A 115343-nucleotide genomic window follows, 5' to 3' on the forward strand; every position below is an offset into this window, starting at 1 on the left:
AAAGCTTCGCTTTCCCTTAGCGATCGGTAGCTCCTCGTTCGCTAAAGCTCACCATAACCTGAAGGCCGCAGGTTCAAATCCTGCCCCCGCAACCACTGAGACTTGAATATTTGACCATTCAAGTCGTTTAACAGAGAGCTCCTCCGCGTAAGCGTCGAGGAGCTTTTTTTGTTTCTGCGCAGTGTCCAGTTCGCCGGCGCGGAGCCGCTCCAGATAATCGTGCTGCTTCAGTGCCTCGAACTGCTTCTCCAGGATCGTTGCCGCTTCCATCGCAGCCAGGATCGAGGCGATGCGGCCATGGACTTCGAGCGATGCCGGCTGGTGGCCCGGGGTCTTGCCGATCACCACCTTCTGGATGAACTGACGCACGATATTGATGAACGGCTGCTTCGTTTCCGTGTCGGCGTGCTCGCGCATGTAATAGAAGGCCGAGTTGATGATCAGCTCGATAGCTTCAGGACTGACTTCCGCCTTCAGCTTCCTGATCTTCTCCCCGAAATCTTCCCCCGCCGGCGCCTGCTTCAGCCGGGTCTCGAGGCCGGCCCGGCGTTCCTCGAGCTGGTCGAGCATATCGTCGAGGGCGGCGAGGCGAGGGCGACCCTCGGCCGAACGGTCACTGATCTGCTGGATGATCTGGCGCTGTTCCTGTTCGGCGGCCTTCAATTCCCCGGAAATGCGCTGGCGCTCGTCCGGTTCCTTCTTCATCGAGGCCGCAAGGTTCTGGCGCGCCTGTCCGGCGACATCGTCGAACACACCCATGCCGAAGAATGCGGCGGGGAGGCAGGACAGCACCCGGTCCTCCAGTTTCTTGCGGAGAATGGTCTTCTGGTTGGAGCAGCAGGCGCCGTCGAGCCCGTCGATTGGCAGCTTGTTCTTGTGGTTGGAGCAGCCGTAGCGTTCCTTGGCCATGATGGCGTAGGATCCGCCGCACTCTGCGCATTCCAGCATCCCGCTCAGCAGGTAGCTCGGCCGGTGTGTCCTGTTCAGCCGATTGGTGGTCGTGCGGGAAAAGTTCTCGAGCGTCGCCACTTGCCGCTCCTTGACGCGCGCCCAGAGCTCATCGCTGATGATGCGCATGGACGGCACTTCCGTCACAACCCATTCGCTTTTGTCGTTGAGGCGGGCGGTGCGGCGTTCGGTCTCGGGGTTCTTGCGGTAATTCTGCTTGTTCCAGACGATCCGGCCGACATAGAGCTCGTTGTGAAGAATGCCGCTGCGGCGTTTGCCATCCCCGCGGATGGTGTCGTCACGCCAATAGTTCTCCTGTGGCGCCGGAACGCGGCGGTCATTGAGGCTCTGGGCGATAGCCGCCGGACTGACGCCATTTGCATATTGCTCGAAGATCCAGCGCACGATCTCTGCCTGGGCCGGTTCGATCTCGCGCAGGCCCTTGATGCGGTCGCCGTTGGCGTCGCGCTGCTGGCCCAGGCGGTAGCCATAAGAAAGACGGGTGGTTGCGATGCCCTTGCGCGCCGCTGTCTTCATGCCTTCTCTCGTGCGGTAACGGATCTGCTCGACAAGCTCATGGCTGAGCGTAGAGCGCATATGGAGCTCGATATGACTGATCTCCTGGCCGGCCTGAACTGTCCAGATCGCCGTGTCGTGGTAGTTGAGTTCCTTGAGGATTTTTGAGCTGTGCTCGACGTCGCGCGACAGTCGGTCGACTGTGACACAGAGCACGACATCGATCCGCTCGCGCTTTACATGCGCCAGTAGCTGCTGGATGCCGGGACGCGATGTGAAGGAGGTTCCGCTGATCGCGGAGTCTGCATAGGTCTCGACCAGCTTCCAGCCCCTGTCGGCGACAAACGTCTTGCCGAGTTCGACCTGGGTCTCGATCGATACCTCGTTCTGGCGGTCGGTCGAATAGCGCGCGTAAAACAGGACGGTCTTCGTCATTGTGGTCCTCAGTTAAAAAATCCTCGGAAGACATGGTAACCGGCGGCGGGAGACCTGTGAGCCCCCGCTGCGATGCCGGGCCGTCATGGCCGCTGGTCCACTGGGGTTGGCGGCAATTATTGCCGCCAATGAAGAGCTGTTCGTGAGCGCTGGCTAGTAGCCCATCGCGGTACGATAAGCCGAGGCCTCATCGGTGTTGCCGCCAATCCAGCCATGCCGCTGAAGCTTGAGCAGGCTGTCCACGACGCTGTCGCGCGCGCCGCACCACGTCCAGCCGGTATCGGCGGGGCGGATAATGAAGACTTCGGTGGAGGTCACCATGATCCGCGTTGCACCGGTCTCCGCCTTGACGGCTTCGCGAAACAGGCGGTCCCGTTCCCTGACTATGCGCTTCTCCTCCGCCGTACGATGGTCCGGCTTTTTGCGTGAGGGCGCTTTCGACGGGATCTGGGCTGCGGTGATGCGGTGGGTGACGACGAAGACGCCGTTCACCCGTTTGCGACGCTCCGGAGCTCTGTCGATGTCGATCATCACGCCATCATTGGCAGGGCCGCAAAACAGGTCCCCGCTGACGGCGACGCAGTGCGTGGTTAGGAAAACGATACAGGGGTGGCTCTTCTGAATGCCCGTGCGGCGCTTCAGATAGGCCGCAAGGGTCGGATAGCCGGCAACGTCGTGCCACTCGCCGACATAGCCCAGGGCCCGCATCGTCTCCTCGATGTCGGTATCCGACATATAGTTGATGATCGGAGAGCGCGAACGGTGCACCCAACCTGCACCGAAGCGAACAAGCCGGACCGCGTCTCGCACGCGCGAAAGCGGCTCGCCGGTAATCGAGGCAATCGCGCTCGGGGCAGCGTACGGGTAGGTCCTGGTGTCATTATCGACGTCGTGGAGGTGGTGGGTCTTGATCGCACCGAGTGCGGACGGGAGGTAGATGATGTTGGGCACGTTCGGATCCTTCGTATCCAGGGTGGAGTTGAAGGAATGCGCTCACCACTCTGGATCCCTCAGGCGTCCGTTCGCCCTCGATCCCATCTCTTTGTGCCTGTAAAGCCACCACACGGATAAGGTGACACAGGCTGGGCAATGCTCTGCAGGACGGTCCGCACCGGCCAGAGCCTCTGTAAAAAATCGGTACGCAACTCGATCATCGGTGTCACGAGCGCGCCAGGACTCCTCCCTTGCAAGATTGTCCCGGATAGCAAAAAGCCAATCAGAAAACCAGTTTCCGCCATGCAAGGGCTTCCGCTGGTGCGCATTCCGGCCGAGGCGTTCACCTCAGCCGCCGGCGACATTATCCATACCCTTTGGGAAATCAACGCGGCGGCCTGGAGGGAGCCAAGTTTATTTGAAAACCTGGCTGACCACGGCTTAATCAGATCGATAGCATTTTAGCTAATCGGATGGATGCTGATGAGCTGATCTTAGGCGATCTGTCCCCCCAGCACTCTGTAAATCCGATTCAGGAATCAAACGGCGTTTAACCGAGTAATGGGGGGAGAAGTCGTAAACGGTGCAAACGCCGTCAGGCGTTCCATCGGCAACGTGGGATAGCCAAGGCCGGAATCGGCAGGCAGGTAGAGCGGAACTGCTCAGTCGCCTTGATCGGCGCCATCAGGATAGAGCAGGTGGGGCTTGCGCCGGAACGGCCAGTCGCCATCCCGGTACTTCTCGACAAGCCCATCGAAGACGGTGTGGGATTCGTGCTCGTCGAAGCCCTGCTTGACCAGCATCCTGACCACCCGTCTTTTAAACTTTTCCAGCGTTTCCGTTGCTCCCTCGGCTGCCATGGCGGAGATCGCCATGAACAGTGCCGTCCGGGCAACGTCGTCGCGTCCGGGGCGTTTGGCCTGACGGTCGGCGTCGCGCAGCCTTTGCTGCCGTTCGCGCTGTTTGCGGTTGCGGATCTCCTCGGACTTCGCTGGCATACACTCTTCCCCGTTGGGTCTCTGCCTACGCATGTCAGACCGGCGCTCCACCGGCAACGCCGTTTGCAGGGAATCGGAAATCCCGGTTTATGAATCGTTTGTCCGCGGTTTTGAATCGAATGAGCGCAACTTGAGATGCATTGCGGGCACGTTGAGACAGGTCGAGGTGACTTGGCGAGGGGCAAACGGCGGCCATGAATCAAATGATCAGCGTTCGGAATCAAAAATCTCCAAGCCGGAATCAAATGAGCGAAATTTGTTTTAACGTGCGGACACGTTGCGATGACGCGTGCGTAACCTGACTGGACTTCTCAGCCGTCTCCGGCTGGGTGCTATCGCCTGCTGCGGGTCATGTCCGTCGTCTCGGCTACCGGCCACGGTTCATCCGGAGAGACGGTGTCCGTCTATCCTCCGTACCGGTGTGCCGCGGTTGTGACCGGGTTGGCGGATGACGGAGAACGGACGTTGCGCATGGGCGAGGTGGAGATAGCCATATTTACTTGGCGCTCCGTTTTTTGTCCCCGACACGTCTTCGGCAAAGCCGTTCAGGCAGGTGGTCGCGTGATCCCGCTTCGCGCTTTGATTTGAGATATAAGTAATATCGTTCATTGATAAGTAATAAATCTCCGAAAATAATTATTGAAATAAGTCTATTTTGGTAAAGTTTTAGATAATTGGAAAGGCGAATCGCGAAAACGTAGCCCAATTATCAAGAATTAATACGATTCTATATTATGTTCTGTTTTTACTTGAATTTGCATGGCGGTGATATCGGTGCGATAATAGTGTCATTCGATGAGTAGTTAATCGGATATTATAGTATCTCGTTACCCGGAGACTTCAATGCATACAAAGACCAACAAGACGACCACGACCGCCGCCTTCTCCTATGAAGACAACGGCATCGGGCAGACGCTGCGCGATCAACTCGAAACCAGCGCTGCCCATATCTTCGACCTCGGCCGCCGTACGACCGAGCAGACTTTCGAACTCGGCGATCATCTGGCCCAGGCCGCGGACCTTCTGGCCGACGGCCGGTTCGACAAGTGGGTGAAGATGCGCTGCGGCCTCGCACCGCGCAGCGCCCGCAATTACACGGCGGTGTTCCGCAATCTCACGCCCTACCGTGACGAACTGGTCGATCTGTCGGTCGGGGCGACGGTGCTGTTCCATCTGAGTTCGGCAACGGACGATCAGGTCAAGGCGGCCATCTCCTTCGCGGAAGAGAACGGGCGTCTGCAGGTCGCCGATGTGAAGGCCATTCTGGCCGGCGGCGAGGAGGGTGGCGACAAGCCGGAGACGGGCGATCAGTTCCGTGACGGTGGCGTTGGCGGACTGAAGGCACTGATCGCCATCAAGGTCCGCGAGGGTCTGAAGGCGTTCATCGCCCATATCGTCGCGATCTGCCAGGCGATCGAGGCTGCGTTGGCCAAGAGCCGGGTGATCAAGGAGGCACTGGCGAAGGACATCCAGGACATCGCCCGGGTCGCCCGTCAGGAGCTCGAAAGCCTGGCGCTGTTCGTCGAGCCGGACCTCGATTGGGGCCGCAACACCAAGCCAACGAAGTTCCCGAAGAAGACCGGCTGGGCCGACGTCAACGACACGCTCTATACATTGGGCGGGGTCGATGGCTGGCCGAAGTCGAAGGAGATGCGCGACTGGCTTGCGTTGCATGTGCTTCCGGTGCTCGGCTGGGCGGTGTCGAAGGAACGGGCGCCGGATTGGCCGCTCGCGGCGCCGGCTGTTCCGGCTTTCGAGCCGATGGTTTTGGAAGAGGCGGACGGCGCCGGCGACCGTCAGGATGCCGATCCGGCAATGCCGGACGAGGTCTCGAAGGATGCCGATGTCTCCGATGAGGCGATCGAGCGGTTTGGCGCCGCACTTGAAGAGGCGACCGACGGCTTCATGACGGTCAGCCGTGAGGCGCCTCGGAGCCGCAAGCAGTTTGCCAAGGTGCCGCCGCTTGCGGATGACCCTGTCGTGGTCGAATCCGTGCCTGCGGTCACGCCGTAAGATGCAGCTTGCTCGAAGGCCTCGGCCTTCCCGGCGAACTCAAGAGGGCCGCGTTGCGGCCCTTTTCCTTTTGCCTTCGGATACTGCCAATCCCTCGGAAGCGTTTGTCGGCGACAAGCCGTGTGAGCCCGGCGTTAACCTTGTACCGGCTTTGTTCTGATTTTGCGCTCAGGGTCCTTGAGCCCGCCCGCCGGTCCTGCCAGGTTGGGGCTGTTCGGAAGACCGGACACAAAACGGCCCGAGGCAGCGCGCCAACGCTACCAAGGGCCTGACCCTCAAGCCTTCTGACAAAGGAATCGGGCTATGACCACGTTTACCTCTATGATCCCCAATGGGGAAGTTCTCCGTTCGACCGCCGCCGCGGCCTCCATGTTCTCGCAGCGCTCGTTCGGCTTCGGGGCCTGCAGTATCAGCGAACCGGCTGCCCTACGCCGCCATCCGCAAATCGTTCGCTTCGCTGAGGTCGAGGCCGATCTCGACCTGCTGATCGATCGCGCCATCGCGGCCATTGCCGACGGCGAACCGGTCGAGGACGACATCCTCGGCCATTACGTCCACATCGCCTCGCTCGTCCGCGCCGTCTCGTTCCGCGAAGGCAAGCTCCTGGAGCAGGCGGTCGAGCGGCTGGCGAAAGCCAATCCCAACATCGTTGTCCTGACCCAGTCGCTGAAACTGCCACTGGTCAAGGCGGCACTCGAGGCTGTTTCCGGAAACGATTGGTCCAGCCTCGACGGCATCAAGCTCGACTGCGAGGCGCCGGCCAAGGGCAGCTACACGCCGGACCTGATCCTTGTGAACCGCGCCCGGCACACGGCCTACATCCTCGACCTGAAGCGGTCGCTTGCCTCTTATGGCGACACCAGCCGGCTCGAGGAGTTGAAGCTCAAGATGATGGCCTCGGCGATGGTGCTGCCGGACTGGCTCTATAAAAACCACAAGCGTCTGATGGTCGACACTGTCGAGGTCGCGATCGTTGACGGCGCCAGCCGCCCGAGCGATCACGCCACCGGCATCTGGGCCCTGTCCGAGATCGACGACCTCCTGGAGATCGATGGTGTTGCCGCGTGCATGGCCGAACTGCGCCTGCGCTTTGGCCGCCGTGTGCAGCAGCTTCTCGAAGCCGAAGCGCGCAAGGCCCTCGGTGTCGTGCCGGATGCTGCATCCGGTTCGACAGTGTTCGGCAAGCCACCGATCGCATTGAACGGTTCGGCGCGCAGCTACGAGGAAGAGTTGGCGATGGCCCCGCGAGAAGACGACGATGGTCATTATGACCTCGGCTGCTTCGACGAGGATCAGGGCGATGAACCGGAACCGGTCCGTATCCGGGTCGGCTTTGCCCGCCGTCCGCGCCGGCACTGACGATCTGCCAGCTTAACGGCACTGATCGCGGCCGCGCTGAGTGCGTGGCCGGCTTCCCCTTCTTCCCTTCCAAAACGCCGGATGCCGATGCGCTCCGGTGAGGAGACAGTCATGTCCATCGATACCCACAGCCCGTCTGTGGCCGGCTTCCGTTGCGAGCCGATCACGATCGATACCGTTGCGTTGCCCTGTGTTCGCAGCAGGATGGCGCCCAGCTTCGAACCCTCTGACGTGAGCGGTCGCGACGATCCGGCCGTTCTCATCGGCTTGGCGCTCGCCTTCGGCCGGCAAGGGCCTCTGCTGGATGGTCCCGTGCCGGAGCCCCTGATGCTGCGGCTGCGTGCACTTGCCGACGGCGGCAATGCGGCATGCCACCTGCTGCTCGACTGGCTTCAGAACCGCAATCGCGATCTCGACCGGCGCGGGGTGTTGCCTGTCATGTCGGCTGACAGCCACCGGTCACGCCATTCGCCGCGCGAGCGTGTGTTGGCGAAGATCGCAAAACCCGGTCCCATCGACGGGCGGCGGCGTGGCCGGATGCGTCCGCGCGATCCGGTACAGAGCGCCAAAACGGCAATTATTGCCGCGGAGACCGGAGGCCGGATTGATGGATAAGCTCGCTCGTCTGTTCGTTCACCGGCTTCGACATCTTGCCCGCCGCGAGGCGCGCAGGGCCGCACTGCGCAATGGTCTGCTCGAGGCAAGGATGGTCGATGTCGATGGCCACATGCTCTGCCGCTACAGCCCTGCCTTCGACATGACATGGCTGACCGGCGATCCGGTTCGGGATGATGCCCGGTTCCGACGGAATTTTGGCGCGGGGCTTATGACACCGAAAGAGAACGGCAATCCGACGCCCGGCTCTGGTGGCGATGGTGCCGTGACCGCCGGGATCGTTCATCCGCCGTTCGCCTCGCAACTCATGGCTCTCCCTCGGGCGCATCGCGGCGCAATCGCGCAGGACGCCGTGCCGGGCAACGGTATCGATCGGCGTGCCTATGCCGTCGGCCTCGTGGATCGGGCAGCGGCTATGCCATCGGTCAGTCACATCGTTGCAACCCTGGTTCTGGCACGCGCGGCGGAGAGTGGAAGGCGATCCCTTCGGGAGATTGTTTATGCGCTGACCCGTGTGACGCCGGTGGTCATCCTCCATGCGCCGCTCGATGGCTTCGAGCGGGAAGTGCTGCGGCTCCTTGAAAAATCCCGGCTGGTGCCTGGCGGTCCGTTTGCGATCGTCGAGGCGGACCACATGTTCAACGACGACTACTTCGACGTCGTAGAAGGCGAGTCACGCAGGCGTCTTATGACGTTCTCGGGCGCCGGCGTGCATCGCGTCACCGGCAATGCCCTGCGCCGGCGGATGATCAGTGCGCTGTCCCGGGACTTTCCGATCCTCGCTATTACGGAGAAGCAATCGGACATTCCATCCCTGCTGCGTATCTCGGCCGATCTTTCGCTGGAAACGGGAAAGCTCGATCGACGGTTCGTCGCCAATCTGGTCGAGGTGCTCTATCCGGATACGGCAATCGGGGCGCTCGGCCTGCCGTCGGATGCCGATGCGCGCTGGTTGTCGCTCGAGGATCTGGTGCTTGCCTTCCGCCCGGGACGGCATATCCGGGACGTGCTGCACGTCCTTGCGACGCTGATCGATCGCAATCGCGGAGACTTTGAGGAAGAAGATGGCGACGAGGGGGACGATAAGACGACTGGATCGGCATCTTCCAGCACCTCCCCCGAGAAACTCCAGGGATCGGACAAGAAGCCGAAGCCGTCCGACACCGAAAGTAGCGGCCGTTGGAAGAAGGACAAGCCATCGGGCGCCGAGCTGATCCAGCCGGAACCTTTGCTGACGGCCGATGAGGCCGGCCGCAAGCCGCCCGTGACCGTCGAAACGCTTTCCGGATATGGTAAGGCGAAGGACTGGGCGCTCGATCTCAAGGCCGATCTCCACGATTACCGCGCCAGCATCCTCGCGTGGTCGGAGATGAGCACCAGGCTGCTGCTGTCCGGTCCACCCGGTACCGGCAAGACGACCTTTGCCCGGGCGTTGTGTAACAGTCTGCAGATCCCGTTGGTGGTCAGCTCGGTCTCGACCTGGCTGCAGGGCGGGCATTTGAACGATGTCATCGACAGGATGGCGAAGACGTTTGTCGAGGCGCGGGCCATGGCGCCCGCGATCCTGTTCATCGACGAGATCGACGGCATCGGCAAGCGGCAGCCGGCCGAGCGGGAATATGCCGACTACTGGAATGCCGTTGTCAACAAGGCGCTGGAGTTGCTCGACGGCGCCGTCAGGAACGAGGGGCTGATCGTCGTCGGCGCAACCAACAGGCCCGATCATATCGACGAGGCGATCAAGCGCTCCGGGCGGCTGGAGACCCATGTCGAAATCCAAAGGCCTGATGCCCCGACGCTTGCGGAAATCCTCGCTCATCATCTCGGTGACGATGTGATGGCGCTGATCTCCGCGCCGGTAGAGGACGCCCGGGCGGAAACCGAGGACGGCTTCTCGCTCAGGAAGATCGTCGCCGACTATCTGGAGGAAGAGGCGGAAGATCAACGGAAGGGAGCCAGCCGATGACGGAGCCACAGAACACCAACACGTCGGGAATGCCGGCGGCCGCGCAACAGGATTCCGTCGATGCTATCCTGCGGCGTCTCGCAACGCGGGCGATGGGGCTGACGGGTGCGGATATCGAGCGCATCGTCCGGGAGGCGCGGTTGAAGGCGCGCCGCGGCAAGCGGGCGATCCGCTATCAGGATATCGAAGACGGCATTCGCGGTGATCGCCCACCCGTGCCTCATGATCTGCGCTGGCGCTTCGCCTACCACGAGGCGGGGCATGCCGTCGTCCATCATGCGCTTGATCTCGGTCCCATCCGCAGTCTCCACATCGATACCGGGCAGGGCGGCTACAATCTGGTCGGTTTCCATGCCTGGGCGACCGACACGCGTGATTGGTACGAAAACATGCTCACCATGCTGATGGCCGGGCGGGCTGCCGAGAAACAGATGCTCAAACGTGTATCGAGCGGTTCCGGCGGCAGTGACGACAGCGATCTGGCGCGGGCCACGCGGCTTGCCTTCGATATGGAGCGGACGCTTGGGTTCGGGAGCGGGCATCCGCTGCTCTATCGGCCCCATCGCGATCCTGGCGCGGTTCTCGACCGCGATCCCGAACTGGTTGCTCGTGTTCATGCCAGGTTGGAGGCAGCGCTCGACCGGGCAGAGACGATCCTTAGAAGGCGCAGGACGGCCTTCCATGCGCTGGCGAAGGCGCTGTTCGATGCCCAGGCAATGGATGAGACCGCGGTGCTGCACATCCTGACTGACAGTGAGTTGCTGCGTGGAAGCTGACCCTATGCGGTAGAGACGCAGACAACTCCAATTCTTCGTTAACCCTCATCGCTTAGCTCGGCCGACCCTTCGCCTAGAAGGTCCGAGTAACAAACCTCATGAAGTGAAATGACCAAGCTCACTGCAATCAAAGCCTTCCAACGTAAGATCGACGCCTATTGCGAACTGCGTCTCTCGACTGTCCTCTCCAGCGACGAAGCCGAAGCCCTCAATGCCTATATGCGGCGGCTCATCGAAAGACGGTGTGCGCCACCTCGGACGGCAGGCCGCACCGAATGGGATGTCGTTGCTCGCATAACCGGGATCGATGCTCGATCGCTTGCTTCGCATCACCGTTTGATCGATCCCGGGTTCGACGCCATCATTCGTTGGAACAGGGACGACGGGAAAACAGCCGGAGAGGCGGAAAAGGGCTCCCGGAAGCCTGGAGGCGCAACGAAAGTAAAAAAGGCCAGCCCCGAGAAAACGAAACTGACAATCAAGTCGGCGCCCCCGGGAACTACGCGTTCCCAGGCTGCCCCCGTGGTGCACAAGCCAGGCGTGAAAGTCGAGTTTCCTGAGCCCTTGTTTCGCGAGTGGCATGACCCTGCCGATTTCGCCGAGGCACTCCAGCTTCACATGCGTCGCCACGGTGAGACCTACTGGGTTCTCTATCGATCGGTGGTGCGACCTGATGAGCCCATGGACAAGAATACGCTGCTGAGTTGGATCGAAGGCCGGCGTGTGCCGCGGAGCACTGATAGCTTCGACGTGCTTGGTCGTATCGAGCGCCGGTACCGCCTCCCGGAAGGCTACTTCAAAGCGAAGCTGCCACATCAGTCGCGATCGGCGTCCGGGTTCAATCTCTCGGGTATCGAGCCTGCTGAGCGACGCAGGATCGCGTGGCATCTACCCGATGACTTCAATTCGCTTTCCTTCGCCAAGCGCGAGGAGATTTTGGATTGGGTCCGCCGAGTGATCATCAGCGGCTCAACGGATTACCGCAAGTTCCAGGCAGCAGCAGCGAAACAGCGCTACGCCATCCGCTTCCCAGGCGTATCCTATGGTGGACGGGCGCCGCGTGATGGAAAGATCGCGGTACCGGCGAATTATGAAGAAACCTGGATTGAGGATCCCGACCTCCTGTCCGGCGTTATCGATGCGCCGCCGACACTTGCCATGGAAATGGCGGATCTAGTCCGCTTCAAGACCTCCGCACTGACCTCGATCGGATTTCAGCGAAACGGTGTCTGGGGTGAGGAAACCGCCTCCCAGAAGATTGAGCATCTCGGCCTGATGTTTGGCGCTCTTGCGACGTCAAAGGCGGGAGAGATCAAGGGATATGGGGTGCCGCTGCGCCAACTGACCTTCGGACTGCTCATCTTTCCGGGCGTCTGGGACTGGTATCTGCAATGGCGCGAAAGCCGCCGGGGTTTCTACACGGCGTGGGAAGTCGACATGCTGCGGATAGCCTTGGCAATCACTAAGGAAAGCACCGGGTGGCTTCGACAGCATCCGGAACTCTTGTCGCGTGTGCAGCCGATTGCCGGTCTCGTCTCGCAGAACGAGATCGACTATGCCCGGGAGGATTGGCACGGCGCTTGCGAGGATTTTCACAAACATGCCTCTCACCGCGTGAAGGAAATTCAGCGCATCGCCCGAGTCCATCGCGATCCGTTCGAGCCGATCATGCCGGTCCTAGAAGCTGACAGCCCGGTCGGCGAATACCGGAAGATTACCGAGGAGATCATTCGGCTGATGCCTGACGCGGAGCGCTATCCGCGTCCGGCTGCCGAGGCGGTTCGCTCGTTCCTCATGCTTCGGCTAGGGTTGCATCTTGGGCTTCGCCAGAAAAACTTGCGGCAGTTGATGCTATGCCCACGGGGGCAGATGCCGCGTCCGGAACGGGTGCTCGAAAAGCTCAAGCGCGGGGAACTTCGTTGGAGTGATCGCGACGGTGGCTGGGAGGTCTTGATCCCGGCGGTGGCTTTCAAGAACGCTCATTCGTCGTTCTTCGGAGACAAACCGTTTCGGCTGATCCTGCCCGATCTGCTCGATCTCTACCGCCATATCGATGACTATGTTGAGCGTCATCGCTCGGTCCTTCTGAAGGGTTCCGCCGACCCTGGGACTTTTTTTGTGAAGACAGTCAAGACGACGAGTACCGACGCAGCCTACGACATCACCAGCTTCTATGAGGCGTGGCGGCTCACCATCCAGCGCTACGGTATCTACAATCCATACACCGGGCGAGGGGCGATCAAGGGCTTGTTGCCCCATGGTCCTCACAACGTCCGTGATGTGCTCGCCACGCACATCCTGAAGCAGACCGGTTCATACGAGCAGGCGAGCTACGCCATTCAGGATACGGCGGACATGGTCGCCAAGCACTACGGCCGCTTCCTTCCGCAGGACAAGGCGGCAATTGCGGCACGAATTCTCAACCAAGTTTGGGAAGTGGCTTAGAGTTCAGTTAAGTCGCCGGGCGTCGTTCGCTCGGCGATGGAACAGCAAGACATGAAGCGCTGAACTCCGCGGCTAGGCGGTCATATCTTGCTTCCAGGGTGCTTGAGGGAACCTTTCACACCAGTCTCAGCAGTCGTCGCAATGAGGCACGGTTCAAGGCGCGTCGTAGCAAGCGGGTGCCCGCAACGATCGTGCCACCGTGTCTGACTAGCCGCGCTGGCAGTTCGCGTCCCGACCGTGGAACCTGCCAAGTGGGAGGCGCCAGTCGACCTAGAGCCGGCGACGCTCAGGAGGCTTGGGTCAACCTTCGTGCTTTGGCCAGAGCACTGCTAGTTGTCCAGGCATTCGACGGAGCGGCTGTCGTGAAGCTCCTCGACAGGGATTAGTGCAAGGGTATGACGGGGCGTAGGTACGCAAAAAGAATTCGACGCCGCCCGAGTTGCGGCAACGCACGTTAATATCAGCAACACTACCCGGAACAATTTGTAATCAGCACGATCCGGGTGCTCCGGGTCCGAATTTTGATTTGGAGATTGAGTACGGTGGCAAGATCTCAATATTTACTGATGCCTCAGGGCTTGAGTTTTCTACGGCTAAACGGCATGTTGACTTGAACGTCTGGGTTGTTGCCAAGGATCGGCAAATGAAGGGACGCATCTCGCTCTCTGGTCAAAATTATACAGCATGAAGTTTCTGATTTTGCGAGTCCTGACCCATAGTGAACTTGGCATGTTCCATGAGTACCGGCGTCAGGGCAAAGAAGGCTCGAAGCAGCGTGCAATCAACTTCGATGGCGCGGTTGTAGACCGGGTTTTTCCGACAGCACTGGACACCGACCGCATACCGCTGAAGCTTCGGTATGACACGGATGACGGTATCGCTGTAAAGCAGCAATGGCTTACACGCCAAGCAAAGAACTGGCGGTTCGAGGGCAATTGCCCAAGAGACAAGGTTTACGATTTTGTTGATCCGGGATGCCTGTTCGCCATGGAGGTTGACGCGGGCGTCAAACCGGCAACAGGCGCTTGGGCTGTGTTCCCCGCGGATGCTGAGGTGACGATCGGAGTTCTTTCGGATGGGGCTACCGCCGAATTAGCACGGGCGGGGATGATCGCACTGCATGGGGAAGAAGGCGTGCGCGTGCAGGGCCTACTCAATGACGCCAGACCTGAAATGTTCGGGCGAGACAGAGAAACGGTAGAAATCATGAGCGACGGTGGAAGTGTCATGGGTCGGAAGCGGTTGCCGCCCCGCCCTAAGCGTTTGGCAGAGATCATTGGAAAGACTGGGCATAGTCTTCCGAGCGCGGTGGCAGATCTCGTCGACAATTCAATCAGTGCCGACGCAACCGAGATTGACGTTACCTTCGCCCCTCCGGACAGCGGGAACGGCCGTTGGCTAACGATCCGAGACAACGGTGACGGTATGTCAGGGCCAGAACTCGATGAGGCAATGACCTTGGGGAGCGATGTCGAATATGAGTCCAATAGCCTCGGCAAGTTCGGCTTTGGCCTTAAAGGCGCGTCCTGGTCGCAAGCGCGCGTCTTTACAGTGGTTACTCGTCGACGTGGCGGTTCACTCAGCCATCTCACCTGGGATATCGACAACCTTGGGGACTGGGAGCCGAGCGACGCGCCTCTGGAAGATTGGGAACGCAATGCCACCGCCCTAGGAGAAAAGGGTACGGCCATTCTTTGGAAGGAAATGACGCCGCCCGCCGCGGCTCCGCTCGTGCCAGGTGTGTCCCCATATTCAGCCGAGGTGATGGAGCTTGAACGGCATCTGGGACTGGTCTTTCACCGGTTCCTTGAGGGGGATGCAAAGAACCGGAAAAAGGTGACAATCCGGATCAACGGTGTGGAAGTTCGACCGAATAACCCTGTTGGGCACCCGATGGTGGAGCCTTACGAGCTAAAGCCAATTCGAATGCCCACAAACTCGGGCGACGAAACCATTACGGTGCAGCCGTTTGTTCTTCCTTCGGAAGACCAGATAAAGCAGCACCACAAGGCTGAGGGACCTCAGGTCGTAAATGACGTGCTGGGGCGCGTTGGGCTTTTTGGCAAGCGCAATGAGTCGCAGGGTCTTTTCATTTATAGGAATGACCGCTTGATCAAGTGGGGCGGCTGGCACCAGATGTGGTCAACATCTGACGAAAAGACCAAGCTTGCCCGGGTGATCGTTTCGTTCGGCACAAAACTTGATACCGCGTTCGACATTAACATTACGAAGCGTTCAGTGAGCCTTCCGGCATTTGTTCAGGAAGAAATCAAGAAACTGGCCAACCCTGCCCGTAATGCGAGCAAGGCGAAGTATAAAAAGCCAGCATCGCCTCAGCCGGCAAGGCCCCTCGGAGCATCTGCTATTCCAGCTAATACTCCGGTGCAGAGGCTGCCGGCGAGTGGAATGCCTGGAGTAACCCAAAGCGGGACCATCTCCGCGCCGCCCACATCTCCTCCTCATCCGGCACCGCCGTCGGTCGTTAACTACAAGCCTGTGACAACGGAGCGTTTCGCCTGGAAAGTGGCGCAGAATTTGACTGGCGGACGCGATTTGCAGGTAAGTAATCGTATGCCAGAGCTCGCGGCACTTGCGAAGCGTCTTGCCAATGACGCAGATGCCACGGGGGAGCTCGTGGCGTTCCTGGCGGTGCTCGACGAGAAGGGGGTACAGGCACTCCTGCTAGATTCAAGCGAGCGCTGATGCCTAATCTCCGTTTACTCGCGACACCTCCATCAGCGCCGAGCTGGGTGGACCGACTCTCAGGAGCCTCTTGGCCAACATGGAGCCGGCTCGAGAATTTATTGCTAAGCAACGGACGCTGGAAGCCGGATCAGGTAGCGTCGCTTGACGCAGAATCCTTCCGCGTCCTTCGGCATCTGCGGGATCCACTTTCGAATGGATCCTTCAGTGGGCGTGGCCTTGTTGTGGGATACGTGCAGAGCGGGAAGACCGCAAATTACACCGCTGTGGCGGCGCGGGCTGTAGACGCGGGATATCGCCTTATCATCGTGCTATCCGGGATCCACGATTCCCTGCGCAATCAGACCCAGGTGCGCCTTGAGCGGGAACTGGTCGGGCTGTCCGAAGAGAGTTGGGAGGCTCCGGGTTGGACCTTGTTGACCGGTCGCGACGCGGATTTTGCGCCTACCGATGCCGCTATTCTCGAGCGGGGCGGGGCTTTTCTGGCGGTTATCAAGAAGAACACACACGTCCTTGCCAAGCTAATCGAGTTCCTCCAGGCGGCAGGTGCACTCGTCGAGGACCTTCCGGCGCTCGTAATCGACGACGAGGCGGATCAAGCTTCAATCAATACGCGGGGCAACCGTGACCCGGCAATCAGTGATGAGGAGGACGCGAGCGACAAGGCTTCTGCTCCTTCGCCGACGAACAGGTTGATCCGTACTATTCTGAGGCTTTTGCCTCGGGTCAGCTACGTCGCGTACACGGCGACCCCGTTCGCCAACATATTCATAAATCCTCAAGCGCTCGATAGTGAGGCGGGAGAAGACCTATTCCCGCGCGACTTCGCTCTCCAGCTACCGAGACCGGATGGATATACAGGCACCGAAGAGCTCTTTGGTGTCGCGGCGCAGGGGCGCGACATGTTAAGGCCGGTGCCGGAAGACGACGTTCAACGTTTGCGTACCACCGGCAGGCGCCGGAGCGCGGGTCTCGTTGTTGGCCCTGCTGAAAACTTGATCCCGACCTCGCTTTCGGATGCCTTTCTCACGTTTTGCGTGGCCGGTGCCGTCCGGGAACTTCGCCCCGGCCTTGCAGGTCAACCGCATACAATGCTGGTGCATGTCAGCTCGCGGACGGCTGATCAGGCTCGTATCGCAGGCGCTTTGAAGGATCAGCGCGACATTTGGCAGGGTGCGCTTCAACAGGGGCAGAGCCTGGAGGGTCTCTTTCGCAGAATTATCAGGAGCCATCTCGCAGGCGTAGAGCTTCCGGCTGATGATTCAGACATAATAGCGCGCGCCTGTGGGGTGATGGGCGGACTTGAGATCCTCGAACTCAACAGCGTCGCCGGAGAAAATCTTGAGTACGACCTCTATCCGGGACGGCATCTCGTTGCGGTTGGGGGTAACAGACTGTCTCGTGGCCTTACACTTGAGGGGCTAACAGTGTCGTACTTTCTCCGTACTACCAACATGGTGGACACGTTGTTGCAAATGGCGCGCTGGTACGGGTTCCGAACGGGCTACGAAGATCTGGTTCGCGTCTGGACTACAGACGGCATCGCCCAGTGGTTTACGGAGCTCGCGCTCGTCGAACAGTCATTGAGAGACTCTCTTCGCTCTCTGGCGCGTGCTGGCCGCCGACCGGATGAAATGGCAATTCGCCTACGCGCACATACCGGTCTCTTGCTGACCGCCCGCAACAAATCGGGGCTCTCAACCGAAGTCCAGGACTCCTGGTCCGGTGAGCACCCACAGACCGTCATGTTACCGCTTGGTAACCCTGATCGCCTTGTCGATAACCGGGTGCTGACCGAGCGTCTTATAAGCAGTATCGGAGGCGGGCGGCAAATTGCTGGCGGCTGGCTGCTTCAGGATGTCCCTCCTGAAATCATCTGCGACTACCTGCGCATGTACCGCACGCATGACGATGTGATTGCGTTCCGCGGTCAAGAGTTGGCTGACTGGATCAGCGAGCGCGCCGGGACAGGAGAACTGGTGAATTGGTCAGTTTTTGTCGCCGGTTCCCGGGAAGGTGCTGACATAAAAATTGGTGGGCTGTTAACTGGGGTAGTTACAAGATCTCGTACAAGTTCCGAGAGCATCGGGATTTTGATTGACCCACGGCATGAGGGAGTCGACTTGCCGGGTGGCCCCGATGCCTATCGCCGCCGAAATGGCAATTACGACGCGGAGTCCATGCGCGCTGCGCGCCCTCCGACCGAGGGGCTACTTATCGTGTATCCGCTTGACCCGAGTCCCCTCGGCATCGGCGAGATAGACGCTGTGATTGCTGTAGCCCTAAGCTTGCCGCGAACTTCTGACGGCGCAAGCACCAGTATCGTCAATCGGGGGGTGGCGGATGGCTGAGGAGCCAAATCCGGAGGCCTGGGCCGAGCTGAGGTCCGGACGTCCGACTTCGGATGATGGGCTGGTAACGCGTGGCCTTCATTACCGTGACGAAGAGACGGCCATCCTCATGGGCATGGACGCTGAGGGCGATCTCCATCTGCTTGTCCCAGTCTCCAAGGGACCATCGTCCCAGGAGTTCCCGGACTTAAACGGTCTGATGGTTCGGCATCGCGTCACCACTGAGGGGCAGTTCCTTGGTTTGGTAGCGACAGCCCCTCATGAGCGCGTCTTCACTCCCGTATGTAGGGAGGTCGTAGAGGCCGTGCTGGTCCAGAATCGTGAACCATGGACTGCCGTCGCTTCTATTGTCAGGCAGTGGCAGTCGGCTTGGCGTCCAACGCGCCAGTATATGAGTCAGACAACCCAGGTCGGCCTAGCCGGCGAATTGATTGTCCTTGCCAGAATTATGATCGATGCGCTCGGGTCGCGCGCCGTGTTGATCTGGAGCGGGCCGGAGAGTGAGCGCCATGACTTTGTTTCGGGGAATCTTCATCTCGAGGTGAAAACCACCCGCGCCAGCCGGCATGAGCACGACATTTCTCGCCTGGATCAATTGTGGATGCCGGACGGTCGTTGCCTTTTGCTGGCGTCAGTGCAACTTGAGACGTCTGTCGGCGGGACGCTCACCCTTGCGTCCCTGATCGATGAGGTCATCGAGTTAATTAGGGATGACCCCGCCGCGGTCGACGACTTCCTGCTCAAGCTCTCGCGCCTCAACTGGTCGGACGAAATGAGGAGGTCTGGGGAGCTCCTCCGCTTTCATCTCCGTGATGCCGCGCTTTATGACGTTGATGATGAGTTTCCGCGTCTCAATGAAGACTTCCGACCACCCTCTGGGGTTCTGTCGGTTCGCTATACGGTCAGCCTTGCCAATCTTCCGACGTTGGGGGTGGATGAGGTAATCGAGATGGTTAGGGCGTCGCAGGCGCTCGGCTAACCCCGCCGTTGCAGTAGCTGCGTTTCTGTTCGTGTATTGGCCGCCGTCCTGAGGTCTTCGTGGATCACCTCAGCCAGCGCAAATGACATCATGGGCGGAACAGCATTGCCAATCTGGCGGAAAGCTGGGTTCATGGTTCCGCTGAAGGCGAACCCATCCGGGAAGGACTGGAGACGAGCCGCTTCACGAACTGAGATCGTCCGCGCCTGCGCAGCATCGTAGTGAATATGTGAGTAGGTATCTTTGCCAATGTGAGCCATTAAGGTGCGGACCGGGAACTCTGGCCTGAGCTTCCACCAGCGATTTGGAAACTTGGTTACGTCATACGGTGGAACGATGCTATTCCATAGCTCGTTGAATGCTTGCGTTCCCTGCCTTACGCCACGTTCAGACGCAACCCGGTCAACGATCTTTGCCGCCGTTGCATGAGCCTCAGGATACTCTGCTCCCGGACGCATTTCGGCGAAGGTAAGGTGGTCCCGCGGCAAGTATCGGATCACATGGTCCCAGACGCCTTCGTCCGACGCGAACCCAGCCCAATTCCGCATCTTGATCGCGTACGCTGACGGCTGCCGGTCTTCGCGGTACGTAGAGAGCTTATCGAAACGTCGGGTGCCACGCTTCACGGAACGACCACTGATAGGTGCCAAGTCTCCGATCGCCTCATCGGCGGATACCGGGGCAGCCAATCCATCATGGCCGAGGTCCGGAGAGACATAACCTGACACGCCCTGGCGATCCACGTAGCGCAGAGCAACCGCACGGGTGCCGGCATAGCCTGGTGGCAGCTTGAGATGATTGGTAGCTTTAGGGAAGCGTATATCTAGTCCCAGCTCTCGCCTGTAGGCGATCAGATAGACGCGGTCTCGCATCTGCGGCACGCCATGAAACGCCGAATTGATTAGCGAGTATCGCGCCGTGTAGCCGAGGTCGTCCAGCGCCTCAACGATCTCCTCTGCTACGTTGTGGTGGCCGTAGTGAAGGATGTCGGGTACATTCTCGATCAGGACGGCGAGAGGGCAAAACGCGCGCACGTAAGCCAAATAGCGCAGGTAAAGGTTGCCTCGCGGGTCAACGCGGAACGCCTCGGGGTGATCTGCCACCTCACGCAGCTTGGCGCGGCCGACTCTGGCATAGGCTTGGCAAGGTGGGCCGCCAACGAGGACGTCAATCGCACGTTCAACCTCGCCCAGCTCAAGTTCCTCCGCCAGAGCTGCTGGGTCCATCCTCATATCCCGAGGTTGGGCATGCGCCCTAAACTTGTCCGCTTCTAAATGCCCGTGAAAGTTCTTCGCATGGGTGAGAGCTGCCAGGGGATCGATCTCAACTGCGCCCCGCATCTCGAAGCCTGCTCGATGGAAGCCAAGACTGATGCCGCCGGCGCCTGCAAACAGATCAAGAGCGCGTGCTGGCTCGCCCCGACGAAGTCTGTCTAGCTTATAGAGAAGGGGAGCCACGGTGCCGGCTGCGGCCTTGTTCATCTTGTCGTGTTATCCTCTTGCTTCCTGCACCGTGCGACTCGGCGAGCTATTCATAATTCAGTAGCACATCTGGGCCGTATGGGAGCCCGGCGGCCCCAAATGCTTGTGCAACACCTCAGCCAAAACTTCTCTGTCCCCAACTTGGCATTCCCATACAACCAATGGCGACCATCCCAATTCTTTTAGTCTTGAAAGGGCTGCCAGATCTCTTTCTACGTTACGATCCAGCTTGGCTTCCCACCATTCCCTACGCGTGCGGGGCAGTACTGAATTTCGGCAGCCATGGCGATGCCAAAAGCACCCATGCACAAAAATTATCTTTCGACGGCCGGGAAAAACGATATCCGGGTGCCCGGGCAGATCTTTGCGATGAAGCCGGAACCTATAGCCGAGCTGGTATAGTAATTGGCGCACGATGTGTTCGGGTTTTGTGTCTCGCGATCGGATGGCGGACATGTTCCGGCGTCGGGATTCCGGCACATCCGCAAAATCCGGCGGTTTAAGTTTTTGCGATTTTTGCGATGGGGCGCGTGGGGACATAGGATGACCGTTAACTGAAAATACTTGAGAGACAAGCTTGATCTCTGGTGCTGAACTTTCCCGGATTTTTTCCGGTCACTATGCCACTGAGAACTGATCCGCCTATCAGGCATTTTTTCGGGTGCTTGCGGGCGCGGTCAAGCTCCTATTTTTCACCTTCGTGGTTTTGGGCTCGTGCGCTGTGTTGTTCCTAAAACACAAGCTATCGTTTCAGATCTTAGGATGTGGAATCATAGGTGAGCGGTCGGGCAGCGCGTCCGCCGTCGAGGCATCCCCGACTGCGCCGGCCCATTCGCTGAAGCTCAAGTTGGTGGATAAAAGTGGCTGATCAACCAAGAGGTGATTCGGAAACTAACAATCAACCTTTTCAGGATAACTCAGTTTTAGTCGCCAAAGTGGCGTTGTATGGCAAGGATCTAGCCCCGTGGAACTGCAATTACTTGACAGGATTTCCGAGGGTGAGGCTGTATGTTTCCTCTGTAAGACATCGCTCGCTCAATACGTCGAAAATTTGCCAGCTAATTTTCGCGAATTTTATATCCAAAGAGGCATAGTAACGAACCGCTTTCTCGACAACCTTTGGGACACGCTTTCGAAGAAAAGACACATCCCCCCGATCGTGCTAGTCGCCGGGACGACCCCCCCTGCGCACGAAGTAGGCTCCGTCTTCAATCTCGGTGGGGACTTCAAGGTTCTTGACGGACTTCAACGGAGTCATCGTCTCAAAGAAATATGGGACACGCTGGCCTATATCAACGAAGTGTTTGATGACCAGCCTAGCGTTTCCGTCGCGCGATTGACGCGCCAATTCGCGCTGAAATTGCGGGAAATCGATCTCAGCCCCCAAATATTTCAGAAGGTGTTGGAGGCGAAGCGTGAAGGCATCGAGGCATTGGAACTCTTCGAGGACAACACCATCTGGCTTGAGATTTGGTTCGGCTTGTCGGAAGCGCAGCAGATACAGAAGATGCTTGTACTAAACGCCGGGCATAAGTCGGTGAACATCAAGCACCAAATCGAGCTGATCTTCTGGAGTAACTTCGAGGTTCTTGCCAACGAACTAGCGCCGAGCACGATGGTTCGTGAGAAGGACAAGGCTTCCACCACCTACAGCAAGGGCAGAAGGCCCGGAGAATTTCACTTCGCGCATCTTATTTCCGCTTTCGTTTCGCTCACCGAAGGCGAAACGGTAACGACAAACGCGGAATTCTCAGCGTCTCAATCGTTTAGCGGCGACAACGGCTCCGACGAGTCGCTGCTCGATATCGACGACCGTTTACTTTCGGCGTTCGCTAAGACACTGAGGCTCCTTGATGGCGCGCTGCGCAGCGAGTCGGGAATTCGGTGGCTTGGTCGCGAAGTGGTACTGGTTGGAATCTTTGGCGCGATCGGCGCGATGGCAAAGAACCACCCTGGAACAAAAATCGAAGCTCTATCAAATTTCAACGCCCGCATCGAGCAGTACGCCGAGATCTTGAACCTCGAAGGTTTCGAAGAGTGGCGGAATACGCTTGACCTCTCGAAGGTGAACATCGGCAACGTGAACAAGCGAGCTGTCTTCAATGCCACATCAGCATTCCTGAGAGGCAAGATTTCTGATCCGATCAACTGGCGCAACGTGAACGTCAAGGATGAACTCCATGACGCTTCGTGAGAAAATTCTTGAAATCATCACACAGGCCCTGACGGCCGACGAAACGATTCTTCCTCAGGAAGAACTCGATAATATTACAGACATCATACTTCGAGCGGATGAACTCTCCACTATGGCCGCCGAGATTTTCGGGGACACAGGCCGCACCTTCATATCCGAGATTGTTTCGCTATTCGCGCGGCTACCTTTAGCGACCCCGCTGAAGGACGTTTTCCCAAAGGCCACGAACGTCGTCGCGTTCCTTAATCTCGCTAACCAGCTTGATCCCGACGAGCTGGTTGAGGAAGTGCCCACCGAACTGGGTACTTTGTTTATTCGCGAGGCAGCTCTTGAGGCGTTCAGCAAGAGTGGCGATAGATTGAAGCTGTTTGTTTACGAGCACCCAACAAACTTCAACGAGTCCGTCGCTCTCCTGGATTTCAGTAGCGGCCTTGAAGTCGGACCTAACTCGGCGAATTTTCCACAAGCAATGGCAGCATGTGTCGCCATCAAAGTAGGACTCGAAACGGTTGATCTCACAGGCAAGAGGTGGATTGTATCCTCGGTGCAACAGGAGCAGCGCCGCCTGTATTACTGCAAGTATCACGTCCTTCTCGCGGGACACCTTCTGACGAACCCAGTGTTTGCTCCCTCTACACTAGCGCTTCAAGGGATCGCGGAGACACTCCGTACCGCCGAGGAATACAACCAGTTTAACGAGCCGTTTGAGATATTGGGAGAGATCAATAGCCGAACGACGGTTCTCGACACGCTACTCAGTTGCTACCACGTGCTCGAAAATTACATGATCCGCGCACAAATCGCTAAGGTTGTTGGGCGCAATAACGCATCCACGCTGTTTGGCATTCGAAATTTTAAGCAGATGGAGATTGCTGTCGAGAAGAAGGAGATGGCTCATCTGAGCCAACTAATCTCCGAATCCTGGCAAAAGCAGATTGGCATCCAAACGTTTCGCGATTACGTCCGCGATCGATTCGATGCGCTGTTCCATGACCCAGCCTTTGTGGCCGACGACTTTCACGATTTCATGGAGAAGCTGACTGTGAAGCCGAATGGCCAACGACTCAACCTTGCCAATCTCAACGATGCTTGCGACCTCCTCCCAAAGTTGCTGTACCAAATTCGATGCTCAATCGTTCACAATAAAGAAACGGAGTTCCATCTCTCGAATCGAGAGTTGAACGTCGCCACAGTCCTGATGACCCTGGTCGATCTGTGTTTGCCAGCCATGCAACGATTGGCGTTCGGTCTTCCGTCGGTACCGGCTCCGAATCCATTATTGTACTCGAGACCGGCGCTTATGCTCTATTGAGGAAGGCAAAGGTAAATGTTGCATTCCCCTCATCCCCTCATCCCCTCATCCCCCGACCCGGAAGACAGGGCCGAAAACCCATAGCATCATCTACGATGAGCTCTGCTCTTTACGCTTGAATTGCCCGTCGCCCTGTGAACCAAGGGGCCGTTGTTTTGTACTGGGATAAGCTACGAGCACTATTTTGGGAGAACACTGGTAGGGAGTTCGATCAGCAGTTGTTTCTTTCTCCTATCGCCGTGACGGCATTGAGCGGGACGTTGCCCATTGGCGATTACGGTCAATGTAGCATTCCAGCAGAGGCGCGTTTGCCTGGAGAACTATGATGAAACCTGCGCCAATCACATTCCTAAATATCCTTTCAGTTGCTCGGCTGCGCTTTGCGGCCTAGGACGGTTGTTGCCTGTCGACCCCTAGCGGACATAGAAGTTCGCATCATGGAACGGCCGCTTTGCGCCCTCATGCCGGACAAACCTTGCATGAAGGTCCATTCTTAGAACTGGACATCTCGCCAGATCATAGAGGTGCCGGGTTTGCTCCGATTCCTGAGGCTAACTTCATCGGTTCAAACAGGGATCGCTCGCGACGAGGTTCGCGGGCGTTTTCACCTGTGGCAAATCGCTTGGCTCACATGATGACCGGAACAACCTTGCAGAACGAGCGAAGTATTTGCTATCGAACGCCTACTGGTTGAAAATCGGGAAACGAGCGACGCGATGAAAATCCCATTTAGATGGAATAATCCTGCAGAGGCCACCGCTGTAGAGCCCGAGGAACCTGTGTCTATAATCACGCTAGCGATCGAGCCGCAAAGCCACCTCGAGAAGTATCTCGCCTATTATGTCGGGCGGCTGAAGCCGGGCTATGCCGTACTGGTGACCGGAGAGTGGGGAACGGGCAAAACCCACCAGGTCCGGCGCGCGCTTCCAGATACACATGCCCACTACATCAGTCTCTTCGGCCTCAACACGCCCAGCGAGATTGAAGCACAGATTTTTACCAAGATGTTCCCCAAGGCCTCAGCAGTAAGGCGCTTCGCCGAGAAGATGGACAGCACGTCTGTCGACATTCCGGTACTTGGATCTCTTGGAACCGGAGGTCTGGCGAGTCTTCTGACTGGGCCTTTCATCAAGAATGAGGTCGACAACTCCCGCCCACTCATCTTGGACGACCTCGAGCGGTGCACCGTCGAAAACGCTGTGCTGCTCGGAATGATCAATCGATATGTGGAGCACCACGGATGCCGGGTGATTGTCATCGCGCATGACACCAAGGTGGTTGAGACCTTCGCGGACACCAAGGAAAAGGTCTTCGGCCAAACCCTTCACGTCGAACCGAATGTCGAGGCGGCCTTGGCGGAGTTCGTCGCTTTTTTCAAGGATCCGCAGAAGCCGGACAAGCTTGGCGCCCATCGTCGGGAGGTGCTTTCCACGTTCAGGGAGTCCGGAACTTCCTCTCTGCGAATCCTTCGACACGTCGTTGAGGATGTCGGTCGTCTCGCCGATGCCCTAGAGGATCGCCATTTTGAGAACGACATGGCGATGGTGGAATTGGTCCGCCTCTTTTCCGCTCTCGCAGTGGAAGCAAGAACGAACAAGCTGGAGCTCGAAGACCTCTTCAGGAGAAAGGAAAAGATCTTTTCGCACAGAATGGATATGGGGCGCGCGAAAAAGGAAGAGCCACCGAAATCCCGGCTATACGACGCTGCCCAAAGATACACGTCAATCGACATTGGAAGCACATTGCTGAGCGATGACGTGTTGGCCGAAATGCTCTTTGATGGCCGCTTCACGGAGGAGCACATCCGCACGTCATTGAACAACAGTGCCTATTTTCTCGAGAAAGAGGCGGCGCCGCCTTGGCAGATCGTCGGCAGCTTTGACAAGCTCGATGATGAGTACAGCGATCCCGCGCTGGCACGAATGAACGAGCAGTTCGACAAGCGTCAGGTGACGGATTCCGGCGAGTTCCTGCATATTGTTGCCCTGAAGATGATGATGGCGTCTCGTGGCGTGCTGAAGGTCACATCAAAGCAGATCGCCGACGATGCCAAGCGCTATATTGATGATCTCGTAGCCGCAAAGCGGTTGCCGGCGCGAAAGGCGGGCTGGATGTGGACCGACGAGTTCAAGGACGCATCCGGCGGCGTGATGTATTGGGTCTCTGATTCCTACCGAACTGATTTCCAGGATGTTTTCGAATACCTCGTCAAGGCTCGTACGAACGCTCTCACCGACACTCTCCCTGGAAAAGTCCCAGCGTTGCTGGAAGCCGTCAAAACGGACGGACAAAAATTCTTCGACATGGTTTGCCACAGCCGTAACTCGACTTTGGAATACGAGGACATTCCGATCTTTAATTACGTGGATCCGGCGGCATTCGTGGATGCATGGCTGCAATCGCCGAAAACGGGTTGGTACTGGATCGGTAACGCACTGAAAGAACGACACAAAGTTCTGACGCAATATCCTGCGCTGGCTTCCGAGAGTGCGTGGTATCCGCAGGTACATAAAGAAATGCTGCAGAGAGCGCACAGCCAAGAAGGACTGGCACGAATCCGAATGGAACGCGCTGCCGAATTGATGGGTATCCCCAAGGCCGCCCCTGCTGCTTCATCGGCCGGCGCTTCAGTCAAAACTCCGGTGAAACCGATATTGGCGGCTGCAGTTCCTACGGCTACGGAAGGCGAGGCGGATGCAGTTCCCGCAAAGCCTAAGCGTGCGCGCCGAAAGAAGCCGGAGTAAGAAACCATCGGAGCCGTTAAAGCGTCGGTTGAAACAAAAGCCAGAACTGGTTGTGTGTTTTCTGTCTTAAACGGCAACGCTGGATTAACTTGGAGGCAGCACGCTGGGGCACTTCGGCTTAGCCGTGACTCGACGGCAGATTGCCTCGGAGCAAGCCATGCCTGTCGTCGATGCCCGCATTCTCATCCTTTGCAAAACGTATCCGTCGCCCAGTGGCAAGTATGCGGAAACGACCTGCGTGGCTGGTATGGACGAGAATGGCATGATCCACTGCCACTTCTTAAACTGCTGCTCTTCAGCGATCAGACGAAACGGCGCCGCACCGGGCGATGCCGTTCGTGCATAATGGAGCGGGACCGTCCATTCGAGGAAGCGACTATGCGCTCCCCCCATTAGCCGACAATTCATAGAGCACACCCGCGTTAAATCACGCTGACCCCTTCGCGGTTTCCGTCGGCAACCTTTTGAGGGCCGGCGATGGCGCTCGTCAGGTTCAAGCACGACGTTCCCGTGATTCCTAACGCCTTATCACGCCGGCGCGATGTTGCGAGCCATGTCGGTATCCGCAAAGATATCCAGGCGATATCAGAACTACTATGCTACGGCATTCTGCCGAATACGAAGAGCGTCGGCCCAGTCCTTTAGGGCCTTAATATCGTCTGAGATCTCCGAAGGTGGCGGTGGCTCCTCATTACGAACGCGCGACGGATCATGCGCCTCGATGATGTCGCTGCATTTCTTGAACGCTGCTCGGAACGCTTCCGTATCCGTCTCCAACAGCGCGGTGACCTTCTTCAAATGCTTGGTGTCAATGTAATCCCGGTGCCGTATCAGCACACCCGCGAAAACGATCTCCTCGAGCGCCCGCTCCCACGTGGCCCGTAGAAAACCGTAAAGTCTGACGGCGGAGCTGCGGTAGCCGTCCTCGTCGTTGGCATCATAGAGAGCCTTGGCAGCCCGTTGGTCTTTCTCGAGCCGGTCCAGGCGCGCCTTGACGCCAGCATGATCCCACGGCAATCCATCGCCCACGATGCCGGTACCTTCCGGGCCGCGTGAAAGGTTTGCAAGCTTCGCGGGAATGCCTTGGCCGCGGGCGCTGTCATTCAGGTCGTTCACGAACACCAGGTCGTGGGTGAAAACAATGATCTGACGTTCCTTCGCCTCGTCCACGAGCCTTTGCGCTACCTTCTTGCGCCAGCGGTGGTCGAGCGATGTAACAGGGTCGTCGAAGATGAGTGCGGACTTGTGTGTGGCTGTCGCGAGCTCGGTCAGGAACGCTGCCAGTGCTACGCAGGTTTGCTCGCCTTCGCTCAGCACCAGATGCACCTTGGTCTTGGGATTTGCGAACAGACGGATCTGGTAGTTTGGCGAGCCGTACTGGCCGCCGGAACGCACCACCTCAACACGCACCTTTTCCGCCGCAAGCCTGACGATCTCTCTCTGGAAGCGGTCACGCATCCGGGGAGTGATGATGTCATCGGCAAGTTCGTTGCCAAGTTTCGTGATAGTGGTCGTCGCTGTCTGCCCCAGGCACTTGGCAATGCGCTCGAGCTTTGCCAGCCGCTCGACCTCTTTCGTGGCGACCTCGTGAAGGGCGGTAGCTGCGGCTCGGTCTTCGAGCTCGTCGAGCTCGGCCTGCAGGATCTGGCGGCCCTCGACGTCGGCTGCAGCCTCCAAGTGGCCGGCATACGTACGGGTGTCACTTTCAAGTGCAAGCAGCTCTGTTTCCGGGATTACCGACATCGGCGACAGGGTCATGACACCGTTGTGCTCGATATCTCGCAGACACTGTAGTCTGCGTAGATCGGCGGTGGCCATAAAGCGCAGCACGCCGGCGGCCACATCAGCGTGCTGGATGGCAATCCGCCTCCGTATGTCCGCGACTAGTCGAATATCCGGTTGACGCGTCCGGAACTCCTTGAGTGTCTTCGTGTAGACGTTCTCGGCCGCGTCAGCCTGCTTTTCCGTATCATCGCGGATGAAGCCCTCGAAGCCGCCCAGCCGCGCACCGGCCTCGGCGTCCAGCGGCTGATGGCACAGCACGCAGTGTTCACCTTCCGCCGCCGGGAACCGCCGTTCAACATGCTTCGAGTAGTGCCGCGCCGACTCCCATAGCTCCCGCCATACTTCCGCGCCGACGCCGGGGAAGGTGGCGTCCTTGAAGGCGTTTTCCGCGGCGATCGTCGCGGCAGACCGTTTGGTTCTGGCATCGTCTGCAAGCGTTTTCAGCGTGTTGAGGGCATCGTCGGAATAGTATTCCTCGACCTTCTTGAGATAGCGCAGGATCCTCGCTATACCATCGGCGAACTGGTGCTGCTCGGCCGCCGCCTCAACCGGATTTTTGGCGAGGTCTTCGGTGAGTTGCTGGAGGCGTGCCCGTTCTGCATCGGTCATGACTCCGAGGGTCGCCAGCGGGTCCAGCTTCGTATTGTACTTGAGACCGGACATGATACGCCCGACCGATGTGGTCGCCCGCCAAGTAGGCTTGTCGAACACGGGATCGCGGAGCGCCTTGAATTGGGCCTCTTCGGCCTGTAGCAACACCTTGATCTGCGTGCAGACTGCCGCGAGGTCGTCGGGAATGTCGAGCCCGAACGGGCGGAAGGCAACCTCTGTCTTGTCCTGGAGGTGGACTGCGCCGCATTCGCGGTCGAACACGCTGACCGCGGAAAGCACCGGATCAGGATTCGCGTTGTCCTCCCATGGCAGCACAGGCTGCTGCGCGCCGTCCTGCGAGATTGTAAAACTGGCCGTGGCCTTGTCGCCAATCGTCAAGGAAAATGCGTCGGGCATGATTTCACCGGCCTTGCGTGCCCTGCAGGCGCGCTTCAACACCCGCCCATATCCCGATTTGCCGGCTCCGTTTGGTCCGTAAACAACTGTCAGGCCCTGTTGTTCGAACACAAGTGTCTGCTTCGGAGCCAATTGGTTCACGCCGACGACATCGCCAAGGGAGACCAAGGCGATGGTCGCGCCGTTGCCGGGATTCGCCGGCAAGTGTACCGCTTCCAGCACAGCGGCCGTCAGTGAGATATCGGGCGCGCCGTGCTCTTTCTTACAAAGGTCCAGAACTTCTTTGATGGCCGCAGCATCAAGTGTACCGCCCGTTACAATACGCCGCAGTGCATCTCGCTGCCACATCGGCCGCCCTTGCGACCAATCCAGTATCGTTTGAAGCCAGTTTTCGGCGGGGCGGCTTGGTGCATGGTTAGAGCTTTACTTGAGGTATTCTGGAACAACAGCAGCAGCCCGCAACCTATACTAGCGCACGAAACATACAACCGGTGGGGTGTGGGAACTCGGAGTTATCAACAAAATGAAGGCTCGACGCCGGCGCGTTGATTTTCCACCTTCATGTTTCTTCCCGCGACACACCCACAACGGTGCCCCGGTTACCGCAATGCCGAATGCCGAATGCCGATTGATGTCTGCTATTGCCATTGATTGGCTCAAAGCCGACAGGCTGCCTCCGGCCCCAAATCAGTCATTGCGATTCAGGTTGTGCGGATTGGAAATGATTTCTGCTTCGTCCCAAGGATTCGCGCTAGGATATGCAAGTCTCCGTGGACTCAGGCCCAAGAATAGCACCTGGGACCTCTGAGATGCGTCGGTAATAAGGCTGACCCACGTCCGGTCCTGTCGTCTGCACCTAAACGGTTCGGCCAACGCAGCCACTTAAATCCTTGCTGAACCGTTCGCCTGCGTGTGTATCTGGCATATGCAATTTCCACTTGAGCGGGGTTGGAAAATGGAATATACAATTGCTGCTTTCGTGGAATTGCGCTGTTACGTCATGTATTCTACGAGGATCAGAGGGGGGAATACCTGAATTGTTGTGAAGAGTGCAATCCTGTGAGTGATTGCATTGCTGAACGATTGTTGAAAAGTTGAATTCCTACTGTGGCTTTGGTCTCGGTAGGAGCGAAGAATTACTGTGAGTTTACTTCTTGGCCGACATGGTCCACGCGGGTTCGCAAACGACTAGGCTGAATTTCGGGCTTCACTAAATGGATGCGCAACGAGGTTGTTCACGATGGCCTCGCTCTCTGTTTTGCGCTTGCGCTTTTCCGTGCAGGTCGTTGTGGGTCAGCCCCATTCGACCTGTCCGCGGCTGGATTTCCTATGCGAAGATAGGGCGTCTCTGCCCGTTTTCCGTCGCGTTTCCAATCTGTTCGCCCGTGTAAATCAATTGGGCAGTCGCAACGATCTACGCCTGGTGACGGGCGAACTTGTCGAACAAGGATGGGGGCAGCAGTGGGGCTTGGAACCGACGCGCGTCCGGTCGGCTGGCAGGACATTATCAATCCGCAGATAACCCGCCGTGGTCTGCTTGGCGGTCTCGGCGCCGCGCCGCTATTGTTGTACGCGAGCAAGAGCCACGCGGAAGGGGAGTCTTGGTACGATCTGCAGTTTGAACTGGCCGAGGACCAGAGATCGCTAACCGTTCTCGAGATCAAGGTTACACCCGCGGGCAAGCCGAATGCTGACGCGAATGCCGCGTCGCCGGACACTCGTGTGGTCGCGTGCTGGTGGAACATACCTGCACTTGCCTTTGGGCCGGCAGCTTACTTCGACATGGAAGAGCCGGCAGCGGGAGACATCGGCAAGGTCGGGCCTGCTCCGGCGCGCACTGTCTATGCTCGCAACGTCGATTACGGATTGCGCTTCGCCAAGGGCGATAAGTCGACAGTCAAAGCTGGCAGCAGCAAACCCGGTTTCATCGGGTTCAGGTTTCAGAGGCCGGGCACGCGGTGGACCATCGAATACATAACCGACCTGTGGCTTCTGACGAAGGGCGGCGTGGACAGTATCCGCGCAAGCAGGCCCGCGGAATTCCATGCCTTCATGGATCCCGATCCGGATCCAGGCACCCGACCGCTGCCGTTCGAGGATGTCGTTCACAGTCGCGTCGGGTCGACCCTTGACATCATGTTCGCAGGTCAGGTCGGCGTACGGCCGGGTTCGTCCGGATATCTCCGAGTGACGCTGGATCGAAATCTGGTTTGGACCGTCAAGCGAGCCGGTGACAACGCCGTCTCGGCTCTGGATGGCCGGCTGGATATTTCCGAGTTCAATTTTGCATGGCGGCGGGCAAATCCCGAGGCGGCCCCGACGGATGCGGCACGGAGCGGCTCGACGGAAGCGATCTATTTTTCCGGGCAAGCGGGCCCTAATGATATGAAACTGACGGGTAGCGCTGGCGTTCTGGAGATTGGCCGGTCCGATGGTCACCAAGTCAGGCTGCGCCCCGGCGATCTCTGTACAGTCAATCTTGATGTCATTGCTGGACCCGCCTCGTCGCTGCCGCGACAAATGCAGGTCGTTTCGGCCCTCAGCATCGGTGAAGGCGTGCTTCAGGTTCGCAACGGTACAAGGACCCTGACGGATGGCGTCGCAGGCCGAAATCTTGTGTTCGCTCAGACCGACACTCCCCAGACCAACCTGCCGCGGATACGGCGTACGGTCCTATGGGGACAAGCCAGCGGTACCGGCCCCTTGGTCGGAAAGCCGGATGCGAAACATCTGAAGTGGCAGGAGAAGGGGGAGGTTCCTTCTCCCGTCGGCCTTCTCGGAATTGGTGCGCCGCAAGCAACGACGCGCCGCCGGCAGACTGAGGGCGAGGGTGCGGATTCCTCGAATGAGGCACTTCCTCCTGAAACTACTCCCGCGAAGGATAAGCCTGAGGCTGCTCCGCTCGAAGTGACAATCACCGGCCCGCAGGCATGTAAGCCGATCGCGTCCGTCGACGCGACAGGCGACCATCTCGCACGCTTCTTCCAGGCTGTGAACGGCGATCGTGGCGGCGTACCCGATGCCACCCTTTATCTCCTTCATGATCGTCCGTACGGAAACACCGACGCTTCGGCGATACGGCGCATCCACTTCGACGTCTCGCTATTATCGACCAATGCTGCTCTTCCCGACACCAGCTTCAGCCGGCTAACCTTCAGGAACTCCGATCTCAGGCTGGTCTACGAGGACGGCGCGCCGATTGCGGAACTGAAAGGCGGCGAAGACCCGCGTCCGATCGCCGGGAGTTTCGTCTGGCTCGGGCCGATGTCTCCTGGTGAAAGACGCGCGTCCTTCGATCTTTCGGACGCGACGCTCACCTGCGGGCGCGACTACGACCTCATGAAGTTATGCCTTCGTTTTCGCGATCTCCTGCTTGAATATCAGCCTGAGCCCAGGATCGTGCCCGCCCGCGACGATGCGCGCGTCCATATCGGCGACGATGGCGCCGTGCATGATACTCGGCCAACCATTGTCGCGGAACTCAGCCCCCAACATGTAATGGAAGCAGCCATCTTTCGCCCCGAGGCTCCGCCGCTTCCCGACGTCGACCTGGATAAACCAGCCAATGCCGGCGACCAATGGTGGACCCGGGAGAACATTCTGGCTGCCCTTGCGAACGAGGCGGACCGGGAGAAACGAAAAAACCTTCGGCTGACCATTCAAGGCCTGAAGATTGAGCAGGAGGGGAAAACAAAGTCTGGTAAGCCGCAGCCGTTCAAGGCAATGGCCGAGGCTTTTGCGCAAAAGACGAAGGCGCTTCCTTCCGACCAGCAGATCTACATCGGGCCGTTCGCAATCGATGCGGATGGCATGGGCGTTGCGCGCGTGTTGATGACGCAGATCGGCCCTGCGGCGGTAAAAGCCGAGGTTGACGACCTGCTTGTGCGCGTTAACGTCCACGCGCACCCGGCCGGGCCTCTTTCCAAGCTGGGAAAGCTGGCTCCGGTAAAGCTTGACCCGACGTCGCCTGCGGTTGCCGGTACTGCAACGCCGGATTACCGCGGAAGCGCCCTTCGCAATGAGGCGGTGTTCGAGTCGCTGGAGCCCCTCTACGGGGTGTTTCGCACTTTCTGGCGTGACACGATCGTCACCTACCTTGCACTTGTCCAGCACAACGTCCCGTCAAAAGAGATCTTTGACAGGATCGGCTTTATCATGCCGGCTGATGCTGACCCGGCACGCTATCCAGAGTTTGGCGAGTTCCTGATCGAAAACAATCGTTTCGTCGGATATGACGAGGGCAAGCTCGCAATGTTGGTCGCACTGATGGTCGACCGGTTCGCCAAGTTCGCGCTCGGACTCGATTCTATCCCGGACCTCGTCGGAGCGCGCCTTTCGGGCAAGAGCAGGCTTGCCTTCCGCATCGACTGCGATCCGCCACAAACTGCCAATGCCTATGAGGCCGGAACGATGTCGAGTTCCGACGATGGGCCCAGCCGAACCGGACCTGGCATTTCCCGGTTCAAACCTATCCCGTTTACATTCGAAGGCTTGACCGATTGGTCGCGGTTCGAGCCTGCGGTCACAAAGCGCGCCAGAAAGCTCTTTGAGAGCCTTCCTTCCGGTCTCCTTCCTCGGCCCGGGAGCCGTTCAGCCAACCCAAGCGACCACGCAATGATGCGGTTTCAGGGTTTTTCGGAAGGGCCTATCACCGGTGCATCGCGGATGGCCGAGGTGCGCGCCTCGCTGAAGAGCGAACGTGTCGCCGATCTTTCCGGAAGAGGCGAGGCGCCGTTTCCTGGCGAGCCGCTCGACCTCGAAACGGCCATCGAGATTCCTGCGCGCCTGATCTTGTCGACAGCCCAGGACGCGGTGTGGCGCACCAATCGGCGCATGCCACCGGAAGTAACTTCTTCCGTAAACGACAGTCCCGTCGCGCCGGTTGATGGCGAGTCGATCGGGCTTGAAGAGGGCGTCGGTCTTGCCGGGCAAATCGAAACCGTTAGTGTCCAGCCGCGCGACCTATGGTCTGTGCGGCTCGAAACTGACTTTCTCAAACCGGATCTAAGGGCCGTGTCTTCACCCGATCTTCGTCCGTCGGCTCTCATCGGTCCACGAGAGCCGGGGACTGCGCGGTTTCCGGGGGAGGGTGCTCCGCCACGCGGTCCCTATGCCCCCTGGTTTATCGGGCCTGAGCAGCTTGAAAGCGGTACGGTGGCCGCGCAGACCCTTGCAGATGAACTCAAGGATCCCGATCTTTGCCTGGCCCCCAAGGCGCCCAGCAAATACAGGCTCATCCGCTGGCTATGCGAACGCGCAGGTTTCCGGCAGAGCCTTCCCGTCGAAGACTATACCCTTTTCCGCACATCGCTCGATGCGTTCGACCGTCACCAACTGGTCCTTTTGACATCGACTTACGGTCTCCCGGTCATCGGCAAACGGAAAGCTGCCCCAGGCAGTGACGAAGACGCGGATCGCGCTGGTGGACTTGTTACGGATTCTGGCCAGATCGAGCCCGGCGAGGCATTCTCGCTGCTCGACGCGACTGACGATCAGGCACTTCACAAGCCCGTCTCGTTCAAGGTTAAGGCATTGTCGCTGACTGCGCTTGGCGGCTCGTTCCTACATGAAACGTCCTTCAAGCCTTCGGCCGGCGCCAACGATTTCCGCGGCCGCAAAATATTCGAAGGTTTCTCGATCGACACCCTGCAGCAGGACATCGTGCTCGGTCGGGATATTCGAACGGAAGTTGTATACAAGGGTTATTGCCTACCATTAGGACATCAAGCTTCCTTTATAAAACTGACGGAACGGATCTTTCTTCGCACGCCAAACAGCGGCATCAAAGCAATGCTGCGGCAGCGGATGTTCTTGCGCATAAGCGAGCCCGAAAAGCTCTACGGTGCGCTCGCGCAGCCGCATGCCGGGCGCATGTGGTGCGCCAAGAGGGTCAGGCTGCTTGCTGACAAGACGCCGGATATCCTAGACCCAAGCATCCCCCTCGGCCCGTTGAGTGAACAGAATCCGGAAAGCCTCAATGGCCGGATTTTTCTGGGTGACGGGCCAGGACTGGCCTTCTGGCCGCGCACCGATATAACCACCGACGGCCTGCACCGCTTTGAGGTGACATTTGACGGCACCCCGACCTCGCTGCCCATGATCTTCGTCGACAATATCGCGGCAACGACCGGCGAGTCCCTCAAGCGAGCAGTCGATCACTATAACGGCAAACTTGCTCCCGATGCTACGCCCGGCCTACAGGACATTCTTTTGAGAAATCGCACCCTGGCCGTCGGCGGGGGCAAGATCGACTTTGCACCCAACAGCAAAGCCGGTGAGGCTCAGTTCGAAACCGAAGAGATTCTGGTGCGCGCCCATGGCCGGACTCGCGTCGTCGAGGCAGACAGTTGGACGGGTGAACTGGAGGGCATCGACAACTTCGTCACGTCGGGCGTGCTTGAAGGTGCCGGACAGCCGCCCTTCTATCCAGCCATGCAGAAGGCAAAAATCAGACTAGGTCCGGTTGAGCGCCTGAGCGGGGGCACGCCGAGCGCTGTGGAGGTGCAATACGACGGGCACTATGTCCTTTATGGCTTTGACAAGGACAGCGTGGCGCGCGGCCTCGAACCGGCGAAGGGCGCCAATGCCAATCCCCAGGAAGTGTTTCTCAACCTGCGCAGCGTGCTGAATTTCGGCATGGGCGGCAATGGCGACCGCGCAGGCGGGATTGCCCGCCCCGAATCCAATATTGTGGCGATCAGCCGAAGCAAGGGCCCGCTTGGAGGCGACGAAACGACCTGGTGGAGTACCGGTCGCCAAAACAGGGCCCCAGATGTCAACAAGGTCGAGCAGGTTAACGGAAAGCCCATCGACGCCAAGCTCGACACGGCGATGGGGTCGACAACGCTTGTTTCGCTGGCACACTACTTCAATAAAGAAGTGCCGCGGCCGGCGCTGACACCACTGAAAGAAGACCGGCAGCCTGCCTTCGCGCCCAAGACGCCGGATGCCGCCAACCTAGAGATATTGAATCAGGTCCAGTCCTTCTTCAGCTTGGACGCCAAACTGCTTGGCACGGTCAAGCTCAAGGACCTGATGACGCTGCTCGACCTCAAGTTGGACAGCATCCCCGTTTTGAAGGAGGGACTGGAATACGGCACCGCCGCCCTGCGTAACGCCAACTCCCAACTCGATGGCCTGAGCAACGACGTGCGCGAGCGCGTTCTCGCACCGCTCCGCGATGTGATCCGGCAGTTGCGCGCCGAATGGAACGCACTTGACCAGTCGCTCCGGAACAAAAAAGTAGAAGTCCCTATTCCTGGGGCCGGTTCGAAATCCACCGCACTCAGCCTTGCAGACATCTATCCCGAGGTGAATCAAGGCTTGTCATCCGTCGAGAAGGCGTTGGACGAAGCACTGGCGGCCGAGGACGCCACGGCGCTCGTCCCAAGACTAGCAGCGGTGCATTCCGCTGCCCGGGAACTCATTCGCGGACTTTCCATTATCGCGTCGAACCCGGTGGAACGGCTTGAGGACGCTGTCATCGGCAGCCTGCAGGCGCGCATCTTGGAGGTAACAGACGCGATTGCGCAGTTGCAGCCGCTTGTCGCAAGCCTAGAGCAACTGGCGACAGATTTGCTCGACGCGGCGGCCACCGACGCGGCCGAACAGGCCGCCGACTGGATATACGGGAAAATGGCCGGCGCGGTCCCTAAGTCCGAGGTCGATCTCCAGGCTTCGATGAAACTTCTTCATCTCTTCCCGCTCGCAGCCGTGCCGCTCGATCTCTCGGTCGTTCTGAAGGCGCTGGTCGCCGACATCAACAAGGACGCCGCGTCATTGGGCAAGGCGATTCTTGGTTCGTCGCCGCCAGACAAGGGCGTTGGCCCGATCCTCGTCGAAGCTGTCAGGGACGCCGCTCGTCAGGCGATCCGGCCGACCCTGAAGAACGTGCTTCTGTCGCTCCTACAGGGCCAATCCGTCGAGGCCGCTCTCACGGCAGGCGTCGGCGAGTATCAATCCCAGGTAAGCTCGAAGGTCAAGACGGCGATAGACATCGCAAAAACTGCGGTTGCGGCGTTCAAAACCTCTGCGGCGGACGCTGAACGTCGCGCCGCGCTCGGCCTTGAGGCGGCGCTCAACCAATACGCCGAGCAACTGCTTACAGACACGATCGACTGGGGCCTCAAGCAATATCCTGACGAAATTCAGGTGCTGGTCGCCGGCGTCGAGCGCGCGAGCCACGCGTTTGACAGCGTCAAACGCGTGGCGGATGCAGTTAAGAACGCCAAACTTCAGGAGAACCCCAACGCCGAACTTCAGGAGATCCTCAACGCCGGCGGAACGTTCGCCGCGGAGGTGCTCGGCATCGATGTCGACGGTATGGCGGAAAGCTTCCGGCAGACCGTAACGGCGCCGATTGCCGCATCGGTTCGCGAGGCACGAAAAACCTTGCTTCCGGACCAGGTGGTGTCCGTAAAGGCCGACATCCTTCTGCGTGAAATCGAGGCCTGCGCGCCTTTAAAATTGGCAACGCCGCAAAAGTCGACATTGCCGTTGCTTGATGTCAATCAGAAGGCGGAAGCGAGCACATCGCTGCTAGTGGGCCTTGCAACCGCCCTCAAGACAATCGAGGAAGTTCGTGCCTCACTGCCCGCGGTTACGAAAGCGGCCTCTTCGTCCGGATTTGAAGCGGTCTCATCGAAGCTGACTACGTTCGTTTCCAACCTGGAGACGTTCCTTGGCGTCGAGGACTCGCGACCGGGTGGTGTGTCCAACGAGATTGCCGGGCTCTACAGCGACATCGTCGATCTCACCGTGGCCGTCACTGATCTCGACCTCTCGTTTTCGGGCGACGACATCGACCTTGCCAAGATCGAGCGGATCGGCTCGCTTGCAAAGCAGATCCGCTTCCTGGCAAAAGCGATTGCCGATCACCTCACCGCAATCGTCAGGTCGACGGGACAGTTTGCACAACAGAACCCCGAATTCATAGCCGCAGGCATGATCGCCGGAAACGTCGTCGTCTTCGCCAGCAGCAACGGCATCAACCTCAATACCATCGACCAAACGGTGCGGGCAGCCCTTGAGAATGCCCGCAGCCGGGCGGATCTCCTTGAAAAAAGCCTTGTTTCAGCTCTCGTTCCGGTGATCGATCTCGGCCTTGCCTCGATCGGCACGACCACAGCAGGGACGGCGCAAGGGATCAAAACACTGGAAGACCAGCTTCCCCTGTTGAACGGCCTTGCGTCGAAGGCAGGATTGTCGCTCGATCCGGAAGTGGTGAACCTGCAGAAAAGGCTTGCGAGCATTAGAGTGCAACTGACCACCTACGGCAATCTGAAGGTGTCATCTACCCCGACTGATCAGGCATCGCTTGTAGCACTCTTCGCCGCCCCTCTGAAAGAAGGCGGTCACCCCACACTGAAGGAGCTTTCCGTCCTTGATGGTGGCGTCTCGGAATTGCACAAAGCCGCAAAGGACCTGCGAGATCTCGAATCCGCACTCTTGCGCGAATGGCGCGCGCTGCAAAAGCGCCTTGAGGGCGCGCCAGCGGAAATCAAGGAGGCCGCCGAAAACGCGGTCGTCACCCTTGGCCTCTTCGACAAGCTGGCGACCGGTTACGATCAAATCAAGGTCCTGCGCAACCAGCTCCTGTCGCAAGCCGCCGAAAACACCTTCTTTGCCCCATTCGCCCGAAGGGCGCTCATCGTCGAGACGCTGAGCGGACTGGGCCCTGCGGGCAACGGCGCCTGCAACGTGAACGATCCGAAAGAGCAAAACGCCGTGCTCGCCGAATGTGATCGCCTGGCCCAGGAGGTGATGGTTTTTGTGGACGCCCGCAAGCTCGCGGGTCTCAAGGATGACGAGCGCTCGAAACTGCGCCAGCGAATTGTGTTGGCGCTGCGTGGATGGAGCAATGGTCAGGCATCGCCGCTGCTCATCGTCGAGCAGGCCAAGGAAATGGGCAAAGACCTTCTTCGCGGCAATGTCCTGTCGGCGGTCGATCTTGGAGCATTCCGCGATCAGCTCGAGGATTCCATTGCGGCACTCATTCCAACCAAGGTCAAGTTCTCCTACGATTTTGGCTCGACCGTGGCGGAGCCGCCAGGCGCCAAAGATATCTTCCAACCGAAACAGGGCTCTGACTTCAATATTGTCGTCAGGGCCTCATACGATCTCCTGACGCAAAAGAGCGATTATTCCGCAAGCGCCAATCTGGGCCCGTTCGACATCTATCTCATCGGGGACGTAGCCGACGCGTTGCGCCTTTCGTTCGGCGGAGCCGCCTTTAGCGTCAGCAGCGGGTCCAGCGCGCGGTTCGATGTCAAGTACGAGGACTTCGAAATCGGCAAGGACCTAGAATTCGCCCAGCAACTGCAAAGCTACCTTACGCCGAAGGAGGGGAATGGCGTCTTCATTCAACCGATGACGCGCGGCGCGGGCATCGAGGTCGGATACGGGATCAACCTCGGTACAATCGGCGTGGGCGTCACATCGTTTTTCAATGTGTCACTGAACGTTTCCGCAGAGCTGCCCTTCGGGGACGACGAATCCCTCTTCAAGGTATCTCTTGGCAGGCGCCTGTCTCCCTTCGGCATGGGCGTTCTGCCGTTCGTCGGGTCGGGGTATTTTTCAATCTACGCCGCGGCCGATGGAGTCCGCGGATTTGAAGCGTCATTCGAATACGGCGGCGGCGGTGCGATCGGATTCGGTCCCTTGAGCGCCCAATGCCGAATTTCCGCCGGTGTCTTTGTTCGCATTCTCAAGGTAAATAACAAAAAAACTACAGAGATTTACGGAACTTTCTTCGCAGGTGGGTCGGCGAGTATCTGGGTATTCCAGTTTTCTACCTCACTTTACGTGAGGTTGGGGACCGCCGAAGGCGGAGCCATGTACGGCGAGGCGATTTATTCGTTTTCATTTAGCCTAGGGATAGCTGACTACGATTATTCAATTACAGCATTTAAAAAAGAAAACTCCCTCGGCTCCAAGCGAGCGGCATCGCTGCCTGACGGTGGCGGAAAAACCCGCTTTGCCACCGCTGACGCTCCCTTTGGGATTGATCCCATCATTACCGGCAGCCCCGTCGAGGACGCGCCGGGCTTCACCAAAATCAAGACTGCAAACCAACTCACGGACTGGAACGGCTACGCGGCCTACTTCGACGTCGGCCTGCTCGAGGGATTGTCACCATGATCGACCAACTTTTCGTGCCTGTCCGCCCGTTGCTTCGCGTGGTTGCCAATGGCCGGCGTAGGGGAAAAAATGGGGATGTTCTCAAGTTCACCCTGATCGCGACGCCTGAGTACGACAGCAAACAGCCTTTCACGGCGGAAGACGGCGCCTTCGAGTTCGCCAATTGGCCGAAGGAAATGGCGGAGAGGATGCGCAACGGTCGCGCTGAAGGACCGTTTGCGGGCAAAGTGACGCCTGCAGGCAATGCGCGACTGCGGCTCCATGCACGTGCCATCATTGCAGCGGCTATCCCTGATATCGCCCCCGGCTCGGACTGGCAGGAGGTACTCTTGGAGGCCGCGGCCTCAAAAGCCTTCGACAACCCCAATCAGTGGACGGAGATAAATGCGATATGGCAGGGATCCCTTGCCGGACCCATAGCTGGTAACTGGAGAGACTTGGCACTCGACATCGAGCGGTCACTGACGGGCGCGAAACGCTCCTCTGATTTGCAGAAGGAATATTCGGGAACGCCCGTTATTGATGCGCATGGCGCCATCATCGCCGCGCCCCATGACGCGGAACAGACTGTTACCGTCAAGGGGGTGGTTCCGATCCGCCAAAGTGACCTTGCCATCGAGGAGGAATCGGAGCGTGCCGTCCGCATCCTTGCAAAGCAACAGGGTGGACCTTTCGCGGTACTCGATGAGCGCGAAGAGCCGGAGGAAGCCGGCTATGAGGAAAAATTCAGGTCGGTCACCGATGGGACCAACGAGGAGCGCAAGCGCACCCAGGCAACTTCGTTGCAGGTGGCGGCCCTGGTCTCAGGCGGGCCTGCCATCGCCAATGACGCGCCGAAACCAACAACAGCCTCGATTATCCCCCAACCCGGTGACGTCGTCGCTGAGCAGGTTCCAAAGGAAGCCCCTCTAGTTGGCGCTGGCCCTCCGACCTCCGATCGCGGCAAGCGACGGGCAACACACCAGTATGGAACCTGGCTGCAGCGTCGAGCGAAATACCGAAGCGACAGCAGAACCTCCCGCCCCGTGGTAGACGACAAACCCGATCAGGTGCCCGCTGCGGCACTCCGCGAGCGCCACAGAGGTGTGTTTTTCGCCCTGCAGGGCGATCCGACGCTCGCACGGCTGTTCTGCATGGCAATCGACTTCGAGGTCGAGGAGGCGCGTCTGACGGAAAAGGTTGCGGCCGAGAAAGTCCACCTGGCCGTTTGGACGCCAAGCCCGCGGCGCGCATTGATTGCCACGGCCGCGCGGCGTCATGAGAATGGGTTCTGGCCGGTGTCCGCCTTCGAAGCCCACGTGGTGAAGTCGAAAACGAATGGAAGCTTCGAGATCCTTCATAGTGACGATCTCGTCGAGCAGCGTGATGGTATCTGGAGGTTGGGCACATGCTGCAAGGTCGATGCCGGCGGCGGCGAGGCAGCGGTTCCGCGCTACGATATCGTGTCGCTCGATCTTCGCCGTTCCATTGATGGCAAGACCACGGGCCGAGACCGTGGGGAGGAACATCACACCGCCGGCTTTACAATCCTCGATCGTGGCCGCGCCGACCAGATCGCGCGAGATCTGGCCCTGTCGGCGATGCAAGCGCAAACACTACCGGGCAAGGGGGCCGTGATCGTCCTTCATGCAGAGGAATTGACAGTCGGTCGCAGGATCGACATTGCGGCGGTGGCTCCTGGCGCGAAACTTGGCAGTGTCACCTGGCGAAGTCTTATGCATCGCTACGTTGATTTCGATTTCAAATCGCGAGATCCGGTCGCCGAGGCAGTCCTGAAACAACTGTTTCCGGGAAAGGGGCAAAAGGGCATCCTCGAGGAGGTGTCGTTTCAGGTGGCAGCTCGCTACATGCCGATCACCGGACAGGACGTTGAAGCTGTCGCGGAAGAAGCGATTTTCCTCTGGGATGGCACGCCTGCCGGCGTTCTCACGGATGCCGGTGTGGGGAACGTCGATTTGCCGAGCTTTTTCCCGTTCGATCGCACGTTTGCACTGCCTGACGAGGAAGGGCTTCGTGTAGCACCGTTGCGATTCGGTTTTCCGTACATGTGCCGCTGCCGTTCAATGTTCCTCGGGGGAGGTTCCCCCGACGCCTCCGATGAGAGCACCAAGGCCACCACCGACAGTTTAAGCGTTCTACCGGTTGCCGCCGGCGATGTTGCCCAGCCGCGTCGCTTCCTTCGCCACGAGAGCATCGCGGCACCGGTCCTGATGCTACCAAAGCACCTGGCGGAGGCGCGATCGCTTCATATGGGCTATGAACAGGCCGACCAGGCCATCGTACGTTCCTGGAACGACGTCTCTTCGGCGCTCGAAACAATCAGTGACCTCGACGACATAAGAGGGGAATATGTCGGAGGGCCCGCACGCACGACGCCGGAAAGTACGATGCGTGTTCTTCTTGCTCCTGAAGCCGCGCTTGATCTCGTCGTGCGTCACGGGCAATTCGACAAGGGCAACGTGTCGCGCGTTCGCCGAGGTGGCTTGATGGACGTATCGTTCGCGCCGAGACCATTGCCCGATCCGTCTCAAGCGACGAACACACCACGCCCCAGTGGCTTTCCGATTGTAATCACCAGCAAGCGGGACACGTTTGATCCGGAAGGCGCAATCTATCGCCGCAAGCTGGCGAATCCACAGAAAGACCTGCAAGAGCGAGGCATTCCTGTTTTCGAGCCTGGTGGAACCAACGCGACGCCGAACGGCGGGCTTGGATATCTCGTGGATCCGGCCATCAACCACTATTCGATAAGAGCCCGTATCCGGGGAGGGGATCGTTACCTCGAAGGCTCGATCGAGGCGTCGGCGTTCTCCGAACAGGGATATCCGGATGTGCTGCCGCTCGTCGTGAGCGTCACGAAAGCCGCTGGCAACTCGAAGACCGTTCGCCCAGCACATGCAACGAAGATCAGCGAGATTGCAGTCGTGGCCGGACCAACCTGGCTTGACGATGCCGGCAAGCTTGGGTCGACAAAGCCCAAACGGGGCACGCGGGTCAGTCACGTCCAGGTGAGGCTCTATGCAGGTGAGGACTACGATCTGGAGGTCGCTTGCCTTCCGGAAGGTTCGATGTTGGCAAGGCGCTTTTCAGTGTCTGAAACAATAGCACTGCTGTTTAAGGCAGCAGGTGCCGACAAAAAAAAGCTGGAGCTCCTATCACAGATCTGCGGCGGAGAGATCGCGGATGCATGTGGTCCAGCAGTTGAATGCCAGCAAGTGATCGGACTTTGTGGCGAGGCAATCCCTGCGCAGGGAATTGTCGATAAGGTTGCGGCCAATCTCCTGGCGGCGATGAAGACGAAGTGGCCAGTTGAGGAAGTCGCTGCCGTCACGACGCTGCGGGTGTGTCATGCCGTCAACAAACCGGCGCTTTTGGCCAATTGGCGGAACAAGGCTTCGCTGAAGGCTGTCCGCCAAGACTACGAATTGGCTTGTGACGTAATTCTCAATCCAAAGCTCAGCGATGAGCTGAAGGCAACCGGCCTCTTTCTTCAGGGGCAGATTGAAGTCGATCTCGCCTTGGTCGACACCCTACAGATCGTGGCCGAGACCGTTGCAACCGATGGCGCGCTTCTCGACTCTCGCGACCGCGGGCGCAGCTCGATCTCCAAGCGCACCGGACGATGGCCAGTAATGATGACCAAGGATGGCGAACGTGCTTACGTGTCTGCGACCGATGTTGTTGGCTTCAGGGTCGCCGAGGACGGCTCCGTGACCTTGCCCCACCAGACGGTGACGCTACTGAATGTCGGCAACTTGCCTGCTCACGGCGCACTCGGGCAAGTAATCTCGCTTGTGAACACCGGCAACACCTGCGAGGTGCCAGAAGACCTTGAGTTCGGCGCGACGCCAACGGGAAAGAACCCCGGCGAGCCCGTGTTCGGTCCCACGACAGACCGATTGACCCAGATCGAGCTCGCACCGCTTTTTGCCGCGGCTGGTATGTCGGTTCCGATCATCTTTCAGATGGCCATGGAAGAAGGGGCCAAGGATGTTGCGCGACGGACACGCGTACTGAAGATACAGCGTCCTCATGTGTTCAAGGACACACTTGCCCGAAAGCTCACCCTGAAACTCGTGTCGACTTCCAGACATGCCGCGGCCTTCGAAACGACACCGCGATACCTGCAGGGCAGGGAACAGCTTCTCTATCGTCGCCAGCCGCTCAAGCGGACGGACCAGGCCGTCATGAATACGGACTATGCCGAGATCTGGATGAGATCGACGGTGCGGCCGGCCGTTCCCGATTTGCGGCGGCCCGAGCCCTCCTTCACCATCTCCCGCAAGTCCGAACCGGCCGGCGATGGCAAGAAGCACATATTGGTCCGCACGGCAAAGACAAGGCTTTATTTCGGGCGCGGGTGGTTCAGTTCGGGTGAGGGCGAGCGGGTCGGAATTGTGCTCTGGCCGCCGGATTACGCCACTCTCAAGAGCAGCGACGTTGACGCGGACAAGATCAGGTTCAACGACCGGAACCTGAGAGTGCGCGATTTTGAAGATTCCGACCTAGGCGAGGGGGGCAGTTTCATAACGCGATGGGGCGGAGATCCAATTCGCAAGGACCCCACGGACCAGGAGGCGAACTTTATACCTCCGGATGCTTTCGAAGATCTGAAGCGGCTTGGACAGGCCCCGCATCGCCCAGAGATAGTGCCACGCGCACTCATGCCCATCCCTCGCGCTGCCTCGGGGACGGCCACGGAATATCTTCCCGTTTCCTTGCTGACCTATGAGCCATGCTTCGACCTCGATCGCGAAGAGTGGTACGTGGATGTCGATCTCAAACCGATCCGAGCGTCGGAACCTTTCGTTCGCTTCGGGATCGTGCGTTACCAGGCCCAGTCCATCTCTCCCAGCATCATGGTGTCAGAGCCGGTGAGCGTGACCATGCAACTCCTGGCCGAGCGCCAGATCGAAATCACGACAAAGGGCAAGGACACACAGGATCGCTTTGTTTCCATCAGGGTCAGCGGGCTCGGATCACATGATATCAAGGATATCTTCCCAGACTTGCTTCCCGACGCCGACGAGGCGTGGTCGGCCAATTTCGACACACTTCGCCGGCCAAAGATGAAGCTTTCGCTGTTTCACGAGGTTGAGGATGGTGAGAACGGCGTTGTCCGCACCCCCATCGAGACCACCCCGGAAAAAAGCACGACCGTCGGCCCGGCGATGGATGAGAACTTTCACTGCGAGGTCGAACCGACGATCGAAAACGCCAACCTGGTCTGGGAGGTCGATTTCAACTTCGCAGCCGCCGCGCTCGATGATCTCGGCCGGGGCCGTATCGTCGCCTATGTCGAAGAGGTGGACCGGCGTATGCCGGCAGCCTACCGGAAGGAACCGGCCCCGCTTAAGAGCATGTTCGCGCTGAACTCATTTGTTGAGTCAGGCCCGCGCTTCAGCGCGCGCGTGCCGTTCCTTGAGAAAACGTAGCAGACAGGAAAGGAAAGTTTGATGGGTAGTTTGAGTATCTGGCATTGGTTGATCGTTCTGGGGATTCTCATGCTTCTATTCGGCCGCGGCCGCATCTCCGGTCTGCTTGGTGACATCGGTCAGGGCATCGGAAACCTGAAGCGGCATCTGAAAGACTGACCAATAAACCCGCGCACGGGTTTTCAGTGAAGCTGGAAAATGGATCAAAGGAGGTTGCAATGAGGTACTCGCTCCGAAAAGTTTTTATCGCAACAGGCGCGCTGCTCGCTGCCACGACTGCGCAGGCCGGTATCGACGAACAAAAGAAAGCATGCTCGAGCCAGCAGACCGCCGATCTGAACGAGGCGCTCAAAGCAGCAAAGAGCGGTCTGCTGAAGACGATCAAGTCAATCGGTTCGCCCACTGCCGCTGACGAGAACAGGTTTGTTGCGTGGTTCGGCGTCGGCACCCCTGCGGATATACAGTCAGTGCGCGGTGTTTATGAAACAGCGCTGACGTTGACCTCGATCTCGACATACTGGTGCCCGAACAACAGTATTCCAGAGTTGGTGTGGGATATAGGTGACATGGCCGCTGTTCACCCCGACGCTCCGGGTGCAATGTTCTTTACGCCGGAGTTTTTTACCCATCCTAAGGCGGGCACGGACAGCCAGCAGGGCACGATTGTGCATGAACTGTCGCATCGTTCGGGTGCGACGTTGCATCCCGAAGTCTATCAGCCAGGGCCGGCCAAAAACCTTGCTGTAAGCGACCCTGCCAAGGCCCGCAAGAACGGCGACAATTTTCAATATTACTACGAAAATCTGATGTTCGGCACACCCTGAGCGCGACGACATTGGAGTGCCTATGGTAAATCGATCGTCCTGGAACGCTAATCGGGGTAGATACAATGAAAAGACGATTTCATTTTTGCATTTGCCTAGCGGCTGGTTTAGCGGCATTCGCTCCCTCGGCGCATGCAGATTACTCGGTTTTTCGCGGAGCGCTGGGATCTGGCACTTGTATAATTCGAGACGCTACAGCCGCAGGTCCGCAGTATCCACAGATATTAGCTATCACTGGGGATTTACCGGCAGCTTGCAAAGCGGCGGCCACGTTCAAGACTGAGGATGCTGGAGCGGCCGGCAAATGCTACACCTATTCGGAGGACACCGTAACGGCCTGCTTAAATAACGGCGTGACCCTCAAGCCGTAAATTGTGAGATCGCCCGGCAACGCCCGAGACCTGCCAAATAGGAGTAACGAGGGTTCCCACCGGGGCCAGCCTCCAACTTTGTTCAACAGACAGATGATCTCCATGTGCGCCGCGTATTTTTGGTGCGCGACCGTATTTCCGTATTTGGGGCTGACTACAGATGCTTGAAAGGCACGTATCCAGATTCATGGGTAGACGTCCCAACGAGGTACCCGGACAAGACGGCGCGATGCCCACTCGAAAGTCCTGGCTATCCGAGCGGTACCAGGCCGCCAATTCACGGCGGCGGGAAGCGCGAAACCAGCGAAGCATAAGTGCCGCAACGATAGCAGCCGCAAGCAGCCACCCAAGATACCACACCGGTCCTGTCCGGAAGATTGCAGCGGCAGCGAGGAAGCTTGTCACGACCAACAACCAAGTGACGATCCGCAACGTGCGAAGAGGCCACCCTCGTTAGTGCGCTGCAGGGCCCAGGCAGCCACCACGTCCGCGAGCCACAGGCCGGTCACCGTGAAATTACTGAAGGCGACGAGGCCTTGGCGCGCGATCACCGCTTGGAAACTTCCGTGGAAGCTGCCGAACACCGCCCACCAGAAATGTAGAAGATAAGCCAGCAGCCCGACAGTCCAGAAGGCGCGCCACCAGCGGCGTGCTTGCCGCGCATCGATGTTAGTATCAAGGCGCTCTGTTCGACGGAGCGGAAATTATTACGGCATAGCCGAGTGAGGCTTAAACTTTACAAGCCTCTGTGTGATCAGGCCCCCGCAACCAATCTCTTCCATCTTCCCCTGTGACAATATCTGGATGTCTAGCTGCAAGAGGTCTGCCGCTCGCGGAAAAGCCGCGCCTTCCCTCGCCGACGCTAGCTCATCGTTCCCCAATGCTCACCATAACCTGAAGGCGTCAGCCCAAGCGAACGCAGCAAGGACGCAACACAAAACCAAGCCAAGCCCGCACACAAGCGGGCTCTTTTGTTGCTGCTAACCAGTCGAGGATCTACCCCCAAGGAGGCCGGCAAACAGGCAAAGCGCAAAAAGCGGCACAGGAAATCAACCAAATCCCGCAACGAAAATCTTCCCCACTTCCATCTCTCCAGAATATCCCAACGCCAATACCGCCGGTGCTTCGGTCCGTCGTAAGCATAGTGGGCTAGTCCTTGTCCGAATATTCACGTCTACTATCGAAATTTCGAATGTGCTAAAGTAATTTAGCGTGGTGCTTCAAGTTTCCGCGTACAGATTTCTATTGGTCTTTCCAGGCCTGCTGTCTCGTTCAGCCGGAGTATTTGTTTTCATGCAGTAAATCGATGAACTTTCCAGGAGGGAACAATGCGAAAATATGCATCTTCTCGATCGGCAATACGGCGCAGGGGGCGTTGGTTTCCGCTTGGGCTATCGATATCAAGCGTCTTCTGCGCCGTCACTCTTCTTACCGGGATTGCCGTTGCCCAGACACCCACCGAAGAGCAGCGCAACGAGGTTCGGGCAGCCTGCCGTTCCGATTTCATCGCACAATGTTCCGGCGTGCAGCCGGGTGGCATGGAGGCGCTGAATTGCCTGCAGCAACATGATTCCACTCTTTCCGCCGCCTGCCGCAAAGCGGTGTCTGCGATCACCGCCAAGCCGAAATCGACATCTGCAGAGCCATCTCAAACTGCGCCTGTTACGACAGGGGCGACGACGCCGGCACCGGCAGCTGGCGCTCAGACGGCGGCTCAACCGACCGAGGCGCAGCGCGATGCCGTTAAGTCAGCCTGCCGCTCCGATTTCATGGCGCAATGCTCCGGCGTGTCCCCGGGAGGTGCCGCGGCGCTCTCCTGTCTGCAGCAGCATAGTGCCCGTCTCTCGGCGCCCTGTCAGCAGGCCGTTGCGGCCGTCGGTGCAGCAGGCGCGCCCGCAGCCGGTGCAGGTGCTGCAACGGCTGCCGCACCGCCGGCAACCCGACCCGCCGGCATGCCTGTCTTTTCTCCGCGCGAGGAAATGATGATCGTGCGCGAGACCTGCGGGCCGGACTTCCGGGCTTTTTGCCGAATGGTGCCGATCGGCGGCGGGCGGGTCATCTCGTGCCTGCGGGACAATCTGCAGCGCGTATCGCCAGCCTGCCACAGGGTGCTGACCTCGGGGCTATAGCGGCCTTCCAATTTGTATCCGGTTTCACCGGGAATACCTGAGCCGTCAGGCGTTCTCCTGATGGTTCCTCACAGCCATTCCGCGATCGTTACAGCACGATCCGAAATCTCCGCATTCGATGAATTCAACGACGACACAAATGAAAGGCAGTTGTCATGTCATCGACTTCTCATCTATCGCGATTGAGACGAATATTAGCCTATTTCACCGTCGCCGCCGGCCTCGTTCTGCCGACACATGCATGGGCGGATGATGCAAAAGACCTTCTGAAGGCCATGTCCGATTTTCTGGTGGCGCAGAAGACGATATCCTTCAACTACCAGTCATCACTCGAGGCGGTGACGCCGGACTTCGAGAAGCTGCAATTCGTCAGTTCGGGTACGGCCAATATTACCCGGCCTGACAAACTGCGCGTGACGAGAACCGGCGGCTTTGCCGATATCGATGTCAGTTTCGACGGTTCGACGCTGACCGTGCATGGCAAGAACCTCGACGCCTACGCGAAGATCGACGGTAAGGGCTCGCTCGATGACCTGATCGACAGGCTCGCCGATGCTGGCGTGGAAGCACCGGGCGCCGATCTTCTCTCACCGCATGTCTTCGATATCCTGATGACCGATGTGACCGAGGCAAAACACATCTCGAGCGCCTTCGTGGACGGTGTGGAATGCGAATATCTGGCCTTCCGTACGCCGGGACTCGACTGGCAGATCTGGATACAGACGGGGCCGCAACCGATACCTCGGCGCTATGTGATCACCAGTAAACATGTCGTCCAGGCACCACAATACACGCTTGAGATCAGTGACTTCAAAAGCGGAGCGGACGTCGCCACCACGTCCTACGACATCGATATCCCGGCCAATGCCAAGACCGTCGATCTGAGCGAACTTCAATCGATCGATGAGCTTCCGGCGCCTGCCGTTACAGGAGATATGCAATGACCCGCAGCAAGCTCTTTTTCGCCCTCTGCCTTGCTAGTGTGATGACCTTCACGGATTTTCGTATAGAGGGGCAAGGTTCGCTGCCAGTGTCGATCGGCTTTGCCACACCGGCGGGTGCCGTCATCGGTCGGCCTCTAACGCCGCTCTCCTATGCCGGCGTTGCCCGCCGGACGACGCGCCGGGTTGTCCGGCGAACGGCGACGACGATTGCCGTTCTGCCTCCCGGTTGTATCTACGGCCCTTATTATGGCGGCTATTACTACCGCTGCGGTGGCTTGTATTATGCCAAGAGCGGCGGCGTCTATGTGCAGGTGATCGTGCAATAGGTGTCGGTCAGCCTATTGCACCCTGATCTCTGCCGCCTCTGCGACCGCAGGTGCTTTGCTGCGGCGCATTCTGAACTCTTCGAGGCGCTGCAGCACAACGTAGAAGGATGGAACGAACAGCACGGCAAGGCAGGTCGATGCGATCATGCCGCTGAAGACCGATATGCCGATCGACTTGCGGGCGGATGCGCCGGCTCCTGTTGCCAGGACGAGCGGCAGGACGCCGAGAATGAAGGCGAAGGATGTCATGAGGATCGGGCGGAAGCGCAGGCGGGCCGCCTCTACCGCGGCATCCAGTATCTCCATGCCTTCCTCGCGCTTTTCACGCGCATATTCGACGATCAGGATGGCGTTCTTCGATGCCAGCGCGATCAAAAGGATCAGGCCGATCTGGGTGTAGAGATTGTTGGCAACACCGGCCGCCATCAGCGCGCCGACCGTACCGAGCAGGGCAAGCGGGACGGCCAGCAGCACGGCAAGCGGCAGGATCCAGCTTTCATATTGGCCCGCAAGCACGAAATAGACGAGCAGCATGCCGAGCGCGAAGATATAGTAGATCTGTCCACCGACCGCCTTTTCCTGATAGGAGAGCGCCGTCCACTCATAACCGGTTCCTGTCGGCAAGGTCTGGTCGGCGATCTGTTCCATGACATCGAGCGCCTGGCCGGAGCTGAAGCCAGCGGCAGGTCCGCCAACGATGGTTGCTGACGGGTAGAGGTTGTAGAGGCTGATCAGTGAGGGGCCTTGCATCGGCTTGATATCGACAACGGTTCCAAGCGGCACCATCGTGCCATCGCCGGCCTTGACCTCCAGATTGCGGATATCGTCAGGAGTGACGCGAAATTCCGGAGATGCCTGGGCATAGACCTGGAATGTGCGGCCAAACTTATTGAACTGTGTCACGTAGCTCGATCCGACGTAGCCCGACAGCGCGGAGAAAACCTGTCCGACCGTGACGCCCAACGTCTCGGCCTTGATACGGTCGACCACGACCTCAAACTGCGGCACATTCGAGCGAAACGACGTGCTCAGCCTTTGCAGCGATGACTGCGCTTCGCCGTTTTTCACGATCGTATCGGTAAGGGACTGCAACAGTGCATAGTCGGAAACACCATTCTTGAGCTCTACCTGCATCGTGAAGCCGCTGGCATTGCCGACGCCCTGAATCGGGGGTGGCACGATGACCAGGGTTTTCGCGACCAGTACGTTTTGCAGCGCGCCGTTCAGATGCTGGTAGATGGACAGGAGATCCTGGCCCTTTTCCTTTAGCCTTTCGTCCCAGTCCTTCAGCACGACATAAGCAACGCCGGCATTCTGTAGGCTGGCATTGTTGTCGAGAACGGATATGCCACTGATCGTCAGGACCTGATCGACGCCCGGTGTCGCCTGGGCGATCTTGCCGACCTCCGCCATGACAGCGTCGGTGCGCTCCTTGGAGGCACCATCCGGCAGCTGTGCGCCAATCAGCACGTAGCCCTGGTCCTCGATCGGCAGGAATGCAGTCGGTACGCGCGTCAGCCCCCAGACGGCGACGCCCATCAGGGCCAGCGCAAGAACGACCATAACAGCGGCGTGGCGTGTCATCGCGCCGATCAGCCGGACGTATCCGCGTTCGCCCCAGTCGTAGATCTTGTTGAAGCCGCGATAGATGAAGTTGCGTTGTTCGGGAGGTACCGGCGTGCGCAGCCATAGGGCGCATTGCGTCGGTTTCAGCGTCACAGCATTGATGGCGCTGATCAGCGCCGTGGCTGCGATGACGAGGGCGAATTGCCGGTAAAGCTGGCCCGTCAGCCCTGGCAGGAAGGCGGCCGGAATGAAGACGGCCATCAGCACCAGCGTGATACCGATGACGGGGCCGAGCAGTTCGTCCATCGCCTTTTCGGCTGCCTGCCTGCCGGACATGCCGGCCTCGATATGCCTCGCAACCCCCTCGACGATGACGATTGCATCGTCGACGACGATCCCGATCGCGAGAACGATCGCAAACAGGGTGGAGAGGTTGACGGTAAAGCCCATGGCTGCCATCGCCGCAAAGGCGCCGATGATGGTGACGGGAACGGTCGTCGCCGGCACGAGCATGGCTCGCCAGTCCTGCAGAAACAGGAGGATAACGATGAGAACGAGAACGCCTGCCTCAATCAGCGTAACATAGACTTCGTTAATCGATGCCTTGACGAATTTCGTCGTATCGAAGGGCAGGTGATATTCGAGGCCCGGCGGGAAAGCCTTCGCCAGTTCCGCCATCTTCGCATCGACCGCCTGGGCCACGGCAATGGCGTTTGCTTCCGGCAATTGGGAGATACCGATACCGGCAGCCGGGCTGCCGTTCTGCATGAAGGTCTGGCTATAGGTTTGTGCACCGAGTTCAACCCGGCCGATATCGCGAATGCGCGTCACCCGGCCGCCGTCTGAACCGTCGACCTTGACGATGATGTTCTCGTAGTCGACCGCATCGTTCAGCCGGCCATTGATGTTGAGCGTGTATTGAAATGTCTGCCCTTGGGGAACCGGCGGAATGCCGATCTGGCCGGCCGTGACCTCCTGGCTCTGTTGCTGCACGACATTGACGATATCCTGCGGCGTCAGCCCGCGGGCCTGCAGCAGGTTCGGATCCATCCAGATGCGCATGGCATATTGGCCGGCGCCGAAGACCGTGACATTGCCGACGCCGGGCAGGCGGGCAAGTTCGTTCTGCAGGTTGATGACGGCGTAGTTGGAGAGGAACAGGCTGTCATAGCGGCTATCAGGCGAAGTCAGGCTGACGAAGCCGAGGATCGCAGTGGATTTCTTCTGGGTGCTGACGCCCTGAACCTGCACCGACTGCGGAAGCGACGACATGGCAATCGCAACACGGTTTTGCACCAGGACCTGTGCCTGATCGGGATCGGTACCGATGGCGAAGGTCACGGTCAGTGAGTAGGTGCCGTCGCTTGCGCTGGTGGACTGCATGTAGAGCATGTCCTGCACGCCGTTGACCTGCTGCTCGATCGGCAGGGCGACCGTATCGACGAGCGTCTTGGCGCTGGCGCCCGGGAAGCGCGTCGTCACCTGCACGGTCGGCGGAACGACATTCGGATATTGCGCCACAGGCAGTTGGAAGAGAGCCACCGCGCCAATGAGAACAAAGACCAACGCTAGAACATTGGCGAGCACCGGCCGTTCGATGAAGAAGCGCGAGATCATGCTGTTGTCCTTGGACGTTCAGATGAAGCGTGGTGGCGGATTTATTGTGTCGTCGCCGTGGCCTTTGCATCGGCGCCGGCTTCGGCCGGCTGCGTTTTCATATCGATTTTCTCGGGTGCAACCTTGCTGCCGGGTATCGCCTGCTGGATGCCTTGGATGACAACCCAGTCAGCCGGATCGAGGCCGGATTCGATGACGCGCAGCGCGCCTTCGCGTTGGCCCGTTTTGACCTGTTTCTGCTCGACAGCGTCATCTTTGCCGAGAACAAGCAGGTAGCTGCCGAGCTGGTTGGTGGCGATCGCATCGTCGCGTACGAGCAGCGCCTTTTCATTGTGGCCGATAGGCACGCGAACGCGCACAAAGAGGCCGGGCAGCATGGCCTTGTCCTTGTTGTCGAACAGAGCCCGGACCTGAAGCGTGCCGGTCGATGCATCGAGCTGCGGCGAGACGTAGTCGAGATGTCCCTTGTGGGGATAACCCTCCTCGGATTGCAGGCCGAGTTCGGCGGGGATACTCGGCAGGTCCGTCTGCTTGAAGGTGCGTCCCTGCTTTCTCAACATATCCTTGATCAGCAGCACCTGGGATTCGCTGACGTTGAAATAGGCGTAGATCGGATCCGTTTGAACGATGCTTGCAAGTTTGGTCGGGCCTGAGACGCCGACCAACGTGCCGATATCGACGAGGTGGTTGGTCACCGTACCGTCGAAGGGCGCAATAACTTCTGTATAGCCGAGGTTGATCGTCGCGAGTTCGAGATTGGCCTGGGCATTGAGGATTTGCGCATTGGCTTCGTCGAGCGTCGCCTTGGCGCTGTCGACGGCTGTCTGCGTCGTGACCTGCTGCTTCATCAGATTGACCTGACGATCGTACTCCTGCTTGGCACCAACCTGGGATGCCTGTTGCGATGCGAGGGATGCCTTGGCCTGATCAAGCTGGGCCTGATAGGTGTCGCGCTCGATCCCGAAGAGCTTGGTTCCCTTCGTTACCGTCGTGCCATCCTGATAGTCGATCGATTGAAGATAGCCTTGGACGCGTGCTTCGATATCGACCGAGTTCAGCGGTGCGGTATTGCCGGTCAGATCGAAATAGAGGGTGATTGGCTCCTGGACCGGCTGGGCGACGCGAACGGCTGGCGGCGGAGGCGGGACGTAGGTATTGCTGCTTCCATCGCATGCAGAGAGCGCTGCCGTGCCGATGAGCGTTACAAAAATCTGCAGACCCCGATGCAATCCCCCACGCATTGCTTCCGCCCCGACGATCTATTTTGCCCCGGTCTTCATGCGTGCCTTCGCGGCGGCCCCCATAAGCCGCCGGGTGTTTCAGGCATATGGTACTATGTCGCGGGGTCGCCTAAAATTGCAATAGCTTCTGGCATGCAATTTAGCTGTGCCTAAACGATTGGTGATCGCGTAATCCCGGCAACGGCTCAGTCTGCACCTATTTGTATTCACTGCTGGGTGATGAGCAGCACGTAAGCCACGAACAGCATCAGGTGAACTGCACCCTGCATGAGATTGGTGCGGCCACTTGAAAAGGTAATGATACTGACGGCGATCGTCAGCACGAACATGACGAGATCCGGCCCTTGAAGCCCTAGCGTGACCGGGTGCCCGTAGAGGCGGCTGATTGCCAGCATGGCCGGCACTGTCAGGCCGATCGTCGACAGGACCGAGCCGAGAAAGATGTTGATGGAACGCTGCAGATGGTTGGCGACGGAGGCGCGCACGGCGCTGATCGCCTCGGGTGTCGCGACAAGCACCGCCATGACCACACCTCCAAAGGCTGTCGGCGCGTGCAGGGTTTCGATGACGTAGTCGATTGGCTTGGCAAGCTGTTCCACCAGGAAGACGACCGGTCCCATATAGGCAAGCAGCAGAACGGCATGATGCCATACCGCCCGATGGTGCCGCATGTTGACGATGTGCTGTTCATGGTGGTTGCCGTCTTCGGCGAAGTAGCGCTGATGGCGGCCGGTCTGCAGCAGCAGGAATATGGTGTAGAGACCAATTGAGACGATGCCGAGAAACATTTGCCGCGGGGCCGAGGGGTGCGGACCATCCGGGCCGGCGAGAAAAGTCGGCATGACGAGGCTGAGGGTCGCGAGCGGCACGATGACGCCGAGATAGGCATTGGCGCCATGCAGATTGTGCTGCTGATCTTCCCGCCGCCAGGCGCCAAAGAGCAGCGACAGGCCAACCATGCCGTTCAGGATGATCATGACGACGGCAAAGAGCGTGTCGCGGGCGAGCGTCGGATTGTTTTCCCCATGCAGCATGACAGCCGAGATCGCCATCACTTCGATCGAGGTAATCGCAAGGGTCAGGATGAGGGTCCCGTAGGGCTCCCGAAGCTGCTCTGCCAGATGTTCGGCATGGCGAACGACCGACAGGGCTGACCCGAGCACGACGCCAAAAAGCCACAAGAAAATAAGGGTGAACCAGAAGGGTTGAGATAGTTTCTCGAAGATCGTCTCAGAAAAAGCAAGGAAGGCGAGGCTGGTCGCGACGCTCACGCCAAAGAACCATTCCTCGCGAACGATGCCCGCCATACTGGTCGTGCGCAATGCGGAACTGTCAGTCATCGGGATCACTACCGGCCACGGAGTATCCTCGCACCAAGACTAAGCGCGCTGCCATTTTCCTCTCCGCTCTCTCCGCCGCGTGGGCAAACCGAGCGGTGCGGCTTGGCGGCGGCTGCGAGCGATTGTCTCACGCAGAGGGGCATTCCGCCTATCTAAAAATCATCGCCTCAGGCTTGGGACGATTCAATGATATTTCCGCTTCTCTCGCCCCAGAATTTCCGGGGCGTTGAGGCCGGCAATCGGCCTCGATAGATCGGCGGGAATGTCGCCGGCGAGCTGGAGATCCAGATAGCGGGCGCAGCAGACGCGGAGGAACGAGGTGAAGTTGCCGAGATCATGGCCGGCGTCGATCGACTCGTGGTGCAGCCTGGTGATGAGCTGGACCACGTTCATGCCGTCGCGGGTGGCAATTTCCTCCAGCTTCGACCAGAAGAAATTCTCCAGCCGCACGCTGGTGACCATGCCGTCGATGCGCAGCGACCGGGTGGTGCTTTCCCAGAGCCGCGCATCGGCCTTGATGAACAGTTCACACATCACGTTCCTCCCGCCAGTCCGCTCAGGCGGCGTTGGTCTCCAGGGTCGTTGCCGCATCAAGCACCGTCATGAACTGGCGCAGCCACGAGGGATGGGCCGGCCAGGCCGGTGCTGTAACAAGATTGCCGTCGGAAACGGCATCGGTAATGGCGATGTCGGCATAGGTACCACCGGCAAGCTCGACTTCCGGGCGGCAGGCGGGATAGGCCGAGCAGGTGCGGCCCTTCAGCACGCCGGCAGCTGCCAGAAGTTGTGCGCCGTGGCAGATCGCGGCGACCGGCTTGTTGGCATCGAAGAAATGCCTGACGGCCTTGATGACCTCGGGGTTGAGGCGCAGATATTCCGGCGCGCGGCCGCCGGGAATGACGAGCGCATCGTAATCCTCGGCGCGAATGCTTTCGAATGTGGCATTCAGCGCGAAATTATGACCGCGCTTTTCCGAATAGGTCTGGTCGCCTTCGAAATCATGAATGGCTGTAGCGACCGTCTGGCCGGCAGTCTTGCCGGGGCAGACGGCATGGACCGTATAGCCGCAGGCAAGCAGCGTCTGGAACGGCACCATTGTCTCGTAGTCTTCTGTGAAATCGCCTGTAATCATCAGGATCTTGGACGCTGGCATTTCTTCCTCCCGTAAAAACCAACAGATGGACTTTAACAAAGGATCGCGGGCCGCGGGTACTAAGGGAATACTACACCGGATTTGGGTTCAGGTCGTCTCGCGGGCCCTGACATCGGGAATGGCGCAAGCCTCGCCGCCGAACATGCGCGAACGGGTGAGGAAGCGTTTCTCGCGGCCGTTATCGAGCGAAAACATGCCGCCGCGGCCGGGCACGACGTCGATGATGAGCTGCGTATGCTTCCAGGCCTCGAACTGGCTTGCGCTGATATAGACGGGCACGCCGCCGATTTCGCCAAGCTTGACGTCCTGGTCGCCGACAATGAAATCGTCCGTGGGGTAACACATGGGCGAGGAGCCATCGCAGCAGCCGCCGGACTGATGGAAGAGGATCTCAGGATAATCCCGCTGGATTTCCTTGATGAGGTCGAGCGCTGCATCGGTTGCGAGCACGCGCGGTTCGCCATTGACCATTTGTTCCATGATTGCCTCCTCCAAGACAATGCCTCCTCCCCGTGAAGGGAGGAGGCATGATAATAGCACGATCGGTTGCTTCTCAGAAGAAGCCGAGTTTCTTCGGGCTGTAGCTGACCAGCATGTTCTTGGTCTGCTGATAGTGGTCGAGCATCATCTTGTGCGTTTCACGGCCGATGCCGGACTGCTTGTAGCCGCCGAAGGCCGCATGGGCCGGGTAGGCATGGTAGCAATTGGTCCAGACCCGGCCGGCCTGGATTTCCCGGCCGAAGCGATAGGCGCGGTTGCCATCGCGGGTCCAGACACCGGCGCCGAGGCCATAGAGCGTGTCGTTGGCGATCTCGAGCGCTTCCTTCTCATCCTTGAAGGTGGTGACCGAGACGACCGGGCCGAAGATTTCTTCCTGGAACACACGCATCTTGTTGTGGCCCTTGAAGATGGTCGGCTTGATGTAATAGCCCTCAGACAATTCGCCGCCGAGATCGTTGCGCGAGCCGCCGGCCAGCACCTGAGCCCCTTCCTGCTTGCCGATATCGAGGTAAGCGAGGATCTTTTCCATCTGCTCGGTGGAGGCCTGTGCGCCGATCATCGTTGCCGGATCGAGCGGGTTGCCCTGCGTGATGGCTTCGACGCGTTTGACGGCCCGTTCCATGAAGCGGTCATAGATCGATTCCTGGATCAGAGCGCGGCTCGGGCAGGTGCAGACTTCGCCCTGGTTCAGGGCGAACATGGCGAAACCTTCGAGCGCCTTGTCGAAGAAATCGTCGTCTTCGGCAGCCACATCGGCAAAGAAGATGTTGGGTGACTTGCCGCCGAGTTCCAGCGTGACCGGAATGAGGTTCTGGCTGGCATATTGCATGATGAGGCGGCCTGTCGTCGTCTCGCCGGTGAAGGCGATCTTGGCGATGCGCGGGCTGGAAGCGAGCGGCTTGCCGGCTTCGAGACCAAACCCGTTGACGATGTTGAGCACGCCGGGCGGCAGCAGATCGCCGACGATTTCCGCCCAGAGTAGCAGGGAGGCGGGCGTCTGTTCGGCCGGCTTGATGACGACGCAGTTGCCGGCAGCAAGGGCCGGCGCCAGCTTCCAGGTGGCCATCAGGATCGGGAAGTTCCAGGGAATGATCTGGCCGACGACGCCGAGCGGTTCATGGAAGTGGTAGGCGACCGTGTCATGGTCGATTTCGCCGATAGTGCCTTCCTGGGCACGGATGCAGGAAGCGAAATAGCGGAAGTGGTCGATGGCGAGCGGGATGTCGGCCGCCATGGTTTCGCGGATCGGCTTGCCGTTGTCCCAGGTTTCGGCCTGGGCCAGAAGCTCCAGCTTGTCTTCCATGCGCTGGGCGATCTTCATGAGGATGTTGGAGCGCTCGGTGGCGGAGGTGCGGCCCCATTTTTCCTTCGCGGCATGGGCGGCATCGAGCGCCGCGTTGATGTCCTTTTCATCCGAGCGCGGGATTTCGCAGAGCTTGCCGCCGGTGACGGGCGTGACGTTGTCGAAATATTTGCCGCCGATCGGCTCGCGCCATTCGCCACCGATATAGTTGCCATATCTCAGCTTGTACGGCGACTCGACGATTTTCTGATGAAGCATGTCATCCTCCCTTGATGAACGGGTTCCGGATCGAACCAGTGAGAGGAAATCTGTGTCGCTTTTGGCCGATGGAACAGGGTCGCCCCGCAATACCGCAGCGCACAGTGTCGCAGAGTTGCGACAGGTTCCGGTGGTGCCACGAAATCGTGATTGAACCTTTGGCCTGATGTCAGTGCAGGTCCAGCTTCTTCATCTTCCGGTGCAGTGTCGCACGGCTGATGCCAAGGGCTGCGGCGGCCTGGGAGACATTGCCGTGCGTGCGTGACAGCGCGCGCAGCAGCGCCGCCTTCTCGGCTTCGGCCATCTCTTCTTCCTGCGAAACGCGGCCTTCATGCAGGGCGTCGGAGGCGGGAAGGCCGGCTGCGATATGTCTGTCATCCAGCTTGAGGGCAAGGCGGGCGGCACGCGTAGCGCCGAGAACGAGGTCATGCCGGTCGACGGCGAGCAGCGCATTGGCGGAATTGACGCCGGCCGGCACCATGACGAAGCGGGCACCTACAAAGGCGGAACGGAAGAGATTGAGCTCGATGCGCATCGCCGCATCGCGCACGGCCTGCGAGAGGATGCTCAGCGTCATTTCATTGACATCGTCGCGGCAGGTAGAAATGTCCAGCGCAGCCGCCAGCAGACCGCGATGATCGCGGATCGGCGCCGTGGTGCAGCTCAGCTTGATGTTGGAGCAATAGAAATGCTGGTCACGGAAAACGGCGACGGCGCGGTCATCGGCGAGTGCCGTGCCGATGCCGTTGGTGCCTATGCTGGCTTCGGTCCAGACGGAACCGGTCCAGAGACCGAGATCGTGGAATTCCTTGTCATTGCCGGCGGCGCCGCGGCGTTCCAGGGCAATGCCATTGCGATCCGTCAGCAGCAGGCAGCAGCCGGCCTTGCCGACGGTTGCAAAGAGACGGTCGAGTTCCTCCCGGGCGTCAGCGATCAACTGTTCGGATTGCTCCCGCGCCAGGCCGAATTCCTGCTCGGTGAGGCGTAGCGGGGCGCGCTTATCTTCTGGTGCAAGTTGGTACATTGTCATGCAGCGCCGCCAGGAAGCCACGATTGGAGAGCTGGCCGCAGCGGAATTTTGCTGGGCGCACGTATAGACATGCTCCGCATGCGCGGATTGTTCGTGCATTGAGGCTCCTCCCAGAACTTACGCATATTCTGATGTAAATATGGCAGCTTTGCAATCAGGTCGGCATGACGCCCGATGATGGGTGTCGCATTTCTGAGACAGTTGCGCTGTCCGTCCGAGCATCGTGATCGCGATAATCTGCGCAGCCGGCTGCTTGCCGAGGCTGATTTTGCGGAATGGCGTCGTATTTCCCTGGATACAACGGCCGGCGGGCGCCGGCTGCTGATATCGCGGACTTCACATTTCAGTGTTTGCGCTGCTGACAGTGAAACAGATCGCAACGCGGCTTCGTAGTTTCCTCAGTAGGCAACACCGAAAGAAAAATCGCCATGCCGGGAATAAGTCCCACCCGGCGTTGTCTACCAGACAAGAGAACCTGTCACAGCTGCTGACTAGGAGAGCAAAGCGATGATGAACAGACGATTGCTGCTGACCACTGCCGGACTTGGCGCCTTTGCCCTGCGCTTCGGTTTTGGCAGCCATGCCATGGCGGAGCAGAGCTTCGCCGTTACCCATACCGACGAAGAGTGGCGCAAGCTTCTGACGCCGGATCAATATTCGGTGCTGCGGCAGGAGGGAACGGAATATCCTTTCTCCAGCCCGCTGCTGCACGAAGAGCGCAAGGGCAATTTTGCCTGCGCGGGCTGCGATCAGGAGGCCTTTTCCTCGACCACGAAATTCGACAGCGGAACGGGCTGGCCGAGTTTCTGGGCTCCCCTTGACGACAAGGTCGTCGGCACTACGCGCGACACGTCTTTCGGCACGGTGCGCGATGCCGTTCATTGCGGTCGCTGCGGTGGGCATCTGGGTCACGTCTTCAACGATGGACCGAAGCCGACCGGATTGCGCTACTGCATGAACGGCGTGGCCATGACATTCCACCCGGCTTCTGCCTGATAGACGGATTATTGCGATGCTTCTCTTCGGCCTTGCCTATCTCGGCGGGGTGCTGACGATCGTCAGCCCCTGCATCCTGCCGGTGCTGCCCTTCGTTTTCGCCCGTGCCGGCCAGCCTTTCTTGCGCAGTACGCTGCCGATGCTCGTCGGCATGGCCGCGACATTTGCCGGGGTCGCGACACTGGCGGCTGTCGGCGGCGGATGGGCCGTGCAGGCAAATGAATATGGCCGCTATGCCGCCATCGTGCTGCTTGCGATCTTCGGCGTCATCCTGCTGTTTCCGGCACTGTCCGACTACCTGACGCGGCCGCTCGTTTCGCTGGGCGCGCGCCTGTCACAGTCCGCCGATAAAAGTACGCGTGGCGGTGGTTCGGCTATTGCCGCCTCGCTGCTGCTTGGGGTTGCGACCGGCTTGCTCTGGGCGCCCTGCGCCGGGCCGGTTCTCGGCCTGATCCTCACCGGTGCGGCACTGCAGGGTGCGAATGTCGGCACGACGCTGCTACTGCTTGCCTATGCGCTCGGGGCAGCAACCTCGCTTGCGCTTGCGCTTTTGATCGGTGGCCAGGTCTATCAGGCCATGAAACGATCTCTTGGAGTCGGCGACTGGCTGCGGCGTGGCGTCGGCGTGGCTGTTCTCGTCGCTGTCGTGGCGATCGCGCTTGGCCTCGATACCGGTTTCCTGACACAGGCTTCGCTTGCCAGCACCAATGTTCTGGAACAGGGGCTGGTCGATCGGTTCCATACGCGGCAGCAGACGGCCGACAATGCGGGCGGCGCGATGAAGTCTGTCGTCATGCCGGCTGGCGGTGGCGGCTCGATGGCCATGAGCGGCGGCAATCAGATGATGATGGCGATGAAGCCGAAGGGTGCTGCCGAGCAGCTGCCTGTCGAGGGACAGATGCCACCGCTCGACGGCGCGGTGCAATGGTTGAATTCGGGGCCGCTGACGGCCGAGCAGCTGAAGGGCAAGGTCGTGCTCGTCGACTTCTGGACCTATTCCTGCATCAACTGCCTGCGCGCCATTCCCTATGTCAAAGCCTGGGCGGAGAAATACAAGGATCAGGGCCTCGTCGTCATCGGCGTGCACTCGCCGGAATTCGCCTTCGAGAAGAATGTCGACAATGTGAAGAAGGCGATTTCCGATCTCGGCATCACCTATCCGGTCGCCGTCGACAACGACTATGCGATCTGGCGTGCCTTCGACAACGAATACTGGCCGGCGCATTATTTCATCGATGCGAAAGGGCAGATCCGGCACCACCATTTCGGCGAGGGCGATTACGACCAGTCCGAACGGGTAATCCAGCAACTGCTGGCCGAAGCCGGCAAGACCGGCGTTTCCAGCGACATTGTCGATGTGAAGGCGACCGGCGCCGAAGCTGCTTCGGATGCGGCGAATGTGCAGTCTCCGGAAACCTATGTCGGCTACTCACGCTCGCAGAACTTCGGCGATGACAAGGGCACGGTCAACGATGCGGCTCATGACTATGTCGCCGCGCCGCCCAAGCTCAATGAGTGGGGCCTCACCGGCAACTGGACGGTCGGCCCTGAACAGGCAACGCTGAACGGCGTCGATGGCAGCATCTATTACCGGTTCCATGCCCGCGACCTGCATCTGGTTCTGGGACCTGGTGCGGATGGCAAGCCGGTACGCTTCAAGGTGACGGTCGATGGCAAGGCGCCGGGCGATGGGCACGGTGTCGATACGGATGCCGACGGCAATGGCACGGTGACGGGGCAGCGGCTCTACCAGCTCGTGCGTGAAGCCGGGCCGGTCGGCGACCACACGTTCGAGATCCATTTCCTCGATCCCGGCGTGCAGGCTTTCGCCTTCACCTTCGGCTGAGCCAGCCCTCGATGCCTCTTGCTGCGGCCCGGCCCGTGGCGAAACAGGCTGTCAGCAGATAGCCGCCCGTCGGCGCCTCCCAATCCAGCATCTCTCCGGCTGCAAAGACGCCGGGGAGATGTTTCAGCATATAGGTCTCGTCGATTTCGCTGAAGGCGATGCCGCCCGCAGAGGATATGGCCTCGGCGATGGGGCGTGGGCGCAGCAACGGGATCGGCAGGGACTTGATGGCGGCAGCGAGTTTGTGCGGATCGTTGCGATCGGCTTCCGGCACCAACTCACGCAACAGAGCAGCCTTCACACCGTCGAGACCCGCGCCCTTACGCAGGCGGTTGGAAAAGCTCGTCTTGGCATCCTGTCGGGCGAGATCGCGAAACAGCCGATCCAGAGTGCGGCCAGGAGCAAGATCGATTGTCAGCGTTGCCTCACCATGGGCCAGCAGATCATCACGCAAAGCGGCAGAGTGTGCATAGATCAGGCTTCCTTCGATGCCATGTTTGCTGATGACGAACTCGCCCGGAAATGTCCCGGCGCGTGATGTTGCCGTAACGGATTTCAGCGGCTCTCCGGCAAAGCGTTCTCGGAAGAGGTCACTCCAGGTGACATCGAAACCGCAATTGGCGGGCTGAAACGGCGCGATCACTACGCCGCTGCCGGAGAGCAGCGGCAGCCAACCGGCATCCGAGCCGAGACGCGGATAGCTGGCACCGCCGAGTGCGAGCAGTGTGGCGTCGCAGGATATGGTCTTGCAGCCGTCGGGTGTTTCGAAAACATGGCCGCCTTCTGCAAAGCCGATCCAGCGATGGCGGGTGAAGAAGCTGACGCCGCGGGCTTCCAGGCGGGCGAGCCAGGCGCGCAGCAACGGCGAGGCTTTCATGACATTGGGAAAGACCCGGCCGGAGGAACCGACGAAGGTTTCGGTGCCGAGGTCTGCCGCCCAGGCGCGGATATCGGCCGGGGTGAAGGCGTTGAGGGCGGCGCGCAGGCGGGGATTGGCATTGCCGAAGCGGGTGGCGAAACGCTCGTAATCTTCGGAATGGGTGATGTTGAGCCCGGACTTGCCGGCGAGCAGGAACTTGCGGGCAAAGGTCGGAATCGTGTCATAGATGGAAACGGCATGACCACTCGCCGACAGCACTTCGGCTGCCGAAAGGCCGGCGGGGCCGCCGCCGATGATCGCGATCGTCTTCTGGTTCATAGCGCCTTCTTGGCGCGGGCGGTTAGCGAGCGCAAGTCTCAGTGATGCGGATGCACGCACTTGCCGTGATCGGCGAGCACCTCGATGACCCGGCATTGATCGACGCGGCCATGGCCGCAGCCTTCGACCATCTGTTCCAGCTCGGCCTTCAGGGCATTGAGACTGCGGATGCGCTGTTCGACCTCGATCAGGCGGGCCTTGGCGATGGCATCGGCGGAGGCACAGGACTGGTGCGGGTCGTCCTGCAGCTGCAGCAATGTGCGGATCGCCTCGATCTCGAAGCCGAGTTCGCGGGCGTGGCGGATGAAGGCGAGGCGGTTGAGGTCCGATGGCTCGTAGGAGCGCTGATTGCCCTCGCTGCGGCTCGGCGCAGACAACAGGCCGATGCCTTCATAATAGCGGATCGTCGGCACCTTGACGCCGCTCTGGCGGGCGGCTTCGCCGATGGTGATCTTTTTCATGATTTTCCTCTTGCACCTCTAGTCGCTAGAGGATGTAGGAACGATACTGCTTACAAGCAAGGATCGAAATCATGAGCGAAGCAGCACAGGCACGGTACCGGGTTGGCGGCATGGATTGCGCCGCCTGCGCAACGAAAATCGATACGGCCGTCAGGCGCGTGCCCGGCGTCGAAGACGTCTCTGTGTCGGTGACGGCAGGCACGATGACGGTGCGCCACGATGGCAGCAGCGATCTCAAAGCGATCGAGAAGAGGGTAACCGGCCTCGGCTATTCGGTTGCTCCGCTCACCGGCAAGGCTCCTGTTCGCGAGAGCAAGGTCGGCCATGACCATGCGGGTCACGACCACGATCATGGGCACGACCATGACCACGATCACGATGGGCATGAGCACCATGGCCACGACCATGACGATCATGGTCACGAAGGCCATGATCACGATCATTCGCATGGCGACGAGGAGATCGAGGGTCTGCACGGCCATGATCACGGGCCGATGACCGGCCCCTGGTGGCAGAGCAAGAAGGGCCGGTTGACGATCTTTTCCGGCCTCGCACTCGTTGCTGCTTATGTGCTCGGCCACCTGGTGCCATCGATCGCTTCCTATGCCTTCATCGTCGCCATGCTGGTCGGGCTGGTGCCGATTGCGCGCCGCGCGGTCATGGCCGCCCTTTCCGGCACGCCCTTTTCGATCGAAATGCTGATGACGATTGCCGCTGTCGGCGCTGTCATCATCAATGCCGGCGAAGAGGCGGCGACGGTCGTCTTCCTGTTCCTCGTCGGTGAATTGCTGGAAGGGGTGGCTGCCGGCAAGGCGCGCGCCAGCATCCAGTCGCTGACGACGCTGGTGCCGAAGAATGCGCTGCTCGAGACGGGCGGCGAGGTGAAGGAAGTGCCGGCTGAGACGCTTTCCGTCGGCTCCATCATTCTCGTGCGTCCGGGAGACCGGATTTCCGCCGACGGTACAATTGTTTCCGGCGAAAGTGCGATCGATGAAGCGCCGGTGACGGGCGAAAGCACGCCGGTGCGCAAGGGCGCAGGCGAGACGGTCTTCGCCGGCACGGTCAATGGCGATGCGGCGCTGCGCGTCCGTGTCACGGCCGCTGCCGAGGACAATACGATTGCCCGCGTCGTCAAGCTGGTGGAGGAAGCCCAGGAATCGAAGGCGCCGACGGAGCGCTTCATCGATCGCTTCTCCCGTTATTATACGCCTGGTGTCGTCGTCGTGGCGGCGCTGGTCGCCGTCCTGCCGCCGCTCCTGATGGGTGGGGCATGGGGCGAATGGGTCTATAAAGGTCTCGCAATCCTGCTGATCGGCTGCCCCTGTGCGCTGGTCATTTCGACGCCGGCGGCGATTGCCGCCTCGCTTTCGGCGGGTGCGCGCCGCGGTCTGCTGATGAAGGGTGGCGCGGTTCTGGAATCGCTTGGGAAGGTGACGGCCGTTGCCTTCGATAAAACCGGTACGCTGACCGAAGGCAAACCGCAGGTCACCGATATAATTTCCTATGGACGCACAGAGGTGGAGGTGCTTTCGCGCGCTGCCGTTCTGGAGCAGGGCTCCAGCCATCCGCTGGCGTTGGCAATTCTCAACCGTGCCAAGGCAGACCGTGTGCCCGTACCGCCGGCTTTCGAAGTCGAAGCGCTTCCCGGCAAGGGCATGACCGGCAAGGTGGGTGGGGAGACGCTCGATCTCCTGTCGCCGCCGGCTGCGCGCGAGCGCGGGGCGCTGAATGCGGAACAGGACGAGCAGGTCGCGGTGCTGAACGGGGCGGGCAAGAGCGTCTCGGTACTGCTCGTCAATGGTGTCGCAGCCGGTCTCATCGCCATGCGTGATGAACCTCGTGAAGACGCAAAGAGCGGGCTTGCGACGCTGAAGGCAGCGGGCGTACGCGCCATCATGCTGACTGGCGACAACAAGCGCACGGCGGCAGCCGTTGCCGGCGATCTCGGCATCGACTGGCGCGGCGAACTCCTGCCGCAGGACAAGCAGCGCATTGTTGGCGAGTTGAAGAAGGAAGGTCTATTCGTCGCCAAGGTGGGTGACGGCATCAATGATGCGCCGGCACTTGCCGCTGCCGATGTCGGCATCGCCATGGGCGGCGGCACCGATGTGGCGCTGGAAACGGCGGATGCGGCCGTGCTGCACGGGCGCGTTGGTGATGTGGCGCGCATGATCGAGCTTTCGAAGCGGACGATGCGCAATATCATCCAGAACATCACCATGGCTCTCGGGCTGAAGGCCGTGTTCCTTATTACCACCATTGCCGGCATTACCGGCCTGTGGCCGGCGATTCTTGCGGATACGGGCGCGACCGTGCTGGTGACGATGAATGCGCTTCGCCTCCTTCAGATAAAGACATAAAGATTTCTTTATGTGATCTTGACGTTGCGATGCGGCGGGTGCATGCTTGCCGCATCGTTGGTTCTTGGGATCAGACAATCCCGAGCTAAGAGGGAATTCGGTGCGGTAATCGCCAAGACCGGAGCTGCCCCCGCAACTGTAAGCGGAGAGACACCGTCCTAAGACGTCACTGGGAAGACGCCCGGGAAGACTGGACGATGTCGATGACCCGCAAGCCAGGAGACCTGCCGCGATAGATAACGTCCACGGGCGGGGTGTCCCGGTGTGCCGCTTTGCGCGAGACGGCATTCCCATGGCCGTCTCTCGTCGATGCGTTGCGCCGCAGCCTTGCCCATAACCTTCGGGGTAAGGAAATGACCATCAAGACTGCAAATCTCGGCTTTCCCAGGATCGGAAAGCATCGCGAACTCAAATTCGCACTGGAAAGCTACTGGGCCGGCAAATCCGATGCCGGCGCGCTTCTCGATGTCGGCAAGCGGCTGCGGGCCGAAAATTGGGCCTTGCAGAAAGAGAAGGGGATCGACGTCGTCCCCTCGAACGATTTCTCGCTTTACGACCATGTGCTCGATACGGCCGTCATGGTCGGCGCCATTCCTTCGGCCTATGGGTGGAAGGGCGGCCATGTGGCGCTCGATACCTATTTCGCCATGGCGCGTGGCTCAACCGGCGAAGAGGCGCATGCCGATTGCGGCCATCCGCACCATTACGGGCATGGCGTGCCGGCGCTGGAAATGACGAAGTGGTTCGACACGAACTATCACTACATGGTGCCGGAACTCGGCATCGATCAGACCTTTGCCCTGACGGCGAACAGGCCGCTCGATGCCTTCATCGAGGCGAAGACACTTGGCATCCACACCCGGCCGGTCATCCTCGGTCCGGTCACCTTCCTGAAACTCGCCAAAGGAAGCGAAGAGGGCTTCCAGCCGATCGACCTGCTTGCACGCTTGTTGCCCGTCTATGCAAAAGTACTGGCAGAACTTCGTGCAGCCGGTGCCGACTGGGTGCAGATCGACGAACCTTGCTTCGTGCTCGATCTTTCACAGGAAGAGCAGGCAGCACTGCAGCATACCTATCGTGCGCTGCATGAATTGGTACCCGACCTGAAGATCATGCTCGCCACCTATTTCGGCGAGATCGGCGACAATCTGCCGACGGCGCTCTCGCTGCCGGTGGCCGGACTGCATGTCGATCTCGTTCGCGCTCCACAGCATATCGATGCCCTTCTCAAGACATCCAGCGACCTGACGCTGTCGCTTGGCCTCATCGACGGGCGTAATATCTGGAAGGCAGACCTTGCGGCGATCCAGAAAAGAATCGAGCCGCTTGTCCAGCATTTTGGTGCGGACCGGCTACAGATCGCGCCGTCCTGCTCGCTGCTGCACGTGCCGATCGATCTGGAACTGGAGAGCGGGCTGGATGGTGAGCTGAAATCATGGCTCGCCTTCGCTGCCCAGAAGCTTGATGAGCTCGCAGCGCTTGGCGATGCCGGCAAGGCCTCCCAGGTGATTGCGGCAGCCTCGCAGGCCGTTGCATCGCGCGCCGCATCTACGCACGTACATGATCTGAAGGTCAGACAGCGGGTTGCCGCGATCGACGAGGCGATGAAGACGCGCGGCAGCGATTTTGCCGAGCGGACCGGCCTGCAGGAGCGTAAGCTTCGCCTGCCGCTGTTCCCGACGACGACGATCGGCTCTTTCCCGCAGACGGCTGACGTGCGCAAGTCCCGCTCGGCCTTCGCCAAGGGCACGATCAGCGAGGCGGATTACGATGCCTTCCTGAAAAAGGAAACCGAAGCAGCGATCCGCTGGCAGGAGGAAATCGGCCTCGACGTGCTCGTCCACGGCGAATTCGAGCGCAATGACATGGTGCAGTATTTTGGCGAGCAGCTTTTCGGCTTCGCCTTCACGCAACATGCCTGGGTGCAGAGCTACGGCTCGCGCTATGTCCGGCCACCCATCATCTTCGGCGATGTCTCCCGCCCCGTACCGATGACGGTGGAGTGGTGGCGCTATGCGCAGTCGCTGACGGAGAAGCCGGTCAAAGGCATGCTGACCGGGCCGGTGACGATCCTCAATTGGTCCTTCGTGCGCGACGATCTTTCCCGCGCCGATGTCAGCCGGCAGATCGCGCTGGCGATCCGCGACGAGGTGCTCGATCTTGAAAAGGCCGGTGCGGCAATGATCCAGATCGACGAGGCGGCGCTCCGCGAAGGCCTGCCGCAGCGCAAGGCCGACTGGAAGACCTATCTCGACTGGGCCGTCGAGAGTTTTCGCCTATGCGCCTCCGGCGTGGCGGACGAAACGCAGATCCATACGCATATGTGCTATTCGGAGTTCAACCAGATCATCGATGCCATTGCGGCGATGGATGCCGATGTAATCTCCATCGAAACGTCGCGTTCGAAGATGGAACTGCTGGAAGCTTTCCGCAGCTACAAATATCCGAACGAGATCGGCCCTGGCGTCTACGACATCCATTCGCCGCGCGTTCCTGATGTCGAGGAGATGACGGAGCTCCTGACGCTGGCGCGCGAGCGTCTGACGGACGGGCAGCTCTGGATCAATCCGGATTGCGGATTGAAGACGCGCAGGTGGGAAGAGGTTCGCCCGGCGCTTGTCAACATGGTCGCTGCCGCCCGAATATTACGACATGCCGCATCGACGATTCGGGCCTGAACCTGGACTCGAAAATCAGAGAGCCGGCTATAGGCCGGCTCTCTTCATTAGCGCCTTCTCCACAGCCTGCTTTCTTTAAGCGTTCGTTAACCACGTTTTTCACAGGAATGCAGTGATTTCAAACATACCGTAACGCGATGCACAAACCATCCGTTGACGCAAACTGGGATTCGCGTACTATATCTAGTGTTCAAGGTTCCTTCGATTCGCTAGGGATCGCAGGCTAAGATGGGAATACGGTGCGTTTTGCCATGAGGGCAAAACAAGGCCGGAGCTGCCCCCGCAACTGTAAGCGGCGAGCAACTGTCCGATTTCAGGTCACTGAGGCATGAAGCTTTGGGAAGGCTGGGGGCAGGGTGCTTCGACCCGCGAGCCAGGAGACCTGCCTTGAACTAGATGTCCACGGGCGGGGTGTCCGGAAGGTCGCGTATGTATGAGGCGGATGAAATCCGCAGCTGTTGCGCTGCCCCCGAACGTCCGCATGAGAACTTCGGGGTTGAAGTCATGTCGAGAATATCAAAGCCGCTGCCCGCGCAAATCCCGCGAGGGGTCGAATTCGGCGTGTAAGGCGCCAACCTTGCCAGATCAATATCAAGCGCTGCCTCGGACGCCGCAAGGCGCCCGATCCCAGTATTGCGTCCGGAATCCATTGAAATCACGAGGAACATGATGAGCGTTACCGTTTACAGCAAGCCTGCCTGCGTACAGTGCACCGCTACCTACCGCGCCCTCGACCGTCTGGGCGTCGACTATCAGATCATCGATATCTCCGAAGATGCCGACGCGCTCGATCGCGTTCGCGGCATGGGCTACATGCAGGTTCCGGTCGTCGTTGCCGGCGAGAACCATTGGGCGGGTTTCCGTCCCGATATGATCAGCGCGCTCTCCTGATCGGAGAAGAGTGGTGGGCCTGATCGTCTATTATTCCAGCCGGTCCGAGAATACCCATCGTTTCGTCGAGAAGCTGGGACTGCGCGCGGCGCGCATTCCCCTCGGCGCTGAGGACATCCACATTCGCGAACCCTATGTGCTGATCTCGCCCACCTATTGCGGCGACGGCGGCCCCGGGATCGTAAAGGGCGCCGTGCCCAAGCAGGTGATCCGTTTCCTCAACGATGCGGAAAACCGCTCCAACATCCGCGGCGTGATTGCTGCGGGCAACAGCAATTTCGGCGAGACCTACGGGCTTGCCGGCGACGTAATCTCGCAGAAGTGCCAGGTGCCTTACCTCTACCGGTTCGAGCTCCTGGGGACTGCCGAGGATGTCGCCAATGTCAAAGACGGGATGGGACGATTTTGGACACGGGGACAAATCTGACGCGGGATGCGGGCGCCAAGCCGCTGAAGGCCTTGGAGGCGCTGGATTATCACGCGCTGAACGCGATGCTGAACCTCTATGACGATGAGGGCAAGATCCAGCTCGACAAGGATCGCATGGCGGCCAAGCAGTATTTTCTGCAGCATGTGAACCAGAACACGGTGTTCTTCCATAATCTCAGGGAGAAGCTCGATTACCTGGTGACTGAAGGCTATTACGAGCAGGAAGTGCTCGACCAGTATTCCTTCAATTTCGTCCGCGACCTGTTCGACGAAGCCTATGCCAAGAAGTTCCGGTTCCCGACTTTCCTCGGCGCCTTCAAATATTACACCAGCTACACGCTGAAGACCTTCGACAGTAAGCGTTATCTGGAGCGCTACGAAGACCGTATCTGCATGGTGGCGCTGGCGCTTGCCAGAGGCAATGAGCAGCTTGCCCGCGATCTGATGGAAGAGATCATCTCCGGCCGTTTCCAGCCGGCAACGCCGACCTTCCTCAATGCCGGCAAGAAGCAGCGTGGCGAACTCGTCTCCTGCTTCCTGCTGCGTGTCGAAGACAATATGGAATCGATCGGCCGCTCCATCAATTCGGCGCTGCAGCTGTCCAAACGCGGCGGTGGCGTTGCGCTGTCCTTGACGAACATCCGCGAGGCCGGTGCGCCGATCAAGCAGATCGAAAACCAGTCTTCCGGCATCATCCCCGTCATGAAGCTGCTCGAAGACTCGTTCTCCTATGCCAACCAGCTCGGTGCGCGGCAGGGCGCGGGTGCCGTGTATCTCAACGCCCATCACCCTGACATCATGCGCTTCCTCGATACCAAGCGCGAAAATGCCGACGAGAAGGTCCGTATCAAGACGCTGTCGCTCGGCGTCGTCGTGCCTGACATCACCTTCGAGCTCGCCAAGAACAATGAGGATATGTACCTCTTCTCGCCCTATGACGTGGAGCGGGTCTATGGCGTGCCCTTCACCGAGATATCGGTGACGGAAAAGTATCGCGAGATGGTGGCGGATGCCCGTATCACCAAGAAGAAGATCAAGGCCCGCGAATTCTTCCAGATGATCGCCGAAATACAGTTCGAGAGCGGCTATCCCTACATCATGTTCGAAGACACGGTGAACCGGGCAAACCCGATCGCCGGCCGCATCAGCATGAGCAACCTCTGCTCGGAAATCCTGCAGGTCAGTGAAGCGAGCGAATTCAACGACGACCTTTCCTACAAGACGATGGGTAAGGATATCTCGTGCAATCTCGGCTCACTGAACATCGCCATGGCGATGGATTCGTCCGATTTCGGCAAGACGATAGAAACTTCGATCCGCGCACTGACGGCGGTTTCCGATATGAGCCATATCTCCTCGGTGCCGTCGATCGAGAAGGGCAATGATGACAGCCATGCGATTGGCTTGGGACAGATGAACCTGCATGGTTACCTTGCCCGTGAGCGCATCCATTACGGTTCGGAAGAAGGCGTCGATTTCACCAATATCTATTTCTACATGGTGACCTATCACGCGATCCGCGCTTCCAACCGGCTGGCGGCTGAGCGCGGTTCAAGCTTCAAGGGCTTCGAGAATTCGAAATATGCCTCTGGCGATTATTTCGACAAATATACTGAGCAGGAATGGAAGCCGGCGACCGAGAAGGTTCAGTCGTTGTTCGACGATGCCGGCATACATATCCCTACGCAGGAAGACTGGCTTGAATTGAAAAAAGCGGTGATGGCCTCCGGGCTCTATAACCAGAACCTGCAGGCGGTACCGCCGACGGGCTCGATTTCGTACATCAATCACTCGACCTCCTCGATCCATCCGATCGTCTCGAAGATCGAGATCCGCAAGGAAGGCAAGATCGGCCGGGTCTATTATCCGGCGCCGTTCATGACCAACGACAATCTCGATTATTACGAGGATGCCTACGAGATCGGCGCGGAAAAGATCATTGATACCTATGCGGCTGCCACCCAGCATGTTGATCAGGGCCTGTCGCTGACGCTGTTCTTCCGCGACACGGCAACGACGCGCGACATCAACCGTGCCCAGATCCATGCCTGGAAGAAGGGCATCAAGACGATCTATTACATCCGCCTTCGCCAGATGGCGCTGTCCGGCACCGAGGTGCAGGGCTGCGTTTCCTGCACGCTCTAACCGACCGGAGAACATCATGAACATGCAATTCAAGCCGGTCAGCCGCGTGCGTGCCATCAACTGGAACCGTATCGAGGACGACAAGGATCTCGAAGTCTGGAACCGCCTGACCGGCAATTTCTGGCTGCCGGAAAAGGTGCCGCTGTCGAACGACATTCCCTCCTGGGGGACACTGACGCCGGCCGAACAGCAGCTGACGATCCGCGTCTTCACCGGGCTGACGCTGCTCGATACGATCCAGAACGGTGTCGGCGCGGTCAAGCTGATGGCCGATGCCGCGACACCGCATGAGGAGGCGGTGCTATCCAACATCTCCTTCATGGAGGCGGTGCATGCACGCTCCTATTCCTCGATCTTCTCCACGCTCTGCCTCACGCCTGATGTCGACGATGCCTATCGCTGGTCGGAAGAGAATGAGTTCCTGCAGAAGAAGTCGGCGCTGATCATGGAGCACTATGCGTCCGGCGATCCCTTGAAGAAGAAAGTCGCGAGCGTCTTCCTCGAGAGTTTCCTCTTCTATTCCGGCTTCTATCTGCCGATGTACTGGTCGAGCCGCGCCAAGCTCACCAACACGGCCGACATGATCCGCCTCATTATCAGAGATGAAGCCGTGCATGGCTATTATATCGGCTACAAGTTCCAGCGCGGACTGGAAAAACTCTCAGAAGAGCGCCGGCAGGAGATCAAGGACTTCGCCTTCGATCTGCTCCTCGAACTCTACGACAACGAGGCTAGATATACGGAAGCGCTCTATGATGGCGTTGGGCTGACGGAGGACGTCAAGAAGTTCCTGCATTACAACGCCAACAAGGCGTTGATGAACCTCGGGTACGAGGCGCTGTTTCCGGCCGAAGCCTGCAAGGTCAATCCGGCAATCCTGTCTGCGCTTTCGCCGAATGCCGATGAAAACCACGACTTCTTCTCGGGTTCCGGCTCCTCCTATGTCATCGGCAAGGCGGTGGCGACCGAGGACGAAGACTGGGATTTCTGAGGTTTATCTTTACGAAGCCTCTTATCATTCGGCCCGCTATCGCCCACATTCAGCCCGATATGTATTCGTTGAATGTGGCGTAGCGGGAGTTTTTCATGAGGCCCTCTTTCGAAACGACTGATCCGGCAAGCGAAGCTGCCGAAGGCGTCTGGCCAATCCGCAGGCGCCGAATTCTCGATTGGCTGATCAACGAGACCCGCGGCGAGCGTTTCATCGACAATATCCTGGTGGAGATGTGCAAGCGGCTGCTGGCAGCCGGCGTACCGGTGAACCGCTCCAGCCTGCATTTCCGCACCAACCATCCGCAATGGATCGGAGCCCGCATCCTGTGGGTCGAGGGCATGGAAGAGGCAAAGATCAACACCTTTGCCTACGGGGTGGAAACCACGCCGCAGTTCCTTAACAGCCCGGTCAATGAGATCCACAAAGGCACCAACGAGGTGCGGAAGAACCTTGAGGATTTATGGGAGGGCGACGATTATCCCTTCTACCAGGAACTGCGCGACGACGGCTATTCCGAATATATCGCCTGGCCGATCGATCATACGTTCGACAAGCGCCACGTCGTTACGTTCTCCACCAATAGGCCAGGCGGTTTTACCGGCGAACACGTGGATTTCCTGCGCGATCTGCTGCCGGCTCTCACTCTCGTCAGCGAGATCAGGCTCAAGAACATCATGGCGCGCACGCTGCTGCAGACCTATGTCGGGCCGCATGCGAGCGAACAGATTCTCTCCGGCGTCATCACCCGCGGCAGCGGCACGACCGTCGGCGCGGCGATCATGATCTGCGACCTGCGCGATTTCACGGCGATCTCCGATCTCTGGCCGCGCGACGACGTCATCCAGTTGCTCAACGATTATTTCGATGCCATGTCCGATCCGATCGAACGGCACGGCGGCGAAATCCTGAAGTTCATGGGCGATGGGCTGCTCGCCATCTTCCCGCTGTCGAAGCCTTCGGCTTGCGAGGATCTGCTGACGGCGATCCGGGAAGGGCAGGAGGCGATGGCGAAAGTGAATGAGCAACATCAGCGCCTGGGGCGTGATCCCCTGCGCTACGGCGTCGGCGTCCACGTCGGCGACGTGATGTACGGCAATATCGGTTCGAGCCGGCGGCTGGATTTCACGGTCATCGGCCCGGCAGTCAACGTCGCCTCGCGGCTTGAAACCTTGACCAAGGAGGTTAAGCGGCCGGTACTGTTGTCTCGCGCTTTCGTCGAGATGGCGACCTGCACGGAAGAGATGGACAATCTCGGCACTTTTCCCCTGCGCGGGCTTGGCGAGCCGGTCGAAGTCTTCGCTTTCCGCGAAAAGCCGACGGCGGGGCGTGACGCAGCTTAGGCTACCGGAAAATTGATCTGCGGCGGCAGGAGCAGGCTCTGGCTCTCTGCTGCCGGATTGCCGATGCGCTGAAGAAGCATCTGGCCGAGATGTTCGCCCGCCTCGACCAGATCCTCGTATATGGTGTCGATCTTCGGCTGCAGATGCGTGAGGAGATGCGAGGTCTCCTTGGCGACGATATCGTAGTCTTCCGCGAGAACGCGCCCCGCATCATTCATGGCGGTGACGAGCGCCAGCGCCGAAACCTCGCCCGGACAGACGAACCCGTCTGGAACATCGGGTGCCGCGGCACGCGCCCGAAAGAAATCTCTGATCTCGTTGGCCGGTGAATCGAGCGTGACCGCTTCCGATATCTCGTAGGCGACGCCGGCCTCGCGCACGGCGGTCATGAAGCCATGAAGGATGTGCTGGCTGAAGGTCAGCCGTTTCGGCGGCATGACGACTGTGACCTTCTTCCTGCCCTTGGCGATCAGGCGCCGGGTGGCTTCGTAGGCGAAGGCATAATTGTCGTAATCGACGTAAGGATGCGGTGTCGAAAACTCGGTGCGGCCGTGACAGACAAAGGGAAAGCCGACTTCCTGCAGCATCCGCACCCTCGCATCGAAGGGTTCCGTCCGCGTGAAGATCAGGCCGTCGGCGAAATTGTTGCGGACGATATATTCCGCTGCCTCGAGATCGGTCGTCGACAGGAAGTTCGGGGCGACGACGAGGTGATAGGATGTCTCTTTCAGCACCTTGGCGATGCCGTACATGATGGCCGTGCCGAAGCCGACCACTTCCTGATGCGGATCGAGAAGGATGCTGATGACGTTGGTGCGGCCTGTCTTGAGGCGCTGGGCCGCCCGGTCCGGCAGGTAGCCGATCTCGCGGGCAATGCGATGGACGCGCTCGCGCGTCTCGACTGATATTTGCGGCGCGTCGCTGAGTGCGCGCGAAACCGTCGTCACCGCAAGACCGGTCAGTGTCGCGATGGTACGCAAGGTCGGCTTGCCGCGCTTTTGCGCACCATCCGGATTTTCACCGCGTTGCAGTTGGGACGATTCGGTCACTAGGGACATTCCGTGCTGGATCGCGGCTACAATAACACGATGAAACCGGCACGCAATCAATCAATGCAAACGATTTAAATTTTTACGGTTTCTTAAGCGATCAGAAAAAATCAAATAAAATCAATATTTATCGAACTAATCATATTTTTCTCGGGAGTCGAGGAAGGACTTGACGTAACCGCGTTTATAACGTTTTAAATTGTTAACCGCGCTGGGAGGTGCGGTGTAGCGTGATGTTTGGCCGCCCTCACGGCGGAGGACATCGGGGCGGGCGAGGTGGGTCTCGCCGCCACTTACGAACGGGAGGATATTCATGCGCAAGTTTTTGAGCTCGGCAGCTCTTGCTGTCGTGATGATGGCTGGTTTCGGCAGCGCTCATGCAGCCGACGTCAAAGAAGTTCAGATGCTGCACTGGTGGACATCAGGCGGCGAAGCCGCGGCACTCAACGTGCTGAAGCAGGACCTCGCTAAGGAAGGCTTTGCCTGGAAGGACGTACCGGTCGCAGGCGGTGGCGGCGACGCAGCCATGACCGCGCTGAAGGCGATGGTTGCCGCGGGCACCTATCCGACTGCTTCTCAGATGCTCGGCTATACCGTGCTCGATTACGCCCAGGCTGGCGTCATGGGCGATCTGACGGAAACGGCCAAGAAAGAAGGCTGGGACAAGTCTGTTCCGGCCGCACTGCAGAAGTTCTCCGTCTATGACGGCAAGTGGGTCGCAGCTCCTGTGAACGTTCACTCCGTCAACTGGCTGTGGATCAACAAGTCCGTCATGGACAAGATCGGCGGCAAGCAGCCGAAGACCTTCGACGACCTGATCGCTCTGCTCGACAAGGCAAAGGCAGCCGGCGTCATCCCGCTCGCGCTCGGCGGTCAGAACTGGCAGGAAGCCACGATGTTCGACTCCATCGTGCTGTCGACCGGCGGTCCGGAATTCTACAAGAAGGCTTTCAACGACCTCGACGAGGAATCGCTGAAGTCCGACACGATGAAGAAGTCGTTCGATAACCTCGCCAAGATCATCAAGTATGTCGACCCGAACTTCTCGGGCCGCGACTGGAATCTGGCGACTGCCATGGTCATCAAGGGCGATGCTCTCGTCCAGGTCATGGGCGACTGGGCGAAGGGCGAATTCGTTGCCGCCAAGAAGAAGCCGAATACCGACTTCCTGTGCTATCGCTTCCCGGGCACCGACGGCAGCGTGGTCTACAACTCCGACATGTTCGGCATGTTCAACGTTCCTGACGACCGCAAGGCCGCTCAGGTGGCGCTTGCCAAGGCTACGCTTTCCAAGAGCTTCCAGTCCGCCTTCAACGTCGTCAAGGGTTCGGTTCCGGCCCGTACCGACGTTCCGGATACGGATTTCGACGCTTGCGGCAAGAAGGGCATTGCCGACCTGAAGGCTGCCAACGAAGGCGGCACGCTGTTCGGCTCGCTCGCTCAGGGCTATGGTGCTCCTCCGGCGATCGCCAACGCCTATAAGGACGTCGTCTCGAAGTTCGTCCATGGTCAGATCAAGACCTCCGACGAAGCCGTCAAGCAACTCGTTACGGCCATCGACGACGCCCGCTAATATCCCATCGATCAAGGCTTTCCCGTACTCTTGCGGGAAAGCCGCAGCCCCTGCGATGCGGGGAGGAGATGATCACATGACCACAGTTGCGACCACGGATTCGGTCCTGACGTCGAAGTCTTCAAGCCGCGCGTCCATTCGCGGCCGGTTGCAGGATGCGCTGCCGAAGATCGTATTGGCGCCGAGTTTTCTGATCACCGTGATCTTCGTCTACGGCTTCATCGTATGGACGGCCTATCTCTCCTTCACCAATTCCAAGACCTTTCCGTCCTATGCAATTACGGGGGCGCGCGCTTATCAGCGGCTCTGGCGCTGGACCTTCGAAAGCGATCCGCCGTCCTCCTGGTACACATCGATCACCAATATGGGGATCTTTGGTTTCCTCTACATCTTCATCTGCCTGGGGCTTGGCTTGCTGCTGGCAATCCTTCTCGACCAGAAGATCCGTGGCGAAGGCATATTGCGGCCGATCTTCCTCTATCCGATGGCGCTGTCCTTCATCGTGACTGGCGTTGCCTGGAAGTGGTTCCTCGATCCGGGCCTTGGGCTCGAGCAGACGCTGCATCATTTCGGCTGGACGAGCTTTCACTTCGACTGGATCAAGAACAAGGATTTCGTCATCTACACCGTCGTCATCGCCGGTGTCTGGCAGGCTTCGGGCTTCGTCATGGCGATGTTTCTTGCGGGCCTGCGCGGCATCGACGGCGAAATCATGAAGGCGGCGCAGATCGACGGCGCATCGCCCTTCCAGATGTACCGGCGCATCGTCATTCCGATGCTGCGGCCGATCTTTCTGTCGGCCTTCATCGTGCTCGCCCACATGGCGATCAAGTCCTACGACCTCGTCGTGGCACTGACATCGGGCGGCCCTGGCGGCTCGGCCTGGCTGCCGTCCAACTTCATGTACGAATACACGTTCAAGCGGAATGAAATGGCTGTCGGCTCCGCAAGCGCCATCATCATGCTGATGACTATCTCGGCAATCATCGTTCCCTATCTCTATTCCGAACTCAGGGAGAAGGCGCGATGAGCAGCATCACATCTTCCGAGATCACGGCCTCGCGGGGCGGCAATAGCGGCCGCTGGATCGGCCGCGTCATCATCTACGGCCTGCTGCTGATCTTTGCCGTTCTCTACCTGATGCCGCTCTTCGTCATGCTGACGACTTCGTTCAAGACCATGGACGAAATCCAGGGCGGCAACATGCTGGCGCTGCCGCAGGCGCCGACGCTTGATCCCTGGTTCAAGGCCTGGGGTGAGGCCTGCGTCGGCCTTACCTGCGCCGGCATCAAGGGCTATTTCTGGAATTCGATCAAGATGGTCGTGCCGGCGGTGGCGATCTCGACCATTCTCGGTGCACTCAACGGCTATGTGCTGACCAAGTGGCGCTTCCCCGGCCATACGCTGGTCTTCGGCCTGATGCTCTTTGCCTGCTTCATTCCGTTCCAGTCGGTGCTGTTGCCGATGGCGACCATTCTCGGTTCGCTTGGCCGTTTCGGCACGACGTTGCAGAATGCAACGGGTTTCAGCTTCGGCTTCGGCAATTCGACTGTGAACCTCGTCTTCGTGCACGTGGTTTACGGCCTCGGCTTCACGACGCTGTTCTTCCGCAATTTTTATGAGGCGTTTCCGACGGAGCTGGTGAAGGCCGCGCAGGTGGATGGCGCAAGCTTCTTTCAGATCTTCCGCCGCATCATGCTGCCGAATTCACTGCCGATCATCGTGGTGACGGTCATCTACCAGTTCACCAATATCTGGAACGACTTCCTCTTCGCCTCGGCCTATGCCGGCACCGGCGATTCCATGCCGATGACGGTGGCGCTCAACAACGTCGTCAATACCTCGACCGGCGTCGTCGAATACAATGTCAACATGGCTGCGGCGATGATCGCGGCCGTTCCTACGCTCATCGTCTATATCCTCGCCGGCCGCTATTTCGTGCGCGGTCTGATGGCGGGCGCCGTCAAAGGGTGATCCATGGCTTTCCTTGAAATTTCCGGTCTCAAGAAGCGTTTCGGCGCCGTCGATATTCTCAAGGGGATCGATCTGGAGCTTGAGAAGGGTGGCTTCCTGGTGCTGGTCGGTCCGTCCGGCTGCGGCAAGTCGACACTGCTCAACACGATTGCCGGGCTGGAAGCGATCACCTCGGGCGAAATCCGTATTGATGGCCGTGCGATCAACGACCTGCATCCGTCCAAGCGCGATATCGCCATGGTGTTCCAGAGCTACGCGCTCTATCCGAATATGACCGTTGCGGGCAACATCGCCTTCGGTATGGAAATCCGCGGCGTGCCGAAGGAAGAGCGCGAGAAGGCGATCAAGCAGGTCTCCGACATGCTGCAGATCGGTCATCTGCTCGATCGCAAACCGTCCCAGCTTTCCGGTGGCCAGCGGCAGCGCGTCGCGATGGGTCGTGCGCTTGTACGCAATCCGCAGGTCTTCCTCTTCGACGAGCCGCTTTCCAACCTCGATGCGAAGCTGCGTGTCGACATGCGCACGGAAATCAAACGCCTCCACCAGCGCATGGGAACGACGATCGTCTATGTCACACACGACCAGATCGAGGCGATGACGCTGGCGACCAAGATCGCGGTGCTGAAGGATGGTGTGCTGCAGCAGTTCGGCACGCCCGCCGAGATCTATAACAGCCCAGCCAATGTGTTCGTGGCTGATTTCATGGGATCGCCGGCGATGAACCTGCTCAATGCCACCGTCGAAAACGGTGCCGGCGGACTGCAGGTGTCGCTGGAGCGGCCGAATGGCGAGCCGCTGAAGCTGCCCGTCAATGCCGGCAATAACAGCCTGACAGGTTATACCGGCAAGCAGGTCATCTTCGGGATCCGTCCGGAAGCACTGACGGATATTGACGGAGCTGATCGCAAGGCAAAGTCGGTCGTCCATGGCGATTGCGCCATTGAGGTCGTGGAGCCGGCCGGTTCAGATACATTTGCCGTCACCAAGCTCGGCGGCAAGTCGGTAGTGGCGCGCCTTGGAGCGGATACCGGCATCCTGCCGGGCCAGAATACCCGCCTTGCCTTCAATCTCGACAAGGCGGTCTTCTTCGATCCGGCCAGCCAGTTGAGGATCGCTTAGCCAGCAAAATATTCTCTGGCGGCCGTCAGACGGCCGCCACAGAGATCTTGACTGGTGCGAAGTGGTTTGAGGTCGCTTCGACGGTGATTTCACCGGTCAGGCCGGTTGCCTCGAGCCAGAAGCCTGTCGTTCCGCCCTGGAGCGGTACGGTCGCAGGCCCGACGATCTTGCCAGGCCCCTTCACGGTCAAGATTACAACATCGTTGAGGAAGGGCAGGCGTTGGCCGCACTGGTCGAGCGCGCGGATGACGACGCGGGTCGTGTCGCGTTCGCGGGCCTTCAGCGTGATGCTGTCGGGCGCAACTTCCAGTGTGGTCGGCAGCGGGTCGGCGGCGAGTGTCAGCTTGGCGACCGGTTCATCATTGATGAAGCCGGTGAATTCGCCGTCGATCCATTCCAGGCCCCAGCGGCCGAGTTCGTCCTGGGTGAAATGGCGGTGGTCGAGCACAACCGGCGGATGCGGCAGGTGCGGGTAGTTTTCGCGGTCCGGACCGATGCGTTTCGTCAGCGAGCCGTATTTCAGCTCTACCTCATCGCAATTGGTCAGGATGATCAGCGGCAGCACGCCGCCGATGCTGCGTTCGCCGCGCGCCCAGAAGGTGACCGGCTTCATGATGATCTCATCCGAAGAGTCGCACTGGCTGGCGTAGACATAAGCCGCGAATTTCGGCTCGCGGAACATATCCATGACGCCGTGATAGCAGATGCGGTCGCCGGAGCCGAAATCCTTGTGCGTGTTGTAGTCGAACATGCACCAGCCGATCGCGCCAGAAATATCCGGATCGCCGTAGGCCGCGTTCAGCACTTCGAGATGGCGGCGTACATGCTCGGCCTGGCGCTGCTCGGCATCATACATCTTGGTCGGATGCATATGGCCGTTAAACTCGGTGATGATGTAGGGGACCTTGTAGGAGAGGCCGGTGTTTTCCTGCTGGCCGCGAAGCGCCGTGCGTGGGCGATTGGCGCCCGGCAGTTCCTCATTGCCCAGGATGAAGTCGTTCATCGTATAGACGTCTTCCAGAAGCTCGCTTTCGGTCAGGTAGCGAACGCCGCCGGTCTGGCGCGTGGAATCGAGCTCATGGGCCAGCCGGTTGGTCGCAGTATAGAAGTCGTGGCTGTCGAGCGATTCATTGATACGCACGCCCCAGATGATGATTGAGGGGTGGTTCCAGTCGCGCTCGATCATGCGGCGCACGTTCTCGATGGATTCATTCTGCCAGTCGAGATCGCCGATATGCTGCCAACCGGGGATTTCTTCGAAGACGAGCAGGCCGATGCGGTCGCACTGGTCGAGGAACCATTTCGACTGCGGATAGTGCGAAGTGCGCACGATATTGCACTTCAGCACTTTTTTCATGATGTCGGCGTCACGCTCCTGCGCAGAGCGGCCGGCTGCATAACCGATATAGGGATAGGCCTGATGGCGGTTGAGGCCCTGAAGCTTCACGGACCGACCGTTGAGCAGGAAGCCTTCCGGGGTGAATTTGGCGGTGCGGAAGCCGAAATGGGCGGATGCCCTGTCCGAGCCATGTTCGGTTCTGAGATCGACGACAACTTCGTAGAGCGCCGGGTTTGACAGGTCCCACAGTTCGATGCCGGTCAGTCCGCCGAACGAGAGCGTCGTCACGGAGCCGATCGTTTCACCGGCAGCACTTGCGAGCACGATACCATCGGCACCCTTCAGCGAGGCCGTAACGGTCGCGGCATAGGTCAGGCTCTGCGGATTGGCGACATCAATGCGGACCGTCGCCGACTTCATGTCGGACAGAACGTCATGTGTCTCGATCTTGAGATTGCGGATGGAGACCTTATCGGTGACCTTAAGCCAGACGTCGCGATAGATGCCGGCATAGGTGAGGTAATCGATGCGGCCGCCGAAGGGCGGGATGGCGGGGTTCTCGCTGCCGTCGATCTTGACCGTGATCAGGTTCTCGCCCTTGATCAGCTTGCCGGTCAGGCGGGCTTCGAAGGGCGTATAGCCGTCCTTATGGGAAATGATCTCTTCGCCGTTCAGATAGACGACACTGTCGGCCATGGCGCCATCGAAGAGGATGGAGACTTCGCGGCCTTCGAATTCCGGCAGCCAGCGCAGCACCTTCTGATAGGTGAAGGCGCGCTGATAGCGCTTCTCGTCGAAATAGTTGAAGGGCAGCTCGACAGCCGTATGGGGCAGGCTGACCATATGGTCGCCGTCGAAAGCCTCGGTCAGGCGCGGGCTAAAGCCTTCGTGGAAGCTCCAGGATTCATTGAGGGAAACGACGGAACGCATCTCATTCTCCCCGGCAGGCGGCAGGGGAGAGGCGGCGCCCGGCGGCGGCGCATGAAAGGGTGATCATCGATATTCCTCCTTGATGCAAATGACTGGAGCCGCCCCTCAGGCGGTCGAACCCCAGCGGGGTGTGCAGGCAAGCGTGATGCTGTGAGGACCTTCATCGCCGGCTTCATGGCGTTCGATCACCTCGACGACCGCGTCCATGAAGGCCACGTGGTCGAGGCTCAGCGTCGTCAGGTCGTTGCAGTCCCAGGCGGCCATGGCAATGCCATCCTGGCCGACGATGGCGATATCCTCAGGCGTATTCTTGCCGAGCACGCGGCGGGCGGCATCGCGCGCGCCGATCGCCATGACGTCATTGCCGCAGATGATGGCGTCGACCTTGGAGCGGTGCAGCAGCAGGACGGCTTCCTTGAAGCCGGAATCATAGGAATAGTCGCCGAAGGCTTCCGCTTCGAAGGCAAGGCCGTGACGGGCGAGCGCATCGGCAAACCACTTGCGGCGCAGCTTGTCGATCCAGCTTGACTTGGTGCCGGAGAGATAGGCGAAGCGCCGTTTGCCGTCGCCGACTATCTTGTCGATGATCTCGCCGGCGCCGACAGCGCCATCGATGCGGATGTTGGAGACATCCTCGTTCTCAAGCGGCTCGAAAGAAACGATAATCGGCTTCGTCGTGTGGAAGATGTCGACGGCATCCTGCATCGACACCATGTCGGAGAAGATGACGACGTGATCGACCTGGTAGGTCGAGGCAAGCCGCATGAGCTGCAGCCGATCCGAATGATCGGCGCAGCAGAGAATGATGGGCAGGAGCTGGCGGGCCTGCAGGCGATGGACGAGAAGTTGCTGCTCCTCGGCCTCGCAGGGGTTGCCGATGGCGTTGACGACGAGCGCGACGAGGCGCGAACGCTGGTTGTTCAGCGAGCGGGCGATCGCATTCGGCTGGTAGCCATATTCACGGGCAACGGCGAGGATGCGGTCACGCGTGGCGCTGCCGATCCTCGAATCCGGCGAAAAGGCCCTCGATATCGTCGCCGAGGAGACACCGGCGAGTTTCGCCAGTTCCTTCGAGGTGATCCGCCGTCTGTTCGTTCCGCTCATCGTCTTGCGCCTATGCGGTGATCCTGACGGGGGTGCCGTCGGCCGCTGCCGATTCCTTGATTGCATCCCAGAGCCTAGCGAATCTGAGACCCATTTCAACGGAGCCGGAGTTTTCCATCGTTCCGGCGCGGATGGCGAGGAAATTCTTCATGGGATTGCCGAGAATCTCGGCCTCTTCGCGCGGCTCGCTGGTGCGCCCGACGCTGATTTCGCGCCAGCCGCCCCAGGCATCGATGCGCACGATCGCCTTCGAATAGAAGAAGGTGATGTAGGAAGCGCAGCCGGGAGGGCCTTCGCCTGCGGCCGTCAGCGTCACGAGCGCGCCATTCTTCAAACGGGCGGAAACGGCGGTGGCGATATCTACCTTCTTGCCGTGGTTGTTCATATAGGCGGAAACGCTGTCGAAATCGGAATTGGCGAGCAGGCAGACGGTGTTCATCATGTGCGCGCCGGTATCGAACATGAAGCCGCCGCCGGAGATTTCCGGCTGCTGTTTCCAGTGGCCGTCATAGTTCGAAGACCAGCTTTCCCAGATCATGCCCGAGATGGCGATCAGCTCGCCGAATTCACCCGACAGTGCGCGTTTGCGGGTATTGAGTACCAGTGGCGAAAGCCCGCCCTGGAAGGCGGTGACGATGGTGACGCCGCTCTTCTTCTGTGCCGCGATCAGCGTCTCGGCCTCGGCGACCGTGGTCACCATCGGCTTTTCAAGGAAGAGATCGAGGCCGGCTTCTGCGACGGCCGTCGCCTGCTCGGCATGGGAAGCGTGCGGGGTGGAGACATAGATGATGTCGAGTTCGTCGCGGCATTTTGTGAGCAGATCCCGGTAATCGGCGAAGCCCTTCGGCTCCGGCGCACCGGCCGCGGTGCAGACGTCAATCAGGCGTTTGCGGGAGGTTTCGCTGGTGTCGGCGAGTGCCACGAATTCAATTTCCGGCATCTTCGCCCAGCTCTGAGCATATTCAGCTGCTTTCAAGCCGGCGCCGATGACGCCGAGGCGCAATTTCTGAGACATCGAAATCCTCCCTGATATCGTTGTGCAAACGATTACACAAACGATAGATGTGATGCAAGTTATAAATAATAGAGCAAAATCAATATGATAATTTTATGGCGATTGATGGTTTAAAAATCATCTTGTCAGCATTCGGAATGCGTGTACATTTTCCTCACCGGTGCTGGAGGGCGCCGTGTCTCTAAAAAAGGGAGGACTTCCGTTGAAGAAGACGGTTATCGGTGGCCTGTGCGCCATCCTGCTCAGCGCGGTTTCGACGCTGGCGCATGCTGAAACAATTCGTATCGCCAATCACGGTCAGGCTGGCATCGACGCGATGAAGTCGACCGTCGAGCGGATCGAGAAAAAATACGGCGTGACGGTCGAGGTCGTCGAATATCCGGCGCCGGACAAAGACTATCTCACCAAGCTTCTGACGGAGCTTGGGGCAGGCAACGCGCCCGATCTCTTCTCCATTCCGACGACGGCTGCCGTTGCCGACATGGTGGAGGCCGGTTACCTCGCGCCCGTGACCGCCGAATTCAAGGCCTGGGATGGCTATACCAACCTCTATGATGTCGCCAAGCAGCTTGCCGTCAGCCCTGACGGAGAAACCTATGTGATGCCGTTCATGCTCGGCATTCAGGAAATCTATTTCCGCAAGGACGTTCTCGAAAAGGCTGGCATTTCTACCGAACAGCCGAAGACCTGGCAGGAGCTGCTCGACCGCGCAGCCGAGGTCAAGCAGAAGACCGGCTCCTACGGCCTGCTCTTCCCGGCCGGCGTTTCCTGGGGCAGCGGCGCCTTCGACGAAGGCTTCCAGCACCTGATCGTCGGCTCCAAGACGCCGCAGCTCGTCGGTGCCGACGGCAAGCTCGACCTCAACGGCGAAGGTGTGAAGGATGTCTTCAACGTCTACAAGACGCTGATCGACAAGGATCTGATGCCGGTGCAGCCGCTGCTCGGACCGGAACCGTGGGTCGTGCCGAAATATGAAATGTTCCCGGCCGGCAAGCTCGCCGCCACCACCTGCGGCTCCTGGTGCTACATTTTCGACTGGGGTCGTGAGAGCAAGAACCCCATCCCTGACGTGACCAAGATCGTCGGCACCTGGACCGTTCCTGGCCAGAGCGGCGGCCAGTACGTGCTTGCCAACCTCGCTGCTCCGTGGGCCGTCAGCTCCAAGTCCGCCAATGTGGAACTGGCCAAGAAGGCGCTGATGGAAATCGGCTCGGTCGCAACGCAGGTTTCGTACGCTGCCCGCATCGGCAACATTCCGGCCAGCAAGGACGCAGCCAAGGATCCGGATTTCCAGAAGCTGACGGAACTGGTTCCGATCCATGCTGCTGCCGGAAACGGCGTCTTCCTGAAACAGGCTTCCGGTTTCGGCACGGTTGCCGAAGGTGTGGCACGCGCCACCGAAGCCCTGCTGCGCAAGGAAACGGATGCAGCCGGCGCCCAGAAGATCCTTGTCGACTACGTCAAGGAAACCCTCGGCGACGACATGGTCAAGTAAGCCACGGCCTTCTTTTCCACCCAGGACGGGGACGCGGCATGATCGCTGCGTCTTCCCGCTTTCATTCGATAAGCCGGATTCATTCGATAAGGTTGTGAGCTTCAATGGCCCGAAACTCTCATGAAAAGCGAACCGAGCGCCAACTCCTGCTGGTTCTGCTGCCGTCGCTGATCCTGCTTCTGGCCTTTGTGATCTATCCCGCCCTCTATTCCGTCTATCTGAGCTTCACCAACGAGGCGCTGACAGGTGCTGCGGCACTGCGGCCGCGCTTCGTCGGCATCCGCAACTACGCGCGCCTTCTCAACGACGCGAAATTCTGGAATTCGCTGTTCGTCACCTTCGTCTTCGTCATGGGCTCGGCCGTCATCGGGCAATTCGTGCTCGGGCTGGTCTCGGCGATGGCATTGCGCCGGCCGATCCGTTTCCGCCAGTTCTTCTCCTCGATGATCCTGTTGCCGAACGCGGCACCTGAGGTCGTTGCCGGCTTCATGTGGATTTCGATGCTGGCCGGCGGCGAACATGCCACGCTGTCGCGCATCGTCGCCTTCTTCGGCATCGATCCTGCCGACTGGCTGAACGCCTTTCCGCTATCAATGATCATCATCGTCAATACCTGGCGCGGTATCGCCACCGCGATGATCCTGCTGACGGCGGGTTTGAGCACTATTCCCTCTGAAATCTACGAGGCGGCGCGCATGGATGGCGCGACACCCTCGCAGATGTTCCGCCGCATCACTCTGCCGCTGATGATGCCGACGATCCTGCTCTACATGCTGATCTCTGCCGTCTCCACCATCGCCGTCTTCGGCCTCGTCTATGCGCTGACGCGTGGCGGGCCGGGCGGGGCGACGGAGGTCGTCAGCATCTATATCTACAACCAGTCGTTTACGGCCTTCCAGCTCGGCTACGGCGCTGCGGTCGCGGTCGTCGCGCTCATCATCTCGCTGATCCTCGGCATCGGCTATGTGCGGGCCATGAAGGTGGAGGTCTGACATGGCCGTTATTTCCCCGAGCGAAGGTGCCAACAAGACCCGCTCCGACCTCATCGCCTATGCAACGCTGTCGATCATCTCGATCTTCTGCGCTGTGCCCTTTTTCTGGGTGCTGCTTGCCTCCGTCGACGGCAATGCGCAGCTCTTCCTGCGCTGGCCGGAGCAATGGACGCTAGCAAACTATGTGCGCGTCTTCACCAAGGAGGATGGGGCGAAATGGCTGTTCAATTCGCTCTTCGTGGTCGGCGGTGCGACGCTGATCGTCATGGTTCTGGCGGGTCTTGGCGGTTATGCGCTGTCACGCACGCGGGCGTGGTGGAAGCTGCCGTTTCTCTACGCGATCCTGCTGATCCGCGTGCTGCCGCCGACGGCACTCGTCGTGCCGCTCTACAAGTTCCTGCTGACGCTGAACAATGCGGAGGCTACGGTCCTGCGGCCGATCTTCGGCAGTTATGCCCGCGATATCATGCGCTGGACGGGGTTCATCGACGGCTATCTCGGCATCATGCTGGTGCTGGCCACCATGCAGCTGCCGCTCGGGCTCTGGATCATGAAGACCTTCTTCGACGGGTTGCCGCGCGACTATGAGGAGGCCGCTGTCATGGACGGGGCGACGATGATGCAGCGCATCCGCCGTGTGCTGATCCCGCTTGCCATGCCGGGGCTTGCGGCTGCCGGTCTCTTCGCCTTCATGTCGGCCTGGGGCGATTTCCTGCTGCCGCTGATCTTCCTGTCGTCGCCGGAGTTGCAGACGCTGCCGCTCGGTCTCTTCCGCGCCTTCCTGCGCATCAACGAGATCGACTACGGCCTGCTGACGGCGCTTGCCTTCATTTACCTGCTGCCGGCCGTCGTCGCCTTCGGCTTTGCGCGGCGCTTCCTCGTCCAGACCTTCTCGGGCGGTGTGAAGGGCTGAGATCAAGAAAGAGAAACGAATGATCAATCTCAGAAACGTTCGCAAATTCTACGGCGCGCTGGAGGTCATCAAGGGCGTCGATATCACGGTGGAAGATGGCGAATTCGCCGTGTTCGTCGGCCCGTCCGGCTGCGGCAAGTCCACGCTCTTGCGCATGATCGCCGGCCTCGAGGGTATCGAAGAGGGCGATCTGGTGCTGAACGGCAAGCGCATCAACGATGTGCCGCCGGACAAGCGCGGCATCGCCATGGTATTCCAGTCCTACGCGCTCTATCCGCATATGACCGTCGCGGAGAATATCGGCTTTTCGCTCAGCCTGAAGAAGGTGCCGGAAGCGGAAATCAAGAAGCAGGTAGAAGGCGTCGCTGAAATCCTGCAATTGACCGACTATCTCAACCGCAAGCCGGGAGCGCTTTCCGGCGGCCAGCGCCAGCGTGTGGCGATCGGCCGAGCCATCATCAAGAAGCCGTCGCTGATCCTCTTCGACGAGCCGCTGTCGAACCTCGATTCGGCACTTCGCGTGCAGATGCGCGCCGAGCTGCAGCGCCTGCATCGCGAGCTGAAGGCGACCGTCGTCTATGTCACGCACGACCAGGTCGAGGCGATGACGATGGCGGACCGCATCGTGGTTCTGAACAAGGGTGTCGTCGCCCAGCAGGGCGCGCCGATGGAACTCTATCATCAGCCGGAAAACGAGTTCGTGGCGACCTTCATCGGTTCGCCGAAGATGAACGTGCTGCCGATGACGGCAACGCGCCGGGATGCCGGCAAGGTGCATCTGGAAAGCCCGCTCGGTCTTGCCATCGATCTCTCGGATGCCAATGGCGCCGTGCCGCAGGGCGAGGCGAAGCTCGGCATCCGGCCTGAGCATCTGAAACTTGCGCCGCAGGGGCAGGGCGATTTTTCGGCCGAGGTCGTCATCGTCGAGCGGCTTGGCGTCGAGACCTATCTGACGGTCGGTTCGCAGCAGCAGCCGATCGTCGTGCGCACGGAGGGCGACATGACCATCCGTCCCGGCGATCGCGTGTCGCTGACGGCGGAGCGCGCCGGTTGCCATCTGTTTGATTCCGCCGGCCGGGTCATCCGTTCGGCAACCGCCTGACCTATTAGGGCTTGAAACACATCGAGGCCCAGAACATCGAGGAATAGCATGACAATCAAGGTCACGATCTGGAACGAAGGACGCCACGAGCAGGTCCACAAGGAAGTCCAGGATATCTATCCTGACCGTATCGACGGTGCGATCGCCGCAGGCATCGCCCATCCTGATTTCGAGATCCGCCGCGGCACGCTCGACGATCCGGATGAGGGCCTGCCGGATTCGGTGCTCAACGATACCGACGTGCTGCTCTGGTGGGGACATATGGCGCATGAGGACGTCAGCGACGGGCTGATCGACCGCGTGCAGCAGCGCGTGCTGAAGGGCATGGGCCTGCTGGTCCTGCATTCCGGCCATCACTCCAAGCTTTTTCGCCGGCTAATGGGAACCAACGCCAATCTCTCCTGGCGCGAAACGCCTGAGGGTGATCTGGAGCGTGTGTGGGTCGTCAATCCCTCGCATCCGATTGCAGAGGGCCTGCCGCCCTATTTCGAGGTCAATGCCTCGGAGATGTATGGCGAGCCCTTCGACATTCCGCAGCCGGACGAGCTGGTCTTCATCTCCTGGTATTCGGGCGGCGAAGTGTTCCGCAGCGGCTGCACCTTCCAGCGCGGCCGCGGGCGCATCTTCTTCTTCAGCCCCGGCCACGAGACCTATCCGATCTATCACGACAAGATCGTGCACAAGGTCATCTCGAACGGTATCCGCTGGGCGCAGCAAAAGCATACCGACGGCCGCATCCTGGAAAACTGGCATCGCAAAGAGCCTCTGCACGGCCGCCCCGACAAACCTAAGAGCTAAAAAGTTCCTCCCGTGGGGGCTGGGGCTATGATGACCCTGGCCTCCGCGGGCGGTGAACGATGGAGGAGAGAATGCAGACTGTTTCGATGAAGGCCGACAGCGATGCCTTTCTCAGCAAGGCATTCTGGGTGTCCATCCATCGCGACCTGCCGCAACGGCTCGATGCGCTGGCAAGGCTTGCCGCCGAACGGCCTGACATCTTCGCCTTCGAAAGCAGCCAGAAGATCGCCGGGCGCTGTAATGTCTCGCAGACCAGCGTCATCCGCTTTGCGCATCATCTCGGCTTTGATGGTTTCGCCGAGATGAAGCAGGTTTTCCAGCAGGGTCTGAGAGCCGCCGCCCGCAAAGGATAGCTTACGGGTACTGCGCGCCGTTCGTCGTCGTATAGATCGAATAGAGCGATTGCGTTGCGGTGATGAAGAGGCGGTTCTTCTTCGGGCCGCCGAAGGTGATGTTGGAAACGGTCTGCGGCACCTTGATCTTGCCGATCAGCGTTCCGTCAGGGGCAAAGCAGTGCACGCCGTCAGCGGCACTCGTCCAGAGATTTCCCGAGACATCGAAACGGAAACCATCCGGCACGCCGCTGTCGATCGAGCAGAAATAGCGGCTGTTCGTCAGCTTGCGGCTATCCACGACATCGAAGACGCGGATGTGGCGCGGAACGTCGTGGTTGGAGGAGCCGGAATCGGCGATGAAGAGCTGGCGTTCGTCGGGCGAGAAGGCAAGGCCGTTCGGCTGGATGAAATCGGTGACGACGGCTTCGATCTCGCCTGTCGCGGCATCGATGCGGTAGACGTTGCGCGTTTCCTGCTCTTCCGGGGACTTGTGGCCTTCATAGTCGGACATGATGCCGTAGCTCGGGTCGGTGAACCAGATCGAGCCGTCCGACTTGACGACGACATCGTTCGGGGAGTTCAGCCTTTTGCCGTTGTAGCTGTCGGCCAGCACGGTGATGCGGCCGTCGGGCTCTGTGCGGGTGACACGGCGGCCGCCATGTTCGCAGGAGACGAGGCGGCCCTGCCGGTCGCGGGTATTGCCGTTGACGTAGTTCGATGGCGAGCGGAAGACGGAGACGGTGCCATCCGACACCCAGCGCATCAGGCGCTCGTTCGGAATATCGCTCCAGATCAGGCAGTTCAGATCGGAAAACCAGACCGGCCCCTCGGCCCAGCGGCAGCCTGTGTATAGCTCTTCCAGCACTGCGCTACCGGCGATCAGAGCGCCGAAACGCTCGTCCCTGATGTCATAAAGCTCGCTTCCAGCCATGCCCGATTCCTCCCAGATCGATAGTGCTTCTTCGTAGCGGGAAACGGTTGAATCTGCCAGAGCCTGGCAGCAGAAAGCGCCGGGCTCTGGATGCGTTCTTAGAGGGCGGCGACCGGATGCGGCGAGCCGTCATAGGCGCCCCAGATCGACTGGTCGAAGCAGATGACGGAGCCGGTCATCAGGCCGGATTCGGTCGAGGAGAGATAGGCGCAGGCGCGGGCCACTTCTTCCGGGTCGACCAGCCGGCCGAAGGGCTGGCTGGCAGCAGCCTTGGCGAGCCAGTCATCCGAGGCCTTGTGAAATTCCTTCTGGATGCGGTCTTCGCCCTCGGAGGCCATCCAGCCGATGTTGAGGCCGTTGACGCGGATGCGGTTGCGCAAGAGCGCATAGGCGGTGTTCTTGGTCAGTGTCTCCAGCGCGCCCTTGGAAGCGCAATAGGCGGCGATGAAGGGCTGGCCGGCCTTGGCGGACATGGAGCCGATATTGACGATGGTGCCCTCGATCTTCTCGCGGCGCATGACCTTGACCGCTTCCTGCATGAGGAAGAAGGGGGCACGCACATTGATGGCGAACATGGCGTCGAAGAGTTCGGGGCTGGTATCGAGGATGGTGCCGCGGTCGGTGATGGCAGCGGCATTGACCAGCGCATCGACGCGGCCGAAGGTCTGGTCGCAGACATGGACGATCTTCTGCGCATCCTCGACCTTGCCGAGATCGGCCTTGACGTAGACCACTTTCGCGCCGGTCCTGGACGAAATCTCCTCGGCCTTCGCCTTGCCCTTGGCCTCGTTGCGGCCGCAGATGACGATGCCCTTGGCGCCGCGTTCGGCAAAGAGGTTGGCGATGGTGGCGCCGAGGCCCTGCGTGCCGCCGGTGACGATGGCGATCTTGCCGTCGAGGCGGGCGTAATCCGTGCTCATATCTCTTCTCCTCCTGATGATATGCGAATGGCCCCTCACGGGTGGTGAGGGGCTGTGGGATGATGATGGTGAATTAGAGCGTCAGCTCAGCTTCCTAGCTGACTGTTCGGCCAGGGCTTTGGTGAACGCGTCGTCGCTCCAGTTTTCGGCCAGCGCCTCATGCATCAGCTGCGCCTGGGTCTTCGGCGCGAGGCCGCCGAGCGGCGGGTCGCGGTCGAGATTGGTCGGGAAGGAATAGCCTTCCGCGCAGGAGGCTACGGCATTGGCGATCTCGCTGGCCGAAAGCCTGTTCTTCAGCGCCTTGAGGGCGGGGAAGAGCTTTGCGCTCATGCGCTCGCGATCGACCGTTTCCATCGCCCGGCCGAAAGCCGAGGAGACTTGCAAGAGGTTTGCCACACGCTTGATGTTCTTCGAGCGGTTGGTGCCGGCGGCGTGGAAGAGGGCGGGATTGAAGAAGACCACATCGCCCTTTTCCAGCGGCAGCTGCACATGGTTCTGCTCGAAGTAATCCTTGAATTCCTGGCGCTTGAGGGCGAGGTAGCCCGGCTCGTAGGTCTGGCTGTGCGGCAGGAAAAGCGTCGGGCCGCTTTCGAGCGGCATGTCGCAATGGGCAACGGCGCCCTGCAGCGTCAGCACCGGCGAGAGGCGGTGAACATGGGCCGGGAATTGTTCGATCACCTTGGAGGACTGGAAGCCGAGGTGATAGTCGCGGTGGGCCGATTGCGCCGCACCGCCAGGGTTCACGCGGTTGACCTGCGCCGTCATCTGGTAATGCGGGCCGAGCCATGCCTCGCTTGCCAGCGCCACGATGGCATTGCCGTAGTAGCGGGCAAAATTTTCCGGATCGGCCAGGCAGTGCTTTTCCAGCGAGTTCCAGATGCGGTCATTGGCGCCCGGCTTGGCGAAATGGTCGCCGCCGCCGGTCGACGTGCGGTGCTGCTCCTCGATGATCTCGTCGAAGATCGCACTCGCCCGGTCGACGATCCCGGTGTCTTCGTAGGCATGTTTGAAGACGACGACGCCGGGGCCGATGCCGAAGGCTTCCGAGATTTCGGCGAGAATGGCGCGGCGGCCTTCCGGCGTCGATGCCACCTCGATCACGGTGCGGCTGTCATAGATCAGCACGTTCTTCTCGACGGCTGCGGCCGTGGGATAATCGGCAAGGGCCGTGGTCTTTTCGGCAAGCGCGCGGAAATCGCTGAGATCGCAGGCGTCTTCTGTCAGCCAGACGCGGCCGGCGCGCAGTTTCTGCTGGTTGTCTGATTTCATCGGGTGCTCCTCCATGTCCGATGAGGGGACTATACGCCGTCGGCGATGATGATATAGATCAGGAATCCATCAAAAATCCATCAAAACGCCGGGGGTATGACAACGGCATGGCCCATCCCTTTCTCGTCAAGGACATCGCTTTCCAGGCCGGGCTCAGCGCCGCGACCGTTGATCGTGTGCTGAACGGCCGGCCGGGTGTCAGGCGGCAGACGGAGATGCGGGTCAAGGCGGCAATCACCGAGCTCGAGAAACAGGCGGGTGCCGATGTCGCCGGCCGCAAGCGCACGATCGATATCGTTATGGAGACGCCTGAGAGGTTCAGCACGGCGGTGCGGGCGGCCTTCGAAGCGGAGGTTGCGACCTTCCTGCCGACCGTCTTCCGCTGCCGGTTTCATTTTGCCGAGGTCATGCGGGCGGCGGAGCTCGTGCAGCTTCTCGACCGCATCCGGCTGCGCGGCACGCATGGTATCGTGCTGAAGGCGCCCGATGTGCCCGATATCGTCGCTGCCGTCGCAAGGCTCGATGCCGCCGATATCCCGGTCGTCACGCTCGTCACCGATCTGCCGAATTCGGCCCGGTCCGCTTATGCCGGGGCCGACAACCGGGCAGCAGGCGAGACGGCCGCCTATCTCATCGGCCGGCTCATCGGGCCATCAGGCGGCAAGGCGCTGGTGACGTTGTCGAGCGGCCGATTTCGCGGCGAAGAGGAGCGGGAGATCGGCTTTCGCCGGGTGATCCGCGCCCATTATCCGTCGATCGGCATTATCGAAGTCAGCGAGGGGCATGGCACGGATGCTGCAACCGGCACGCTGGTTTCGGCAGCCCTTGCCGGTGATCCTGCCATCAATGCCGTCTATTCGGTCGGTGGCGGCAATCGCGCGGTGCTTGCGGCCTTCGAGGCCGCGGGCAGGTCGGTCTCGGTCTTTGTGGCGCATGATCTCGATGCCGATAACCGCGCGCTGCTTGCCGAGCGGCGGATCGATTTCGTGCTGCATCACGATCTGAGGACGGATGCGCGCTCTGCCTTCCGCGCGATCATGGCGCGCGCCATTCCCACCAACCGGACCGCGTTTTCGGCTGTTGAAATCGTTACGCTCTACAATATGCCGGCTCCGCAATGATCCGTTCTGGTTGATTGTCTTTCCATCTACAGCAGATTCACGTTACAGCTTGCGGATCGTGAGGAGAGCGCATGGATCACAGCGACGTCGGCACAATCGCAGCATGGGTGACGGAACAAGGCTTGAACGGCGTGTCTGAAGCCGAGCTACTCGCCGGCTTTTGCGAAGCCTGCCGTAATGCGGGCATGCGTCTCGACCGCGCTATGGCGCTGATGGACACGCTTCACCCGGTGCATGAGGGGCGGGCCTTCCGCTGGGATAGCGTAGAGGCCTTCGAGGGCGAGTTCGAATATGGCCCTTCGAGCGAAGGCCAGGGACTGGATACCTGGCGCCGCTCGGCTTTCTACTATCTCTGGACAACAGGCACCAAAGAGGTGCGGCGCAGGATCGGCTTCGGCGATCCAACCGATTTCATTATGCTGGAGCAGATCCGTGCTTCGGGCCATACGGATTATGTCGCCATGGCGCATCGCTTCGCCGAGGCCGGGACGATCGGTGAGATGGATTGCTTCTTCTCGCATTTCTCGACCAAACACCCGGAAGGCTTTTCGGAGCAGGATCTTATCATCCTGCGCAAGCTGGTGCCGGTGCTTGGGCTGGCGATCAAATGCGTCGCTCTTGCCCGCATCGCCCGAACCATCGCGGAAGTCTATCTCGGCGAGGATGCGGCGCGCCAGGTGATGGATGGCAAGATTTCGCGCGGCAAGACCGAGCGGATTTCGGCAGCACTCTGGTTTTCCGACCTTTTGAACTACACGAAGATCTCAGACAATTCCGCCCCGGAAGAGATCATCCCGCTGCTCAACGAATATAGCGAGGTGGTGATCACCGCGATCCATGAGGCCGGCGGCAATGTTCTGAAGCTGATCGGCGATGGCGTGCTTGCCATCTTCAAGGGCGAGGATCCGGCGCAAAGTTGTTCAGCGGCCCTGCAGGCCGAGCGTCTGCTGCGCCAGAAGCTTGCGGCGCTGAATGCGGCGCGCGAGGTGGACCGGCGGCCGACGACCGATGTCTATATCGGCCTGCATATCGGCGATGTCTTCTACGGCAATATCGGCAGTCAGGACCGCCTGGATTTCACGGTCATCGGGCCAGCGGTCAATGAGGTGAGCCGCATTGCCTCGATCTGCCGTTCGGTTGATCTCAATGTGCTGATGTCGTCGGATTTCGAAGCGGCGATCCCCGAGGCGGAACGCAACGTTCTCGCCTGTATCGGCCGCTATGCTCTGCGCGGCGTCAAACGCCCGCAATTGCTTTACACGCTGGAAAGCGCGCGGCTGAACGGCTGACCAGCAAGATCCATCAGCGTTCGGAGCCTGCATAGGATGCATAAGATGCAGGGGCAGTTTCCCACGCTTTCTAGAAGATGTCAGATTCGTTGTGTGTCATGTGAATGTCTGACATTTCTCCGCGAAGGTAGGAAGAAACCTATGCAAGTTATGCATCCTATGCACTATGCTGATGGACCGGTCGGCCTCAGGTATGCAAAGCGACTCGAATTCGATGCTCGAGCGATGTACCGGATCCGTCGCGGATCGCTTCGCGTTTTCGCAAGACAGGCTTCACGCTTCGGCAAGATCTGCGAGGCTTGAGTGCCTGCATAGGCTGCAGGAGCCGCATAGGCAAATTCTTACGCTTCCTAGGAAATGTCAGGTTATATATCTGTCATGTGGATGTCTGACATTTTCCCACATACGACCAAAAATGCCTATGCAGCCTCTGCTGCCTATGCACAGTGCCGCTCATCCCGTCGGCTGTTCGCTCCGAGCAACTGCTCTAACGCAGCAACCCCTGTCCGCCGTCGATCCAGACGGGCGTGCCGGTAATATGCCGGGCACGTTCGGAGGCCAGGAAGAGGATCGTCTCGGCGACATCGTCGCTCGACCCCGCCTTGCCGCCGGTAATGGGGATTTCGCCTTCCGGCCAGATGACGGGCACCTCGGTTTCTTCACGGTGACGCGTGGTGGTGTTGGCTGAAATGCTGGTTTCGATCGCGCCTGGGCAGACGGCATTGACGCGGATGCCGTGTTTGCCGAGTTCCAGCGCCAGCTGCTGCACCATGGCGACCTGGCCGGCCTTGGTGGCGGTATAGGCCGTGGCGCCCGGTGTGGTGAAGGTGCGTGTGCCGTTGATGGAGGAAACGACAATGATGGAGCCACCGTTTATCTTCAGATAGGGTACGGTCAGATGCAGGGTCAGATAGGTGCCGCGCAGGTTCACGGCCATGGTCTGATCCCATTCGTCGGGTTTGAGGTCATCGATCGGCGCCCAGACGCCGTTGATGCCGGCATTGGCGACGACGATGTCGATACCGCCGAAGGCCTCGGTCATCTTGTCGATCGCGATGCGCATCTGTCCTTCGTCGCTGGTATCGGCAGTCAGTTCGATCGACTGGCCGCCGGCCGCGACAATCTCCTTGCAGGTCTGCAGTACCTCGCTTTCGGTACGGCTCAGTACCGCAACCTTTGCGCCTTCAGCGGCGAGCTTCAATGCGGTTGCCTTGCCGATGCCGGAGCCTGCGCCGGTCACCAATGCGATCTTTCCCTGCAACTCCATCGACCGTTCCTCTTTGTGGTTGCCGGAAAGGCAATGATCGGGGCGGCTCTTGGTTCCGGAGCGCGTGGCGTTGAGGACTATTTCAGGAGGTTATGGCGAAGCGCCCACTTTTCCGGTCCGTGAACGGCGGCGAAGAGCAGGCCGGCCAGAAAGGAGAAGTGATCGACGAAGAAGCCGAACTCGGCCTGGTTCTGCTGCCAGAGCGACGGGCCATGGAAGGAGAAGGCGAGGAAGATCACGTAAATGCCTGCGAGCAAGCTGGCCTCGCTGAAGAAGGCGCCTGTGATGAAGGCGAGCGCCAACGCGATCTCGAAGAAAGCCGCGATCCAGGCAAGGAATGTTGCCGCCGGAAAGCCGGCCGCGGTGATATAGGCTGCCGTCGCGCCGATATCGGCGAATTTGAAACCGGCAGCCATGAAGAAGATGAAGCTGAAGATGATGCGGGCGATCAGGACTGCGATTGCTCTGGCCATGTGAAATCTCCTCTTTGAGCTTCCACCATGACGGATGAGCTGTCCGCGATCCGACAGGGAGAATGAAAAAGGACCGCTTTCGCGGCCCTTCTGGTTACCATTCGGCGAAGCTGCCATCTTCGTGGCGCCAGATCGGGTTGCGCCAGCGATGGCCCTCCTTGGCGCGCTCGATGACATAGGCTTCGTCCACTTCGACGCCGAGGCCGGGGCCTTGCGGGATGGAGACGAAACCGTCGGCGTACTGGAAGACTTCCTTGTTGGAGATGTAATCGAGGATGTCGTTGCCCTTGTTGTAGTGGATGCCGAGGCTCTGCTCCTGGATGAAAGCATTGTAGGAGATGGCATCGACCTGCAAGCAGGCGGCAAGCGCGATCGGCCCGAGCGGGCAGTGGGGCGCGAGCGCCACGTCATAGGCTTCGGCCATGGCTGCGATCTTGCGGCATTCGGTGATGCCACCGGCATGCGACAGATCCGGCTGGATGATGTCGACATAGCCGTCCGACAGGACCGACTTGAAGTCCCAGCGCGAATAGAGGCGTTCGCCGAGCGCGATCGGCGTCGAGCAATGATTAGCGATTTCCTTCAGGGTTTCGCGGTGTTCTGACAGGACCGGCTCCTCGATGAACATCAGCTTGTAGGGCTCCAGTTCCTTGGCGAGCACTTTTGCCATCGGCTTGTGGACGCGGCCGTGGAAATCGACGCCGATGCCGATATGCGGGCCGATCGCTTCGCGGATGGTGGCGATGGTCTCGACCGCCTTGTCGATCTTCTCGTTGGTGTCGACGATCTGCATCTCTTCGCAGCCGTTGAGCTTGATGGCCTTGAAGCCGCGGGCGACGACGTCCTTGGCGTTGCGGGCGACATCGGAGGGGCGATCGCCGCCGATCCAGCTGTAGACCTTGATGCGGTCGCGTACCTGGCCGCCGAGCAGCGAATGGATCGGCTGGCCGAGTGCCTTGCCCTTGATGTCCCAGAGCGCCTGGTCGATGCCCGAGATCGCCGACATGTGGATGGCGCCGCCGCGGTAGAAGCCGCCGCGATACATCACTGTCCAGTGGTCTTCGATCAGGAAGGGGTCCTTGCCGACAAGATAGTCGGCGAGCTCGTGAACGGCGGCCTCGACGGTCAGCGCACGGCCTTCGACAACAGGCTCGCCCCAGCCGACGATGCCTTCATCGGTTTCGATTTTCAGAAACAGCCAGCGCGGCGGAACGATATAGGTAGTCAGTTTGGTGATCTTCATGGAAATCGTGCTCTCGTTTCGCTTCGTGTTCCCATCAGCGGCCGAGCCGCCGATATTGTTCTGAGTTCTGTTATTTCGTCATTTCGTTATCTCGTTCGGCCGGCGGCTGTGAGGTCGCGTTTGGCGAGGTCGAGAATTCGGTTGACGCAATCGCGCGCGCTTGCCGCGTCCCGCAGGCGCAGTGCCTCGACCACCTTGCCATGCAGGGCAAGCGCCTCGCGGTGATCAGGCATGGCGAGGTTCGAGGCGTGGAGCGCAAATTTCAGGGCGGCATGGATAGCGCTGGAGAGGCGATGGAAGACCTGGTTATGGCTCGCCTTGAGAAGCACCGTATGGAAGAGCAGATCCGCCTCGGTGAAAGCTTCGGAATCGTCGCTCGCCGACTGCATGCGCTGCCAGGCATCGTCGAGATCGGCGATCTCCTGAGCGCTCGCGCGGCTTGCTGCATATTCGGCGGCAGCCGGCTCGATGGTGCGGCGGGCTTCAAGAATGCTGGCAAGCAAGTCGAAATCGCCGAGATGCGGTCCCATCCATTCCAGCACATCCTGATCGAGGATATTCCACTCGTCCTTGTCGCAGACGGTGGTGCCGATGCGCGGCTTGCCGCGCACAAGTCCCTTGGATTCCAGAACCTTCAGGGATTCGCGGATGACGGTGCGGCTGACGCCATGGAGTTCGCAGAGATCGTTTTCGCGCGGCAGCAGTGTACCGACAGCATAGCGGTTGGCGCAGATATCTTCGGCAATCGCCGCCGTGACGTTACGGCGGACGCGCGGCCGGCGCTCGGGCGCCGAGCTCTTTTCGTCGCGTCTTGCTGCAGGCTGCATCGAAAGGCTCCTCGTGACCGGTCTTTTAAAGCAATCATCATACATAAACAATGCTCTTGTATGATGATTGGTATTCAATCTGGTGTCGTCTTCCGCGGATAGAGGACTATATTGCCGGTCGTAAGGGCAGAGTGTCCTTCGCGGTGGAGCGGCGCAACGCTTCGAAAATCAATCGAAACAGGAGGACGGCATGCAGATCAATCGTACAGCTTCGGCCCATTGGTCGGGTGGTCTCAAGGACGGCAAGGGGCAGATCTCGACCCAGAGCGGCGCGTTGAGCAATTATCCCTACGGCTTCGCAAGCCGCTTCGAAGGCATTGCTGGCACCAACCCGGAAGAGCTTATCGGCGCGGCCCATGCAGGCTGCTTCACCATGGCGCTGTCACTGATCCTCGGCGAAGCCGGCCTCAAGGCCGACCATATGGAAACATCGGCCAAGGTGACGCTCGAAAGCGTCGAAGGCGGCTTTGCCATCACCGCCATCCACCTGTCACTGTCCGGCAGCATTCCCGGCGCCGACCAGGCGAAGTTCGAAGAACTTGCCGGCATGGCGAAGGCTGGTTGCCCGGTTTCCAAGGCACTTTCTGCCGTTCCGATCACGCTCGACGTCAAGCTCGTCTGATCTTTCAAACCTGTTTTCGTTGCGATGCCGCAGCCTGCCCAGGCTGCGGCATTTTTGTTTGCATCGCAAAATCATTGACAAGTGAGGGATGATATTTTACGACTGACGAAATTCGAATTTCGTCAGTCGTAAAATATCAGGCCCGAAACCCATGGATGACATCGCGGAAACCACGCTGGACGTCACACGGCAGGAAAATATCACCCGCATCCTGGATGCGGCCGAGCGGCTTTTCCGCCACTACGGCTATTCCAAGACGACCGTCGCGGATGTGGCCCGCGACCTCGGCATGTCGCCTGCCAATATCTACCGTTTCTTCGCCTCCAAGGTTGAGATCCACCAGGCGATCTGCGGACGCATGCTGGCGATGAGCTATGAGCTTGCAGCCAATATCTGCCATCAGAAGATCGGCGCTTCCGACCGGCTGCGCCAGTACGTGCGCAGCCAGTACCAGCTGACGCTCGACATGATGCTCGATCAGCAGAAAGTGCATGAGATGGTGATCGTCGCGATCGAACGCGACTGGCATGTCATCGAGAAACACATCGACTCCATTCACGCATTGATTGCCGACGTTATCCGCGACGGCATCGCTGCCGGTGAATTCGCCGATCAGGACCCCGAGGTCGCCTCCCGCTGCTTCGGAGCGGCGACCATCAATCTCTGCCACCCGCAAATGGTTGCCCAATGTCTTGCCAAGACAAACCGGGCGGCCGTGGACGAACTGATCGAATTTGCGATCAGGGCACTTAGAAAATAAGCGCGGCAAAGACCGTCAAGAAAACCCGAAACGATCAGGAGTGCGAAAGATGTTTTCGCTCAAGACCTTCAGTAACCGCGTGCCGTTCGTCATGAGCCTCGCGCTCCTTGGCGCGGTCGGGCTCGGCGTCGCCGGCTGCACGGAAGAAAAGGCAGAGGTCAAGGAGGTCATCCGGCCAGTCAAGGTGGTGGAGATCACCAAGGCTGGCGATACCCGTACGCTCGATTATTCCGGATCGGTAAGGGCGCGCACGGAAATGAACCTCGGCTTCCGCGTCGGCGGCAAGATCACCGAGCGTCTCGTCGATATCGGCGAACAGGTGAAGCCGGGTGACGTTCTCGCGCGGATCGACTCGACCGACTATCAGCTTGCGGTGAAGACTGCCGACGCCAATCTCGCCGCCGCCGAAAAGGCCGTCGAGACGGCCGATATCGCCAACCGCCGCGCCGAGCAGCTCTTCGACAAGAATGTCGCGCCGAAATCACAGGTCGAGCAGGCTTCTCTCAGCCACGATCAGGCGATTTCGACCCGCGATGCCGCCGCGTCCGCGCTCGATCAGGCGAAGAACCAGGTGAGCTATACGGAACTCAAGGCCGACCATAGCGGTATCGTGACCACCATCAATGCCGATGTCGGACAGGTCGTGGGATCCGGCACGCCTGTCGTTGCCGTTGCGGTCGATGGCGAGAAGGAAGTGCAGATCGCGGTGCCGGAAAACGATATCGCCCAGTTCAAGCCCGGCAAGACCGTGAAGGCGAGCTTCTGGTCCGATGACAAGCTTGTACATGACGGCACCGTTCGTGAGGTCGCAGGCAGCGCCGATCAGCAGTCACGCACTTTCGCCGTGCGTGTCAGCCTGCCGAACGATCCGCGTGTGCTGCTCGGCATGACGGCGACGATCGAGGCCGATGTCAGCAATACCAACACCTATGTTTCCATTCCGCTCAGCGCGCTGGCGCAGAAGGACGGCAAGAAGGTTGTCTGGACCGTCGATCGCGGGACGGCGACCGTGCACTCCCGCGGTATCGAGGTCGCCGATTTCACCGGCGATGGCGTGCGCGTAACCAATGGGCTCGATAATGGCGATCTCGTCGTTGCCGCCGGTACCCAATTCATGAGCGAAAACCTGCAGGTCAAGCTTCCCGATCAGCAATCGGCTGCCGCCGAAACGGACGCAGCCGTCCGCTGAACGGCTCAAGGAGAGGGAACAGGATCATGGACGCCAAAACCACTGAAAAGCGCCCCTTCAATCTTTCGCGCTGGGCGATCGGCCATCCGAGCATCGCGCGCTTCCTTTTCGGGCTGATCCTGATCACCGGCGTGCTCGGCCTGACGCGCATGGGCCAGAAGGAAGATCCGGACTTTACCTTCCGCGTCATGGTTGTGCAGGCGATCTGGCCCGGTGCCTCGCTTCAGGACATGGAAGACCAGGTCACCAACAAGATCGAGCGCAAGCTGCAGGAAACGCCGCATCTCGACTGGGTGAAGTCCTATACGCGCGCCGGCAGCACGATCATCACCGTGCAGGTAAAGGGCGATACGAATTCGGCTGATGTGGCCGACGCCTTCTATCAGGTGCGCAAGAAGGTCGGCGATATCAGCGGCGACCTGCCGCAGGGCCTGCTTGGCCCGTATTTCAACGACGAATTCGGCGATACCTTCATCACGCTGCATTCGATCAGCGGCGACGGCTATTCCTATCCTGAGCTGAAAAAATACGCGATCCAGGCGCGTGACATGCTGCTGACAACGCCCGGTGTCGAAAAGGCCGTCATCATCGGTGACCAGCCGGAGAAGATCTATATCGACGTCTCCTCCAAGGCGCTCGCCGAGCGTCGCCTGACGATCCCTGATCTCCAGAATGCCATCAAGGGCCAGAATGCCGTCGATCCGGCTGGTAATGTCGATACCGGTCTGCGTTCGGTGCGCATCTCGGTCGAAGGCAACGTCCACAAGGTGGAAGATATCCGCGAACTGCGGCTGCGCTCCGGCAATCAGGTGACGCGCCTCGGCGATATCGCCACCGTCACATCAGGCCTCGAAGATCCCTACCAGCGCAAGTACCGCTATAACGGTCACGAGAGCGTGCAGGTCGGCGTCGTTATGGCCAAGGGCTTCAAGGTCACTGATGTCGGCAAGGACGTCGACGCGACCTACAAGCGCTTCGAGGACTCGCTGCCTTATGGCGTCTCTGTCGATCAGATTTCCAACCAGCCTGACGTCGTGACCGATGCGGTCAGCGAATTCATGCATGCGCTCGGCGAAGCTCTCGCCATCGTGCTCATCGTCTCGTTCCTGTCGATCGGCTGGCGCTCGGGTCTGGTAATTGCCATCGCCATTCCGCTGGTATTGGCTGCGACCTTTGCCATCATGTACGAACTCGGCATCGACCTGCAGCGCATTTCGCTCGGTGCGCTCATCATCGCGCTCGGCCTGCTGGTCGACGATGCGATGATCGTCGTGGAATTGATGGAGCGAAAGCTCGAGGAGGGTCTCGTCAAGATCGACGCGGCGAGCTTCGCCTATTCCTCGACTGCTTTCCCGATGCTGACGGGTACATTGATCACCACGGCCGGCTTCATTCCCGTCGGCTTTGCTGCATCGACCGCCGGCGAATATGTGCGCTCGCTCTTCTATGTCGTCGGCATTGCGCTGGTGACCTCGTGGTTCGTGGCGGTCTATTTCACGCCATGGCTTGGCTACATGATCCTCAAGCAGCGCAAACATGCGGGCGGCGATCATCATGATGTGTTCGACACACGCTTCTATCGCGGCCTGCGTCGTACAGTCGGTTGGGCGGTGCGCCATCGCGTCATCGTACTTGCGCTGACGCTTGCCACTTTCGTCACCAGCCTGTGGAGCTTCCAGTTCATTCCGCAGAACTTCTTCCCGCAGTCCTCCCGTCCGGAAATCCTCGTCGATCTCTGGCTGCCGGAGGGAACCAGCATCAAGCAGGTGGAAGTCGAGGCCAAGGCGCTGGAAGCCAAGATGATGGACGATCCCGACAAGAAGTTCATCGCCACCTATATTGGCGAAGGCGCGCCGCGCTTCTTCCTGCCGCTCGACCAGCAGCTTCGTAACCCGAACTACGCCCAGATGCTGATCATGGCCAATGACGAGCCGGCCCGCGAGCGACTGATCACCAAGCTCAGGACAATCCTTGCAGAAGATTTCCCCGACATCCGCGGCAAAGTCGATCGTCTGTTTCTCGGCCCGCCGACGGGCTGGCCGGTGCAGATGCGCGTGATGGGGCCGGATCGTGCTGAAGTGCGCAGGATTGCCGATCAGGTGAAGGAGCGCTTCACCAAGGATCCGATACTCGGTGCTGTTCATGACGACTGGCTGGAGCCGGTGCCGGCGATGAAGCTGGTCATCGATCAGGACCGTGCCCGCGCACTCGGCGTCACTTCGCAGCGCGTCCGACAGATGCTGCAGACCGCCATGTCCGGGGCGCCGCTCGACGACTTCCGAGACGGCGAGGAGACGGTCTCGATCGTCGCCCGCGAGCCGGACGCGAACCGTTCGCTGCTCTCGGCCGTTAATTCGGTCTATGTTCCGACGGATTTCGGCGGCTTCGTTCCGGTTTCGCAGATCGCCAAGGTCGTGCCTGTCGTTGAACAGGGTCTCGAATGGCGGCGCGACCGCCTGCCGACGATATCGGTGCGTGCAACCCTGCCCGACAATGTCCAGTCGAACGACGTGGTGACCAAGCTCTACAACGACATGCAGGACCTGCGGAACAGCCTGCCGGCCGGTTACAAGATCGAGATCCAGGGCGGTGCCGAGGATTCGGCTGAAAGCCAGGCCTCGATTGCCGCCAAGGCGCCGATCATGCTCGTCGTCATCATGATCCTGCTGATGGCGCAGCTGCAGCACTTCGGCAAGGCGATGCTGGTCTTCGCCACCGGTCCGCTCGGCATTATCGGCGCGGCCTCGGCCCTGCTGATCAGCGGTGCTCCCTTCGGCTTCGTGGCGATCCTCGGCGTCATTGCGCTGCTCGGCATTATCATCCGCAACTCGATCATTCTCGTCGACCAGATTGACCAGAATATCAAGGCGGGCATGCACAGGCAGGAGGCGATCATCGGGGCTGCCGTGAACCGCTTCCGGCCGATCACGCTGACGGCGCTGACGGCCGTGCTTGCGCTGATCCCGATCTCGCGCGGCGTCTTCTGGGGTCCGCTCGCCTACGCCATGATGGGCGGCATCCTGGTCGCCACCGTGCTGACCATCCTCGTGCTGCCGGCCGGCTATGCCCTGTTCTTCGGTCGCGAGCCGAAGACCAGGAATGACGAATATGCCAATGCCAACCAGGAAGAGGCGGATGGAGATATCCATCATCCGCCGGCATTGGCAGCCGAATGAGGCAATGGCGCGGTCGAGGCCGCGCCATTTTTGTTTCAGCTCATCAGGTTCGGCAGGTAGCCGGCAAAGCCTGATATTTTCCAGCGGCCGAGAAGACGGTGGCGCTAAACGGGAGTAAAGATCGCTCTATATAAGCTGGAGGGAGGTATGACCGTGGCCGATTACCGTCTGGAAGCGAGCTGGAGTCCGGTCGAAGGAAGCTTTGGGCGCTTCACCTTCACGCTATTCAATCTGTCCGCCAAGACGCTGTCCGGCTTTACGCTTGCCTACACGTCGTTAACCCGCGTGGCGGACAAGCATGTCGCCGAGGGTGCGACACTGAAACGGCGCGTGGCGAATTTTCATGAATATTCTCCGCCCGAGGGGCTCACCATCAAGCCAGGTGGCAGCTGGCAGTTTACGGTGGAAGGCCTGACGAACGGCCCGAAGCATGTCACGTCGGGCATCAAATCCGCCTACCTCACGCTAGCCGATGGCCGGCATGTGCCCGTCAGCTTTGGCGATCTGATGCTCGCTGGTGTCGAGCGCGGCGAATTGCCGGAGCTTCTGCCGAAGGGCGAGGTGACAGAGCCCTTTTCGCTGCTGCCCTGGCCGTTGTTCTTGTCGTTGCGGCCGGACGATATGCCGCCCGTCGCGCTTTATCCAGCAGCTGGCTCGAGCGCCAAGAATATCAGGGCCGTGGAGAAGGTGCTCGCCCTCTACCAGCGGCTCTTTCCGGCCGACAACGTGCCTTTCACGCTGCAGCCGGTTCAGGGGGGGCGGCAGATCCGCTTCAAGGGGGAATCCTCGATCATGGAGGCGGCCTATGAACTGCGTTTCACGGCACAAGAGATCATTCTTGGTACCGACGATGCGGCCGGGCTGCTTTACGGATTGATCAGTCTTGCGCAACTGCTGCATGGAGCGCGCCATGATCCGGAAACCTTTCAGTTTCCGGTCTTCGGCACTATCGCCGATCAGCCCCGCTACACATGGCGCGGCTGTCATCTCGATGTCAGCAGGCAGTTTTATCCGGTCCCTGATATCAAACGGCTGATCGATATCCTCGCCTGGAACAAGCTCAATATTTTTCACTGGCATCTGACCGACGATGAAGCCTGGCGGCTGGAGATCAAGGCCTATCCTGAGCTTACGGAGATCGGTGCAAAGCGTGGGCCTGACGAAGTTCTGTTGCCGCAGCTCGGCGATGGCGCGGAGCCGCGTTCAGGATTTTACAACCAGGAAGATGTCCGAGGGGTCGTTGCTCATGCAGGCATGCTGCGTGTCGAAGTCGTGCCGGAGATCGATATACCCGGTCACAGCTCCGCAGCACTCCTCTCCCTGCTGCAACTCGTCGATGGACAGGAGGCGCCGGACGGCTACCGGTCGGTGCAGGGATATCCAAACAATGCGCTCAATCCAGCGGTCGAATTCACTTATGAGTTCCTCGGCAAGGTGTTCGACGAAATGCTCCCGCTCTTTCCGTCCGAATATATTCATATCGGCGGCGACGAGGTGCCACATGGCTCCTGGCTTGCCTCGCCGCTTTGCAGAACGCTGATGGAGCGTGAGAAGCTTGCGGGCACGGCCGAACTGCAATCCTATTTCCTCCGGCGGATCAAGGCGATGCTTGCCGAGCGCGGCAAGAAGCTTGCCGGCTGGAACGAGGTTTCGCAGGGCGGCGGCGTCGATCGCGAAGGCACACTGCTGATGGCCTGGGAAAAACCTGACGTCGGCATCGAGCTGGCAGGGGAGGGCTATGATATCGTCATGACGCCGGGTCAGGCCTACTATCTCGACATGGCGCAGGCCGAAGACTGGGGAGAGCCGGGTGCCAGCTGGGCCGGTTTCACGCCACCGGAAAAGACCTATGCTTACGAAGCCGAAGGCGAATTGCCGGAGGAGCTGAGGGAGCGGATGCGCGGCATCCAGGCCTGTATATGGGGCGAGAATTTCGTCTCGCGGGCCTATTTCAACCGGCTGGTCTTCCCGCGGCTGCCGGCCATCGCGGAAGCCGCCTGGACTCCCTGTCTGCGAAAGGACTGGCTGCGCTTTGCCGCGATCGTCCGGATGTGGCCGACGCTTTAGAACTCTGTTTTTGCGCGATCCAGCAAAGCCGCACAGTTATTGGAATTGCACTATGCAGCTTCAGCCTTGAGGCCCAGAAGTGCCGCGCCGATCAGGCCCGGTTCGATACGGCATTCGCTGCGCACGACCAGCGGGCGGTCGAATTTCCGCAGGATACGAGCGCGCACCGCTTGATCCAGCTCAGCCAGCAGCGGCTCCACATTAGAGAGGCCGCCGCCCACAGGCACGATGGTTGCGCCTGTGAGGTTGATGGCGAGTGCTAAGGGCGAGGCGACGAGATCGACATAAACGTCGATCGTGCGATTGGCTTTTTCCTGGCCGTTGCGCCAGTTGGTGATGATTTCCTCGCTGGAGAAATCGAGATCGTGCAGCGTCTTGTGCAGGCGTTCCAGACCACGCGCGCCGCCGACGGTATCGACACAGCCTTTCTGGCCGCAGCCACAGGCATAGGCGGGGATCGCAACCGGCGGAGTGCCGGCCTGCGATGCGATGATCGGGCCGTGGCCCCATTCGCCGGCAAAGCCGCCTGACGCATTGATGAGGCGCCCATCTGAGACGACGCCGCCGCCGACGCCGGTGCCGAGGATGGCGCCGAAGACGATGCGATGGCCGCGGCCGGCGCCGAGTTCGGCTTCCGCCATGGCGAAGCAATCGGCATCATTGGCGATCAGCACAGGCAGGCTGAGCTCAGCCTCCAGGTCGGCGGCGAGGTTGCGGTCGTGGATGCAGGGGATATTGGCGACGATGAGGCGCTGCGTGTCCGGGTCGACGACACCGGCAATCGAGAGTGCAATGCGCGAGGGCTGCTCGCCGGCCTCGGCGATGATGCTCTTCAGCGTCGCGACGAAAGCCGGGAAATCATCCTTGGGGGTCGGGCGACGGCCAAGCGGTACGATGTCGGATTCCGAACGCGCAATCCCGCCCTTGATGGCGGAGCCTCCGATATCGAATGAAATAATCATCTGATGTCTGCCAATTGTCTGTGCTTGGCGTCTGCTCGCACTCTTGGCGGCGAATTACAAGGATTATTCGATAAATGAACAAAGCCTGATCATTATGAGCTGATAATTTCATCCGCCAAGGTCATGCTATTGGCATATTGCATGGGCAAGCTTCTCATCATTCACCCTCCCCGGCCGGATTCATGACAATCGAAAATACCGAAACTCAGAGAACGATAGCCCGCAGGCCGCGTCCGAAAGGCAAGCGCCTGTCCTCCATCCTGCGACAGATGGCGGCGGATCGAGGCCGCGAACGCGTGTCGATCGGCGACCTGTTCCAGACGATGGGCGACCGGGCGATCGGCGCGCTGATGCTGATCTTTGCGCTGCCGAACGCTTTTCCGACGCCGCCCGGCACCTCGTCGCTCCTCGGCGCACCGCTGATCTTCCTTGCCGCACAGCTTACCTTAGGCCTGAAGCCGTGGTTGCCGAAGGCGATTGCGGCGCGCTCCATGCGGCGGGAGGATTTCGAGACGATCGTCGGGCGTATTCATCCCTGGCTCGCCTGGGCGGAGCGCATGCTGCAGCCACGATTGAGCATTTTCGTCGAGCCGCCGGCGGAATATCTGGCGGGCTTCTGCTGTCTTGTGCTGGCGATCGTTCTCGTGCTGCCGGTGCCGCTCGGCAATATCCTGCCGGCGATTGCGATTTCGCTCTTCGCCTTTGCCATTCTTGGCCGAGACGGGCTGTTTTCGCTTCTCGGCTTCGCCATGACGGCCGTCTCGCTCGTCGTTGCCGGCGGGGTGATCTACGGTCTCGTCAAGGCGGCGATCTATATCGTCATGCAGTGGTTCGGCTGAAGAACCGCTGCTCACTTTTTCAACGCCCTCGACATTTGCCCGATTTTTGTTTTGATCTGGCACCAGATAGACTCAAAGAAATCAATGGCGGCGATAGATGGTTAAAAGAGCGGAGACTTCCGGACGGCTGGACGATGCGGCGCGCGCCGGCTGGCTCTATTATGTCGCCGGCCGTACCCAGGATGAAATCGCCTCCGCCATGGGTATTTCGCGCCAGTCGGCGCAGCGGCTCGTTTCGCTTGCCGTGGCCGAGCGGCTGATCAAAGTGCGGCTCGACCACCCGATTGCCGCCTGCCTCGAGCTCGGCAACCAGCTGCGCAAGAAATTTGGTCTGCGGCATGTCGAGATCGTTCCCAGCGATCCCGGCTCATCGTCGACGACGGTTGGCATTGCCGAAGCGGCTGCTTCCGAAATCGAGCGCTGGCTGAAACGCCCCGATCCGATCGTGCTTGCCGTCGGCACCGGGCGAACGCTGAAAGCGGCTGTCGACCAGCTGCCGGCGATCGAATGTCCCAATCACCGCATCGTCTCGCTGACGGGCAATATCGCGCCGGACGGTTCGGCGGCCTATTACAACGTCATTTTCAGCATGGCCGATGCCGTCAAGGCGCGGCACTATCCGATGCCGCTGCCGGTTCTCGTCACCTCGGCGGAGGAGCGGGAGCTTCTGCACGGCCAGCAACTCGTGCGCTCGACATTGGCGATCAGCGCGCAGGCGGATGTGACCTTCGTCGGTATCGGCGAGCTCGGCATTGACGGCCCGCTCTGCGTCGATGGTTTCCTCGAAAAAGACGAGATGATGGAGCTGATGCGCGGCGGTGCCGTGGGTGAGATCTGCGGCTGGATTTTCGACGTGGACGGCAGGCTGCTCGACAACCCGATCAACGAGCGTGTTGCTTCCGCTCCCATCCCGCCACGCGATTCGTCCACAGTCATCGGAATTGCCAAGGGCAAGCGGAAGTTCAACGCGATCAGGGCTGCCATTACAGGTCATCAGGTGAACGGTTTGATCACCGACGAAGAGACGGCTGAGTTTTTGCTCAGTAGTTGAGCAAAAATATTATCGTTTCGAATCAACAATATAGCTCGATTGTTCGGCATCGCAGCAACGATTGCCAATTGACAAATTTTCTCCGCTGATGAGTAATTGCCCATGAGCAAAGCGAATGCTCACACTCATCTTCTGGGAGGAAGATATGACATTGAGAACTCTTCTGCTGGGCGCCTGCTCAGCAATGGCGTTTGCCGGCATGGCTTCGGCCGAAACGCTGACAATCGCGACCGTGAACAACGGCGACATGATCCGGATGCAGAAGCTGACGGATGATTTCAAGGCGAAGAATCCCGGCATCGACCTTGAATGGGTAACCCTCGAAGAAAACGTTCTGCGCCAGAAGGTCACGACCGACATCGCGACCAAGGGCGGACAGTACGACGTCTTGACGATCGGCACCTATGAAGTTCCGATCTGGGCGAAGAAAGGCTGGCTTCTGCCGCTCGACAACCTCGGCGCCAACTATGACGTGGACGATCTGCTGCCGGCTATCCGCAGCGGTATCAGCCAGGACGGCAAGCTCTATGCGGCACCGTTCTACGGCGAAAGCTCCATGGTCATGTACCGCAAGGATCTGTTCGACGCTGCCGGCCTGAAGATGCCTGATGCGCCGACCTGGGACTTCATTGCAGATGCTGCAAAGAAGATCACCAACAAGGACAAGGAAGTCTACGGCATCTGCCTGCGCGGCAAGGCCGGCTGGGGCGAAAACATGGCCTTCCTGACGGCTATGTCGAACTCTTTCGGCGCCCGCTGGTTCGATGAACAGTGGAAGCCGCAGTTCGATCAGCCCGAGTGGAAGGACACGCTGACCTTCTACGTCAACCTGATGAAGGAAGCTGGCCCTCCCGGCGCTTCTTCCAACGGCTTCAACGAGAATCTGGCGCTCTTCCAGACCGGCAAGTGCGGCATGTGGATCGACGCAACGGTTGCTGCTTCCTTCGTTGCCGACCCGAAGCAGTCGCAAGTTGCCGACAAGGTCGGCTTTGCACTGGCTCCGGACAAGGGCCTCGGCAAGCGCGGCAACTGGCTCTGGGCCTGGAACCTCGCCATCCCGGCAGGCTCGCAGAAGTCTGAAGCCGCCGAGAAGTTCATCGCCTGGGCAACGAGCAAGGATTACACCAACCTCGTCGCCGAAAAGGAAGGCTGGCTGAACGCACCTCCCGGTACCCGCAGCTCGCTTTATGCGAATGCCGACTACCAGAAGGCCGCTTCGTTTGCGAAGATGACGCTCGACAGCATCAACTCCGCCGACCCGACCAAGCCGACTGTGAAGCCGGTTCCCTATGTCGGCGTCCAGTTCGTGGCGATCCCGGAATTCCAGGGCATCGGCACGGCCGTCGGCCAGCAATTCTCCGCAGCTCTTGCCGGCCAGATCTCGGTCGACCAGGCTCTGCAGAGCGCGCAGCAGCTGACCACCCGCGAAATGACCAAGGCGGGTTACATCAAGTAAAAACCTCCTGAGACGTACGGAATGCTTGACATTCCGCACCTCTGGGCCGCCGATTGCCCGAACTGCATCGGCGGCCGCTTTTTTCAAAGCTGTTTCGCAGCCATTTCCGCTTCAGATCAGACCGGTGATTGCTATGGCAACGTTCCACACTCGCTCCGCAGCACGCCTGATGATAGCACCTTCCGTGGTGCTGCTCTTCGCGTGGATGATCGTCCCGCTGGCGATGACGATTTACTTCTCCCTGCTGAACTACAATCTGCTCAACCCGGGCATGGAGAGTTTCGTCGGTCTCTTAAACTACCAATACTTCCTCACCGACCCGGCCTTTTTCGCCGCGCTCATCAATACGCTGGTGCTGGTTGCAGGTGTGCTTGTCATCACTGTTGTCGGTGGCATTCTCTTCGCACTACTGCTCGATCAACCGATGTACGGTCAGGGTATCGTTCGCATTCTGGTCATTGCGCCCTTCTTCGTCATGCCGACGGTGGCAGCGCTCGTCTGGAAGAACATGTTCATGAACCCGGTCAACGGCCTCTTTGCCTATATGGCAAAGGCTGTCGGCCTGCAGCCAATCGACTGGCTGGCCACGGTGCCGCTGTTCTCCGTCATCCTGATTGTCGCCTGGCAGTGGCTTCCCTTCGCCACGCTCATCCTGCTCACCGCGCTGCAGTCGCTCGATGAAGAGCAGAAAGAAGCCTCCGAGATGGACGGCGCCGGACCGATCTCGAAGTTCATCTACATCATCCTGCCGCATATGGCCCGCGCCATCACCGTGGTGATCCTGATCCAGACGATCTTCCTGCTCTCGGTCTTCGCAGAAATCCTGGTTACCACCAATGGCGGTCCGGGCACGCAGAGCACGAACCTCACCTATCTCGTCTATGCACAGGCGCTGCTGCAGTTCGATATCGGCGGAGCATCTGCAGGCGGTATCGTGGCGGTCGTGCTTGCCAATATTGTCGCGATCTTCCTCGTACGCCTCGTCGGCAAGAATCTGGAGGCTTGAGATGGCTAGAAAGGTCACCACCCAACGCAAGGTCATCATGACCGCGATCGCCTGGGCGCTCGGCATCCTGATCTTTTTCCCGATCCTCTGGACGTTCCTCACGAGCTTCAAGACGGAGGCGGATGCCATCGCCTCGCCCCCGCAGTTCCTGTTCTTCCACTGGACGGCGGAGAACTATGCGGAAGTGCAGAGCCGCTCAAACTATCTCAGCCACTTCATGAACTCGGTGGTGATTTCGTTCGGCTCAACGCTGATCGGTCTCATCATTGCCATTCCGGCCGCCTGGGCCATGGCCTTTGCGCCGACCAAACGGACCAAAGACGTGCTGATGTGGATGCTGTCGACGAAGATGATGCCGCCGGTCGGCGCGCTCATCCCGATCTACCTGATGTTCCGCAATTCGGGCCTGCTCGATACGCGCACCGGTCTGGTGATCGTGCTGACGCTGATCAATCTGCCGATCATCGTCTGGATGCTCTACACCTACTTCAAGGAAATCCCCGGCGAGATCCTCGAAGCCGCCCGCATGGACGGGGCGTCGCTCGCCAAGGAAATCATCTATGTGCTGACGCCGATGGCGGTGCCCGGCATTGCCTCGACGCTGCTGCTCAACATCATCCTTGCCTGGAACGAAGCCTTCTGGACGCTGAACCTCACGGCGTCAAAGGCGGCGCCGCTGACAGCCTTCATCGCCTCCTATTCGAGCCCGGAAGGCTTGTTTTACGCCAAGCTTTCGGCAGCTTCGACCATGGCGATTGCGCCGATCCTCATCCTCGGCTGGTTCAGCCAGAAACAACTTGTCCGCGGCCTGACCTTTGGCGCGGTGAAATAAGATCATAGGGAGAGAAACATGGGCAGCATTACCCTTCAAAAGGTTTCGAAGGTCTTCGGCGAAGCCAAGGTCATCCCTTCGATCGATCTCGATATCAGGGACGGCGAGTTCGTCGTCTTCGTCGGCCCCTCGGGCTGCGGCAAGTCCACCCTGCTGCGCCTGATCGCCGGCCTCGAAGACGTCTCCGGCGGCAAGATCGTCATCGACGGCAAGGATGCGACCGAGAAGG

The 115343-nt window shown here is 59.6% G+C and carries 80 protein-coding genes, 1 pseudogene and 2 riboswitches (1 of these 83 running past the window's edge); of the genes and pseudogenes, 52 read left to right on the top strand and 29 right to left on the bottom strand.

What is annotated here, in order from left to right; all coding sequences use genetic code 11:
• Positions 1-48 precede the first annotated feature (48 nt).
• From PMI11_RS19315 to PMI11_RS37370, 4 genes are all read right to left on the bottom strand, one after another.
• Complete coding sequence (locus PMI11_RS19315; RefSeq protein WP_007820253.1) at positions 49-1899, bottom strand: recombinase family protein; 1851 nt, start codon at positions 1897-1899, stop codon at positions 49-51.
• A gap of 153 nt (positions 1900-2052) precedes the next feature.
• Positions 2053-2850 carry a hypothetical protein gene (locus PMI11_RS19320; RefSeq protein ID WP_007820255.1) on the bottom strand — a complete coding sequence of 266 codons (798 nt, stop codon included), beginning with the start codon at positions 2848-2850 and terminating at the stop codon, positions 2053-2055.
• A gap of 644 nt (positions 2851-3494) precedes the next feature.
• On the bottom strand, positions 3495-3830 hold the full coding sequence (locus PMI11_RS19330; protein WP_007820257.1) for a hypothetical protein: 336 nt from the start codon (positions 3828-3830) through the stop codon (positions 3495-3497).
• A gap of 381 nt (positions 3831-4211) precedes the next feature.
• Positions 4212-4439: a hypothetical protein gene (locus tag PMI11_RS37370; RefSeq protein WP_007820258.1), complete on the bottom strand. Its 228-nt coding sequence runs from the start codon at positions 4437-4439 to the stop codon at positions 4212-4214.
• A 234-nt stretch (positions 4440-4673) separates the two neighbouring features.
• Between PMI11_RS37370 and PMI11_RS19335 the strand changes: the two genes are divergently transcribed.
• From PMI11_RS19335 to PMI11_RS19375, 9 genes are all read left to right on the top strand, one after another.
• Positions 4674-5843, top strand: a complete 1170-nt coding sequence (locus PMI11_RS19335) for a hypothetical protein (RefSeq protein ID WP_007820259.1) — start codon at positions 4674-4676, stop codon at positions 5841-5843.
• Positions 5844-6146: 303 nt separating this feature from the next.
• Positions 6147-7202 carry a hypothetical protein gene (locus tag PMI11_RS19340; protein WP_007820270.1) on the top strand — a complete coding sequence of 352 codons (1056 nt, stop codon included), beginning with the start codon at positions 6147-6149 and terminating at the stop codon, positions 7200-7202.
• Positions 7203-7313: 111 nt separating this feature from the next.
• Positions 7314-7817, top strand: a complete 504-nt coding sequence (locus PMI11_RS19345) for a hypothetical protein (protein ID WP_007820271.1) — start codon at positions 7314-7316, stop codon at positions 7815-7817.
• Positions 7810-9783, top strand: a complete 1974-nt coding sequence (locus PMI11_RS19350; RefSeq protein WP_007820272.1) for an AAA family ATPase — start codon at positions 7810-7812, stop codon at positions 9781-9783. Before PMI11_RS19345 ends, PMI11_RS19350 begins: the two co-directional genes overlap by 8 nt.
• Positions 9780-10559: an ATP-dependent Zn protease gene (locus PMI11_RS19355; protein ID WP_007820273.1), complete on the top strand. Its 780-nt coding sequence runs from the start codon at positions 9780-9782 to the stop codon at positions 10557-10559. The genes PMI11_RS19350 and PMI11_RS19355 overlap by 4 nt, the downstream gene beginning before the upstream one ends.
• Before the next feature lie 108 nt (positions 10560-10667).
• Positions 10668-13004, top strand: coding sequence for a hypothetical protein (locus PMI11_RS19360; RefSeq protein ID WP_007820274.1), 2337 nt, complete (start codon positions 10668-10670; stop codon positions 13002-13004).
• Between the two features lie 684 nt (positions 13005-13688).
• Positions 13689-15707: an ATP-binding protein gene (locus PMI11_RS19365; protein WP_007820275.1), complete on the top strand. Its 2019-nt coding sequence runs from the start codon at positions 13689-13691 to the stop codon at positions 15705-15707.
• Between the two features lie 233 nt (positions 15708-15940).
• A complete protein-coding gene (locus tag PMI11_RS19370; protein WP_202803155.1) occupies positions 15941-18058 on the top strand; it encodes a Z1 domain-containing protein in 2118 nt (705 codons plus the stop codon).
• Entirely contained in the window at positions 18051-19037 is a 987-nt protein-coding gene (locus PMI11_RS19375; protein ID WP_007820278.1) for a PD-(D/E)XK motif protein, read from the top strand. The genes PMI11_RS19370 and PMI11_RS19375 overlap by 8 nt, the downstream gene beginning before the upstream one ends.
• On the opposite strand, the gene PMI11_RS19380 is transcribed toward PMI11_RS19375, so the two are convergent.
• Entirely contained in the window at positions 19034-20518 is a 1485-nt protein-coding gene (locus PMI11_RS19380) for a DNA cytosine methyltransferase (RefSeq protein WP_007820279.1), read from the bottom strand. The genes PMI11_RS19375 and PMI11_RS19380 overlap by 4 nt on opposite strands.
• A gap of 57 nt (positions 20519-20575) precedes the next feature.
• Positions 20576-21058: a very short patch repair endonuclease gene (locus PMI11_RS36655; RefSeq protein WP_081493276.1), complete on the bottom strand. Its 483-nt coding sequence runs from the start codon at positions 21056-21058 to the stop codon at positions 20576-20578.
• 424 nt (positions 21059-21482) lie between these two features.
• Between PMI11_RS36655 and PMI11_RS19390 the strand changes: the two genes are divergently transcribed.
• From PMI11_RS19390 to PMI11_RS36660, 4 genes are all read left to right on the top strand, one after another.
• The gene (locus tag PMI11_RS19390; protein WP_007820280.1) at positions 21483-22712 is read left to right on the top strand and encodes a hypothetical protein; all 1230 of its coding nucleotides are present in this window, start codon (positions 21483-21485) and stop codon (positions 22710-22712) included.
• Entirely contained in the window at positions 22699-24024 is a 1326-nt protein-coding gene (locus PMI11_RS19395; RefSeq protein ID WP_007820282.1) for a hypothetical protein, read from the top strand. The genes PMI11_RS19390 and PMI11_RS19395 overlap by 14 nt, the downstream gene beginning before the upstream one ends.
• Before the next feature lie 779 nt (positions 24025-24803).
• The gene (locus PMI11_RS19400; protein WP_193385618.1) at positions 24804-26768 is read left to right on the top strand and encodes a P-loop NTPase fold protein; all 1965 of its coding nucleotides are present in this window, start codon (positions 24804-24806) and stop codon (positions 26766-26768) included.
• A gap of 157 nt (positions 26769-26925) precedes the next feature.
• Positions 26926-27114, top strand: a complete 189-nt coding sequence (locus tag PMI11_RS36660) for a hypothetical protein (protein ID WP_007820286.1) — start codon at positions 26926-26928, stop codon at positions 27112-27114.
• Between the two features lie 248 nt (positions 27115-27362).
• Here the strand turns inward: PMI11_RS36660 and PMI11_RS19405 are convergent, their stop codons facing one another.
• Positions 27363-29909, bottom strand: a complete 2547-nt coding sequence (locus PMI11_RS19405) for an AAA family ATPase (RefSeq protein ID WP_007820290.1) — start codon at positions 29907-29909, stop codon at positions 27363-27365.
• Positions 29910-31022: 1113 nt separating this feature from the next.
• On the opposite strand from PMI11_RS19405, the gene PMI11_RS19410 reads away from it, so the two are divergent.
• The 7 genes and pseudogenes from PMI11_RS19410 (at position 31023) to PMI11_RS19440 (ending at position 50729) form a co-directional block, all read left to right on the top strand.
• On the top strand, positions 31023-40700 hold the full coding sequence (locus PMI11_RS19410) for a hypothetical protein (protein ID WP_007820294.1): 9678 nt from the start codon (positions 31023-31025) through the stop codon (positions 40698-40700).
• Positions 40697-46135, top strand: coding sequence for a hypothetical protein (locus tag PMI11_RS19415; protein ID WP_007820303.1), 5439 nt, complete (start codon positions 40697-40699; stop codon positions 46133-46135). Before PMI11_RS19410 ends, PMI11_RS19415 begins: the two co-directional genes overlap by 4 nt.
• A 21-nt stretch (positions 46136-46156) precedes the next feature.
• Positions 46157-46291, top strand: a pseudogene (locus PMI11_RS19420) (twin-arginine translocase TatA/TatE family subunit); the annotation flags it as partial.
• Positions 46292-46353: 62 nt separating this feature from the next.
• Entirely contained in the window at positions 46354-46959 is a 606-nt protein-coding gene (locus tag PMI11_RS19425) for a M35 family metallo-endopeptidase (RefSeq protein ID WP_007820306.1), read from the top strand.
• 1699 nt (positions 46960-48658) lie between these two features.
• Complete coding sequence (locus PMI11_RS36665; protein WP_007820308.1) at positions 48659-49459, top strand: hypothetical protein; 801 nt, start codon at positions 48659-48661, stop codon at positions 49457-49459.
• 155 nt (positions 49460-49614) lie between these two features.
• On the top strand, positions 49615-50403 hold the full coding sequence (locus tag PMI11_RS19435) for a DUF2092 domain-containing protein (protein ID WP_007820310.1): 789 nt from the start codon (positions 49615-49617) through the stop codon (positions 50401-50403).
• Complete coding sequence (locus tag PMI11_RS19440; protein ID WP_007820312.1) at positions 50400-50729, top strand: hypothetical protein; 330 nt, start codon at positions 50400-50402, stop codon at positions 50727-50729. Before PMI11_RS19435 ends, PMI11_RS19440 begins: the two co-directional genes overlap by 4 nt.
• 12 nt (positions 50730-50741) lie before the next feature.
• Here PMI11_RS19440 and PMI11_RS19445 read toward each other — a convergent pair whose 3' ends face one another.
• From PMI11_RS19445 to PMI11_RS19480, 8 genes are all read right to left on the bottom strand, one after another.
• Positions 50742-53912 (bottom strand): efflux RND transporter permease subunit, encoded by a 3171-nt coding sequence (locus tag PMI11_RS19445; protein ID WP_007820314.1) that lies wholly within the window; start codon positions 53910-53912, stop codon positions 50742-50744.
• Between the two features lie 41 nt (positions 53913-53953).
• The gene (locus PMI11_RS19450) at positions 53954-55153 is read right to left on the bottom strand and encodes an efflux RND transporter periplasmic adaptor subunit (RefSeq protein WP_007820316.1); all 1200 of its coding nucleotides are present in this window, start codon (positions 55151-55153) and stop codon (positions 53954-53956) included.
• A gap of 206 nt (positions 55154-55359) precedes the next feature.
• The gene (locus PMI11_RS19455) at positions 55360-56493 is read right to left on the bottom strand and encodes a calcium:proton antiporter (RefSeq protein ID WP_037071709.1); all 1134 of its coding nucleotides are present in this window, start codon (positions 56491-56493) and stop codon (positions 55360-55362) included.
• Between the two features lie 183 nt (positions 56494-56676).
• Complete coding sequence (locus tag PMI11_RS19460; protein WP_007820318.1) at positions 56677-57027, bottom strand: ribbon-helix-helix domain-containing protein; 351 nt, start codon at positions 57025-57027, stop codon at positions 56677-56679.
• A gap of 22 nt (positions 57028-57049) precedes the next feature.
• A complete protein-coding gene (locus PMI11_RS19465) occupies positions 57050-57646 on the bottom strand; it encodes a DJ-1/PfpI family protein (protein WP_007820319.1) in 597 nt (198 codons plus the stop codon).
• 87 nt (positions 57647-57733) lie between these two features.
• Complete coding sequence (locus PMI11_RS19470; protein ID WP_007820320.1) at positions 57734-58126, bottom strand: DUF779 domain-containing protein; 393 nt, start codon at positions 58124-58126, stop codon at positions 57734-57736.
• Positions 58127-58199: 73 nt separating this feature from the next.
• Complete coding sequence (adh, locus tag PMI11_RS19475; RefSeq protein ID WP_007820322.1) at positions 58200-59708, bottom strand: aldehyde dehydrogenase; 1509 nt, start codon at positions 59706-59708, stop codon at positions 58200-58202.
• A 169-nt stretch (positions 59709-59877) separates the two neighbouring features.
• Positions 59878-60837, bottom strand: coding sequence for a helix-turn-helix domain-containing protein (locus tag PMI11_RS19480; RefSeq protein ID WP_007820324.1), 960 nt, complete (start codon positions 60835-60837; stop codon positions 59878-59880).
• Between the two features lie 408 nt (positions 60838-61245).
• Between PMI11_RS19480 and msrB the strand changes: the two genes are divergently transcribed.
• Positions 61246-61734 (top strand): peptide-methionine (R)-S-oxide reductase MsrB, encoded by a 489-nt coding sequence (gene msrB, locus PMI11_RS19490; protein ID WP_007820327.1) that lies wholly within the window; start codon positions 61246-61248, stop codon positions 61732-61734.
• A 16-nt stretch (positions 61735-61750) separates the two neighbouring features.
• Positions 61751-63580, top strand: a complete 1830-nt coding sequence (locus PMI11_RS19495; RefSeq protein ID WP_007820329.1) for a cytochrome c biogenesis protein DipZ — start codon at positions 61751-61753, stop codon at positions 63578-63580.
• Here PMI11_RS19495 and PMI11_RS19500 read toward each other — a convergent pair.
• The gene (locus tag PMI11_RS19500; protein ID WP_007820332.1) at positions 63567-64778 is read right to left on the bottom strand and encodes a TIGR03862 family flavoprotein; all 1212 of its coding nucleotides are present in this window, start codon (positions 64776-64778) and stop codon (positions 63567-63569) included. The genes PMI11_RS19495 and PMI11_RS19500 overlap by 14 nt on opposite strands.
• 38 nt (positions 64779-64816) lie before the next feature.
• Complete coding sequence (locus PMI11_RS19505) at positions 64817-65239, bottom strand: MerR family transcriptional regulator (protein WP_007820334.1); 423 nt, start codon at positions 65237-65239, stop codon at positions 64817-64819.
• A gap of 71 nt (positions 65240-65310) precedes the next feature.
• Here PMI11_RS19505 and PMI11_RS19510 point away from each other — a divergent pair, with 71 nt between their 5' ends.
• From PMI11_RS19510 to PMI11_RS19545, 7 genes are all read left to right on the top strand, one after another.
• Complete coding sequence (locus tag PMI11_RS19510) at positions 65311-67599, top strand: heavy metal translocating P-type ATPase (RefSeq protein WP_007820336.1); 2289 nt, start codon at positions 65311-65313, stop codon at positions 67597-67599.
• Between the two features lie 41 nt (positions 67600-67640).
• Positions 67641-67846: riboswitch (cobalamin riboswitch) on the top strand.
• A 106-nt stretch (positions 67847-67952) separates the two neighbouring features.
• Positions 67953-70277, top strand: coding sequence for a 5-methyltetrahydropteroyltriglutamate--homocysteine S-methyltransferase (gene metE, locus PMI11_RS19515; protein ID WP_007820338.1), 2325 nt, complete (start codon positions 67953-67955; stop codon positions 70275-70277).
• Between the two features lie 176 nt (positions 70278-70453).
• A riboswitch (cobalamin riboswitch) is annotated at positions 70454-70682 on the top strand.
• A 264-nt stretch (positions 70683-70946) separates the two neighbouring features.
• Positions 70947-71168: a glutaredoxin-like protein NrdH gene (gene nrdH, locus PMI11_RS19525; protein WP_007820342.1), complete on the top strand. Its 222-nt coding sequence runs from the start codon at positions 70947-70949 to the stop codon at positions 71166-71168.
• Between the two features lie 13 nt (positions 71169-71181).
• Positions 71182-71595 (top strand): class Ib ribonucleoside-diphosphate reductase assembly flavoprotein NrdI, encoded by a 414-nt coding sequence (gene nrdI / locus PMI11_RS19530; RefSeq protein WP_007820358.1) that lies wholly within the window; start codon positions 71182-71184, stop codon positions 71593-71595.
• Positions 71574-73742 carry a class 1b ribonucleoside-diphosphate reductase subunit alpha gene (gene nrdE / locus PMI11_RS19535; protein WP_007820360.1) on the top strand — a complete coding sequence of 723 codons (2169 nt, stop codon included), beginning with the start codon at positions 71574-71576 and terminating at the stop codon, positions 73740-73742. The genes nrdI and nrdE overlap by 22 nt, the downstream gene beginning before the upstream one ends.
• Before the next feature lie 16 nt (positions 73743-73758).
• Complete coding sequence (gene nrdF, locus PMI11_RS19540) at positions 73759-74733, top strand: class 1b ribonucleoside-diphosphate reductase subunit beta (RefSeq protein WP_007820362.1); 975 nt, start codon at positions 73759-73761, stop codon at positions 74731-74733.
• A gap of 95 nt (positions 74734-74828) precedes the next feature.
• Positions 74829-76076: an adenylate/guanylate cyclase domain-containing protein gene (locus PMI11_RS19545; RefSeq protein ID WP_007820363.1), complete on the top strand. Its 1248-nt coding sequence runs from the start codon at positions 74829-74831 to the stop codon at positions 76074-76076.
• Here the strand turns inward: PMI11_RS19545 and PMI11_RS19550 are convergent.
• Complete coding sequence (locus PMI11_RS19550; protein ID WP_007820364.1) at positions 76073-77125, bottom strand: LacI family transcriptional regulator; 1053 nt, start codon at positions 77123-77125, stop codon at positions 76073-76075. The two genes, PMI11_RS19545 and PMI11_RS19550, sit on opposite strands and share 4 nt — an antisense overlap.
• Positions 77126-77438: 313 nt before the next feature.
• Between PMI11_RS19550 and PMI11_RS19555 the strand changes: the two genes are divergently transcribed.
• From PMI11_RS19555 to PMI11_RS19570, 4 genes are all read left to right on the top strand, one after another.
• Positions 77439-78698 carry an ABC transporter substrate-binding protein gene (locus PMI11_RS19555; protein ID WP_007820365.1) on the top strand — a complete coding sequence of 420 codons (1260 nt, stop codon included), beginning with the start codon at positions 77439-77441 and terminating at the stop codon, positions 78696-78698.
• A 76-nt stretch (positions 78699-78774) separates the two neighbouring features.
• Positions 78775-79728: a carbohydrate ABC transporter permease gene (locus PMI11_RS19560; protein ID WP_007820366.1), complete on the top strand. Its 954-nt coding sequence runs from the start codon at positions 78775-78777 to the stop codon at positions 79726-79728.
• Positions 79725-80672: a carbohydrate ABC transporter permease gene (locus PMI11_RS19565; protein WP_037071713.1), complete on the top strand. Its 948-nt coding sequence runs from the start codon at positions 79725-79727 to the stop codon at positions 80670-80672. Before PMI11_RS19560 ends, PMI11_RS19565 begins: the two co-directional genes overlap by 4 nt.
• Positions 80673-80675: 3 nt before the next feature.
• Positions 80676-81791 carry an ABC transporter ATP-binding protein gene (locus PMI11_RS19570; RefSeq protein ID WP_007820368.1) on the top strand — a complete coding sequence of 372 codons (1116 nt, stop codon included), beginning with the start codon at positions 80676-80678 and terminating at the stop codon, positions 81789-81791.
• 25 nt (positions 81792-81816) lie between these two features.
• Here PMI11_RS19570 and PMI11_RS19575 read toward each other — a convergent pair whose 3' ends face one another.
• The 3 genes from PMI11_RS19575 to PMI11_RS19585 form a co-directional block, all read right to left on the bottom strand.
• Complete coding sequence (locus PMI11_RS19575; protein WP_007820369.1) at positions 81817-84060, bottom strand: glycoside hydrolase family 2 protein; 2244 nt, start codon at positions 84058-84060, stop codon at positions 81817-81819.
• Between the two features lie 105 nt (positions 84061-84165).
• On the bottom strand, positions 84166-85164 hold the full coding sequence (locus PMI11_RS19580) for a LacI family DNA-binding transcriptional regulator (protein WP_007820370.1): 999 nt from the start codon (positions 85162-85164) through the stop codon (positions 84166-84168).
• A 10-nt stretch (positions 85165-85174) separates the two neighbouring features.
• Positions 85175-86179: a Gfo/Idh/MocA family protein gene (locus PMI11_RS19585; protein ID WP_007820371.1), complete on the bottom strand. Its 1005-nt coding sequence runs from the start codon at positions 86177-86179 to the stop codon at positions 85175-85177.
• 202 nt (positions 86180-86381) lie between these two features.
• Here PMI11_RS19585 and PMI11_RS19590 point away from each other — a divergent pair, with 202 nt between their 5' ends.
• From PMI11_RS19590 to PMI11_RS19615, 6 genes are all read left to right on the top strand, one after another.
• Positions 86382-87674 carry an ABC transporter substrate-binding protein gene (locus tag PMI11_RS19590; RefSeq protein WP_007820372.1) on the top strand — a complete coding sequence of 431 codons (1293 nt, stop codon included), beginning with the start codon at positions 86382-86384 and terminating at the stop codon, positions 87672-87674.
• Between the two features lie 104 nt (positions 87675-87778).
• Entirely contained in the window at positions 87779-88666 is an 888-nt protein-coding gene (locus PMI11_RS19595; RefSeq protein WP_007820374.1) for a carbohydrate ABC transporter permease, read from the top strand.
• Between the two features lies 1 nt (position 88667).
• Complete coding sequence (locus PMI11_RS19600; RefSeq protein WP_007820376.1) at positions 88668-89579, top strand: carbohydrate ABC transporter permease; 912 nt, start codon at positions 88668-88670, stop codon at positions 89577-89579.
• Positions 89580-89598: 19 nt separating this feature from the next.
• Positions 89599-90681 (top strand): ABC transporter ATP-binding protein, encoded by a 1083-nt coding sequence (gene ugpC, locus PMI11_RS19605; protein ID WP_007820378.1) that lies wholly within the window; start codon positions 89599-89601, stop codon positions 90679-90681.
• Positions 90682-90729: 48 nt separating this feature from the next.
• The gene (locus PMI11_RS19610) at positions 90730-91479 is read left to right on the top strand and encodes a ThuA domain-containing protein (RefSeq protein ID WP_007820382.1); all 750 of its coding nucleotides are present in this window, start codon (positions 90730-90732) and stop codon (positions 91477-91479) included.
• A gap of 71 nt (positions 91480-91550) precedes the next feature.
• Complete coding sequence (locus PMI11_RS19615) at positions 91551-91832, top strand: MurR/RpiR family transcriptional regulator (protein WP_007820384.1); 282 nt, start codon at positions 91551-91553, stop codon at positions 91830-91832.
• 1 nt (position 91833) lies between these two features.
• On the opposite strand, the gene PMI11_RS19620 is transcribed toward PMI11_RS19615, so the two are convergent.
• The 3 genes from PMI11_RS19620 to PMI11_RS19630 form a co-directional block, all read right to left on the bottom strand.
• Positions 91834-92745 carry an SMP-30/gluconolactonase/LRE family protein gene (locus PMI11_RS19620; RefSeq protein ID WP_007820386.1) on the bottom strand — a complete coding sequence of 304 codons (912 nt, stop codon included), beginning with the start codon at positions 92743-92745 and terminating at the stop codon, positions 91834-91836.
• Positions 92746-92843: 98 nt separating this feature from the next.
• A complete protein-coding gene (locus tag PMI11_RS19625; RefSeq protein WP_007820391.1) occupies positions 92844-93665 on the bottom strand; it encodes an SDR family oxidoreductase in 822 nt (273 codons plus the stop codon).
• A gap of 81 nt (positions 93666-93746) precedes the next feature.
• On the bottom strand, positions 93747-94934 hold the full coding sequence (locus PMI11_RS19630) for a phytanoyl-CoA dioxygenase family protein (protein ID WP_007820393.1): 1188 nt from the start codon (positions 94932-94934) through the stop codon (positions 93747-93749).
• Positions 94935-95041: 107 nt separating this feature from the next.
• Between PMI11_RS19630 and PMI11_RS19635 the strand changes: the two genes are divergently transcribed.
• Together PMI11_RS19635 and PMI11_RS19640 are read left to right on the top strand one after the other, a co-directional pair.
• Positions 95042-96055 (top strand): LacI family DNA-binding transcriptional regulator, encoded by a 1014-nt coding sequence (locus PMI11_RS19635; protein ID WP_037071715.1) that lies wholly within the window; start codon positions 95042-95044, stop codon positions 96053-96055.
• Between the two features lie 71 nt (positions 96056-96126).
• Complete coding sequence (locus tag PMI11_RS19640) at positions 96127-97344, top strand: adenylate/guanylate cyclase domain-containing protein (RefSeq protein ID WP_007820401.1); 1218 nt, start codon at positions 96127-96129, stop codon at positions 97342-97344.
• Positions 97345-97831: 487 nt separating this feature from the next.
• On the opposite strand, the gene PMI11_RS19645 is transcribed toward PMI11_RS19640, so the two are convergent.
• The 4 genes from PMI11_RS19645 to PMI11_RS19660 all read right to left on the bottom strand — a co-directional run bounded on the left by PMI11_RS19645 (position 97832) and on the right by PMI11_RS19660 (position 101154).
• Entirely contained in the window at positions 97832-98611 is a 780-nt protein-coding gene (locus PMI11_RS19645; protein ID WP_007820402.1) for an SDR family oxidoreductase, read from the bottom strand.
• A 77-nt stretch (positions 98612-98688) separates the two neighbouring features.
• Positions 98689-99084 (bottom strand): DoxX family protein, encoded by a 396-nt coding sequence (locus PMI11_RS19650; protein ID WP_007820403.1) that lies wholly within the window; start codon positions 99082-99084, stop codon positions 98689-98691.
• Between the two features lie 94 nt (positions 99085-99178).
• Positions 99179-100327 carry a galactonate dehydratase gene (gene dgoD / locus PMI11_RS19655; protein WP_007820404.1) on the bottom strand — a complete coding sequence of 383 codons (1149 nt, stop codon included), beginning with the start codon at positions 100325-100327 and terminating at the stop codon, positions 99179-99181.
• Between the two features lie 86 nt (positions 100328-100413).
• Positions 100414-101154, bottom strand: coding sequence for a FadR/GntR family transcriptional regulator (locus tag PMI11_RS19660; protein ID WP_007820405.1), 741 nt, complete (start codon positions 101152-101154; stop codon positions 100414-100416).
• Between the two features lie 190 nt (positions 101155-101344).
• Here PMI11_RS19660 and PMI11_RS19665 point away from each other — a divergent pair, with 190 nt between their 5' ends.
• The 5 genes from PMI11_RS19665 to PMI11_RS19685 all read left to right on the top strand — a co-directional run bounded on the left by PMI11_RS19665 (position 101345) and on the right by PMI11_RS19685 (position 108968).
• Positions 101345-101776 carry an OsmC family protein gene (locus tag PMI11_RS19665; RefSeq protein ID WP_007820406.1) on the top strand — a complete coding sequence of 144 codons (432 nt, stop codon included), beginning with the start codon at positions 101345-101347 and terminating at the stop codon, positions 101774-101776.
• 151 nt (positions 101777-101927) lie between these two features.
• Positions 101928-102536, top strand: coding sequence for a TetR family transcriptional regulator (locus PMI11_RS19670; RefSeq protein ID WP_007820407.1), 609 nt, complete (start codon positions 101928-101930; stop codon positions 102534-102536).
• 49 nt (positions 102537-102585) lie between these two features.
• The gene (locus PMI11_RS19675; protein ID WP_007820409.1) at positions 102586-103725 is read left to right on the top strand and encodes an efflux RND transporter periplasmic adaptor subunit; all 1140 of its coding nucleotides are present in this window, start codon (positions 102586-102588) and stop codon (positions 103723-103725) included.
• A gap of 26 nt (positions 103726-103751) precedes the next feature.
• Positions 103752-106901, top strand: coding sequence for an efflux RND transporter permease subunit (locus PMI11_RS19680; RefSeq protein WP_007820410.1), 3150 nt, complete (start codon positions 103752-103754; stop codon positions 106899-106901).
• A 153-nt stretch (positions 106902-107054) separates the two neighbouring features.
• A complete protein-coding gene (locus PMI11_RS19685) occupies positions 107055-108968 on the top strand; it encodes a beta-N-acetylhexosaminidase (protein WP_081493278.1) in 1914 nt (637 codons plus the stop codon).
• Between the two features lie 50 nt (positions 108969-109018).
• On the opposite strand, the gene PMI11_RS19690 is transcribed toward PMI11_RS19685, so the two are convergent.
• Positions 109019-109930 (bottom strand): ROK family protein, encoded by a 912-nt coding sequence (locus tag PMI11_RS19690; RefSeq protein ID WP_007820412.1) that lies wholly within the window; start codon positions 109928-109930, stop codon positions 109019-109021.
• A gap of 260 nt (positions 109931-110190) precedes the next feature.
• Here PMI11_RS19690 and PMI11_RS19695 point away from each other — a divergent pair, with 260 nt between their 5' ends.
• The 6 genes from PMI11_RS19695 to PMI11_RS19720 form a co-directional block, all read left to right on the top strand.
• The gene (locus PMI11_RS19695; RefSeq protein WP_244430626.1) at positions 110191-110769 is read left to right on the top strand and encodes an exopolysaccharide biosynthesis protein; all 579 of its coding nucleotides are present in this window, start codon (positions 110191-110193) and stop codon (positions 110767-110769) included.
• Between the two features lie 97 nt (positions 110770-110866).
• Entirely contained in the window at positions 110867-111820 is a 954-nt protein-coding gene (locus PMI11_RS19700; RefSeq protein ID WP_007820417.1) for a sugar-binding transcriptional regulator, read from the top strand.
• 145 nt (positions 111821-111965) lie between these two features.
• Complete coding sequence (locus tag PMI11_RS19705; RefSeq protein WP_037071721.1) at positions 111966-113276, top strand: ABC transporter substrate-binding protein; 1311 nt, start codon at positions 111966-111968, stop codon at positions 113274-113276.
• 133 nt (positions 113277-113409) lie between these two features.
• On the top strand, positions 113410-114282 hold the full coding sequence (locus tag PMI11_RS19710; RefSeq protein WP_007820423.1) for a carbohydrate ABC transporter permease: 873 nt from the start codon (positions 113410-113412) through the stop codon (positions 114280-114282).
• Position 114283: 1 nt separating this feature from the next.
• Complete coding sequence (locus tag PMI11_RS19715; protein ID WP_007820425.1) at positions 114284-115114, top strand: carbohydrate ABC transporter permease; 831 nt, start codon at positions 114284-114286, stop codon at positions 115112-115114.
• Positions 115115-115132: 18 nt separating this feature from the next.
• Positions 115133-115343: the 5' portion of an ABC transporter ATP-binding protein gene (locus tag PMI11_RS19720; RefSeq protein ID WP_007820428.1), read on the top strand. 788 nt of this gene lie beyond the right edge of the window; the window shows 211 of its 999 coding nt (coding positions 1-211); the start codon lies at positions 115133-115135; the stop codon falls past the right edge of the window.

The sequence above is a fragment of the Rhizobium sp. CF142 genome (assembly GCF_000281145.1).
Classification (GTDB): Bacteria; Pseudomonadota; Alphaproteobacteria; order Rhizobiales; family Rhizobiaceae; genus Rhizobium.

Coding starts and splice junctions, on each gene's coding strand:
- PMI11_RS19315 (WP_007820253.1), bottom strand. CDS start 1,899: ATGACGAAGACCGTCCTGTTTTACGCGCGCTATTCGACCGACCGCCAG.
- PMI11_RS19645 (WP_007820402.1), bottom strand. CDS start 98,611: ATGGAGTTGCAGGGAAAGATCGCATTGGTGACCGGCGCAGGCTCCGGC.
- PMI11_RS19340 (WP_007820270.1), top strand. CDS start 6,147: ATGACCACGTTTACCTCTATGATCCCCAATGGGGAAGTTCTCCGTTCG.
- metE (WP_007820338.1), top strand. CDS start 67,953: ATGACCATCAAGACTGCAAATCTCGGCTTTCCCAGGATCGGAAAGCAT.
- PMI11_RS19510 (WP_007820336.1), top strand. CDS start 65,311: ATGAGCGAAGCAGCACAGGCACGGTACCGGGTTGGCGGCATGGATTGC.
- PMI11_RS19480 (WP_007820324.1), bottom strand. CDS start 60,837: ATGCACGAACAATCCGCGCATGCGGAGCATGTCTATACGTGCGCCCAG.
- PMI11_RS19715 (WP_007820425.1), top strand. CDS start 114,284: ATGGCTAGAAAGGTCACCACCCAACGCAAGGTCATCATGACCGCGATC.
- PMI11_RS19675 (WP_007820409.1), top strand. CDS start 102,586: ATGTTTTCGCTCAAGACCTTCAGTAACCGCGTGCCGTTCGTCATGAGC.
- PMI11_RS19440 (WP_007820312.1), top strand. CDS start 50,400: ATGACCCGCAGCAAGCTCTTTTTCGCCCTCTGCCTTGCTAGTGTGATG.
- PMI11_RS19585 (WP_007820371.1), bottom strand. CDS start 86,179: ATGTCTCAGAAATTGCGCCTCGGCGTCATCGGCGCCGGCTTGAAAGCA.
- PMI11_RS19495 (WP_007820329.1), top strand. CDS start 61,751: ATGCTTCTCTTCGGCCTTGCCTATCTCGGCGGGGTGCTGACGATCGTC.
- PMI11_RS19405 (WP_007820290.1), bottom strand. CDS start 29,909: ATGTGGCAGCGAGATGCACTGCGGCGTATTGTAACGGGCGGTACACTT.
- PMI11_RS19700 (WP_007820417.1), top strand. CDS start 110,867: ATGGTTAAAAGAGCGGAGACTTCCGGACGGCTGGACGATGCGGCGCGC.
- PMI11_RS19455 (WP_037071709.1), bottom strand. CDS start 56,493: ATGACTGACAGTTCCGCATTGCGCACGACCAGTATGGCGGGCATCGTT.
- PMI11_RS19660 (WP_007820405.1), bottom strand. CDS start 101,154: ATGCAGCCTGCAGCAAGACGCGACGAAAAGAGCTCGGCGCCCGAGCGC.
- PMI11_RS19360 (WP_007820274.1), top strand. CDS start 10,668: ATGACCAAGCTCACTGCAATCAAAGCCTTCCAACGTAAGATCGACGCC.
- PMI11_RS19465 (WP_007820319.1), bottom strand. CDS start 57,646: ATGCCAGCGTCCAAGATCCTGATGATTACAGGCGATTTCACAGAAGAC.
- PMI11_RS36665 (WP_007820308.1), top strand. CDS start 48,659: ATGCGAAAATATGCATCTTCTCGATCGGCAATACGGCGCAGGGGGCGT.
- PMI11_RS19460 (WP_007820318.1), bottom strand. CDS start 57,027: ATGTGTGAACTGTTCATCAAGGCCGATGCGCGGCTCTGGGAAAGCACC.
- PMI11_RS19630 (WP_007820393.1), bottom strand. CDS start 94,934: ATGAAATCAGACAACCAGCAGAAACTGCGCGCCGGCCGCGTCTGGCTG.
- PMI11_RS19335 (WP_007820259.1), top strand. CDS start 4,674: ATGCATACAAAGACCAACAAGACGACCACGACCGCCGCCTTCTCCTAT.
- nrdH (WP_007820342.1), top strand. CDS start 70,947: ATGAGCGTTACCGTTTACAGCAAGCCTGCCTGCGTACAGTGCACCGCT.
- PMI11_RS19555 (WP_007820365.1), top strand. CDS start 77,439: ATGCGCAAGTTTTTGAGCTCGGCAGCTCTTGCTGTCGTGATGATGGCT.
- PMI11_RS19445 (WP_007820314.1), bottom strand. CDS start 53,912: ATGATCTCGCGCTTCTTCATCGAACGGCCGGTGCTCGCCAATGTTCTA.
- PMI11_RS36655 (WP_081493276.1), bottom strand. CDS start 21,058: ATGTCCCCACGCGCCCCATCGCAAAAATCGCAAAAACTTAAACCGCCG.
- PMI11_RS19505 (WP_007820334.1), bottom strand. CDS start 65,239: ATGAAAAAGATCACCATCGGCGAAGCCGCCCGCCAGAGCGGCGTCAAG.
- PMI11_RS37370 (WP_007820258.1), bottom strand. CDS start 4,439: ATGAACGATATTACTTATATCTCAAATCAAAGCGCGAAGCGGGATCAC.
- PMI11_RS19500 (WP_007820332.1), bottom strand. CDS start 64,778: ATGAACCAGAAGACGATCGCGATCATCGGCGGCGGCCCCGCCGGCCTT.
- PMI11_RS19425 (WP_007820306.1), top strand. CDS start 46,354: ATGAGGTACTCGCTCCGAAAAGTTTTTATCGCAACAGGCGCGCTGCTC.
- PMI11_RS19625 (WP_007820391.1), bottom strand. CDS start 93,665: ATGAGCACGGATTACGCCCGCCTCGACGGCAAGATCGCCATCGTCACC.
- PMI11_RS19690 (WP_007820412.1), bottom strand. CDS start 109,930: ATGATTATTTCATTCGATATCGGAGGCTCCGCCATCAAGGGCGGGATT.
- PMI11_RS19545 (WP_007820363.1), top strand. CDS start 74,829: ATGAGGCCCTCTTTCGAAACGACTGATCCGGCAAGCGAAGCTGCCGAA.
- PMI11_RS19380 (WP_007820279.1), bottom strand. CDS start 20,518: ATGAACAAGGCCGCAGCCGGCACCGTGGCTCCCCTTCTCTATAAGCTA.
- PMI11_RS19610 (WP_007820382.1), top strand. CDS start 90,730: ATGACAATCAAGGTCACGATCTGGAACGAAGGACGCCACGAGCAGGTC.
- PMI11_RS19565 (WP_037071713.1), top strand. CDS start 79,725: ATGAGCAGCATCACATCTTCCGAGATCACGGCCTCGCGGGGCGGCAAT.
- PMI11_RS19640 (WP_007820401.1), top strand. CDS start 96,127: ATGGATCACAGCGACGTCGGCACAATCGCAGCATGGGTGACGGAACAA.
- PMI11_RS19365 (WP_007820275.1), top strand. CDS start 13,689: ATGAAGTTTCTGATTTTGCGAGTCCTGACCCATAGTGAACTTGGCATG.
- PMI11_RS36660 (WP_007820286.1), top strand. CDS start 26,926: ATGCCTGTCGTCGATGCCCGCATTCTCATCCTTTGCAAAACGTATCCG.
- PMI11_RS19395 (WP_007820282.1), top strand. CDS start 22,699: ATGACGCTTCGTGAGAAAATTCTTGAAATCATCACACAGGCCCTGACG.
- PMI11_RS19415 (WP_007820303.1), top strand. CDS start 40,697: ATGATCGACCAACTTTTCGTGCCTGTCCGCCCGTTGCTTCGCGTGGTT.
- PMI11_RS19435 (WP_007820310.1), top strand. CDS start 49,615: ATGTCATCGACTTCTCATCTATCGCGATTGAGACGAATATTAGCCTAT.
- PMI11_RS19470 (WP_007820320.1), bottom strand. CDS start 58,126: ATGGAACAAATGGTCAATGGCGAACCGCGCGTGCTCGCAACCGATGCA.
- ugpC (WP_007820378.1), top strand. CDS start 89,599: ATGATCAATCTCAGAAACGTTCGCAAATTCTACGGCGCGCTGGAGGTC.
- nrdF (WP_007820362.1), top strand. CDS start 73,759: ATGAACATGCAATTCAAGCCGGTCAGCCGCGTGCGTGCCATCAACTGG.
- PMI11_RS19330 (WP_007820257.1), bottom strand. CDS start 3,830: ATGCCAGCGAAGTCCGAGGAGATCCGCAACCGCAAACAGCGCGAACGG.
- PMI11_RS19450 (WP_007820316.1), bottom strand. CDS start 55,153: ATGCGTGGGGGATTGCATCGGGGTCTGCAGATTTTTGTAACGCTCATC.
- PMI11_RS19705 (WP_037071721.1), top strand. CDS start 111,966: ATGACATTGAGAACTCTTCTGCTGGGCGCCTGCTCAGCAATGGCGTTT.
- PMI11_RS19350 (WP_007820272.1), top strand. CDS start 7,810: ATGGATAAGCTCGCTCGTCTGTTCGTTCACCGGCTTCGACATCTTGCC.
- PMI11_RS19615 (WP_007820384.1), top strand. CDS start 91,551: ATGCAGACTGTTTCGATGAAGGCCGACAGCGATGCCTTTCTCAGCAAG.
- PMI11_RS19710 (WP_007820423.1), top strand. CDS start 113,410: ATGGCAACGTTCCACACTCGCTCCGCAGCACGCCTGATGATAGCACCT.
- PMI11_RS19375 (WP_007820278.1), top strand. CDS start 18,051: ATGGCTGAGGAGCCAAATCCGGAGGCCTGGGCCGAGCTGAGGTCCGGA.
- PMI11_RS19355 (WP_007820273.1), top strand. CDS start 9,780: ATGACGGAGCCACAGAACACCAACACGTCGGGAATGCCGGCGGCCGCG.
- PMI11_RS19560 (WP_007820366.1), top strand. CDS start 78,775: ATGACCACAGTTGCGACCACGGATTCGGTCCTGACGTCGAAGTCTTCA.
- PMI11_RS19680 (WP_007820410.1), top strand. CDS start 103,752: ATGGACGCCAAAACCACTGAAAAGCGCCCCTTCAATCTTTCGCGCTGG.
- msrB (WP_007820327.1), top strand. CDS start 61,246: ATGATGAACAGACGATTGCTGCTGACCACTGCCGGACTTGGCGCCTTT.
- PMI11_RS19635 (WP_037071715.1), top strand. CDS start 95,042: ATGGCCCATCCCTTTCTCGTCAAGGACATCGCTTTCCAGGCCGGGCTC.
- PMI11_RS19570 (WP_007820368.1), top strand. CDS start 80,676: ATGGCTTTCCTTGAAATTTCCGGTCTCAAGAAGCGTTTCGGCGCCGTC.
- PMI11_RS19345 (WP_007820271.1), top strand. CDS start 7,314: ATGTCCATCGATACCCACAGCCCGTCTGTGGCCGGCTTCCGTTGCGAG.
- dgoD (WP_007820404.1), bottom strand. CDS start 100,327: ATGAAGATCACCAAACTGACTACCTATATCGTTCCGCCGCGCTGGCTG.
- PMI11_RS19575 (WP_007820369.1), bottom strand. CDS start 84,060: ATGCGTTCCGTCGTTTCCCTCAATGAATCCTGGAGCTTCCACGAAGGC.
- PMI11_RS19595 (WP_007820374.1), top strand. CDS start 87,779: ATGGCCCGAAACTCTCATGAAAAGCGAACCGAGCGCCAACTCCTGCTG.
- PMI11_RS19650 (WP_007820403.1), bottom strand. CDS start 99,084: ATGGCCAGAGCAATCGCAGTCCTGATCGCCCGCATCATCTTCAGCTTC.
- PMI11_RS19580 (WP_007820370.1), bottom strand. CDS start 85,164: ATGAGCGGAACGAACAGACGGCGGATCACCTCGAAGGAACTGGCGAAA.
- PMI11_RS19620 (WP_007820386.1), bottom strand. CDS start 92,745: ATGGCTGGAAGCGAGCTTTATGACATCAGGGACGAGCGTTTCGGCGCT.
- PMI11_RS19670 (WP_007820407.1), top strand. CDS start 101,928: ATGGATGACATCGCGGAAACCACGCTGGACGTCACACGGCAGGAAAAT.
- adh (WP_007820322.1), bottom strand. CDS start 59,708: ATGCTTCATCAGAAAATCGTCGAGTCGCCGTACAAGCTGAGATATGGC.
- PMI11_RS19665 (WP_007820406.1), top strand. CDS start 101,345: ATGCAGATCAATCGTACAGCTTCGGCCCATTGGTCGGGTGGTCTCAAG.
- PMI11_RS19600 (WP_007820376.1), top strand. CDS start 88,668: ATGGCCGTTATTTCCCCGAGCGAAGGTGCCAACAAGACCCGCTCCGAC.